Here is a 115,343-nt window from a genome sequence, read left to right on the forward strand (position 1 = left end):
GGTTGTGTGAGGCGGGTGCGGTCGAGGTCGCCGGTGAAGTACTCGTCCTGGATGCCGAGTGCCGCGAGTGCGGCGTCCAGCGCCTCACGGAACACCGGGTACGTCTCGGCGAGCTCCCGGCCCATGCCTGCGCGCTGCGAGCCCTGGCCGGTGAACAGGAACGCCAGACCGCCACGGCCCGCTTGGCCCTCGGCCAGCGTCGTGTCACCGAGAAGCGCCGCCCGGTGCGCGAACTGGGAGCGCTCGGCGAGGGAGAGCCCGACGTCGGCGGGCGAGAGCCCAGGGTGCTGGTCGAGGTGGTGCCGGAGCCTGCCGATCTGTGCCCGCAGCGCGTCAGGCGTCTTGGCCGACACCAGGTACGGCACCTGAACCGGTGCCGCCTCGACGGGGCCCGCGGGCTCCGCGGCCGGCACCGCTTCCAGGACGACGTGCGCGTTCGTACCGGAAATGCCGAACGACGACACGGCTGCCCGCCGTGGCCGCTCCAGCTCGGGCCACGGCCGGGCCTCGGTCAACAGTTCGACGGAGCCCGCCGACCAGTCGACGTGTGGGGTCGGCTCGTCCACGTGCAGCGTCCGGGGCAGCACGCCGTGACGCATCGCCATGATCATCTTGATGATGCCGCCGACACCGGCAGCCGCCTGCGTATGGCCGATGTTCGACTTCAACGATCCCAGCCACAGCGGGGATTCCCGGTCCTGGCCGTAGGTGGCGATGACGGCTTGCGCCTCGATCGGGTCCCCCAGGACCGTTCCGGTGCCGTGCGCCTCCACGACGTCCACATCGGACGGAGTCAGCCGGGCCGAGGCCAGCGCCTGCCGTATCACCCGTTGCTGCGCCGGCCCGTTCGGCGCGCTGAGCTGGCTGCTCTTGCCGTCCTGGTTGATGGCACTGCCCCGTACGAGAGCGAGCACCGGATAGCCGAGCCGCTGGGCGTCGGACAGCCGTGCCAGCGCCAGCATGCCGACGCCCTCGCTCCAGCCCGTGCCGTTCGCCGCGGCCGCGAACGACTTCGACCGGCCGTCCGGGGACAGACCGCGCTGCCGGGAGAACTCGATGAAGAACCCCGGAGTCGACATCACGGCGACACCACCGGCCAGCGCCAGCGAGCACTCGCCCGCGCGCAGCGCCTGCACCGCGAGGTGGACACCGACCAGCGACGACGAGCACGCCGTGTCCACCGTGACCGCGGGGCCCTCGAACCCGAGCGTGTAGGCGATGCGGCCGGACGCGACACTGTTCTGATTGCCCGTCAGCAGAAACCCGTCCGTGCCGTCGACCGACGGGTGCAGCAAGCTCGGACCGTACTCCTGCGACATCACACCGACGAACACTCCGGTATCGCTGCCGCGCAGCGAGTCCGGACGGATCGACGCGCTCTCCAGCACCTGCCACGCCGACTCCAGGAGCAGCCGCTGCTGCGGGTCGGTCGCCGTGGCCTCACGGGGTGATACACCGAAGAAGTCGGCGTCGAACTCATCCGCGTCGTAGAGGAACCCGCCCTCACGCGTATAGGACTTGCCACTGCGGTCGGGATCGGTGTCGAACAACGCCTCCAGGTCCCAGCCCCGGTTGGCGGGGAACTCCGCGATCGCGTCCTCGCCGGAGTCGACGAGCCGCCACAGGTCTTCCGGGGACCGCACACCACCGGGGTAGCGGCAGGCCATGCCCACGATCGCGATGGGCTCGTTCTGTGCGGCCTCCAGGTTCTGGAGTGTGCGCTTGGCCTGCTTCAGCTGGGCGGTGACCCGGCCGAGATAGTCCCTCAGCTTCTGCTCTTCTGACATTGCCGGAATCTCCCTCAGGCCAGCTCGTTGTCGATCATTGCGAAGAGGTCGTCGTCGGAACCGTGGGTGTCGATCGCGTACTCGACGTCCACCAGCCCCATCAGTTCGTTCAGGGCCGCGACCATGGCCACGCGGTCCGTGTCGAACACCTCGGTGTCCACCGCCGACAGCACGATCCGCAGCCGGGCCAGCTCGCCCAGCACGTCCGGGGCCCGCTCGGTCTCCTCCCGCACCAGCAGGGACCGCAGATGGCCCGCGATGGCGTCCGGCGTCGGATAGTCGAAGGTGAGCGTGCTCGGCAGCTTCGCGTCCACGAGCTTGCTGAGCCGGGACCGCAGCTCGACCGCGCTGAGCGAGTCGAAGCCCTGCTCCAGGAACCCGCTGTGCGCGGTGATCGCGTCCGCCGAGTCGTGGCCGAGCGTGCCGGCCGCCGTCTTGAGTACCGCGTCGAGCAGGAGCGCGTGCTGCTCCGCCGCGTCCAGCCCGACGAGTTCCGTCGCCAGCGAACGCTTCGGCGCGTTCCGCTTCGGCTCGGACCGGGCGAGTCCCCTGAGTACGGGGATCGCGTTCGTGTCCACGCCCGCTGCCCCGATGCGGGCCGTGACGAGCGTGGGCAGTCCTGCGGACAGTGCCGCGTCGAAGTGGGCGAGACCCACCTCCGTCGGCATGAGCGTGAGCCCGCGCCGCCCGATGCGCTCCACGTCGGTCGCGGTCATGTGCGAGGTCATGCCGCTCGACTCCGCCCACAGACCCCACGCGGCCGACACCGCGGGCAGGCCCCGCGCGTGGCGGTGGTGCGCCAGCGCGTCCAGGAAGCTGTTCGCCGCACCGTAGTTGGCCTGGCCGGGATTGCCGACCACGCCGACGGCGGAGGAGAACAGCACGAACGCCGACAGGTCCATCCCCGAGGTCAGCTCGTGCAGGTTCCACGCGGCGTCGACCTTCGGGCGCAGCACCGTGTGCACCCGCTCCGCCGAGAGCGAGGAGACCGTACCGTCCGCGATCACACCCGCCGTGTGCACCACGGCCGTCAGCGGGTGCTCCCGCGGGACGGTCGCGAGGAGCGCGGCCAGGTCGTCGGCCTCGGCCGCGTCACAGGCCACGAGCCGCACACGCGCACCCAGCGCGGTGAGTTCACCGGCCAGCTCCCGCGCACCCGGCACGTCCGGGCCCCTACGGCTCGTGAGCACCAGATGCCGCACGGCGTGCCGCGTCACCAGATGCCTTGCCACGAGCCCGCCCAGCCCACCGGTTCCTCCGGTGATCAGCACCGTGCCCTCGGGGTCGAGCGCCGTCACGGACTCGGCCAGGGCCTGCGGCGTCAGCCGCGTCAGCCTCGGTACGAGCACCGCGCCGTCGCGGATCGCGAACTGTGCCTCGCCACTCGCGACCGCGCCCGACAGGAGGCCGACATCGAGATCACCGTCCGTGTCCAGCAGCACGACGCGGTCCGGATGCTCCGCCTGTGCCGTGCGGACCAGACCCCACACCGGAGCGGCCACGAGGCCCGTGAGGTTCTCGAGGTCCGCGGGTCCGCCGGTCGCGACCGCGTGGCGCGTGCGGAGCACCAGTGTCGACGCGGTGAACCGCTCGTCGGCGAGCCACTCCCGCAACAGCTTCGTGACCAGCGCGGTGACGCGGTGCGTGTCCGCCACCACGGAGTCCGGCGCCCGCAGGACCACGTCCAGCACCACGTACTCCGGCACCTCGGCCAGCTCCGCGAAGCCCGTCTCGATGTCGGTGACGGCGACGGTGGGCGCGGGGGCGGGCGTGACCCGCAGTTCGGACCAGGCGAGCCGGTACGGAGGTGTGGTGCGCGCCCCTCCCAGCTGATCGGCCGAGACCGGCAGCAGCCGCAGCGACTCCACGTGCGCCACCGGCAGACCACCCTCGGTGGCCAGGGTGACCGTGACCGCGTCCTGACCCGCGGGTGCGATCCGCACCCGCAGGTCCGTGGCGCCCGGAGCGTACAGCCGCACCCCGTTCCACGAGAACGGCAGCCGCACCTGCGGTCCGGTGACCGCGATGCCCACCACCGGGTGCAGCATCGCGTCCAGCAGCGCCGGGTGCAGGCCGAACCCCTCGGCCCCGGGCGCCTCTTCGGGCAGGGCGACCTCGGCGAGGATCTCCTCGCCCTGCTGCCACACCGCACGCAGACCGCGGAACGCGGGCCCGTAGTCGTACCCCTGGGCCGAGAGCCGGTCGTACAGCTCGTCGACGTCCACCGCTGTGGCGTCCGGAGGCGGCCACGTGCCCGGGAACTCCGCTTCGCTGACGGCCGGTTCCCCGTCCGCCGGGGTCGCGAGCGTGCCGTGGGCGTTGCGTGTCCACTCGCCGCCGGCCGCGCGCGAGTACACGCTGACGGTGCGCTGCCCGTCCTCGTCAGCGGATCCGACGACGATCTGGATCTGTGCGGCGCCGTCCTCGGTGAGCAGCAGCGGCGCCTCCAGAGTCAGCTCGTCCACCGCCGCGGCGCCGACCTGCGCCGCCGCGTGCAGCGCCAGCTCCAGGAACCCGGTGCCGGGCAACAGGGGCCGGCCGAACACCGCGTGGTCCGCGAGCCACCGGTGCACGCCGAGGGACACCCGGCCGGTGAGCACGAGCCCACCGCCGTCGGCGAGCTCCACGGTCGCGCCGAGCAGCGGGTGCCCGGCCTCCTCCAGTCCCGCCGCACCGACGTCACCGCTCGTCGCCGGTGCGTCGAGCCAGAAACGCCTACGCTGGAACGGGTACGTCGGCAGCTCGACGGTGCGGCCGGAAACCAGGTTCCCCCACGCGACCGCTGCCCCGGTGACATGAACGCGCGCGAGTGCGGCGTAGAACTGGTCCAGGCCCCCCTTGTCGCGCCGCAGCGTCCCGGTGATCACCGCGTCGTCGGTGATCTGGTTGAGGCCGACCGCCACCACAGGGTGCGGACTGATCTCGACGAACGTCGTGCAGCCGTCCGCGAGCGCGGCCCGTACGGTGTCCTCGAACCGCACGGTCTCCCGCAGGTTCGCGTACCAGTAGTCGGCGTTCATCAGCGTCGTGTCGAGCGGCTGTGCCGTGACCGTCGAGAAGAACGTCAGGCCGGTGCCCTGCGGTTCGATGTCCTTGAGCGCCGACGCGAGATCCTCGCGCACGTCCTCCACGTGCGAGGAGTGCGAGGCGTAGCTGACCGGGATCGTCTTCGCGCTCACGCCCTCGGCACGGTAGCCGTCGACCATCTCGCGCAGCGCGTCCGCGTAGCCGGAGACGATCGTGGCGGACGGGCCGTTGATCGCGGCGACGTCGAGCCGTGCTCCCCAGCGCGTGAGCCGCTCCCGCACGGTGTCGGCGGCCAGCGGCACGGAGGCCATGCCTCCCCCGCCCTCGATCTGCTTGATCGCCCTGCTGCGCAGCGCGACCGTCTTCGCCCCGTCCTCGACGGACAGCGCCCCGGCCACGACGGCGGCGGCGATCTCGCCCTGGGAGTGACCGATCACGGCGTCGGGCCGCACGCCGGCGGACTTCCACAGCTCGGCCAGGGCCACGTTCATCGCCCACAGCGCGGGCTGCACCACATCGACGCGCTCCAGCGACGCACTGTCCGGCTCGTCGCGCAGCACGTCGGTCAGCGACCAGTCGATGTACGGCGCGAGCCCTTTCGCACACCGCTCGATCGCCTGGGCGAACACCGGTGAGGTGTCGAGGAGTTCACGTCCCATCCCCGCCCACTGGGCGCCCTGGCCGGGGAAGACGAAGACGGTTCGGCCGCGCGGGGCCACGGTGCCGCGCACGACCGCGGTGGACTCCTCGTCGTCGCTCACCGCGAGGAGGCCGTCGAGCAGCCGCTCACGGGTGCCCACGACCACCGCGCGGTGGTCGAACGACGAGCGGGTACGGGCGAGCGAGGCCGCGATGTCCCCGATGTCCGTGCCAGGGGCGCCCAGCACCTGCTCGTGCAGCCGCGCCGCCTGGTCGCGCAGCGCCGCTTCGGAGCCGGCCGACAACACCCAGGGCACCGCCCTCGAGCAGGCCGCGGCCTCCTCGGCCTTTGAAGCGTCCGAGCCGTCCGAAGCGTCCGAGCCGTCCGAAGCGTCCGAGCCGTTCGTCGCGTCGTGGACCGGGGCGGTCTCCGGAGCCTGCTCCAGAATCAGGTGCGCGTTCGTGCCGCTGATACCGAACGACGACACGGCGGCCCGGCGCGGCCGGCCGGTATCGGGCCAGGGCGTGTTCCGGGTCAGCACCGACACGGTGCCCGGCGACCAGTCGACGTGCCGGGACGGCTCGTCCACGTGCAGGGTCGCCGGCAGCACACCGCTGCGCAGCGCGTACACCATCTTGATCACGCCGGTGACGCCCGCTGCCGCCTGCGTGTGGCCGATGTTCGACTTCACCGAACCGAGCAGCAGCGGTATGTCACGCCCGCGGCCGTAGGTGGCGAGGAGCGCCTGTGCCTCGATGGGGTCGCCCAGCGTCGTTCCGGTGCCGTGCGCCTCGACCGCGTCCACGTCCGATGGGCGCAGCCCCGCATCGGCGAGCGAGGCGCGGATCACCCGCTCCTGCGACGGACCGTTCGGTGCGGTGAGACCGTTGGACGCACCGTCCTGGTTGATCGCGGAGCCGCGCACCAGCGCGAGCACGGGGTGGCCGTTGCGGACGGCGTCCGACAGCCGCTCCAGCATCACGACGCCCGCCGCCTCGCCCCACGCGGTGCCGTCGGCGGAGTTCGAGAACGGCTTGCAGCGGCCGTCACGCGCCAGCCCGCGCTGCCGGGAGAACTCGGTGAACATGCCGGGCGTCGACATGACCGTGACACCACCGGCCAGTGCGAGGTCGCACTCACCGCGTCGCAGCGACTGCACCGCCAGATGCATCGACACCAGCGATGCCGAGCACGCGGTGTCCACGCTGATCGCGGGCCCCTCAAGGCCCAGCACATAGGACAGGCGGCCGGACGCGACCGCCGTGAGACCACCGGTCAGCGCGTGCCCGTCGTACTCCTGTGTGGTCTGGTGCAGCCGCGACCCGTACTCCTGCGGCATCACGCCGATGAACACGCCCGTCGGGCTGCCCCGCAGCGAACCCGGCTCGATGCCCGCCCGCTCCACGGCCTCCCACGCGGATTCCAGCAGCAGCCGCTGCTGCGGGTCCATCGCGGTGGCCTCGCGCGGCCCCAGCCCGAAGAACGCGCCGTCGAACTGGTCGGCCTCGTAGAGGAAGGCGCCCTGGTCGGTGTACGAGGTGCCGGTCCTCGGCTCGTCGGGGGAGTACAGCGCGTCCAGGTCCCAGCCCCGGTTGGACGGGAAGGGGCCGACGGTGTCGACACCGTCGACGGCGATCTGCCACAGCCGCTCCGGTGTGTCCGCGCCACCGGGCCAGCGCCCGGAGGCCGACACGATCGCGATGGGCTCATCGGTTGCCCCGGCAGCGGTGAACTCCTCGTCGGTGTCGCCGCGCGTGAGGTACGCGGCCACCGAGGCGGGTGTCGGGTGGTCGTAGGTGAGCGTCGAGGTCGTCGGCTGCCCGGTCGCACCGGCGAGCGCCTTGCCGAACTCCACCGCGCCGATCGAGTCGAGGCCCAGTTCCTTGAACGTCGCGTCCACGGGCACCGACGCGGGGGAGGCATGGCCCAGCACCACCGCGACCGCGCCACGCACCAGGTCGAGCGCGCGCTCGGGCGTGAGGCCGCTGCCGGACCCGGGCCGCACCGTCCCGGCGGCGGGCACCTGATCCGGTGCGGGCCTCCGGCGGGGAGGGGGAGGCACGGCCCCCTCGCCTGCCACGTCGAGCCACTGGCGTTCGCGCTGGAAGGCGTAGGAGGGCAGGGCGACACGGCGCACCGGACGGCCGGCGAGCAGGCCCTCCCAGTCCGCCGCCGCCCAGTCCACCGCGCCGCCGCCCACGTGCACACCGGCGAGGGAGGTGAGGAACTGGCGCAGACCACCCCGGTCGCGGCGGAGCGTACCCGTGATCACCGCTTCCCGGCCTTCGAGTATCTGCGTGATCCCCACCCCCAGTACCGGGTGGGCACCGCACTCCACGAACGTCGTGTGGCCGTCGGCGAAGGCGGCGCGCACCGCCTGGTCGAACTCGACGGCCTGCCGCAGGTTGCTGTACCAGTACTCCGCGTCCAGAACGGACGTGTCGGGGAGCAGAGCACCCGACACCGTGGAGTAGAACGCCACATCGGTCTTCCGCGGCCCGACGTCCGCCGCGGCGCGCAGCACGTCCTCGCGAATGTCCTCGACCAGCGGCGAGTGCGAGGCGTAGTTGATCGGCACCACACGGGCCTTCACACCGTCGGCGACGTAGGTGTTCTCCAACTCCCGCAACGCGTCGAGCTCACCGGACACGATGGTCGCGGACGGGCCGTTGACGGCTCCGATGCCGAGGCGGTCCGGCCACGCCTGGATGTGCTCGCGGACCTGTGCGACCGGCAGCGGAACGGACAGCAGTCCGCCCGCGCGCGGAATCCGGACCACTTGCTGGGCACGGCGCACGACCAGTGTCGCGGCGTCCCGCAACGACAGCGCGCCGGCGACGTGCGCGGCCGCCATCTCGCCCTGCGAGTGGCCGATGACCGCGTCGGGCCGGACACCCGCCGCCTGCCACAGCGCGGCGAACGCGACCATGACGGCGAACAGCGCGGGCTGCACCACGTCGTCGCGCTCCAGCGAAGGACTGCCCGGTTCCTCACGCAACACGTCGACCAGCGACCACCCGACCAGTGGGTCGATCACCTCGGCGCACTCGCGGATCCTCGCCGCGAACACCGGTGAGGTGCCGATGAGTTCTTTGGCCATGCCCGCCCACTGCGAGCCCTGGCCGGGGAAGACCATCACGGTCTTGCCGACCGGGGCGGCCTTGCCCCTCACCAGATCCGCGGACAGGCCGCCGTCCCGCAACTCGAGCAGCCCCTCGGCGTGTCCGCAGAGCACGGCGGCGCGGTACGGGAAGTGCGTACGGCCGGTGGCGAGCGAGAACGCGATGTCGTCGTGAGCGGGCGCGTCCGGCGCGGTGACCAGTTCGTGCAGTCGTGCCGCCTGGTCGCGCAGCCCTTGCTCGGTACGCGCGGACAGCACCCACGGCAGCGGACCGTTCGCGGCGGACGGGCGCGGCTCCAGCGGCCGCCGCTCCGTGGAGGCGAGCACCACATGGCAGTTCGTGCCGCCCACGCCGAACGACGACACCCCGGCGACGGTCGGACCGACCTCTTCCAGGCGCTGCTGTACGGACAGGTTCAGCTCGCCCAGCGGGATCGCCGGGTTCGGCGTCGCGAAGTTCAGGCTCGGCGGCACCGCGCCGTGGTGCAGCGACAGCACGGTCTTGAGCAGCCCCGCGATGCCCGCGGCGCCCTCGAGGTGGCCGATGTTGGTCTTCACCGAGCCGACCCGCAGGGGCTCGCTCCGCCTCCGGCCGAGTGCCGCACCGAGCGCGTTCGCCTCGATCGGATCGCCGACCGGTGTACCCGTGCCGTGCAGCTCGACGTAGCCGACCTCGTCCGGTGCGGTGCCCGCGCGGCGGTGCGCCGCGGTGACCACGGCCTCCTGCGCGTACCGGCTCGGCGTGGTCAGCGTCGCCGCGGGACCGTCGTTGTTGACCGCACTGCCGCGGATCACCGCGTAGACGGTGTCACCGTCCCGCCGCGCCGAGGCGAGCGACTTGAGGACCAGCACCGCACCACCCTCGCCACGCACGTATCCGTTGGCGCGGGCGTCGAACGTGAAGCTGCGGCCGTCCGCGCTGAGCGCGCCGAACCGGTCGGCCTCCACCGTGCTCTCGGGCGTGAGGATCAGATTGACGCCGGCGGCGAGGGCGATCTCGGACTCACCGGTGCGCAGGCTCTCGCACGCCAGGTGCACCGCGACCAGTGAGGACGACTGACCCGTGTCGACGGCGAGGCTGGGCCCGCGCAGACCGAGCACGTACGACAGCCGGTTGGCGAGCAGACCGCGGTTGAGGCCCGTCAGCGAGTGCCGCGACACCACGCCCGCCTTGGCCGCGATCGTCGCGTAGTCGCAGGCCATCGCCCCCACGAACACCCCGAGGTGCTCACCGCGCAGGTCGGCCGGCACGAACCCGGCGTCTTCCAGCGCCTCCCACCCGAGTTCGAGCAGCAGCCGCTGCTGCGGGTCCATCGCCGCCGCCTCCTTCGGCGATATGCCGAAGAACTCCGCGTCGAAGGCGCCCATCTCGTCGTCCGGGAGGAAGCCGCCCCAGCGCACCGAGCCCGCGTCGCCGAACCGCGAGGATTGCGTGATCGCGCTCGTGCCCGACGACAGCAGCCGCCAGAACGACGGCGTGTCCGGCGCACCCGGCAGGCGGCACGACAGGCCGACGACGGCGACGGCATTGCTGGATTCGTGCTCGAAGGTGTTCATGACTTCCCCGCTGTGTAGTGAGGTCAGACAGTTGGTGGGGTGCGACGGTCCTGCCTCAGGCCGTGCGCACGGCCGGCGCCACACCCGGCTGTACCGGTCGGGACACCCCGAAGGTCTCCGCCAGATACAGGGCGGTGTGCAGTTGCAGCCGGTTGTCGCCGAGCGGGCGACCACGTACCTGCTCGGCCCGCTTGATGCGGTACAGCACGGTGTTCTTGGCGATGTGCAGCCGCTGAGCCACGGTCGCGACGCTGCGGTCGTGGTCGAGATAGCACTTCAGGGTGGCGCGCAGAGCTCCCGCTGACGGCGAGTCATCGCCCAGCGCACCGAGTTCCCTGCACACGAAGTCGGCGGCGGCCTGCTCGTCCCGCGCGAGCAGCGCCCCCAACTCCAGCGTCCGGTAGGTGTGTACGCGGCCCGGCGCCGATGAGCGCAGACCGAGCTGGGCCGCGGCCATCGCCTGCTCGTGCGAGGTGCGGAATCCGGCGAGACCCGCACCCGGCAGACCTACCGCCACCTGCACGGCGGGGTCCGCGGCGAGCAGCGGCGCGAGCTCCTCCGTGTCGCCGTTGGGCCGCACACCCCACGCCCACAGACCGTCGCCGCCCATCGGCACGAGCAGCGTCGACCGGCAGCCCAGGCGGGTGAGCAGACGGGCCGCCGTCTTCGGCAGTTCCTGGGCACCGGAGTCCCGCTCGGCCCACAGCACCAGCGCCACGTGGTTCTGACGCAGGTCGTAGCAGAGCTTGTGGGCCGTCCGGTCCAGGTCCACGGATTCGCCGCGGACGACGGAGAGCACGACGGCGCGCTGTTCGGCGGCGGGACCGGCGAGCCAGCGTTCCCGCTCGGCGGCGAACCGGTCCGACACCAGCTGGGACAGTTCGTCCACCGCGTCGAACACCAGGGACGCGGTCTCGGTCATCGCGGCGGTGCGCTCGTCCGGGTCCTCGATCCGCGCGCACGCCGCCAGCACCGCGGACGCGATGCGCCCGTGCGCCGACCGGATCAGGCCGAGCCCGTGCGCGAGATCGAAGCCGCGCTCGACCTGGGTACGCACCAGTGACTCGGCCTCGGCGACCACGGAGGCGGGCAGCCCCTTCCTGTGGTGCAGCCGGAAGGTGACGGACAGTGCCACCAACTCCGGCAGGGCGTCCTGTCCGTCCGGGCACAGGCCTGCCGAGGTCTGCACGGCCCACGCGGTGGCGTCGCCGCCACAGTGGGCGGTGACCTCCTGGCGCAGGGCCTCGGACGTCGCACCGGCGGTGGGTGCCTCGTCGCGCGGGGGCAGCAGTTGGAGCCGCGCCATCAGAACGCCCTCGCGCCGAGAAAGCCCAGCAGCGTCGCCTCATCGGCCGTGCGGAGCGCCGTGCACGCCGCGCGCAACCCGGCGTCGAGCCTGTCGATCTGGGCGTCGGTGAGGTCGACCGAAGGCTGGAAACGCAGCGTGTTCGGCGCGCTGGAGGTCGGCAGGACGCGCACGGTGTGCCGGTGCAGCAGAAACCCGCTCACCAAGTAGCCGAAGACACCGCCCGCCTGGGCACCGGCGACATTGGCCGAGGCGGAGCCGGACTGGTCGTGCAGTTCCAGGCCGAGCAGCAGGCCGCGGCCGCGGACGTCCTTGACCACATCCGGGAAGTCGGCTCGCAGCGATTCGAGCACATCGAGGAGGCGGGCACCGCGCTCAGCGGCCCTGCGGTAGACCGCACCGCCGTCCCGCTCCATGATCTCCAGCGTCTTCTGCGCGATGAGCGTGGAGAACCCGTCCTTGGCAAACGTCGAACTGTGCAGCAGCTCGAACTCGGGGCGGTAGCGGGACTCCCGGACCAGCAGCACCGACAGTTTCGCCACACCGCCCGCGAGGCTCTTGGCCAGCGTGATGTAGTCGCCCTGGAGCCCGATCTCCGCGCCGGCGAAGAACGCGCCGGTGCGGCCGCTGCCGGACTGGATCTCGTCGACCACGACGGGGCAGTCGAAATCCGCGCTGACCGCGGCGATCTCCTTCGCGAACTCCGGTGCGAGCGGCACTATCCCGCCCTCGCCCTGGATCGGCTCGGCGAAGAACGCGCCGTACACCGGGGCCGTGATGTCGGTGACCTTGACCGTGCCGTCGGTCACGATCAGGTCGAGCACCATCGCTCGCGCGGCCTCGAACGCGGGGCGCACCGCGCCGGCCGAGTTCACCGGTACGAAGCGGGCGTTCGTGGCGAGGAAGGTGAACGGCGTGCGGAAGGCCGGGTTGTGCGTGAGCTGGGTGCTCGCGGCGAGCTTGCCGTGGAAGCCGCCCTCCAGCGTGAAGAACACCGGAGCCTTCGACAGCGTACGCGAGTTGTGCGCCTCCACCTCGGCCAGCAGCGCCTCCAGTTCGCCGGCCGGGCCGCCTTGGCCCGCGATGCCGAGCCGGGTGAGCGCGGCGGCGTCGACGGTTGCCGCACCGGACGCGACCGCGGCTCGCGCCTGCTCCGTGTGCTCCGTGACCTGTGCGAGGAGCGCCTGCACGCGCATGCCCCGGTCCAGCTCGGCGTGTTTGACGGCGGCCTCGACGGCCTCGGCGCCGGTGTTGGCGAACACGCCGAAGTAGGTGTCGGCCGTGCCGAACTCCCGCCGGGCGATCCGGTTGAGCACCTCGGTCACCCTGTTCGCCTCGGGGCGGCGGGAGAACTGGGAGTGGATCGGCGTCCGCGCGTTCAGCACCTCGGTCGCGTAGGCGACGATCTCGGGGTTGTTGTGGCCGAGCAGCAGCGAACCGTAGCCGCAGACGAAGTCGACGATCTCCGTCTCGGACCCGTCGTGGGCGGCCGCCCAGAGGCTGTTGCCCTCCGCGCGCACGTACGTGGGGTCGAGTCCGATGCCGGAGATGTTCTGGTGGAGGGTGCCGTCCACGAGTTCCTGCGCCTCGGATGCCATGGTGCCTCATTTCTCGCCGTGGTATGTCCGGACAGTGTTGTGCGTGCCGTTTCACTCACAGCTAATCCGGATCTAATCCGGCTCGATTAGACCGGAATGAGAAATGGGTGAGTAAGAGTGCGCTTGTATGGTCGCGCCCCTAGTTCTCTTCGTATGAAGGAGAAATGCGTGTCCGAGGACCTGGCATTCTGGAACAAGATCGCCGGCAAGTACGCGGCCCTTTTCAACGCACACGACACGGAAAACCTCTACGACTTCTATTCCGACGACGCGGCGCTGGTCCTCGAACCCGGGTACGCGCTCCAGAAGAACGAGGAGATGAAGGCGGGCATCAAGCAGTACTTCGCCGATCTGACCCCCGAGCTGACGGTCGACGTCCAGCACGCCTACCGGGCGGGAGACGTCGCGCTCATGATCGTGAACTACACGCTGGCGACGACCGCGGACGGCGTGACCTCGACGAAGGAGGGCCTTGCGACGGACGTCGCGATCAAGGACGAGAACGGTGAGTGGCGCTACGCCATCGACAACCACTACGGCACTGAACTCACCGCCTGAGTCGTCCCGCACGAGGAAACGGAGAAGGGACCGGAGTGATCCGGTCCCTTCTCCGCGTGGAGTGTGGTGCGGGTGGGTCAGAAGACGGTGGCGGGAACATTCTGCTCGGTATCGGCGGAGTCGGCGGCCTCCTCCTGCCGCTGACGGCGCCGCAGGATCGGCCGGACGACGACCAGGAACAGGAGCAGGCAGAACTGGGGGAACAGGAACACCACGAGCGCCAGCACGCTGATCAGCGGAGTCTTGGCCTTCAGGTCGTGCAGGCGCTGGAACATCCACATCGCGGTGAACAGGTCGAGCGCGACGATGGCGAGCCAGGCGCCGATCTGGATGTTCTGGATCGCGAAGAACTCGACCAGGCCCTCGTAGTTCGCGAACGGCGCGGTCGTCGACCCGAAGAGGACCTTCGTCAGCGCGGGCAGTTCGGTGATGAGGTAGCCCACGGCACCGGCCAGTGTGGGAACCACGGCGATCGGCACGGTGATCTTCTTGGTCACGTGCCACTGGGGAGCGACGATCATCAGCACCCACATCGGGATGGTGACCGCCTGGAGCGCCGGAATGATGAAGTCGTTGAAGGACATGTTGGTGATCTCCGTTAGAGGTTGACGGACTCGGGTTCGGCCGCTCGCTCGGGGGCGGGTGGTATCGGGGGAGCGTCGGACGGATGACGGCGGGCCCAGACGATCCCGGAGAGGACGCCGGCCAGGACAGCGCCGCTCGCGATGAGCGTGGGTGCGCTGGGTTCGAACGGCGCCTCGCCGGCCAGTGCCTGCACCAGCGAGATGAGGAAGACGGCGGTGTAGCCGGCACCGAGTACCCAGACCATGCGGCGGTCGACCCAGCGGCTGAGGAACATGGCGATCAGCGGGAGGAGTTGGAAGGCGTGCAGACCGATGAAGTGCGAGACGCGCAGGTCACCACCCTCCGCGGCCCAGAAGATGACCGGCGTGACGTCGTGGTTGATGTCCGCGCCGACGGAGTGGGCGCCCACGACGTCGTTGGACCAGCCGCCGGGCTCGGTGGGGAAGGCCATGTAGATGCCCACGAGTGAGCTGGCCACCAGCAGCCACGTACCGATCTTCAGCGCGAGCAGTACGGGGGGAGCGGCGGCGCGCTTCTTGAGCACCACCGCCACGAGGAGCAGATTGATCACGACGAGGGTCGTCGCGATGGCGCCGACCGACTCGAAGATCACCGCGTCGGGGATCGTACGGAAGTTGAAATGGACGGTCGTGCCGCGGAGCGTCTGGAGGTCGAGGAAGAACATCTCGGCCCAGACCGCCACCACGATCCAGTTGCCGAACTTTCTGGCTCTGCGTTCGAGCGAACCGGACGTCTTCTCCAGCAGATGGACCAGTGCCCCGAGCCATGCCGTGTAGACGATGAACGACAGGCTGAACTTGAGCGGCTTGATCCAGGCCGGCGACTGCCCGTACATGCGATCGTCGACCGCGATCCCGACGGCGTGGAACAGGCTGACCACGACCATCGATCCGGCTGTGATCATGAGTGCCGGATGCCAACGGACTAAAGCGCGCACGGCCTTGCTCCTTCGGTTGGGGTGAGTGCCCGCCCAGGTGACGTCGGTCCGGCTGAGGGCTGGGCCGGTGCGAACGACCCGTACCGGTGACGACAGCGGTTCAGCGGCTCGCCGGCCGAGCGCCTCGAAGTGACGCCGAGGGACGTGTCGCGGAGCATCCTGCGAAATGCGTTCGCGTTCCCCGGGACGCTCATGCCCCTGTCCTCCGGGAAATGATGTGCATCGAGCGTATAGAGACTGCTCAGGCACCGTATTGGTACGAGTCCCAAATTCCCGCGGCCGTCTTGTGCCGCGAGCGCAATGCGCCTTCCGGAGACATGCCGTTCACTGGCGGGGCGAGGTCGAAATGCACGACGAGTGAGGAGCAGAACAGTGTCGTCAGCTGTGAAGGATGAGGGTTCGCTCTCTGTGGACGACGTCATCGAGCGGGCACGTGGTCTTGTTCCGCTGCTGCGTGCGAACGCGGAGAAGACCGAGCAGGCCAACGCGGCCGTGCCGGAGAACATCGCGGCGCTGCGTGACGCCGGGTTGTTCCGCATCCCGACGCCGCAGAGCATGGGCGGGCTGGGGCTCGGCCTGCGCGCGGAGGTCGGTGTGGCCGCCGAACTGGCCCGCGGCTGTCCCTCCACGGGGTGGTTGCTGATGGTCAACTCCGCGGGACGGGGCCTGCTCCAGGGCATGTTCCCCAAGGACGTGGTCGCCGAGATCTACGCCGCCGATCCCGATGTCAGCATCGCGAACGCCGGCGTCGGCGGAGTCGCGGCCAAGGCCGACGGAGGCTACCGGCTGACCGCCGACACCACGTTCGCGTCGGGCTGTCTGCACTCGGACTACACCCTGGTCCTGCTGAACTCCGTCACCGCCGACGGTGAGCCCCAGATGGCGCTCGCCTCGGTCCTGGTGCGCACCGGCGATGCGGAGATCAAGGAGGTGTGGGATGTCGCGGGCATGCGCGGCACCGGCAGCAACACCGTGGTGACGAAGGACCTGTTCGTGGCGGACAAGCACGTGGCCTATCACGCGATCGACCCCGAGACCGGTGCCCCCGAGGGCATGGGGACGTCGACACACACCCTCACCGCGTCCGCCAACGTGCTGGCGCCGCTGGTGGGCGCCGCCCAGGGCGCTCTCGACCTGATCAAGGAGTCGTTCGACAAGGGCAAGCCCGTGTTCCACACGACGCACGGCGCCGTCGCCGACTCGCCGGGCGCCCGTGCGTGGCTGGCCGAGGCGACCCACCACATCGACGTGGCATGGCAGCACCTGTGGCTCGTCGTCGATCAGCTGGAGCCCGCGCTGGAGCAGCACACCGAACTCTCCGACGCGGAGCGGACCCGGATCCGTATGTACGTCGCGAGCGCGGTCCGAGAGGCCCGCCAGGGCCTGAGCAAGGTCATGGACCTGGGCGGTGCGGGTGGCTTCGCCAGCGCGAACCCGCTCCAGCGCTACTTCCGTGACTTCGAGACAGGCAGCAGGCACTGGACGCTGAACCCGTTCATCGCGCTGGAGGACTACGGCACCGCGCTGCTGGGCCGGGCTCCGCTCGCCTCCATCGCCCTCTGACCCTCTCGCGCGTGTGAGGTACCGGCAGGCACAGCCCGCACGGGCGCTGTGCCTGCTGAGTCGCGTGTGCTCCGGGCGACCGCCGGTGACTTCGCGGATCCTCTCGGGAGCTCGGGCCGTGCCTGAAAAAGACACTCGTGGATAGTTTCGTAATCCACTAGTTAGGTACGCTGGCGTAATGAGCGCACAAACGACTAGTGACCTGGTGGTGCAGTTGCAGCTGCTCGGCCGGGACATCGAACTCGAAGCAGCCAGGCGGCTGGAGGAGATGGGCACATCGCTGCGTGTGGTGAGCGTGTTGATGTGTGCAGACGGCAACGGAAAGACCCAAGGTGAGCTCGCGGAGCTCGCCTGCCTCGACAAGTCCACGATGGTCCACACGCTCGACGCGCTGGAACGGAGCGGCCTCGCGACGCGCAAGCCGTCGGAGAGGGACCGCAGGGCACGCGTGGTCGACGTGACCGATGAGGGCCGCAAGCTGATTGTGGCTGCCGAGCCCGTACTGGGCGAACTCTATGAAGGGGTGCTCGGCAGATTGCCGGAGGCGGACCGCCGGCCGTTCCTCCGCTCGCTCTCCAAGCTCGTCGACGGCCGCTCCCCGGAGCCGGTCGTGACGGCCGAAAGGCCACCCAGGAGGCGTTCGACACGTTGAGTATCCGCAGGTCAGGAGCGTGCTTGCGAAATAGATCGTCTATTGTGCAACCATCTGCTAGTGTGTTTGCTTACTGACAACACGCTCCTGACCCCTAGGGATCGAGACAATGGACACCGCTCGCTCGCGATGGATTGCACTCACAGTCCTCTGCATTGGCACACTGATGACGATCCTCGATGAAACGATCGTCAATGTGGCGTTACCCGTGATGCGGGAGGAGCTCGGGTTCTCCCAGGGGGGCGTCTCATGGGTCATCAACGCCTACCTGATCGCCTACGGCGGCCTGCTCATCTTCGCCGGACGGCTGGGTGACCTGATCGGCCACAAGAACGTACTGCTCCTCGGCGTATCGCTCTTCACGGTCTCGTCCGTGGTGGCGGGCTTCTCGCAGAACGCGCCCACCCTGGTCGCCGCACGGTTCGGGCAGGGCGCCGGTGCCGCGCTGGTCACGGCGGTGACCCTCGCGATCATTGTGATGATGTTCCAGGATCCCGGTGAGCAGACCAGGGCCATCGGCTTCTACAGCTTCACCTTCGCCGGCGGCGGCGCACTCGGCCTGATCGCCGGTGGTGTGCTGATGCAGCTGACCACCTGGCACTGGCTGTTCTTCATCAACCTGCCGATCGGTGTCATCAGCGTCATCCTCGGCTGGAAGCTGCTCCCCAGCGGCAAGGGACTCGGCCTCTCCGCCGGCCTCGACGTATCGGGTGCGGCCCTGTTGGTCTCGTCCGTCTCGCTGCTCGTCTACGGCATCGTCAACGCCGAGCACAACGGCTGGACCGGCAACACGCTGGCCTATCTGGCAGGTGCGGTCGTCCTGATGGTCGGCTTCGTTATCCGCCAGAAGAAGGCCAAGGCGCCACTGTTCAACCTCAACATCCTGAGCGACCGCGACGTGGCGGGAGCCAACATCGTCCAGTTCCTCGTCTCGGGCGGGCTCTACGGATCGTTCTTCGTGGCGACGCTCTACCTGCAGCAGGTCCTTGGCTACACGCCGATGGAGATGGCGCTGGCATTCTTCCCGCTGACGGTGATCACCGCCCTCGCCTCGATCGCGCTCAGTCCCTACCTGACCGGGAAGCTGGGCGAGCGGATCGGGCTCATCATCGGCCTCGCGATCTTCCTTGCCGGAGCGCTCTTCCTTGCCCGTACGCCGCTGGAAGCGACGTACGCGATGGACGTACTGCCCTCGATGCTCCTCCTCGGCCTGGGTATCGGTCTCTGCCTGCCGCCGATCATGAACCTGGCGATGTCCACCGCCAGCGAGGACGAGGTCGGGGTGATCTCCGGTCTGACCAACTCGACCGGACAGGTCGGTGGCGCGCTGTGGGTCGCGATCGTCGCCTCGGCCGCGGGCTCCGTCACGGCCTCCCGGATGGACGGGGGCACCAACGAGCGGGAATCCGTGAACGCCGGTCTGATGTACGGCAGCCTCACCCTCGCGGGAGCGCTCGTCATCGCGCTTGTCGTAGCGGCGTTCGTGATCCGCAAGCGGTCGGCGGCGCCGGCCGCCGACGGGGCCGCCGTCAAGGACTCGGTCCACGTGGCCTGACGTATTCGCTCGCTGAACTCCGCGATCTCCTGGTGCTTCCCGCGATGCGGAGCGGCGCCAGGAGATCCGTTCTGTTCCCGCCCCTGCCGGCAGGTCCTGCCGTCGCGCTCGCGGCCACCCGGTCACGGGGCGGGGAGGGCGGACGCGGACGACGGGGCGATGCCCGCCGGTGCGCCGGGAACGGCCCCGGCGGGGGCAGGGGCGTCCAGCGGGCCCCCTTGCCGCTTGTGCCGCCCCGAGAACATACCGATCGTCCGGTAGGTGTGCCGCGCGGGCATGACCACGCCCCGACGTTCAGGGTCGTCCGGAACCGTCTGACCGGTCCCGTCGAGCCGGCACACCGCGGCGAGCGCGTCGGTTTGCGTGGACATCCGACCATGAGGGACTCGGCAGGGGCGAGGACGCGTCCCCGCCGGGCGGGAAGAGCCGCACAGCACCGTGCGGGTGACGGCCTCTCGGGCGGTGGGGCGTCTCGCGGGCGAGGACAGCACCTTGGGAGGGCAGGCCTCTCGCTGCGCCCGAGGAAGGCGTATGTGCCCCGCCGCCCGCGGTGGGCATGGGCCGGTGGAGGCGAGGGGCCGTGCGGGGACGGTCGCCCGCCTCAGGCCGCATCCCCGCAGGCTTCCACCATGTCCCACTTCTGGGACCAGACCTCCTCCGCCGCACTCCCCTCGGGGTTCAGGTGCTCCCGTGCCGCCTCTGTCGACAGCTGGGGCAGGACAAGCCGCCAGTAGCGTGTGACGGCATGCCGCGCGTCCCACTGCGCGCCCGTGCGGTTCAGGGCGTCGAATCCGGCGACAACGGCCACGATGGCGAACGCGGCGTCCTCGACCGCCACTTGGGGCGCCAGGCTGCCCTGGTCCCGGGCCACGGTGAGCATCAGCTGAACCCAGTCCTGCCACTGCTCCCACAGTTTGACGTCGCTCTGCCAGGTCGGATCGCTGCCGAGGCCGAACCCCGCACGCAGGACCGGGTCATCGCGCAGATCGCGGGCGAGCACGTGCGAGGTGTCGACAAGGAGTTGCAACGGGGAGGGGTGGCGCAGCGGCACCCGTCCGGTCAGGCGTAGCAGGATCTGTGCCGCGATCAGTTCGACCGCCTCCCCGAGAGCCCTCTTGTTCTTGAAGTGGAAATGCAGCGCACCGTTGCTCACACCGGCCCGTGAACTGATCGTTGCGATGGATGCTTCCGCGTATCCCGCGCGGTCGAAGACCTCCGCGGCCGAGCGGATCAGTTCCTGGCGAGTGAGAAGGGCACGGTGCTGCTTGGCCATGTGGAGCTCCGATGGCAGTGAGAGGCGTCTCATACACACGAGAACATGCCACAGACCAACCGTGGGTAACCACCGGTTGAGCTCTGTCGATGCAAGACCTGACCGGATCCTGACCGTCCGCGTTCCAGCGTCCGCTGCCCAGGGGGGTGGGCGTCGTTACCGGCGCGCCCGGAGCGCGCTCTTGAGCAAATGCCGTGCGCCCTACGATTCTACCGGCTGTATGAGGCGGACAACAGAGAAACGCCATGAACCGAAACTTCGGCACGTAACGAACTACCCTGCGCGGCACCGACCGATGCGACAGCTCCCGTATCTCCCTGCCCCTGCCTCTGACCCCGTCCCCGGCCCGGTGACGGAACCCCGCTGTGGAGTCGGCCCGGACGAAGCCGGACGCGGGGGATGGTTTCCCCCCCCTCGAACTCCCCGACACCCTTTGGCTGGATCACGAGGATGTGGCCGCACCACGAAGAAGGCGCCGCGGCCGGTGAGGGCCGGCTCGCAGGGGTGGTGCGGTCGCTGAGGAGCCTCCGCCCGCCGACCGAGCACTCTGTGGCACGGGAACGATCTGGACTCTGCCCGATGACCATTGCCAACAAGCCCTTCCTGGCTGGTTGTTGGTGCATCGCAAGGTGAGGTGCTGTTAAGGTACCGGCCCTCCGGTCTGTATTGAGCTCAGGTAAAATTGAGTTCAAACCTTGCCAAAAGTCACGTCATGGAGGCGCGAGTTGACCAGGCAGGAACGTGCGCTCCGCACACGAAGAATGATCCTTGAGGCCGCCGCCGAGATGTTCAACGAACTCGGATACGACGCCACCACCATCAGTGGCCTCATCGATCGGATCCAGCTCACCCGTGGTGGGCTCTACTTTCACTTCACCTCGAAAGAGCAGCTGGCGCGTGGCGTGCTCGAAGAGGAGATCTCCCTGGACGGCTTCGTGCCGCAGGCGTTCAAGCTGCAGGAATGGGCGGACCTGGCGCTGCTGCTGGCCCATCGGCTGCCTCGGGAGCCGGTGTTGAGCGCCTCGATTCGACTGTCCGTCGACATCAAGGCCCGCGACCTGTTCGGCACGCGCTGGCCCGACTGGACCGAGATGGGCAATGAATTGCTCTGTGAGGCCAAGGACCGGGGCGAGTTGCTGCCCCATGTCGACCCGTGTGAGACGGCACGGCTGTTCGTCGGCGCGTGGACCGGCGTGCACCTGCTCACGGAGGTGCTACCCGACGGGGACCTTTCCAAAGAGGTGTCGGGCCTCCTCGCGCTGGTACTGCCCAATGTCGCCTGCGCCGGTGTCCTGGCGAAACTCGACACATCACCGTACCGAGCCGAACGTCTCCTTGGCGCCGCTGGTGTCCCGCAGCCCTCGTGACCGTACCGGCGGAAGTGGTCACGAGTTTCGTCCGAACCGTGCGGTATCACTCGTCCGGCCCGGCGGGGTGCTGTCGAAGCGCCCCCTGGGCACCTGAACCTCCGGGTCACCTGAGCTTCCCCGCCGTTGTCCGAGGTCGCCGGAGCGTCCCATTTCTGGAATTCCTGTTCTCTATTGTCGCTCTCCCCCTCGTACTACTACCATGCGGCATTCGCCGCGTCCTGTTTCTACATCAACTCTTAACGTCCGCGTAGGGTCGGCCCCTCGGCCAGACAAAGTGACTCGCCGTCATGAAAGCGCGTTCCTCCAGGTCACGTCGGTGATCTTCGAGTCTCCCGGGCGCCAGGGCCTGTAAGGATGCAGGGGCGAGCCTGTATAAATAAAGCGGATGTCAGGCCTCTTTTGAGGGAGGGGGCGAGCTCTCAGGCCCGCAGCGAGGCGGGTCGTTTCGCTGTCGGACCGGCGTAGCACGGGGGAATTGTGGACCTGAATGCACGACTGTCCGACGGCGCGCGAGTGGCGGTTTCGGAGCCGCCCGCTCTGGATCCTGAGCTCTGCGCACGGCTGTTCGGCGCCCTGCGCCGCGCCAGTCAGCGCAGCAAGGCCGAGCAGTACGTACACAGCCTCCTGGCGCTGCCGGGGCGAAAGACGCTGCGCAACATCGCGACGCAGTTCGACGGAGCGGCGGCTCAGCAGAGTGTGCATCACTTCATCAGCACGTCACCGTGGGAGTGGATGCCCATACGGCATGCCCTCGCCCGGCAGGTCCGGCGGACGCTGGCTCCCGAAGCCTGGGTCATCAAGCCCACCGTGATTCCCAAGGTCGGGTCGCACTCGATCGGTGTCGACCAGCAGTACCTGCCGCGCCTCGGGCAGACGATCAACGGCCAACACGCTGTGGGGGCCTGGCTGGCCTCCGATCGCAGTGCCGTGCCCGTCGACTGGCGACTGCAACTGACCGGCCGCTGGCTGGAGGACGATCCACTGCGGCGGCGTGCCGGCATCCCCGACGACGAGACGGCCGGAACCCTGGAAGCGGGCATACGCAACTCGGTCGCCCAGGTCGTGGTGCCCGGCGGCATGCCGGCCCCGCCCGTCGTGGTGGACGTCGACGGCATCGATGCCGTGGCCCTGGCGCGACATCTGTCCACCATGGGTCTCGCGTACCTGGTGCGCCTTGATCCTGCCGCTCAACTTCGTTTGGACCGAGCCAAGTTGCCGAAATTCAGCGACCGTGCACGGACCGCGGGCGAGCTGGTCGCCTCGATGACCCGCTTCCGTCACCGTGTGAACCCGGGCGGCGACCTCGCGACGGCCGTCGCGATCCCCGTGGTCGCCCCGCCGGGCGAGTGGGCCGGGGGGATGTTGTTGGTGGGGGAGTGGCGCGATGTGGCGGCGGATATGCGCCTGTGGCTCACGACCGCCGACCCGCCGCCGCTGTCGACCCTGTTGCGTCTGGCTCGACTCTCATCGGTCGTGGCTCGCGATTTCGGCGACATCTCGGAAGGCGTCGGGATGACGGACTTCGTGGGGCGATCGTTTCCGGGCTGGCACCGCCACGTCACGCTCTCCTCCGTCGCCCATCTCATCGCCGTCCAGGTGCGGGGCGCCGCGGATGAGGTGTCCACGAGGGCCGTTGGGTGAGCTGGGCCACAACTACCAACCTACTGTCCGGTAACATGACACTCTCGCCTCCGGACGTGATGGTCAATGGGCGTCCGCTCCCTAGTGTCTGGAACCGACACACCAGCAGCGCGGGCGCGCGGGCGCCGGAACGGGAGCGTGGGCAGTGCAGTTCAACCTTATTGGACCTTTCGGAATCGTGACCGACGGCGGCCAGGCTTACGCTCCCAAGGCTCCCAAGATCTGCCAGATACTCGCGGTGCTCGCGCTCCAGCCGGGCGAAGCCGTCGCCGCCGATACCCTGGTCAGGGAACTGTGGGGTGACAATGCTCCAGGTAACGCGATCAGAACCCTGCAGACGCATGTCTACCACGCACGCCAGATGCTCGAGGACGCACAAGCCGATTGCCCGGTGCGCGAGTTACTCATGACCCAGGCGCCCGGTTACCGTCTCGACGTCGTCGCCGACGAGGTCGATGTGCATATCTTCGAGCGGTTGGTGCGAGGTGCCCAATGGGAGCTGAGCGAAGGCTCCCCGGAGCGGGCGGGAGAGTATCTCGACCGCGCCCAGAAGCTGTGGCGCGGCCCCATGCTGAGCAACATACCCGTGGGTTCCCGGCTCACCGGGCGTATCGCGCATCTGGAAGAACTCCACATCCGTTTCCTGGAGTTGCGCGTGGAGACCGAGAACCGCCTCGGCCGCTACCGGGAGTTCCTGCCCGAGCTGCGAGCCCTGGTCCACGACTACCCGCTGCACGAGTGGTTCCACGGCCGGCTCATCTCGTCGCTGCATCGTGCCGGGCGTCGGGGCGAGGCCCTGGAGGCCTACCAGAACCTCTACCGCATCCTCAAGCGTGAGCTCGGTCTTGAACCGTCCACGGACGTGCAGCGACTGCAGGCCGAGATATTCCACGCGGCCACCCAGGACGCGGTCCAGCTGTGCCCCCGCAGGAGCACCGCGCTGCAATCCGCCGCCACTTCGCTGTGGGAACCCGCCGTCGCCAGCTGACGAGATGGACCGGGCCGCTGTGTGCCGAGGCCGCAGCCGTCCTCGCCGCGAGCACCCGAAAGCCGGTCAGGGAAGTCCAGTGATCCCACATCGCGGAGTAAGCCGAACAGCGCGGCGGACCGGCCGCTGTGTCAGCGGCGGACAGGCGCGGGGTGTCCCGGCCGAAGTGGCGCTGCCTTCCACCATCCACGACGAGCTGGGTGGAGTCGCGGCCAAGCCCTCCCGGTTCGGGAGCTGGAGTCAAGGCTCTCCGTCATGGTCAGGCGCCCCTCCAGGCGCCGTGGCAGCCGAGGCCCCTGCCGGCCCGACACCAGCCCGCCGACGGCGACACGGTCCGGTGTAGGGCGGGAGGCGTCCGCCAGCTGCCGTCCGAGAGGACGGGAACACACCGCTTCCGTCGGATGTCAGCCGTAGGCTGCTGTGAGAAACAAGGGGGAGACCATGATCGACTACCGCAAGGCAACCGTTCCGGTGTGGACGCTCGCGACCGGTGACGTCCGGGTGCCCGCAGTGGTCGCGGACGAGCCGATGACGGCCGAGCGCCTGGGTGAACTGCGCGGCGTGCTGGCCGCGCTGGCCGACGAGCCGATCGCCACACTTGAGGTGCATCCGCTGCCCGGCGAGCTCGACCGCAGCCGAGGCATCCCGCTCGATTCCGTGAGTCCCCTGGCACAGCACCTGTCGCAGCTCGTCACGCGGACAGCACGAAATTCCTCTACGGCGGCCACGGCGACCGCCGCCGGCGAGAACCTGTACCGCATGGTGATTCCGGCGAAGGTCGCCGCCCAGTTCGGTCAGGGCGTCGTTCGCCCGATGGTGGCGAAGGGAGTGGCCGGTGGCATCCACGGTTCCCTCGTGAACTCCACGGGCATCGTCGCCAACGCGCCGTTCGTGCCGGTCGGTAGAGCGGCGGCAGCGGGCGCGGTCGGTGGGGCCGGTGCTACAGCAGGCGTCGCGGCCACCGGCGGCGCGGCGCTCACCGTGGCCGCGCCTCTCGTGCTCATGGCCGTAGCGGTGGGGGTGAGTGCGCATGCCGACCACAAGCGCCGGCAGGCCATCGAACGCATAACGGAACTGCTGGAGCAACTGCACGAAGAGAAGCTCGATGACGAGCACAGCGAACTCGACGGCTGCCGCGACGCCATCGACAAAGCCACCGCCATCCTGCTCGACCAGGGCAGGCTCGGGGCCTCGCTGGGACTGGACTCGGCGGTGCATGCCATCAACACCGCGCTGGGCGCCGCTGACCGCCGCCTTGCCCGGTGGCGGAGCGCACTCGGCAGGCTGCCCGACGGCGAGGCCGTCGAGATCGGCACACTGACCAAGTCGTTCCCCGGCGTCGACGACCAGGGTGGAAGGTTTCGCACGCACCTCGAACTCGCGGCTCTGGCAGTCGCGTTGAAGCGGCGGGTCATCGTCCTGCAAGCCGTCGAGCATGCCCAGAACGACCCGGGCAATCTGTTCCGGAACTTCACCCGCGCACTCGGGCGCGACCAGCAGCGCCTCGACGAACTGGAGTCAGGTATCGCCGGCGTCCTGGTACGCCTGTCGGCGCTGGAGCTGGCCCGCCCGAACGGCTTGCGGCCCGTCTTCACGCCTGGTGAAGTCGATCGCCTGATGCGCGCGACACACCGGATTCACCAGTTGGGCGACGGTGTCACGGTCGCCTCCCGCACCACGGACGTCGCGATCGAGATCGCCCGCGACCGGGATGGCTCACTGGTCGTGTTCCCCGCGCTGCCGGCCTGAGGGCTGTCCCGTAGTCCCTGGCGGGCGGTGCGAAGGAGGCCCGTTCCGGTTGGGCGAGGGCTCTGCCGGTACGGTGATCGCCTGTCGCATGGAAGGTCCATGTGTCCGGCCGGCCCGTGCGCGGATTCCGGTGGTGAGCGATGGGACCGTGATGAGTGGACTGACGAAGCCCGGAATCGAGGTTCCGGTGGGTGCCGCGCCCACCGAGCTGACCATCCGGGACCTCGTGGTGGGAGAGGGACCTGAGGCACAGCCCGGCAGGGTCGTCCAGGTTCACTATGTAGGGGTCACGTTCGCGTCCGGAAGGGAGTTCGACTCCTCCTGGGAACAGGACCGGCCGTTCAAGTTCGCCGTGGGCGGTGGCAGGGTCATCAAGGGCTGGGACCGGGGGGTCAGGGGGATGAAGGTCGGCGGCCGCCGCGAGATCATCGTTCCCCCGCGTCTCGGTTACGGCAAGCAGTCGCCCTCCGTGTCGATCCCGGCGGACTCGACGCTGATTTTCGTCGTGGACCTGCTCACGGTCGTGGGCGGGCCCGCCGGAGAGAGGTCCGGCTCGGCCTGAACGCGGTGCCCCCGGCACACCACGCGCATACCCAGTCCCCGCACCCGGTAGACGCACCTGTCATCGCCCCACAGCGACGCGTCCGCCATCGCGCAGGGCCCCCGTGCGTCCGTGCCGCTCTCCACGATGTCCAGGCCCACCCGGATCAGCCGGTCGGCCGGCGCGACCCGGCCCGGTCGGGGCCCGCCGAGCAGCCGGCGGGCCCCGACCGCGCGGTCAGACCAGGTCGTAGCGGTCGAGGTCCATGACCTTGCTCCAGGCGGCGACGAAGTCCGTCACGAACTTCTGCCGAGCGTCGTCGCTCGCGTACACCTCGGCGAGGGCACGGAGTTCGGAGTTGGAGCCGAAGACCAGGTCCGCGCGGGTACCGGTCCACTTGACCCCGCCGGTCGCGTCGCGGGCCTCGAACTCGTCCTGCGCCGACGACGTCGATTTCCAGGTGATGCCCAGGTCGAGCAGGTTCACGAAGAAGTCGTTGGTCAGCGTGCCCGGGCGGTCGGTGAGGACGCCGTGCTTCGAGCCGCCGGAATTGGCGCCCAGCACGCGCAGACCGCCGACCAGGACGGCGGTCTCCGGGGCGCTCAGCGTCAGCAGGTTGGCCCGGTCGAGGAGCAGGTACTCGGCGGGCAGCCGGCTGCCCTTGCCCGCGTAGTTGCGGAAGCCGTCGTGCGCGGGCTCCAGGGCGGCGAAGGACTCGACGTCCGTCTGGTCCTGCGTGGCGTCGACCCGGCCCGCGGTGAACGGCACCCGCACCTCGACGCCGGCGTCCTTGGCCGCCTGCTCGACGGCCGAGTTGCCCGCGAGGACGATCAGGTCGGCCAGCGAGATCCGCTTGCCGCCCTTGGCGCCGAAGGACTCCTGGACGCCTTCCAGAGCCCGCAGGACCCCGGCCAGCTCGTCCGGGTCGTTGGCCTCCCAGCCGCGCTGCGGCTCAAGACGGATCCGGGCGCCGTTGGCGCCGCCACGCTTGTCGCTGCCGCGGAAGGACGCGGCCGACGCCCAGGCGGCCGAGACGAGCTGTGCCACCGTCAGGTCCGTGGCGAGCACCTGTTCCTTGAGCGCGGCGATCTCCGCGGCGTCCAGCGGCTCAGCGGTGCGCGCGGGCAGCGGGTCCTGCCACAGCAGCACCTCGGAAGGCACCTCGGCGCCCAGGTAGCGCTGGATCGGGCCCAGGTCGCGGTGCGTCAGCTTGTACCAGGCGCGCGCGAAGGCGTCCGCGAACGCGTCCGGGTTCTCGTGGAAGCGGCGCGAGATCTCCTCGTAGGCCGGGTCGAAGCGCAGCGACAGGTCGGTGGTGAGCATCTGCGGCTTGTGCTTCTTCGACGCGTCGTGCGCGTCCGGGATGGTCGCCTCCGCGTCCTTGGCGACCCACTGGTGCGCACCGGCCGGGGACGTGGTCAGCTCGTACTCGTAGGCGAAGAGGTTGTGGAAGAACTCGTTGCCCCACGTGGTCGGGGTGCTGGTCCAGGTCACCTCCAGACCACTGGTGATGGCGTCCCCGCCCTTGCCCGTCCCGTAGGAGTTGCGCCAGCCCAGGCCCTGCTCCTCCAGCGGCGCGCCCTCGGGGTCGGCGCCGACGCTCTCGGCCGGGCCCGCGCCGTGCGTCTTGCCGAAGGTGTGGCCACCGGCGATGAGGGCGACGGTCTCCTCGTCGTTCATCGCCATCCGGCGGAAGGTCTCGCGGATGTCGCGGGCGGCCGCGACCGGGTCCGGATTGCCGTTGGGGCCCTCGGGGTTGACGTAGATCAGGCCCATCTGGACCGCGCCGAGCGGGTTCTCCAGCTCACGGTCGCCGGTGTAGCGCTCGTCGTCGAGCCAGGTGGTCTCCGGGCCCCAGTAGACGTCCTCCTCCGACTCCCAGACGTCCTCGCGGCCGCCGGCGAAGCCGAAGGTCTTCAGGCCCATGGTCTCCAGGGCGACGTTGCCGGTGAGGATCAGCAGGTCGGCCCAGGACAGTGCCTGGCCGTACTTCTTCTTGACCGGCCACAGCAGACGGCGGGCCTTGTCCAGGTTGCCGTTGTCCGGCCAGCTGTTCAGCGGGGCGAAGCGCTGCTGTCCGGCGCCCGCGCCACCGCGGCCGTCGCTGATGCGGTACGTGCCGGCGCTGTGCCAGGCCATCCGGATCATCAGCGGTCCGTAGTTGCCGAAGTCGGCCGGCCACCAGTCCTGCGAGGTGGTCAGCACCTCGGCGATGTCCCGCTTCACCGCGGGCAGGTCGAGCCCCTGGAACGCGGCCGCGTAGTCGAAGTCCGCGCCGAGCGGGTTCGCCACGGCGGGGTTCTTGGCGAGGATCTTCAGGTTGAGGCGGTCCGGCCACCACTGGCGGTTTCCGCCGCCCTGCGTGGGGTGCGGCGCGCGGCCGTGGGCCACGGGGCAGCCGCTCGCCTGCGCCTCGGGCACCTCGGGGACGGCCGTCTCGGGCGAATCCGGGGTGACGGGATCAAAGACATGCGACTCGTGGTTCTCGGTCATGGCAATCCTTCCGGACCCGGTGGGTCGTGGGGCGCTGTACGGGGGGAGGAGGATTCGGTCCGTGCAGAAGGGGCACGATGTTCGCCGGGTCTCGCCGCGGCCGCCCGGACGTCTCACGGACCACCGGACCGGACGGTCCCTGGCGGTGCGACGAGGACGGTGCCCGGTCGGCGCCGCGCGGTCGACCGGCGGTGTCCCACCGCGTTTCTCTGCTGCCGAACCGGAGTCTTCCTGTCTCTTGTCTCTTGGATGTCGCCGGGATCGATCCTACGATGGACTTCGTCCAAGTCAAGAAGTGCGCTAAAACGATAATGGCCAGGGCGTGGCGTCGTCGGACCTCCGGGCCGCGCGTCCCCCCGCGAAGCGGAGCAGGTGACGAGATGAGCGACCTCCTTCGACGGCTGCGGGGCCGTGGCTGGCGGTTGACCTCCCAGCGGCGTGTCGTCGCGGAGGTCCTCGATGGCGACCATGTGCACCTGACGGCCGACGAGGTACATCTGCGGGCCGCGGCGAGGCTGCCCGAGATCTCCCGCGCGACCGTCTACAACACGCTGGGAGAGCTCGTCACGCTCGGCGAGGTGCTGGAGGTCTCCACCCTGGGCCGGGCCAAACGCTACGACCCGAACGCGCGTTGCCCCCATCAGCACCTGGTGTGCTCCGGCTGTCGCACGGTCCGCGACGTCCACCCGCTCGGCGACGCCCTCGGCGACCTGCCCGAGGCCGAGCGGTTCGGGTTCGACGTCGGCTCGGTGGAGATCACCTACCGCGGCCTGTGCCCGGCCTGTGCCTGACCGTCGGCCCGATCCACGCCCCCGACAGGTCCTGGGAGCCCCCGATACGCCCTAGGAGGAAGCGGACGGCTGTGGGGAGCGGAGCACGAGCAGGGTGATCTCGCTGGGGGCGAAGACGCGGAAGGGCGGGCCCCAGAAGCCGGTGCCGCGGCTGGTGTAGAGGAAGGTGCGAGCACCGTGGCGGCTGAGGCCGGCGACGGCGGGCTGGTCGAGACGGACCAGGTAGTGGAAGGGCCAGATCTGGCCGCCGTGGGTGTGGCCGGAGAGCTGGAGGTCGATGCCGTGGGCTGCCGCGCGGTCGATGAACTTGGGCTGGTGGGCGAGGAGGAGCACGGGGAGGTCGGGGTCGGCGCCGTGGAGGGCTCCGGCGAGGCAGGCGCGGTGGCCCGCCAGTCCGGAGGACTCGGCGGTGACATCGTCGACGCCGGCGACCACGAGGGTGTCACCGCCGCGTTCGAGCAGCAGGTGGCGGTTGCGCAGCGGCTCCCAGCCCAGCTCGTCCATCAGGTCGACCCAGCCCTGGGCCTCGCTGTAGTACTCGTGGTTGCCGGTGACGTAGACACGGGCCCGAGTGGCCTGAACGGTGCCCAGGGGAGCCGCCTGGGCGCGACGGCGTTCGGCCGTGCCGTCCGCGATGTCGCCGGTATGGCAGACCAGGTCGGCCTCCAGGGTGTTCACCGTCTCGCAGACCCGGGCCGACCAGTGGGCGCGGTCGAGCGGACCGTAGTGGGTGTCGGTGATCAGGGCGACTCGGGTTCCGTCCAACCCGGCTCCCAGACGCGGGAGTCGCACGTCGAGCCGGCGCACACGTGGCACCCGCCGGGCCTCGGCGTACCCCCAGACGAGCAGCACGGCGGCGATGCCGAGGACGGCCCAGGTGGCGATGCGCGCCCGGTCCTGTCCGTCACCCACGCCGGCCACGGCCAGGGCGAGCCGCAGCAGGACGCCGAACAGTACGGACCAGGTGAACAGGACCCAGATACCGCCCAGTAGCGTGTCACCGACGATCGCCGACCGGTCCTCTTGGCGCCGACCGTGGCCGCGCACCATCGCGAGCGGCATGCCGGCCAGGCCGAGGGCGAACAGAGCGGTGCCGGCCAGGGTGACGGGGAGCGGCCAATGCTGGCCGGTATGCAGAAGAACCCAGCACGGCACGGCCCACAGCAGGACCGGGGCGATCAGCGGGACATAGCGCATAAGACGTTGCAGTCGGCTCCGCCGCGCCCCTTGCGCCGCACCGGCGGCTGATCGGGTGTCACTGGTCTCGGTCACGCTTCCCCTCCTGAGGTTCTGTCCGGCGGATCGCGCCGTATCGCAGCCGGGCGGTGGCTACCGCACGGCGCAGTCGTCCTGTCGGCCGTCGGCCCGACACGATCCGCCGCCCATGCCCTGACGCCGCTGCGGCCCGAACTGCCGGAGCCGCTCGGACAGCTCATTGTGCCCGTCGCGGAAAGCGCCGCCTTTCGGGCCCCGGCGAGTCCGTTCCGCGTTCCACCCGGGCCCGAGGTCGAGTTGCTCCCGGCACGGCGACCCGATACGCGGCCGACGGCGGGGAGCGGTCCCGCCAGCATGTCGCCCCTGCTGAACACGTAGTATCCGTGGAATGAGTGTGCGCCGATCCAGCCCTGGCCGCCCGCGAACCAAGCCCGCCGAGGAGCGGCGCGCCGACCTCATGGACGCGGCCGAGAGGGTGTTCGTCGAGCGGGGAATCGACGGTGCTCGGATTGATGAGATCACGGAGCGCGCGGGTGTCGCGATCGGCACCTTCTATCTGCACTTCGGCTCCAAGCGCGACCTCATGCTCGCGGTGCGGGCCCGCTTCATCGATCGACTGGTCGAGCGGCAGGACGCGGCGGTGCGGAGCCTTCCCGCCGATGACTGGACCGGACGCCTGGACGCCTGGCTCAGCGACGCGGTGCGTGCCTATGTGGACCATGCCGAGCTGCACGATGTGCTGTACGGCCACACTCCGGTCAACGCCACGACGGAGATGCAGGTCAGCCCGGAGAACGCGCATGTCGAAGCGTTCCGGAGACTCATCGCCGAGCGTCCGAACCCGCCGGCGGACGCTCCGAACCCCGCCATGGCCGCGAATCTCATCTACAGCGCCTGGTACGGCGCCACGCATGCGCTGTTGCATCACGAGGCCGAGGACATCGACCGGCTGGCCGATGAGCTCATCGCCGACATCACCGACCTCGCACACCGCTACCTGCGCGCCGAAACCTGAGCTGAGCCGAAACCCCATCTGAGCCGAGCCCGATCTGAGCCGAATGAGCCGATCCGGACTGAGACGGCGACGACCAGGAACGCCACCAGGTTCGCGACACCGAGCGATCCGCGGTCGACGAGGGCCGGCCCTGCGGCCGCGACGGCGGTGAGGACGGCCATCTCCGAGCCGCACAACCGTGAAACCGCCGAGCTGTGGCGCACCTCGGCGACCCAGGCGGCGAACGCCTGGGTGTGCTCGTCCACGGCGTCGTCCAAGCGGCGCGGGACGCGGCCCCGGTGCCGAACGTCTTGACCACCTGGCGGAGTCTGCGGAGTCGATGGATTCATTAGGCACCCTAACAAGGCGACTGAAGTTCATTCAGTGATGTGCGCCGCCCGGACCGTGTCGAAACTCCGACGCGGGGAAAGAGGCCTGCCGCGTCGGGAACAGCCGGCCCGGTCGGCGCGGTTGCATCGTTCAAGGGACCGGCGCCGTGCGGGCGGGGGAACACGGAGGCCGCAGAGTCGTCCGCCCCGCCGGGATCCGGGCCCTGGGGCCGCGGTAGCACGCCCGCCGTCGGCCCGGACCACAACGTATCTCCGCGGGAGGACCCTTCATGACCGACCGGCCCCTGACTCTCATGGCCGTGCACGCCCACCCCGATGACGAGGCCACCGGAACGGGAGGGGTCCTGGCGCGGTACGCGGCGGAAGGCATCCGCACGGTTCTCGTGACGTGTACCGACGGTGGTTGCGGTGACGGACCTGGGGGTGTCAAGCCGGGCGACCCCGGTCACGATCCGGCGGCCGTCGCCTCGATGCGCCGTCGGGAGCTGGAGGCGAGCTGCGAGGTCCTCGAGGTCAGCGATCTGGAGACGCTGGACTACGCCGACTCCGGAATGATCGGCTGGCCGAGCAACGACGCCCCCGGATCCTTCTGGCGGACCCCGGTGGAGAAGGGCGCCGCCCGACTCGCGGAACTCATGCGGCACTACCGCCCCGATGTCGTCGTGACCTACGACGAGAACGGTTTCTACGGCCACCCCGACCACATCCAGACCCACCGCATCACCATGGCGGCGCTGGAGATGACCGAGCTGACGCCGAAGGTGTACTGGACGACGATGCCCCACTCGATGATGCGGCGGTTCGGGGAGGCCCTGCGCGAGTTTCACGAGGACATGCCGGAGCCGGATCCTGTCGAGTCCGCCGCGATGGCCGAGATCGGCCTCCCCGACGAGGCGGTCACCACGTGGGTGGACACCACCGCGTTCAGTGGCCAGAAGTTCGACGCGCTGGCCGCGCACGCCAGTCAGGGCGAGAGCATCTTCTTCCTCAAGATGGGCAAGGAGAGGTTCGGCGAGCTGATGGGCACGGAGACCTTCGTACGCGTCCAGGACGCCACCGGCGCGGCCGTACCCGAGAAGGACCTCTTCGCCGGACTCCGCTGATCCACCAGCCCTCTACGCCATGAACGTACGGCCCCGCGCCGTGGGCGTGCCGCCCTGTGCCGTACCTGCGCCTACGCCGTGGACGTACCGGTGCATGTCCGCGCCGTACGGCGTGCGGTGGTCAGGACGACGATCCGGCTCGTGGGGGACTCCCGGGGGACCTGGGCGGCGAACCCGCTCAGGCCCCCCGGCCGGAGCCGCTGGTGCCAGGGCCGGCGTACTACCGCCGGGGCTTGCCCGCGAAGACCCACCGGTTGCCCGCCAGCGCGTCGGTCCGCTCGGGCAGCGGGCCGCGTCCGTGCAGGCGGGTGAAGTCGAAGGGGGTGCGGACCGAGGCGGACCAGCCCTTGTCCATCAGCCGACCCGCGGAGTCGGGCCGCGGGTTCCTGTCGAACAGGTCCAGCAGGTCGATGCCTATCTGCTGTCGCGTGGATGTGTAGAGCGGGCTGTCGCGGTACTCCCACAGATCCTTGTCGAGCTTGACCTCGAAGGCCAGCGCGCTTCCCCCCGCACTCAGCCGGTCCACCGTGTCGATGAGGTACGTCTCGGCGGCGGGCGGCAGGTAGAACAGCAGGCCCTCGACCAGCCAGACGCTCGGCGCGGCGGGGTCGAAGCCGGCGCCGGGCAGGGCGCCGGCCCAGTCGGCGCGCAGATCCATCGGGACCGGTACGCGTGCGGCCGTCGGGGTGGCCGAAAGTCCGCCGAGCACCTGGTGCTTGAACGCCAGGACCTCCGCCCGGTCGATCTCGAAGACCACGCAGCCGTCAGGCCATGCGAGCCGGTACGCACGTGAGTCCAGCCCCGCCCCGAGAAGGACCACCTGGCGGGCGTTCCCCGCGTGCACCGATCGGAGGAGGAAGTCGTCGAGGACCCGCGTCCGCAGCCCGAAGTACCGCGCGAACCGCCCCCACAGCGGGTTGTCGTCCCCGTCCGGGACCTCCCGCGGGTGGACCGGCCAGCCCTTGGACGCCGGGGCCCCGAGCACGAAGTGCTCCGCGAAGACGTCCTGCGCCAGGCTGTCGTGGCGATATGTCTCGATGGCCCGCGCGGCGGCGACCAGGAGAGCCGTCACGCCGATCCCTCCTGTCACCCCCTCCGCACCGTCGTTCCGATGCGCCGTGTCGACCATGTGCACTCCCTCGGGGTTGATGGAGACAACGAACAGCGAGCAGTGCGAAGGAAGAGCCGGCGGGGAGTCGGCGGCACGAAGAACGCCTCGGTCACGGGACGTTCCGAGCCCCGCCGGAATCCACGTGCCCCGCCGGAATCCCACAGGTCCCTTCCGGAACGCACGTGCTGTCCTACGGAATGAGGACCGGCTTCACCACACGGCCCGCGTCGCAGTCGCGTTCCGCCTCGTTGATGTCGGCGAGCGGGTACGTACGGATCAGCTGGTCGAAGGGGAACCGCCCGGCCTGCCACAGCCCGGCCAGCCGGGGGATCAGCAGCCCCGGCACCGCGTCCCCCTCACAGATGTGGGAGATCTTCCGGCCCCGGTCGAGCGTCCCCGGTTCGAGCGGCAGATGGGTGTGCAGCCGTGCCACCAGGCCCAGGTGGCCGGTCGGGCGCAGCGCCCGGAGGGCGTCGTTGATCAACCGGGCGGAACCCGTGGTGTCCAGGGCGTACTGAGCGCCGCCGCCGGTCAGCCGTTGGACGCGGTCGGGAAGGCCGGCCGAGGCGGCGTCCAGCGGGACCGCGCGGAACCGCTCGGCCTGGGCCAGTCGTTCGGGGTGCCTGTCGACCGCCACGACGAGGGCCCCGGCGGCGGTGGCCGCCATGACCGCGGCCAGGCCCACCGCTCCGGCGCCGAAGACCGCGACGGTGTCGCCGGGGCCGACGCCGAAGGTGTTGAGGACCGCACCGGCTCCGGTGAGGAAGCCGCAGCCGAGCGGGCCGAGCAGTTCGAGGGGCAGGGAGGCGTCGACCCGGACGGCGTTGCGGGCCGCAACCATCGCGTACTCGGCGAACGAGGACTGGCCGAACCACCGGGGGGCCGGCGTTTCCCCGGCCCCGTCGGTGAACCGGGCCGCGTTCTCGGCACCTCCGCCGAAGAGGTTGAGCGCGGCGAACCGGTCGCAGTGGGCGGGGGCCCCGCCCAGGCAGCTCCGGCACCGCCCGCAGGAGTCGAAGCTCAGCACGACATGGTCGCCGGGCCTCAGACCGGTGTCCGGGCCACCTGTCTCCACCACCACCCCGGCCCCCTCGTGGCCGAGGACCGCCGGAAGCGGCGAGCGGCCCGCCGAGCGCCGGACGGCGAGGTCGGTCCGGCACAGCCCGCAGCCCGCGATCCGGACGAGGATCTCGCCGTCGGCCGGCCCCGCGCCCAGGATCACCTCCTCGACGGTGAACGGGGCCTCGTACGAGCGGAGTACCGCCGCGCCGAACCTCATCGTCAGACCTCCCGGGGACGGTGGACGACGAACGGCCTCAGGTTCCCGTACAGCCCCCACGGCCCGCCCGCGACGCCGAGTCCGCTCTCCTTGACACCGGCGAACGGCTGGGCCAGAGAAAGCTCGGCGTGGTGGTTGATCCACGCAGTCCCGCACTCCAGCCGGTCGGCGACCGCCCCGGCCCGGTCCAGGTCGGTCCCCCATACCGAGCCGCCAAGTCCGAAGCGGGTGGCGTTGGCCGCCTCGACGGCTTCATCGAGGCTTCCGTACGGCAGCACCGGAAGGACCGGTCCGAACTGCTCCTCCGTCACGACCAGGCTGCCGGACCGGACATCGGCCAGGACGGTCGGGGCGTAGAAGTAGCCCGGCCGGTCCAGCCGGTGGCCACCTGTCACGGCCCGGGCCCCGTCCGCCAGGGCCCGGGCCGTGTAGCGCTCCACTCGGGCCAGCTGGGCGGCGTTGTTGAGGGGCCCCAGCTCCGTGGCCCGGTCGAGACCGGCTCCGACGACCACGCTCTTCGCGCGTTCCGCGAGGGCGTCGACCACCTGGGAGTGGAGCCGGGCCGGGGCGTAGACGCGCTTGACCGCCATGCAGACCTGCCCGCAGTTGCGGAACGCCGCCCAGAACAGCCGCTCCGCGATCCGCTCCACATCCACGTCGTCCAGCAGAATGGCGGCGTCGTTGCCGCCCAGCTCCAGGGTGACCCGGGCGAGACCGGACGCCGCCCCCGCCGCGACGGCCCGCCCGGCGGTGACCGAACCGGTGAAGGTCACATGGCGGATCCCCGGGTGCGACGCGAGGCAGGCACCGAGCGGTTCACGCCCGGTGACGACCGTCAGCACGCCCTCGGGGAGGGCGGCGGACAGGACGGATCCCAGCAGCCGGGTGGACAGCGGCGTGAACGGGGAGGGTTTGAGCACCACCGTGTTGCCCGCCGCGAGCGCGGGCGCGAACTTCGCGGAGGCGAGCTGGAGCGGGAAGTTCCACGGAACGATGGCGGCGACGGGCCCGAGCGACCGCCAGCGGATCTCGCTGTGCACCGCCCGGCCGTCCGTGATCGTACGGGGCTCGGGGACGCACTCGGCGAAGTAACGCAGGCGGGCCGCGGTGCGGGCGATCTCCGCGTATGACTCGGCCAGCGGTTTGCCCTGCTCACGGGTGAGCAGGGGAGCGAGGTCCGCCCCGGCCGCCTCCACCGCGTCGGCCGACGCGAGCAGGGCGGTGGTGCGCGCGGCAGGGTCGGCCCGCCAGCTCGGCCAGGCCTCGTGGGCGCGGCCGACCACCGCGTCCAACTCCTTCGCCCGCTGGTCGGGAACCTCGTCGAACGGCTCGCCCGTCGCCGGATCGAGGACGGTGAAACGCTCACCGCGGGGTGCGGGACCGGGGCGGCGCAGCTGTGGCTCCACGCCGGCGGTCAGCTCGCGGCCGGGGTGGCCACGAACTCCCGGGCGTGCCGGTCCATCTCCGCCCGGAACGCGGCCACCAGCCGCGGCTGGATCCTCCCGGTGTCGCGGTCGCCCCCCTCGCAGACCGCCCCGCGCACGCCCACGATGTCGGTCCCGATACGGGTCAGCGTGGCGAGGTCCGCCGCCTTGACGCTGCCCGCGAGGGCGGCGAGCAGGCCGGCCTCGTGGGCCAGCCGCACGAACTCCGCGCAGGTCTCGGGCGACACATGGTCGAACAGCCGGGTCCCGTCCTTGATCGCGGTGTCGAGCATGGCCGCGTCGGAGCCGGAACGGCGGGCGATGTCGGGCAGCGCGAGCGGGTTGACGCAGCCGATCCGGTGGGCGTCGGCGTAGCCCGAGGCGACGACGAACGCGTCGGGCCGGAAGTCCTTCACGGCCCGGACGACTCCGCGCATGACGTCGATGGCCTGGTCGGGGGTCGTGCAGCCGTAGAGACCGACCTTGATGTAGGTGGCTCCGGAGACAGCCGCGCCCAGCGCCGCCTGGGCCACCGTGCCGGGCTTGTACGGTACGTCCCCGACCGTGGCGGACACCGGCTTGTCCGCCGGGACCGCTTCACGGATCTCCCTGATGACCCAGGGGAAGTTCGCACCGAGCGAGCCCTCGTCGGGCTTCTTGACATCGATGATGTCGAGGTGTTCCGCCACCTTCGCGCACGCGAGAGCTTCCTCGACACCGTCCGGGGAGATGAGAAGCAGCAACGTGGATTCCTTCCACCGCGTGGTCACCCGCCGAACGGCGGGTGCGCGGAGCAGCCGGGATCTTGTGCGGTCGGCTCATCCTGGCCGCGCCGCACGACACCCGGCAGGGCGCGAAGGATGGTGCAGGGGGCACTGCCCCGACGCGCTCACGCCCCCTGCGGTGCGCCCCGGCCCGGCGTCCTGCGGACCGGGCCTCCGCCCGACCGCCGACGCCGGGCTCACGCCCCGGGCGTGGGCAGCCCGTACGTGTCCACGGCCGTGCCGCCGAACACCGCCGCCCGCTCCGACGGGCTCAGTGCCCCGGTCAGCAGACGGGCCGTCGTGAGGACCCGGCCGTAGGAGGCCGCGAGTGTGCAGACGGGCCAGTCGGAGCCGAACATCAGCCGGTACGGGCCGAACGCGTCGAGCAGAACGTCGACGTACGGGCGCAGGTCGCCCACGGTCCAGGTCCGCCAGTCGGCCTCGGTGACCAGGCCCGAGAGCTTGCAGACGGTGTTGGGCAGCGTCGCGAAGGCGCGCAGCCGGGCCGCCCAGGGTTCGAGCTCCCCGGAGGCGACGGGCGGCTTCGCCGCGTGGTCGAGGACGAAGGTCAGCCCCGGCAGCGCCGTCGCGACGGAGACCGCCGCCGGCAACTGGTGCGGGAGGATCACCAGTTCGTGGACGAGACCGGCGTCGGCCACCGCCGCGAGGCCGCGTCCCACATCGGGGCGGAGCAGCCACTCGGGGTCCGGCTCCGACTGGACCTGGTGCCGGATTCCCACCAGCCGGTCGCCGCCCGGCAGCCGACGCAGTGCGGCCAGGGCGTCCGCGACGCCGCGGGCCGTCAGGTCGGTCCAGCCCACCACCCCGGCGACCACCCCGCCGCCGTCTGCCACCGCCAGCATCTCCGGGGTCTCCCCGGCCCCGGTCACGGTCTGCACGAGCACGGTGGCCGTCACCCCGGCCGCGTCGGTCTCGGCCCGCAGGTCGTCCTCCGCGAAGTTACGGCGCAGCGGGGCGAGCGCGGGACCGGTGATCCAGTCCTGGTCGCGCACGGAGAGGTCCCACAGGTGCTGGTGCGCGTCGACGAGGAGCGGCCCGCTCAAAGCTGCCACACCACGGGCAGGCCCGCGTCGGCGCCCGCGTCGGAGTAGTCGTGCACGACCTCCAGGAGGTCGGCCATGCGCGCCTGCCACTCCACGTTGACCGGCAGCTCCTCCAGTTCGGCCAGGAGCCGCGCGTAGTCCGCGCAGTCGAGCAGGTGGAAGAGGTCCGTTCCGCTGCGCCAGATCGTCCAGGACGTGCAGCCGGCCTCCCGTATCGCCCGGGTCAGTTCGGGGGGCACCTCGCGGTGCGCCTGCTCGTACGCGGCGACACGGTCCGCGCGGACCCGGGTGTGCAGGGCGATTCTCAACGGTCCGCTCCAGAGGGGTCGGTGACGATCGGGATGACATCGAGGGCCGGGGATCAGCTTCAGGGCTCCGCGCGGGAACTCCCGCGGGAATCCGTCCGGGACCACCGGGCGCCGTGTCCCACGGCACGCGTTCGGGGCGGCCACGGCTCGCGGAACCCCATCCGGAGCCGCGGCGCACCACCCGGCCCGGTAGTCGGCGACGGCTTCCGCGAGCAGTCCGAAGCCCCTGCGGGCAGGTGGCGGGCAGCGTGATCCTCACCGGCCCGGATCCCGGCCGGGGACAGCGCCGGGAACGGGGGCGTCCTTGGGCAGGTGACCCTCGCGCCGCAGCTCCTCCCACAGGGCGGCGGGGATCTCCCGGCCCAGCTGGGCGACGGCGTCCTCGGCCTCCGCCGCGCTGCGCAGACCGAGCAGGACCCCCGCCACGGCGGGATGGCCGAGCGGGAAGCGGGCCGCCACGGCCCGCAGCGGCACCCCGTGGCGCTCGCAGATCTCCCGCAGCCGGACGGCCCGCCGCAGCGTTCCCGGCGGCGGCGCCGCGTAGTCGTACGTGGAGCCCGGCCGGGGATCGGCCAGCAGACCCGAGTTGAACACCCCGCCGACGACCACCGACACGCCGCGGCGGACCGCGGCCGGCAGCAGCTCGTCGAGGCCGCTCCGGTCGAGCAGGGTGTAGCGGCCGGCCAGGAGGACCACATCGACGTCGGTCTCGGTGACGAAACGGGTGGGGAGGGCCGTCTGGTTCATGCCGACGCCGATGGCCCCCACGACCCCCTCGGCGCGCAGGCGCTCCAGAGCCGGGTACGCCTCCCGCAGGGCCTGGTCGGCGTGGTCGTCCGGGTCGTGCAGGTACACGATGTCGACGCGGTCGAGCCCGAGCCGTTCCAGACTCGCCTCGAGGCTCTGTACGATCCCGTCCGCGCCGAAGTCCCACACCCTGCGGTACGCGGCGGGCACCGCGAAGCCGTGGGCGAGGTCGTCCCCGGTAGCGCCCGGGGCGGGCACGAGGAGTCGGCCGACCTTTGTGGAGAAGGTGTACGTGTCGCGGGGCCGGTCCCGGAGGAAAGCTCCCAGACGCCGCTCGGACAGGCCGAGACCGTAGTGCGGCGCGGTGTCGAACGACCGGACGCCGCCGTCCCACGCGGCCGAGAGGGCCCGGTCGGCCTCCTCGTCGGTGACGCTCCGGTAGAGGTTGCCGATCCCCGCCGCGCCGAACGCGAGACGGGTCGTCCAGGCACCGCCCCTTCCGAGAGGGACGCGTTCCGGCCCCGCCGGGGCCGTGCCCCCGGTGTGCTCCGCCCCCGTGCTCATGTCCCCGCCGGCCGCAGTCGGAGTCCGGCCATGCCGCCGTCGACGGCGAGGGCCGTGCCGGTCACCGAACCGGCGGCGGGGGAGGACAGGTAGACGACGGCCGCCGCGACCTCCTCCGCGCTCACCAGCCGCCCGGTGGGCTGGCGGGCGCTGAGCGCCGCGCGTTCGGCCGCCGGGTCGTCGGCCGCGTCGAGGAGCCGGCCGACCCACGGGGTGTCCACGGTGCCGGGGTTCACGCAGTTGACGCGGACGCCCTCGCGGACGTGGTCGGCGGCCATGGCGAGCGTCAGTGACAGAACGGCCCCCTTGCTCGCCGAGTACAGCGCCCGCTGGGGCAGTCCGGCGGTGGCGGCGATGGAGCAGACGTTGACGACGGCGGCGTGCTCCGACCGGCGCAGATGGGGCAGTGCGGCCCGGGTGGTGCGGACGACGCCGAGGACATTGACGTCGAGGACGCCGTGCCACTGGTCGTCGGGATTGTCCTCGACGGTCCCGGCCGCGCCGATGCCCGCGTTGTTGACCAGGATGTCGATGCCGCCGAGCGCGGCGGCGGCCGCTTGGACCGCCTCGCGCACCGAGGTGTCGTCGCCCACGTCCGCGCGAAGGGCGGTGAGCCTCCCGGGCACGCCGTCCGGGTTCCGGTCCAGGACGGCGACGGCGACGCCGTGCGCGTCGAGCATCCGGGCGACGGCGAGTCCGATGCCGGATGCCCCGCCGGTGACGACGGCCCGCAGGCCGGAGAGGGTCGGGGCGGTCATGCCGTCACCTCCGCGGTCTCCGCGACGGCACCGGCCGCGCCGACCGGTTCGGCGGTCCCGGCGGCGGCTGCCAGGTCGCTCGCCCAGAACGTGCCGCCGGGGTAGGTGAAGGTGGCCAGCGAGGCCGGGTGCATCTCCGCGGAGAAGCCCGGGGCGAGGGGGGCCGTGTAGTGGCCGTCGCGTACGACGGCCGGCTGGGCGAAGTGCTCGTGCAGGTGGTCGACGAACTCGATGACCCGGTCGTCGGTGGTCCCGCTGAGTGCCACGTAGTCGAACATCGCCAGATGCTGGACCAGCTCGCACAGCCCGACACCGCCGGCGTGCGGACAGACGGGAACGCCGAACTTGGCCGCGAGCAGCAGGATGGCGAGGTTCTCGTTCACCCCGCCGACCCGGGCCGCGTCCAGCTGGACCACGTCGACGGCGTCCGCCTGGAGGAGTTGCTTGAACACGATGCGGTTCTGGACGTGCTCGCCGGTGGCCACCTTGACCGGGGCGACGGCGGACCGGATACGGGCGTGCCCCAGGATGTCGTCCGGGCTGGTGGGCTCCTCGATCCAGTACGGGTCGAACTCGGTCAGGGCCCGGGTCCACTCGATCGCCTCGGCCACGTTCCACCGCTGGTTGGCGTCGACGGCGAGCCGGACGTGCGGGCCGACGGCCGCGCGGGCCGCCCGGCAGCGGCGTACGTCGTCCGCGAGATCGGCGCCCACCTTCAGTTTGATCTGGGTGAAGCCGGCGGCCACCGCTTCCTCGGCCAGCCGCGTCAGCTTCTCGTCGGAGTAGCCGAGCCAGCCGGGCGACGTGGTGTAGGCGGGGTAGCCCTCGGCCCGCAGCGCCTTCTCGCGCTCTGCCCTGCCCTCCCTGCCGCACCGCAGCAGCTCCAGCGCCTCCTCGGGGGTGAGCGCGTCGGCGATGTAGCGGAAGTCCACCTGGGAGACGAGCCATTCGGGCTCGGCGTCGGCGAGCAGCTTCCACAGCGGTACGCCCCGGCGCTTGGCCGCCAGGTCCCACACGGCGTTGACCACGGCCCCTATGGCCATGTGCATGACGCCCTTCTCGGGGCCGAGCCACCGGAGCTGGCTGTCGCCGGTCAACGCCCGGCTGACCAGCCCCGGATCGGCGGAGAGCTCCTCCACGGACCTGCCGAGGACGTGTGGGCGCAGTGCTTCGAGCGCCGCGACCTGGACGTCGTTGCCGCGGCCGATGGTGAAGGTGAAGCCGTGCCCCGCGAGGCCGTCGGGCGCGTCGGTGCGCAGGACGAGGTAGGCCGCGGAGTAGTCGGGGTCCGGGTTCATCGCGTCGGACCCGTCGAGTTGGCGGGAGGTCGGGAAACGAATGTCGTAGGTGTCCATCGCGACGACCCGTGTGATGCCAGTGGACAACGGGGTTCCTTTCACACCTGGGCTGCCTGTTCGGCGTTCGGCCTCTCTGCCCGCCGACGCGGAGCAGCCCCAATCCTCAGCACAGATCGGGTGATTGGCCTGGTGAGCGAGAACGATACGGCGCTCATGAGAGACGAGGCAAGTAGACATCGGATGTTTCTTGCGGTGGGGGTCCTCCAGCCGTGCTGCCGCCCTCCCGCCGTCAGCCCTTCCGGTCGGGGCGGAGGCGGCCGCACGACGACGGGCGCCCGCCCCTTCGGGGGGCGGGCGCCGGGGTCGCGCGCGGGCCGGCCGCGCACCGGGACCGGATGGGGCCGGGTCTCACAGCGCGCTGTCGAGCCACCGGACCACGTTGGAGATGTGGATCGTCGCCCACGCCTCCGCCGTGCGCGCGTCGCGGGCGGCGAGCGCGTCCAGGATCGCCCGGTGCTCGGACAGGGTCCTCGCCACCGCCGCCTCCTCGGTGATGCCGCGCCACAGGCGGGCTCGCACGGTGGCCCCGGAGATGCTGTCGAGCAACGAGCACAGCAGCGGGTTCCCGGAGGCGGAGGCAATGCGTCGGTGGAACTCCAGGTCACTGGCCACGAGTTGCTCCAGGCTCGGCGCCTCGCCGAGCCGATCGAGGAGGGCGCCGAGCTCCCGGATCTCCTCCTCCTCGATCCGCTCCGCCGCCAGGCCGGTCGCCGCGGGCTCCAGGATGCCCCGCACCTTCAGCGCCTGGAGCGCCTGGTCGTCCTGGTGGAAGTCCAGGACGAACGACACCGCTTCGAGGAGCAGGGGCGGGTCGAGGCTGGAGACGTACGTCCCGTCGCCCTGCCGTACGTCGAGGATGTTCAGCAGCGACAGTGCCTTGACCGCCTCCCGCAGGGAGTTGCGCGACAGCCCCAGTTCGGCGGCGAGGTCGGCTTCCTTGGGCAGGCGGTCGCCCGGACGTAGCGCGCCGGAGACGATCATCTCCTTGATCTTCCCGATCGCCTCGTCGGTAACGGCCAAGGCGTCCTCCTGTCCGTGGCGAAATACATCGGATGTGTTCTGTCGGCTGTCACCCTACGCCAGAGCGGAGTGGACCCGACCGGGCCCCGGGACCGCCAGCCGCCGCAGGGTCGCGGCCTCGCGTCCCAGAACGGCGGGATCGTCGCCCGGGACGAACTCCAGAAGGGCGTCCCGGGGCCGGTGCCGTTCGCCGAGCAGCCGGAACGCCCGGTCCCACAGCCCGTCGCGGGCGGCGAGGGGCAGCCGGTTGTTGCCCGGCCACCAGGAGAAGACGTGGACCGCGCCGACGTGGTCGGCCAGGACGGTGAGACCGGTCAGCGCCTCCTCGTCGGGAGCGTCCTTGGGCGGCTGCCAGTAGGCGCCCACGTCGTCCATCCCCGTCTCTTCCAGGAGCCGGACCGTGGAGGCCGTCGAGTCGGTCAGCGTACCGGCGTGGAACTCCGGTGCGAGTGCGAGGCCGTGGTCCCGCGCGATCAGCGCCGCCTCCCGCAGGCACGCGGTGATCCGGGCCCGCTCCTCCTCCGTCACGTCCGCCGACCCGGAGGTGCCCGCCCAGACACGTACCCGCGGTGCCCGCAGGGCGACCGCGCCGCGGGCGACCTCCGCGAACCCGGGCAGCTCGTCCGGGAGGCAGTGGAAGTACGAGCCGTACGAGCAGCAGGCCAGGCCGTGCAGTTCGGTGGCGTCCCGGACCGCCCGGAGAACCTCTGGCTCCCCGGGCGGGGCGTGGACGTCCGCTCCCCACTCGATCACCTCCAGACCCGCGTCGGCGGCGCGACGGGCGACCTCCGCGGCGGGCAGGTGCCGGAAGGTGACCGAGCAGATCCCGAGCCGGACGGGGGCGGCCCCGGGGCCCCCGCCGCCGGGCACGGGGCGCCGTATGTCCTCGGGCACGGGGGACGGGGGTTTCTCGGTCACGGGAGCCTTCCGGGCGGAGCGGACGGGAGCCGGGCAGGGAGGTGGTCAGGGGGAGTTCGGGCCCACGTCGGCCGGTGTCAGGGGCCGGTTCTGCGGGGTGCCCGTCGCGTACTCGTCGGCGCCCACGTCCCGCAGGGTCCCGCGCGGATCGCCGTCGATGTCGTGGGTGACGGGCGCCTGCTGGAGCGTGGCCGCCCCGATCGCCGGGCTCGCACCGGACAGGCGGTGCACCCCGTCGGGCCCCGGCGCCAGCAGGGGGTCGGCCCGCACGAACCCGCCGGCGGGGACGTTCCCGTCGCCCGCCGCCCCGAAGAGGATGTTGCCCTGCCAGGTGAACCGCACCGTGTTCGCCATCTGGACCAGGTCGCCGACCTGGCCGACCAGCAGGTTGTCGGCGACGGTCACATCACGGGGCTCGTGCGGCCGGTTGCTCTCGCCGGAGAGGGCGCCCGCGTTGTTCAGGAAGGTGTTGTGGGCGATGAGGACACGGTCGGGAGCGTCGTTGCCCCGGCGGGCTGTGGCCGACTCGCCGGGGACGTGGTCGCGCGCCGTACCGCTGCCGACCACCATCGCCCGCCCGGACAGCCCGGCCAGGTAGTTGTTGACGACGACGTGGTCGTTGCCGTAGATCCGCACGCCCTCCTTGCCGCCGATGAGGTGGTTGCCCTCGACCCGGGTGCCGTTGCCGTGGCGCAGCACGATCCCGCCGAGGCTGTTGCGGATGGTGTTGTTCCGGATGACGTTGTGGGAGCTCTTCACGGAGATGGCCTCGGGGTCGCCGTCGGCCCGCTCGAACAGGTTGCGCTCCACGATCGCGTACGCGCCGGACAGGGCGCGCGGGCTGACGCCGAGGCGGATCGGCTCGCCGCCGTTGGAGCCGGCGAAGCTGTGGTCGGAGAAGTGGTTGCGGTGCACATGCACGCGCCGGGCCATGGCCTCGGTGCCCGCGCCCTCGATGCCGAGGAAGACGCCGAGCGTGGTCTTGTCGTGGAAGTGGTTGCGGTCGATCACGGTGTCGTCGCCGCGCACCATGACCCAGTGCAGCCCTTCGATGTCGGCGAGCCGGAAGTCGTTGCGGGTCAGCCGGACGTGGGTGCAGCTCGGCGGGACCTCCAGCGTCGTGCTCTGGCGGAAGGAGAAGCCGCTGACGGTGACATACGTGGAGTCCTCGAAGAGGAAGCTCCGCTCCCCGTGCAGCACGACCCCGCCCCGTGACGCGGCGACGATCGTGACGGGCGCGCCGTCGGCGCCGTGGACCCCCCGGACCGTGATGACCGAGGGAACGGTGTACGCGCCGTTCGCGACGACGATGCGGGTGCCCGGCACGGCCGCGTCGATCGCCTTCTGGAGCGCGTCCAGGGAGTCGACGGTGACGGTGAGGTCCTGCCGGCCGGCGGGAGCGCCCCCGGCGGCGGCGTGTGCGTGCGCCGGGCCGGACAGGGACAGGGCCGCGGTGGCCGTTACCAGAGCGGTGCCGGTGAGGAACGTGCGTCGTTGCATGGTGCCTCCATGATCGGGCGAACTGGGATGGGTTCTCGGGCGGATCAGTCGGACGGGTCCGTCAGGTGGAGCTCGATGACGGGCACGGGGGTGTCGGGGCGCTGGACCGGGAGACGCAGGGTGAGCGTTCCGGCCGGCTGGCCGCCCATCTGCGTGTTGACGGCGGGACGGCCGGGGTCCACCTGGACCCGGACGACCTCCGACGCGTCGTTCAGGAGCTGGGCGTAGCGCACACGGCCCTCGAGCCCGGGCAGGTGCAGATGGCGCAGCGGCCAGGCGAAGAGGTGGACGTAGAGGCGGTCACCGCGCTGGGTGTACCGGCAGTCGGCGGGCGGGGTGAACGGGGAGGGGCCGCAGCCGCGCACGGACCGCTCGTGCAGGTCCATCCACCGGCCGACCTCGGCGAGGGCGGCGGTGTCGCGCGGATCGAGGTCGCCGCGGCCCGTGGGACCGACGTTCAGCAGCAGGTTTCCGCCCTTGGACACACCGTCGACGAGCATCCTGACGAGCAGGTCGGGGCTCTTGCGGTCGAGGTTGTCGCGGTCGTAGCCCCAGCTCCCGTTGAGGGTCTGGCACGCCTCCCACAGGACCGGTCGGCCGCCGGAGGCCATCGGGGCGGAGGGCTGGTACTGCTCGGGGGTGACGAAGTCCCCGGGCAGCCCGGCCCGGTCGTTGACCAGGATGTGCGGCTGGAGCTCGCGGACCAGGTCGAGGAGCCTGGGGGAGTCCCAGTCGTCCGGGCCCTTGCCGCCCCACCACTCGCTCCGGCCCGCGTAGGAGAAGTCGAAGAAGAGGTAGTCGATCCGCCCGTAGTCGGTGAGCAGTTCGCGGACCTGCCCGTGCAGGTGGCGCTGGTAGTCGCGGATGTCGCGGCCGGCCGCCGCGGCCTTGAACTCCTCGTCGTCACGCCGCGGATGGGTGCCGTCGACGGGGAACGACGGGTGGTGCCAGTCGATCAGGGAGTGGTAGAAGCCGACCTTGAGTCCTTCGGCGCGGCACGCCTCGACGAACGGCCCGACCAGGTCGCGGCCGTGGGGCGTCCGGGTCGCCTTGTAGTCGGTGAGCCGGCTGTCCCACAGACAGAAGCCGTCGTGGTGCTTGGTGGTCAGCACCACGTACCGCATCCCGGCGGCCTTAGCGGCCCTCGCCCAGTCGGCCGGGGCGTAACGGTCGGGATCGAAGTGGTCGAAGTACTCCTGGTACTGCTCGTCCGTCATCCGCTCCCTGGTCTTCACCCACTCGTGGCGCGCGGCCAGGGAGTACAGGCCCCAGTGGACGAACATGCCGAAGCGGTCGTGGGTGAACCACGTCGTGTCCGGCGCGGGGGCCGCGGCTTCGTCCGGTGCGGTGTCGGTTCGGGTGGTCATGGCGAGTCTTCCTTGGCGTCGGGGGCGGTCGGCGGTGAGGGGGACGGGGCCGCCCGGTGATGGACGGCTCGTGGACGTCCTCCCTCAGCCGTACGTCGGGGGCCACACGGCCCGGGCAGGCGGTGTCGTCCCGGCGGGTCAGCCCTTGAGCGCGCCGCTGGACAGTCCGTGGACGAAGGAGCGCTGGAAGAAGAGGAAGACGATGATGGACGGAAGCAGAGCGAGCAGCGACGCGGCCATCACCACACCGGGGGTGACGAGGGGGTCGACCCGCAGGGTGCGCAGAGCCAACGGCAGTGTGTAGGACGAGGAGTCCGTGGCCACGAGCAGGGGCAGCAGGTACTGGTCCCAGATCATCGTGAAGCCGAAGACGCCGATGACGCCGAGGGCCGGCCGGCACATCGGGAGGATGATCTGCGCGAAGATCCGCAGATCCCCGGCCCCGTCGATCCGCGCGGCCTCCTCCAGCTCCCGGGGCACCTCCTTCATGAACTCGGTCATGACGAGGATGGAGAACGCCCACGCGCCCACGGGGACGATCATGCCGGCCAGTGAACCGATGAGGTTGACGTGGATGACCGGCAGGTCGGAGAGGACCACGGACAGCGGGATGGCCAGGATCTCCTCGGGCAGCATCAGCGTCGCCAGGATCGCGACGAACGCGAAGGTCATCCCCCTGAACCGTTTCCGGGCCAGGGCGTACCCCGCGAGGACGGAGACGGCGACCTGGAGCAGCAGTCCGAAGCCCACGACGAAGAACGAGTTGAGCAGGTACGTCAGGACGCCCTGGTCGAACGCGACCGTGAAGTTCTCCAGGGTCGGGTCGCTCGGGACGACGCTGAGCTGCGTCGGGTCCTTGACGTGGTTGAACGCGCTGACGAGGAGGGCCAGGAGCGGCCCGGCGAACACCAGCAGGACCAGCAGGTAGGTGACGGCCTTCAGGACGCGTCCGGCAACGCCCCTGTTCTCGGTCAGTCCCAGCGCGGTCTCGTTCGGCGCGCTCATTCGTTACCCCTCCGTCGGAACAGGTGGACACAGACCGTGAGGAGCAGCGTCGCCAGGAACAGCAGGACCGCTCCGGCCGCGGCGACGCCGAGCCGGTTCTGCTCCAGTCCCAGCTTGTAGATCACCGTCATCACGACCTCGGTCGAGCCGTCGGGGCCGCCGTTGGTGAGCAGGAAGACCTCGGTGAAGACCCGCAGGCCCCGGATGGCCGCGAGGACGAACAGGATGGACAGCACCGCCCGTAGTCCGGGGACCGCCACATGGCGGATGCGCTGGAGCCTCGACGCGCCGTCGACCTTGGCGGCCTCGTACAGACCGCGGTCCACGCCGGCCAGCCCGGCGAGGAAGATCATCATGTCGTAGGGGGCGCCCCGCCAGATGCCGGTGAGCATGATGGAGGCCATGGAGCTGTCGGGGTCGTTGATGAACCCCGACGGGCCGAGCCCGACCAGTCCGAGGAGAGAGTTGAGCATGCCCTCCTCGGTGGGGTGGTACATGATCCGCCACAGCTCGGCCACGACCGCGATCGGCACGACGACCGGGAGGAAGGCCGCCGAGCGCACGAAGCTGATCCTGCGGCCCTGCCCCTCCATCAGGAGGGCCAGGGTGAGGCCGAGCAGCATCGATCCGGCGGTCTGGCCGACCGCGAGGACGAGTGTGTGCCAGGCGGCCTCGCGGAAGCCGTCCGAGGTGAGCACCGTCGCGTAGTTCTCGCCGCCGACCCACCGGTTGCCCAGATAGGGCTGCACGTCCTGGAAGGACATGGTCAGCGCGCTGGCCATGGGGATGAACTTGAAGTACAGGAAGAGGATCAGCGCCGGAGCCAGGAAGAGCCACGGTGTCCACCAGTGGCCCGAACGGCGGTCCCGCACACGGCGGCCGGCAGCGGGCCCGCCCGCCACGGCGGCCGGGCCGTGCGCTGTCCGGGGGGCGGGGACGGCTGCTGGGTGGGCGGCCGGCTCCACCTTGTCGACGCTCGTCATCCGGCGATTCCCTGTTCCTCGATGATGCCGGCGAGCTTCTGGTCGAGCTCGCGCAGCTCCGCGTCGGTGTCCAGGGAGCAGTCGGCCATCAGCGCGTTGAGGGTCTCGGCCGTGGCCTGCCGTATCGGGGTCCAGTTCGGGACGGACGGCGCGTACCGTCCGGAGGTCCGGTAGACCTCCGCGTACGTCTTCCAGCGCGGGTCCGGGCGCACCTCGGCGACGTCGACCGTCCTGTTCACGGGCAGTTGGACGGTGGAGCCCTCCTCGCCCCGCATACCGAGTCTCTGGCCGTCCGCGGAGATGGCGTATCCGGCGAAGGAGTCCTGCCCGGTCCGGTTCTCCGAGCCCGCCATCAGGTAGACGGCGCCGCCCTCGGCGAGCACGGTGGCGTCCTTGGGCCCCTCGGGCATCGGGACGACCTCGTACTTGTCCTTGCCGAGCGATGTGTCGAAGCGGGGCATGAGGTAGGGGCCGACGACGAAGAGGCCGGTCCTGCCCGCCTCGAACGTCTCGTTCGTCGGCGGGGTGTCCATGGTGACGGCGCCGGGCTGGATGACCTTCCGCTCACAGTTGAGCGCGCGGAACCAGCGCACGGCCTCCGCCGACTCCTTCGAGGCCATCGCCGGCTTGTAGGTGCCCTTGCCCGTCTCGGTGATGAAGTCCCCTCCGCCGGCCCAGAGGAAGTTGGAGAAGTACCACGAGGCGTAGCCGCGCTTGGTCGACAGCGGGGCGGCGAGGCCGTAGGTGTCCTTCTTGCCGTTGCCGTCGGGGTCCCGGGTGGTGAAGGCCTCGGCCATCGCCGCGAGGTCGTCCCAGCTCTTCGGGGTGTCGAGCTTCAGTTTCTCGCGCCAGTCCTTGCGGATCAGCAGGGCGCCGGTCTGGGCCGAGTACGGGATGCCGTACTGCTTGCCGTCGACGCCCTTGCCGGAGTCCCGGCCCTGCTCGATGAGGTCCCCGCTGTTCTCGACCTTGCTCAGGTCGATCTCACGGAGGAGGCCCTGACTGTGCATCGCCCCGATCTGGGTGACGTCGTTCATGACGATGTCGGGGAGGTTCCGCTGGGCGGCGCGCTGCTGGAGCTTGGTCTCGAAGTCGTCGAAGATCGCCGTGACCTTCACCTTGTGCCCCGTGGCCTTCTCGAACCCGGCGACGAGCCGCAGCGTCGCCTTCTCGCCGGGCCCGCCCGGTGTGGTCCTGGTCCACAGCTCCAACTGCGCCTCGGGGTCCTGCTTGGCGTCCACTCCCGCAGGCCCGGACGTACAGCTCGTGAGGGCCAACGCCGAGGCGAGAAAACCCGCACCGATCCACCGCGTTCTCTGCATGACAACTCCTGTTCGCCGCCTCAGCAGCTGGCCTGGAAGCGCTTGCCGGGGACGCTAACGTGCGGCCGATCGAGGGTCAATAGTCCGATGAATGAAAACAGTTGAGGGAGTGGATGGCCCTGGCCGGTGATGCCGTCCCTGGGGGATCGCGGCGCTCGACGGATGACTGACGAGACGTCACTGACCTGCCTATATAACACTCTGTGAGGTGAGGCTACCGTCCGAGGGGAGATGTGTGTGGTGGCTGCTACTCCGTGTGAACGGTGTGATCCTCGGTGGTTCGACTGTGCGATGTAGGCCATAGATCGGATGTCTGGATGGTGGGTGAGGGTGGGGTGATCGTGAAGAACAAGCCACGCCATCTCCCCGCGACAGAACGCGCGACTCCGCGCACCATCGCCGGCCCCCGGGGGTGCCCCCGCCCGTGCGGCGGCGCGACGGCGCTGCCGACGGGGGCGGCTCGTGGGCCGTACGCGGGGAGGGGGCGCCGACCGTACGCGGGGAGGCGGCGGTGCCGGTGTGGGGGTGAGGGAGGCGGCGGCGTCGGTGCGGACGCCGTTACGCCCGTGTCGCGGCCAGTGCCGGTTCGACGGCGTGCCGCAGGGGCTCGCCGTTCACCAGCCTGCGCAGCTCGTCGCGGACCAGTTCGCCCAGCCGGGCGCGTTCCCTGCCCATGGCCCCGGCGAGGTGCGGGGTGAGCAGGACGTTCGGCAGCGTGAACAGCGGTGAGTGGGGGTCGGGCGGCTCGGGAAAGGTCACGTCGAGGACTGCGGTGAGATCGGGCCGGCCGCGGAGGACGCCGATCACCTCCGGCTCGTTCAGCACGGCCCCGCGCGCCGTGTTGACCAGCGTGGCGCCCTCGGGGAGCAGCGACACGAGCCGCGCGTCAACGACGCCTTCGGTCTCCGGCAGCAGGGGGGCGTGGATGCTCACCACGTCGCACGACGCGAACAGCTCCTCGATTCCGGTCGGCCGGACGCCCCACTCCCGTGCGACGGCGGGCTCGACCACCGGGTCGCAGGCCAGCACCTCGACGTCGAAACGCCGTAGGTGCTCCGCGACCAGCCGGCCGATCTGGCCCAGGCCGAACAGCCCCACCCGGGAGCCGTACCCCCCGGCCACCCGGGGGTCGCGCGGATACCGGCGGGCGGCGGTCGCCTCACGGCCGAGCCGGTGCACCTGCTTCAGACCGAGCAGGATCTGACCGAGGGTGAATTCGGCGACCGGTTGGGCGTTGGCCGCGGCCGCGGACACGATCGGGATGCCGCGCTCCCAGAACTCCGGCGTCGTCAGATGCCGTACCGATCCGGCCGCCACCAGCACCGCCTTCAGCTCCGGCGCGCGCGCGAGCAGGCCCGCGTCGAGCACCGGCGCCCCCCAGCCGGTGAAAAGGACCTCCACCCCCTCCAGCACGCCGGGGTCGCGGCGTAGGGCGTCACGGGTGAGCGCGGGCCCCTGCCAGTGCGCCAGTTCCCCGATCTCGTCGAGGATGTGCGTCGGGTACACGTCGGCCCGGCGCTCCTCCTCCATGACCAGGAGGGCGGTAGGCCCTCTCCTCGTGTCCGTCATCGGTTCGGGCCCCCTGGGGAGTCATATGGTCGCCGTCGGTCGATTCGCCAGACGATACATCGGATGACAACTCCAGGCGATAGGGAGAGCCACGTCTTCTCCTTGCAGTTGATGGCCGCGACTCTGGACAAGATGCCCGATGATTGATTGCATGCTCGCGTCGATACATCCGATGTATTCCGTGAGGCGGGGAACTATGCGTGTACTGAGAGTCGGCGAGGCCGGGGCAGAACGGCCCGCGGTCCTGGACGGATCGGGCAGGCTCCTCGACGCATCCGGCATCGCCGGCGACTTGGACCACCGGACCCTCGCCGATGGAGTGCTCGACCGCATCGCCGAGGCCGAGGCCGCCGGGACCCTGCCTGTCCTGGCCGACAGGAGCGACGGCCTCCGCATCGGGGCGCCGGTGGCCCGGCCGGGGAAGATCGTGTGCATCGGCCTCAACTACCGCGACCACGCGGAGGAGACGGGAGCCGACCTCCCGGCCGAGCCGGTCGTCTTCATGAAGGACCCCTGGACGGTCACGGGGCCGTACGACGGAGTCCTCGTCCCCCGCAGCAGTGTCAAGACCGACTACGAGGTCGAGCTGGCCGTGGTGATCGGCAGGACCGCCCGCTACCTCGACGGCGACGAGGACGCGCTCGCGTGCGTCGCCGGGTACGCGGTCTCCCACGACGTCTCCGAGCGCGCGTTCCAACTGGAGCGCGGCGGACAGTGGGACAAGGGTAAGAGCTGCGAGACGTTCAACCCGCTCGGCCCCTGGCTCGTGACCCCTGACGAGATCCCCGACCCGCAGAAGCTCACGCTCCGGCTGTCGGTGAACGGCACCGAACTGCAACACGGTTCGACCGCGGACATGGAGTTCCCGGTCGCCGGGATCATCCGCTACCTGAGCCACTTCATGGTGCTCCACCCCGGCGACGTCATCAACACCGGAACCCCGGCCGGTGTCGCCCTCGGCCGCCCCGAACCCCGGCCCTATCTGCGCGACGGCGACGTGGTCGAGTGCGGGATCGACGGACTCGGCACCATGCGCCACACGTTCCGACAGGCGTGAGCGGGCACGGCCCCGGCCGGCGGACCGACACGTCACGAGCAACGCATCATGGATGACACGCCACGAACGGCGAACGACGGGCCCCGGTGGAACCGGCCGGAGCGGCCGGGGCCCCGGACGGACGGAGGACACACACGTGCGGTTCACCCAGGACGACCGGCTGCTCTTCATCGGTGACTCCGTCACCGACAGCGGACGCGACCGCGAGGACCCCTCCTCGCTCGGCGGCGGATACGTCCGGATGATCGCGGAGGCGCTCCGCGCCTCGGCACCACCGGGCCGGACCCCCACGACGGTCCTCAACAAGGGCCTCGACGGCAACCGCCTCCGCGACCTGGAGGCCCGCTGGAGCGCCGACGCCGTCGGGGCGGCGCCCTCGGCGGTCAGCGTCCTGATCGGTATCAACGACACGTGGCGCCACTACGACAGCGGACTGCCAAGCCCCGTACCGGAGTTCGAGGCCGCCTACGGCCGCGTCCTCGCCCGCGCGCGGGAGGCCTGCGCCCCACGCCTGTTCGTCATGACGCCGTTCCTGCTCCCCACCACCCCCGGGCAGCGGGAGTGGTTCGACGACCTCGTCCCGCGCACCGACGCCGTTCTGCGCGCCGCCGGGGCCCACGGCGCGACGGTGGTCCGCACCGACCTCGCCATGCTCGACGCCGCCGAGGAGCACGGCGCCGCGGCTCTCGCCCCGGACGGGGTCCACCCGAGCCCGCTCGGCCACCGCGTCGTCGCGGACGCCTGGCTGGCGGCGGCCGGAGCGGGAACGGGCTGAACGGTCCGGCCCCAGCCGACACGGGCCCCGCCCCCGGCGCGAAAGGTCCCCACCGCACCCCGTCCCGGCCCCCGGCAGCCAGAACTGCCCGGTCGTGGCGCCGAGCGCGGAGAGCAGGAAGCCGGAGGAGAAACAGACGAGGGCGACGGTCATGGCCCGTCGAGGTCCGCGGCGTTCCACGAGAGTGCCGCCGAAGGCGGCGGAGAGCCCGAGCATGACGATACCGAGCTGGAAGGGCAGTGCGCTCCGCGTGCCGCTGAGGCCGAGCGCGTCCTCCAGCGGTGGCGTGAACACGGACCAGGCGTAGGTCCGATGGAGGGGCGGCTACTCCCGCGACGTCGCCGCGAGCACCAGTTCCACGCAGTGCGACTCCAGCCGCTCGCGCGGCACGTCGAGCGTGCCGTGCAGCCACCCCGCGAAGAGGTTCGCCAGGCCGCCGACCAGGGCGTGCGCGGCCATGCGGCGATCGATGTCGTCCCCCGTCCCGGAGAGCTGGCCGCCGACGAGGTCGGTGAACACCGGCATGAGCCGGTGACTGTGGGCCCCGAGGGCCGGGTCGGCGAAGGGCTCCAGGAGCAGCAGGCGGCCTTTGCGCGGCGCGTCCAGAACCAGGGCGACGAAGGCGGACACCGCGGCCCGGGCCCGGACTTCGCGCTGCGGGTCGCCGAGAGCCACGGCATCCTCCAGGGCGCTCCTGGCCTCATCGGCGACCCGCTCGAAGGCGGCGAGGAGAAGGTCGTCACGGCCGGTGAAGCTCTCGTAGAAGTAGCGGTCCGTCAGGCGCGCCTCCCTGCAGACGGACCGGACCGTGACGGCCGCGGACCCCTCCTCGCCGGCCAGACGCTCGGCTACGTCGAGGAGGACCTGCCGACGGGCGGCGCGACGATCGGCCAGCTTGGTCCCGCCCCAGCTACGTTCCGCCAACTCCGCTGCCTCCGTTTGCCGTTGGCCAATTGACGACAGGTGTCCGCACATTCTAACCTGAGGACAGGTGTCCTCAGATTGCCCTCGGCGCAACCGCCGGGACGAACCGTCAGCGCGCCCTCTCGAACAGCGCCACGTGCGACGCCATGAAGAACCGCCCACGTGCGACGCCATGAACAACGTCATGAAGAGCGCCATGAACAGCGCGGCCCCGCACCGGAATCCCTCAGCGGAGGTACACGTGACACCGTCAGTCCACGGACCGGACCCGACCGACCCGGGACCTGCCGAACCCCTCGGCCCCGACTCCCTCACCTGGCGCTGGTTCGGCGACTGGAGAGGTCTCCTCCTGGCCCCCTGGGCCGGATCCATGCAGAACATGCACCCCGGGCTGGGTGCGGGCGTCGCCGGGCACTCGCGCTTCTTCGAGGAGCGCTGGGAGCGCCTCTTCCGCTCGCTGTACCCGATCGGGGGAGTGGTCTACGACGGCCCGCTCGCCGTCCGGACGGCCCGCGAGGTGCGCGGCTACCACGCCTCGATCAGCGGGGTGGACGAGCACGGACGCCCGTATCACGCGCTCGACCCGGACACGTTCTACTGGGCGCACGCCACGTTCTTCATGCTGACCGTGCAGGTGGCCGAGCGTTTCGGCGGCGGCCTCACCGAAGCGCAGCGGCACACGCTCTTCGACGAGCACGTCCGCTGGTACGCGCTGTACGGCCTCTCGATGAAGCCCGTCCCCCGCACCTGGGGGGACTTCCAGCGGTACTGGGACCACATGTGCGCCGACGTCCTGGAGGACAACCGGCCGACCCGGGACGTGCTGAACATGCGCCGCATCGCCAAGCCGCCCCTCCTGCGGCTGCTGCCGTCGCCGCTGTGGGCTCTCGCCCGTGTCCCGCTCGTCCGGCTGACCCTGTGGATCACGGTCGGTATGTATCCGCAGGCTGTCCGGATACGCCTCGGGCTTCGCTGGACACCCCGCGACGAATGGCTGCTCGGCCGTCTGGGCCGACTGGTGCACCACGCCTGGCGACGCGTTCCCGAGCGCCGCCGCTTCCACCCGCGCGCCCGGGCCGGCTGGGACCGCGAGCGGGGCCGCCCGGCGGCGGGCCCGGTGGAGACACCGGCCCGGAACCTGCCGCCGGAGGAGCGGCGCGGACTTCCCCAGCACTATGTACCGAAAGGGGGGCCTCGCAAGCACTGTGCAACGAAAGGCGGCGTTCGCGGCTGACCGAGACGTCCGGGCCGCGCACCCGGCCCCACGGTGCCTGGGTGACCAGCACTCCGGGGGCGCCGGGCCCTGCGGCCCAGCGGCCGGACTCTCCCTGTTCGTCACCCGCTTTGCTCGGGCGTACCACCCTGCGGCTAGTTTGGGTGCAGCACAGGTGAGCGGGCCCGCGGTGGCCCGGACGCACGGGGGACGGGAGGTCGGGGAAAGTGTCGCTGCGCGGAGGTGATCCGGTCGAGATCGGCGGTTATCCGCTTGAGGGACGGCTCGGTTCGGGTGGCATGGGCACGGTCTTTCTGGCCCGTACGAGCTCGGGGCGGCCTGTCGCGATCAAGCTGATCCATCAGCAGTTCGCGGGGGACGAGGAGTTCCGCATCCGTTTCCGGCAGGAGGTGGCGGCCGCGCGACGGGTGAGCGGTGCGTTCACCGCCGCCGTGGTCGACGCCGCGCCCGAAGCCGAGCAGCCGTGGATGGCGACGACCTACATCGAGGGGCCCACGCTCACGCAGCGCATCGCCGCGGGGGGCCCGCTGGACGGAGCGGAGCTGAGGCGGCTCGCCATCGGGCTGGCGGAGGCGCTGCGCGACATCCACCGGGTGGGAGTCGTCCACCGTGATCTGAAGCCCTCGAACGTCGTGCTCTCGCCCGAGGGCCCACGCGTCATCGATTTCGGCATCTCCCGCGCGGCGGACCAGCAGACGCTGACGATGACCGGGCGGGTCATCGGTACGCCGCCCTTCATGTCGCCCGAGCAGTTGCAGGCGCCGCGTGGTGTGGGGCCGCGGTCCGACGTCTTCTCGCTGGGGACGCTCCTGGTGTACGCGGCGACGGGCCACGGGCCCTTCGACGCGGACAGCCCCTACCTGTCGGCCTATCAGGTGGTACACGAGGAGCCGTCGTTGGACGCCGTTCCGGCGGCTCTGCGAGCGGTCGTCGAGCCGTGCCTGGCCAAGGAGCCCGAGGGGCGTCCATCGGTGGACGAACTCCTCGTGCTGCTGCGGGACCTGCCCGCCGAACTCGGCGGGGCCGAGGCCGCGGGCCGCACCCGCGACATGAACACGCAAGCCCACCTCGCGACGGGGGACACCTCGGCGCGGACCGTCCCGACGGACCCGACGCGGATCACCGGCACCCCGGCCGGCGGCCGTCTGCGCCGCCGATGGAGGCCCGTGCTCGCGGCGGCGGTCGCGGTGGCGGCGATCGGCGGGGGAGTCGCGGCGCTGACGACGGGCGGCTTCGACGGGAGCGGTGGCGGCACGAGCCCCGCTGGAGCGGGCACGGCACAGAGCGCCGAGGCGCCTGCGGGCGCGCTTCCGGACGGCTTCGAGCCGTGGCACGTGACCGTGCCGGGCGGTCGCGGGGACATCCCCGACGAACTGCGTTGCGTCGCGCGGGGCGACGCGCTGTTCTGCGGGGGCGGCGGCGTCGTCGCGACCCGTATCAAGGCCGACGACGGGTCCCGGGTGTGGACGGCGAAGAGCCCGGGCGTCCCCGTCCAGGGCATGCACCTGGTGGGCGCCACCGACGACACGGTGCTCGGCTACCGCTTCGCCGCCCAGGACGCCGAGGGCCCCCGCAACGAGGTGGTGGCCCTCGACGCCGACAGCGGCCGGGAGCTGTGGTCCGCACCGTCCGGCGCCCAGTCGACGGCCGTCACGGGCCGGACCATGGACGCCGTCGTGGCCGGCTCCGCCGTGGTGACGGTCGACGCCACCAACTCCCGCTTCGAGGCCCGGGACGCCCACAGCGGTGAGGTCATCTGGACCACGCCGTTCCCCGTCGGCACACAGTGCGCCCCCGTCCCGCTGCGCCCGCGGCTCCTCGCGATGTGCGCGGCCGACGCGGAGGTGGACGACCTGCAGGTGCGCCGTCCCACCCTGCGCGCGCTCGACCTCGCCTCCGGGACACTGGGCAGGCCCGTCGCGGTCGACGGCCCCGTCGTGCCGGTGGGCGCCGCCCGCGGCCGGCTCGTCCTCCTCTCGGTACGCTACGAGGGCCCGGCGCCGGCCGGGTACGACGGAGTGGCGCGGTTCGACCCGGCCTCGCGCAAGGTCACGTACGCACGGTTCGACAAGGTGTACGCGGGCACGCCCGGTATGGCGGGCGACACCGTCCACGTGAGCGGGCAGGCCGGTCTCGTCACGGCGTTCGACGCCGCGACCGGAGACAGGAAGTGGTCGCGGCAGACGGGCGTGGAAGGTGCGTCGGGCCCCGCGGCGGGAGTCGGCGCGCTGTACTTCAGCTCGGCCACCGGCCGGGTGGTCGCGCTGTCGCCCGACGACGGCGAACCGCTGTGGACGACGGATCCCCGGGTCGACGGTCTGACGGGCGAGCAGGGCGCGAGCCCCCGCGTGACCGTCGCGGGCCGTGCGCTGTTCGTGGCCGCGGACGAGAACACCCTGTTCGCGTTCGACGCGCGGAGGCCGCCGAGGTCGGGCTGACCCCGGCGGCCTCCCGCCCGCCCCTCCCCGGTGGAGGGCTCAGAGCCTGTCGGCGCAGGACCCGTCGGCTCCTCCAGTCCCTGACCCGCAACCCGCTCGGCAGCCCCGACGTCATCGGCTTCACCACCGGCTCCTGCACTGGAGTCGTCGTCACGCTGCTCGCGGGTGCGAGCAGTTACTCGGCACTCGTGGCGGGCGCCCTCGCCGGCGGGCTCGTCACCGCCCTCGCCGTGTATCTGCTGGCGCTCCGGCGGGGCGTGCGCGGCTTCCGGCTCATCATCGTGGGGATCGCCTTCGTGGCACTGGCGGCGCCCCAGATCGCCCGCCGCCTCACCGGTCGCGGAACCTCCGTCGACCTCACCGGTTCGGCGCTCGTCGGCGCGCTGCTGCTGCTCGGCGCCGACATCGCGGCGCAGCACGCGATCGAGGGTGTGGTGCTGCCGACCGGCGCGGTCACGGTGTGCGTCGGCGGGGCGTATCTCCTGGTGCTGCTGGTGCGGGAGTCCCGGCGGGGGTGGTAGCACCCCGCCCCGGACGGAGGAGGGCGACGGTGGTGAGGACGAGCGTGACGGCGGCCGCGATCAGAACCGTGGTCGAGGGCCGGGTGTGAGCGAGGAGCAGCCCGGTGGCCGCCGCACTGATGCCGTAGCCCATACCGCTGCCGGCGTACTGGAGTGAGTAGCCGAGGGGATGCAGGCCGGTGGGGAGCGCGCGCTGGAGAGACAGGTTCCGTGAGATCAGGACGATGGCCTGGCACAGACCCGCCACGAGCAGCAGCGCGGACATCACGCCGAGTGCCGGGGCCGTCGCCATCGCGCTCGTCACCGCGACCGTGGCGTACAGGAAGAGTGCGCTGTGGCGTTCAGGGCCGCCCGGCCAGGCGCGCAGGCCGTACAGGAGACCGCCGAGGATGCTGGCGAGGGCGAAACCGGTGAGGACGGGACCGCTGTAGGCGATGGGGTGGCCCCGCTGTTCGAGGAGGGCGGGCAGGGCGAGTTCGACCGTGGCCAGCAAATACATCGCGGCCACACTGGTGAGGTAGATCGGCCAGGCCGCCATCAGTTGTCCGGCCACGCCGCCCCGGGGCCCGGCCGGATCGGGCCGACCGGTCTTCTCCGGGAGGAGGAACACACAGCCCGCCCCTGTCAGGGTCGCCGCCGCGGCGACGAAGAAGGGCACGGTCGCGGCCCCGTGTGCCGCGGCCGTGGCGACCAGCGCCGGGGCGACGGCCCACCCGGCCATGTTCAGGGACGACTCCCAGCTGAGCGCGGAGTTGAGGTCCCTTGCGGGAACCAGGTCCGCCACCATGGCCCGCAGGGCCCCCGGGGCCGCGGCGCCCGCCGCGCCGGCCACCGCGGCCAGGGCGACGAGCACCGGCGCCGGAGCGGCGGGAGCGAGGGCGAGGGCGCCGAAGACCACGGCACAGACCGTGAGCCCCACGGCGATCTCCCGGCGGAAGGGGCGGCTCCGCAGCCGGGCTCCCAGGAGCGGGGCGCCCACCGCCTCCGCCGCCGTGTACGCGGCGGCCATCATCGCACCGCGTGTGTAACCTCCTGACACCTCGCGGTCCAGGAACACGAAGGCCAACGGCGCCATCGCCACCGGAAGCCTGGTCGTGGTGATCACGCACGACCAGGTGGCCATGCGTCTGCTGACCAGACCGCGGTACGCCACCTGTCGGTCTCCTCTCCTCGTGAAGACGGGCGATCAGGCGCCGACGCCGGGCCGCGCGTTGGCCAGGACCTTCTCCAGCCCGGCCTCCAGGGCCAGCGCACGGTCCCAGGTGGGCGCCAGGACGACGTACTCGACCGTGCCGCTGACGTCGGTGTCGTCCGAAGAGATCACGATGCCGCGACCGGTGCCCGGGTCCCAGGCCAGCGCGTTGGCCTCCAGCTCCCCGAGCAGAATCCGCAGGGGCGGGGCCACGACGCCGAAGCGGCTGAGCAGGACATGGCCGTCGGACCAGCCCGGGCCGACGAGGGTCTCGGCGATGCGGTGGAGATGGGTGCTGCCGCCGAGGCGGGCGTTCACCTCGTTGAACCAGATCTCGCCCGCCGGCGATATCACCGCGTCGATGTTGGCGAGGCCGGTGTATCCCAACTGCCGCATCAGCCGGGCCATCCGCAGCGATTCCTGGGACAGCTCCCTCCACACGTGCGGGGGAAGCGACGTCAGCGGCAGTTCGAGCCCGACGAGAACCGGCGGGTCCTGCGCCGAGCGCAGCCGGCCGGAGTTGACGACGGTCGGTTCGCCGTCCTCGGGACAGAGGACTTCGACGTAGACCGACCGGCATCCGGGCAGGAACTCCTCGACGACCACCTCGCCCCGGGGAGCGTGGGAGTCGGTGAGGCCCGCGAAGGCGAGGACCTCGTCGAGGTCCCGGGGATCCGTCGGGCGGATCGTCGCCATCGCTCCGGTGACCTCCAGGTCCGGGTCCATGGTGACGACGACGTTCCCGTGGCCGCTGACCGCCCGGTCCCGCTTGACGATCACCGACGCACCCCGCGACAGCAGTCGCGTCACCGAGTGCGTCAGGTCGTTGGTGGTCCGGCAGGGCATGCCCGCCGGGATGGAGAAGCCCGCCCCGGCCGCGAGGGCCCGGAACACCACCTTGCTGTTGAACAGCTCCGCGCCGCCCTCCGCGAGGAAGTCCGGCCTGTCGGCCGTACGCACACCGAGCGCCTGGGCGAACGTCACGGCGCCACGGTCGTACATGTACGGGCAGAACTCCCACTGCGGGGTCACGAGGCCCCGGAGCGGGCCCAGCACCTCGGCACTGTGCAGCTGATCCTGTGTGAGGAGGTCGGCGTCCGGACTGACGAGGTGGATGCTCGACAGGTCCAGCCCGGTGTGCCGCGCGACGTGCTGGAGGAAGCTTCGGGACAGGGGGCGGGGGAGGACGAGCGCATCGCCGTCACGCAGGAACCAGGCCAGCCTCTTCATCGTGAAGAGGAGCCCGCGGCGGTCCTCCTCGGTGAGGAGGTCCATGCGGTCGACCATGTGCTCGGCGCAGGCGTTGCCGAGCCACAGGGTGGGCATCAGTGGTCCGCCTTCCCGCCGTCGCTGTCCAGGTACCAGACCTGGAGGAACCCGTTCTCGTCGACTCGCGCCGAGGGCGGGAGAACCCAGGCGGGCGCCCAGCGCCGGCGTTCCTCGTAGGAGTAGCCGGTCTGCACGAGTACCCGATCGTCCTCACGGCCGATGACGGCCCCCTCGTACAGGGAGACCTTCCCCACGTCGGTCATCAGCGTGAAGTGCGGCTTGGCCCGCCCGGACGTCATACCGGAGACCACGAGCTGCCGGAAGAGGTCCAGTCCCCGGGCGATGGAGGTCCGGTGGTGATCCATGCCGCGGATGGGGACGCAGTGGAAGAGGTAGTGCGCCTCGATGTCGAGGCGGCGGAGTTCGTCGTACAGCGTGATCAGCGTGTCCAGGTCGTCGTTCACACCACGCAGCAGCACCGTCTGGTCGTAGACGCGGGCGCCCGCCGACCGCAGAGCCGCGTACGCGTCCCGCACCTCGGGGAACAGCTCTCCCGGATGGTTGATGTGGGTGGCGATCTCCACCCGGAACGTCGAGCGGGGACGCAGCGCGCGGATCATCCGCTCGTCGACACGGCGGGGGTCCTGGAGGGGTACGCGGGTGCCGATCCGGACGACTTCCACCTGGGGCGCGTGCTCCTCGATCGCGTCGAGCAGGAAGGCCAGGCGGTCGACCAGGACCAGCGGATCACCGCCTGTGACCAGGACTTCTCGTACCGCCGCGTTCTCCGGGGCCGAGCCGCAGTACCGGGCGACGCGTTCCAGGTCGTTCTCGGACAGGGTCCGCGTCGTGTACTGGCCGCGAATGCACCAGCGGCAGTGCGCGGCGCAGATCGTGGTGGGTTCGACGAGGAGGGTCCTGCGGTACAGCTTCTCCACGCCCTTGAGCTCCGCACCCTCGAAGGTGGTGCGCAGCTCCGACTGGTAGTGCCTGTCGACCTCGTGGGCCCGGTCAACGGCTTCCGACGGATCCACGACGTACTGCAGGTCCAGGAAGGACAGCTCTCCAGGGTACTTCTCCTCCGCCATCTTCTGTCGCAGATACGGGGATATCTTCTCGGCGAACACGCCGTTCTTGGCTCCGGCCATGGCTGGGCAACCTCCTGCATCGGGACCTGACACCGGCTTGCGCGGCTTCAGGCGGGCATACGGTTCTCGGTCTCGGGCGGATGTGGATCGGAGTCGTGTGGCGGAGCGTTGGTGATGCGGGTGGCCGCGCGAGCCGGCGCACCCCGGCCACGGTGTGCTCGGACAGTCACGGTGTGCTCGGACAGTCACTGTCTCGGCTGCGATGGCCCGGTCGGACCGGTGCGGGTGCGAGCGGACGATGCGCGCGGCGGCGCCGGTGCGGTCGGCGAGCGTCAGGGGCGGCCCGTGCGTGGTGTTGGCCCGAACAGCCAGGACGAACGTGTCCCGCTCGTCACCGTCGAACATCCGCGCAAGGATCTCCCGTGCGCCCCGGAGCCGGGCGGCGTGCACACGGTGCGCGCCGTCGATGACCCGCATGGTGGCGCGGTGGACGACGATCGGTGGCAGCGGGCCGGAAGCCTCGCGCAGTACGCGGGCGTGCTCGTCGTTCCTGCCCGACAGACGGGGCGTCTGCGTGGTCCGCGGAACGTCCAGCGGCACGGCCTCTGTCGGTAAGTGCTCGATGTCCATCACGTTGCCGGACGCACCTTCCTGCGAGGGGCGGGTTCATGGAGCGGTGGAACCAGATGCGATGGATGCGCAGTCGCTCGTGCCGCGCGAGCGTCGCACAGCGGACAAGAGAGGGTCAATCTGTCCGCTGACGCGGATGGCGTGAATCTGATCCCCGTCGGAGGGCCGCCCGTTCACCCCTGCGAGCCCGTGACGGATCGCGCCGGCGCCCGGGCGAAGGGGCCGGGCGAAATGATCCGGCCACCGCGTCGCCCATGGCTCCCACCTGTCCTTGTCAACGTGAGCGGGCGCCTGTTTCGATGTCTCCCCGAACGTGCCGCCTTCCGCGAGGACGTCCTATGGGTACCAGCGAACCGGAACTCCCCACCGGCGGCAGACCGCTGTCGCGGAAGCTTCAGCAGCGGCTCAACGAGCTGATCACCACGCACTATCCGGACGAGCGCAAGCGCCCCGGCTACGCCCGGCTGGCCAGAGAGATCTGCGAAGTCACCGGGGGAGCCATCTCGGGGACGTATCTGTGGGAGCTCGCCACGGGGAAGAAGCGCAACGTGAGCCTGAAGCAACTGGACGTCCTGGCCACGTTCTTCGGGGTTCCGCCGGAGTACTTCCTGAACGACGAGGTGGCTGAACGCGTCAGCACGCAGCTGGCTCTCGCGTCGGCCCTGCGCGATGTGCGCGTACGGAACCTGGCGCTGCGCGCCGACGGACTGTCGGCCGCGAGCCTCGACGCGCTGCTGACGATGGTCAACGAAGCTCGCAGGATCCAGCAGTTGCGGCCCGCCGGCACCGCCACGGCCGAAGGCGACGGCCCCGGCGGCGGCCACGCCTGATGTAGTGCCGCCACCGTCCGCCCCGCGGCGTCCGACCGGCGTCGCGCGTGCGCCCGGGACGTCCCGCTTCGCGGCGCCCGCGCCCCGCGCTACGGTCCGGCACGGAGGGGGCGGAGCGTGAACCTACTATGCTTCCCGGGCGCGTGAAGACGCACGGAATCAGGGGACGGGGAATGCGACGGCTCGGAGAGCTCGAAGCCGAAATCATGGGCTGTCTGTGGAAGTGGGACAGGCCGGCGACGGTCCGTGAGGTGGTCGACGACATCAACCTCCGCCGTCCGGCCGCCTACACGACGGTGATGACCGTGGCCACCATCCTCTACAACAAGGGTTGGCTGACCCGGCAGAAGCGGGGGCAGGCCTGGCTCTACACGCCGGTCCGCAGTCGCGAGGCCTACTCCGCCGCCCTGATGGAGGACGCCCTGGGAGCGAGCGGGGACCGCTCGGCGGCGCTGGTGCACTTCGTGGAGCGGATGACGGAGGAGGAAGTCGCCGCGCTCCGCGAGGCGCTGCGTGCTACGGGCCGCGACGGCGAGCTGTGAACGCCGCCCCCTTCTACCTCGGTTACGCGGCGACGGTCGGCGTCCTGGCCCCGCGCGCGCTGCTCCGCAGCAGCTGGCCCCAGCGGTCACCGCTGCTGGCGGTCGCCGTGTGGTTCGCGCTGGCGGCGTCCTTCTCCGTCTGCGTCGCCCTGGCCGCCCTGCACCTCACCACCCCGGGCGCACACCTGCACGGCATCCTCTACTCCTGCCGCTCGGCCCTGGGCCTCGGCCCGTCCGGCGGCGGCCTCCCGCCGGACCTGGGGCTCGCCGCCGTCGTCCTGGTCGCCGCCCACCTCGCCGGCTTCGCCGAACACACCGTGCGGGCATACGCCGCCCGCGCCCGACACCGCGGGATCCTGGACAAGGTCGGCCGCCGGTCGGCCTGTTCGCGGGCCACCGTGCTGGAGCACGCCGAGCCCGCCGCCTACTGCCTGCCCGGCCGCCATCCGAGGATCGTCATCAGCAGCGGGGCCGTCGGCCTCCTGTCCGGCGGCGAACTCGACGCCGTCGTCGAACACGAGCGGGCCCACATCCGCGGCCGACACCACCTCGTCCTCGCGGCCGCCCATGCCTTCACCCGGGTCTTCCCCGGTGTGCCGCTCGCCCGCCATCTCCAGCAGCAGATACCCCTGTTGCTGGAGATGGCCGCCGACGACCACGCACTGCGCCGCTGCCCGCGCGGTGCGCTGGCAGCCGCCATGTTCACCCTGGCGGCGGGCGAGGCGCCGAACGGCGCCCTGGCGGCGGGTGGCCGGACGGCGCTGGTCCGTCTCCGGCGCGTGCTGGCCCCCGCGCACCGCGCACATCCCGCCCTGCGCTGCGCGCTCGGCACGGGCGCCCTGATCACGCCCGTGCTCCCCGTACTGCTGACCTGCCACGCCGGACTCGGGTGACACCCGTCGGCCGCGAACCGGCCGACGGCCTCAGATCCGTACGCCCCACATGAAGGGCATCCCACTGCGGGCCATCGACTCGTACCGCACCTGAGCGCCGGGCTTCGGCGCGTGGAGTATCTGCCCGTTCCCGGCGTAGAAGCCCACATGGCTCAGGTCGGTGCGCATGATGACGAGGTCGCCGGGCTTGAGCGCACCGATCGAATTGATCCGGGTGCCGACGTTGGCCTGGGCCTGCGACGTACGGGGCAGCGAGACGTCGGCCTGCTGGAACGCCCAGGAGGTCAGACCGGAGCAGTCGAAGGACCCGGGACCGGTGGCGCCCCACACGTACGGCATACCGACCCTGCTCTTCGCCGCGTTGAACGCCGCGGCCGTACGTCCGGACGCACTGGCCTCGTTGCCCAGCTCGACCCGCTCGCTCGCCCGGTTGGCCCGCTCCTCCTTGTCGACCCGCTCGGCCCGCTCCTCGGCCGTCAGCGTGTTGAGGAGCCGCTGCGCCTCCGCCAGCTTGCCCTGGATCTCCTTCTTCTTGCTCCCCAGCTCCTTGCGGGTGCCCTGGAGGCTGTCGAGCTTCTCCGCGGCCTGAGTGCGCTGCTGTTGCAGGGCGCGCTGCTGCGAGAGGAACTGCTGGAGCGTGTCCGACTGCCGTGCGCTGAGCCGGTCGAGGCCCGAGGCCTTGTCCAGGTAGGCGTCCGGGTCGGCCGAGAGCAGCAGCTGGATGGAGGGGTCGAGGCCACCACTGCGGTACTGCGCCGTGGCCGCCGAACCGAGCTGCTGTCGCAGCTCGTTGAGGGCCGTCTGCTTACGGACGACCTCCTCGTGGAGCTGGTCGGCCTCCTTCTGCAGCTGTCCGGCCGATTCCTTCGCCCCGTTGTACTTCTCCGTGGCCTGGGTGGCCTCCTCGTACAGCCGGTCGACCTGCGCCTGTACACCCTTCTTGTTCGGGTCCGGCAGGGGATCGGCCGAGGCCGACTGCGCCGACAGGACGACCGTCACCGCCGCGGTCGCGGTGAGCACGGAGGTGTATCCGTGGCTGGGCTGCTTGGGACGACGGTGGGACGCCACTGTGGCGAGCTCCTTCTTCCTCGGCCGCTGTCCGACGGCCCGGGGACCGTCAAGTACCGCTGTGGGAACGCGGCTTCAGCGACACCTCCACCGACGGCCCGGGCGGGCGGCCGGCCGTACGGAGGCCGAGCCACGCATACTAATCAACTTAGTGGCCTACATCCAAGCGCGGCCGGGGGACGCGTCCCTCTCTGCCCGGCCTCCCGTGACCTGCTCAGTCGCCGAGGATCCGCTCCCACAGCAGTCCGTCCCGCCAGCTTCCGTCGAGAAAGATCGCCGAGTGTGCGACACCGTACGGGGTGAACCCGTTGCGGCGCAGCACCCGCTGCGACGGCAGGTTCTCCAGGTTGGTGGACGCCTCGGCGCGGTGCAGGCCGAGTTGGTCCGTCATCACCCGGAGCGCGAGCCCGACGGCGTTCCCGGCGTGCCCCTGATTCTGGGCGACGGAGGCGATCCAGTAGCCGACGGAGCCGCGGCGCAGATGTGGCTGCGGCAGGATGCCTCCCACCGTTACCTGTCCGACCACCTGGTCGTCGGCGAGCACCACGCCCGGCCAGAGAGTGCCGGCCCGGTAACCGGCCAGCAGGCCCTCGATCCGCTCCGCCTGGCCCTCCGGGGTGAAGTAGTCGGACGGCTGGGCCGGTTCCCACGGCCGGAAGGCCTCGGCGTCCCGCACTCGGTGCGCGGCGATCGGCGCGGCGTCGGTGGGCTCTATCAGGCGGATCCTGGTACCGCTGCGCATGGGTCGATCCTCGTTGCGATGCATCGGATGGGACGGATGGGACGGCCAAACCTATGCGATGGCGCCCGGGCCGCCCGCTGCGCCTACCCGCCCCCCGGACCCGGGCCCCCGGACCCGGACCGGATCTCGCCACGGGTTACGGGCCCGCCCCTGCCCTGGACTCCGCCGGGCCGGCCCGGCGGAGTCATCAGCCGGCGGCGGCGACGGTGGTGGTGGGAACATCGATGGCGAGGTGGTCATCACCGTCCGGCCGAGGGGTGGTGCGGGAGTTCATGCGCGTGGCCAGACAACCGATCACACGCGCGGTCAGCGACGCGTCCGGGACAGCGGTGCCTTCCGGAGGCAGGAGGGATTCGTCCTCGAGCGGGGGGTTGCCGCCGAGGTAGCGGGCGGTGTCCCTGTTGACGACCCAACAGGCCAGCGAGACCTTCGCGAGCCCGGGGGCGGTGCGCTTCACCCGGACATCGGCGCAGAGCGTGAAATCGTCTCCACCGAACGAAACGGTGGTGCTGAACTCCCGCCCACGAGGGAAGCGTTGGAGCAACTCGACCACGGCGGGTCTCACCACCGCCCGTGCCATGGGGTCCGCGTACACCAGGTGGCCTCCTCGTCAGGTGTTCTCCAGCATGCCGGACAAACGCATGCCGGAGAACACCTGAACGAGCCTCGGTCGGACCGTCGCGCCGTCGGAGCGGGTCAGGGGACCTTCACCCAGTCGAGGGTGCGCTCCACCGCCCGCTTCCAGCCCGCGTAGCCCTCCGCGCGCTGCTCCTCGGACCACTGGGGCGACCAGCGCTTCGACTCGTGCCACTGGGTGCGCAGCTCGTCGGTGTTCTGCCAGAAGCCGGTGGCGAGCCCCGCCGCGTAGGCCGCGCCGAGAGCGGTCGTCTCGGCGACGACGGGACGGCTGACCTGTACGCCGAGGACGTCGGACTGGATCTGCATACAGAGGTCGTTGGCGGTGACCCCGCCGTCGACCTTGAGCACGTCGAGATGGACCCCGGAGTCCTGCTCCATGGCCTCGACCACATCGCGGCTCTGGTAGCAGATGGCTTCCAGAGTGGCCCGCGCCAGATGCGCGTTGTCGTTGTACCGGGCCAGGCCGACGATCGCGCCGCGGGCGTCGGACCGCCAGTACGGCGCGAACAGGCCGGAGAACGCGGGCACGAAATACATGCCGCCGTTGTCCTCGACGCTCCGGGCCAGCTCCTCACTCTCGGACGCCGACTTGATGATCTTCATCTGGTCGCGCAGCCACTGCACCGCCGACCCGGTGACCGCGATGGATCCCTCCAGCGCGTAGACCACCGGACTGTCGCCGAACTGGTAGGCCACCGTGGTGAGGAGCCCGTGCTGCGAGCGGACGAGCTCGGTGCCGGTGTTGAGCAGCAGGAAGTTGCCGGTCCCGTAGGTGTTCTTGGCCTCGCCGGGGGCGAAGCAGACCTGGCCGACGGTGGCCGCCTGCTGGTCGCCGAGGACGCCGCCGATGGGGATGGCGGCGCTCAGCGGCCGGGAGGTGCGGGTGGAGCCGTAGGCCTCCGGATGCGACGAGGGGTTGATCTTCGGCAGCATCGCCCGGGGGATGCCGAAGAACCCCAGGAGTTCCTCGTCCCAGTCGAGGGTCTCCAGGTTCATCAGCATGGTGCGGCTGGCGTTGGTCACGTCGGTGGCGTGGATACCGCCGTTCGGGCCGCCGGTCAGGTTCCACAGGACCCAGGCGTCCGTGTTGCCGAAGATCGCGTGACCGGCCTCGGCCGCTTCCCGTACGCCGTCGACGTTCTCCAGGATCCACTGGATCTTGCCGCCGGAGAAGTACGTCGCCGGCGGCAGCCCGGCCTTGCGGCGGATGACCTCGCCCTTCCCCGAGCGTTCGAGGTTCGCCGCGATGGCGTCGGTACGGGTGTCCTGCCACACGATGGCGTTGTAGTAGGGCCGCCCGTTGCGCGGGTCCCAGACCACCGTGGTCTCGCGCTGGTTGGTGATCCCGATGGCCACCAGGTCCGTCGGCGACAGGCCGCCGTGCCGCAGGGCGTTCTGCATCACCGAGTTGGTGCGTTCCCAGATCTCCACGGGATCGTGCTCCACCCACCCGGAGCGGGGGAGGATCTGCTCGTGCTCCAACTGGTGCTTGGCGACCTCGTTGCCGCCGTGATCGAAGATCATGAATCGGGTGCTGGTGGTCCCCTGGTCCACCGCGCCGATGAAGTCCGCCATGATGTGCTGCCTCTCCGGCCGCTGTGGTCAGTCCTTGGAGGCCGGGACGCGTCCCGGCGGTTCGGGTGCGGCGGACGGCAGGAAGCGTCCGACGAAGGCCTTGTAGAGCCCCGCGCCCAGCAGACCGCCGACCAGGGGGCCGATGATGGGCACCCAGAAGTAGAGATTCCCGTACTGGTCCCGCCACGCACCGCCGTAGCCGGTGAGGAAGCTCGCCAGCCGGGGCCCGAAGTCACGGGCCGGGTTGATCGCGTACCCCGCGTTGGTTCCCCAGGCCATGCCGATCGCGACCACGACCAGGCCGATGATGAGCGGGCCCATGTTCGAGCCGGGCGGGGTGTTCAGCATGTCCGTGATGGCCATGATCAGCAGCAGCAGGATCGCCGTGCCGATGACCTGGTCGCGGAACGCGCCCCACTCATGGATCGGCAGCGCCGGATTGCCGTTGGCCGGCAGGGTGGAGAACACCGTCTGCGTCTTGGTGGTGTGCCCCGGGTCGGCCTTCGCCAGCGCCTCGCTGTAGTTCCACCGGACGAGGAGCGCGGCCACGAACGCACCGGCCGTCTGCGCCAGCGCGTACGGAGCCACCTTCCTCCACGGGAACCCCTTGAACGCGGCCAGTGAGATCGTCACCGCGGGATTGAGATGGGCCCCACTGAGCCGCGCCGCCACATAGACGCCGAGCGTGACGCCCAGCCCCCACGCCCAGGCGATGCTGTCGTGGTCACCGAGCCCGCCGGCCGGATCCGTCAGGGCTCCGCCCGCCACCACCTGGGCGACGACGCCGCAGCCGAAGAGGATGAGGATCATCGTGCCCGCGAACTCGGCGGACATCTCGCCGAGCAGTCCGGACTTCTTGCGTAGTTCAGCCATGGAAGCTCGCCCTCCGCCGACGGTGCCGGCTGTCGACTATCCGAGCAGTGTCAGCAGGCTAAGGCGTTTTACGAAATGGGGCATATCGGGATGTTGTGGCCGGGGTTCGGATGGCGCCCGACGGTGGACCGATCGAGTGAGAGCGCCCATCGGGCGAGAGCGCCGATCAGGTGAGGGGCGGGAGCCTGCGCAGCCGAACGCCGAACGTCCCCCACCCGCCTCGGGGGCGCTACCACCGGTCTGAGACGCTGTCCGGCACCGACCAGGTGTTCCACCCGTCCGGCCGCCCACCGCACCTGATCCACCCGCAAGGAAGACATGCAGGGAGTCCTCACCGGATTCACGGTGATCGCCACCGTCATCGCCGTCGGGTACGTCATGGGCCGCCGCGGATATCTGGGACAGGACGGCCGTACCGTGCTGACCCGGCTGGCCTTCAACGTGGCGACCCCGGCCCTGCTCTTCACGATGCTCGCGGGCGCGGACCTCTCCGTCGTCCTGTCGGAACGTCTGCTGGTCACCGCGATGGCCATGGCCGCCACGGCCGGAGTCTTCGCCGTGGTGGCCGGACTGTTCCTGCGCTGGGAGGCCGGGCGGGTCACGATCGGTGCCCTGTGCTCCAGTTATGTCAACGCCGGGAACCTGGGCATCCCCATCGCCGTCTACGTCCTCGGAGACGCCTCGCTCGTCGCCCCGGTGCTGCTCCTCCAGCAGATCGTGGTGACCCCGCTGGCCCTGACCGTCCTCGACCTCGGTCGCCCCGGGAAGCCGGTGTCGGTCGTCCGGCGGCTGGCCACCCCGCTGCGCAACCCGATGGCGATCGGATCGCTGGCCGGTGTCGCCGTGGCCGCGTCCGGCCGGACCCTGCCCGGACCCCTGCTCGAACCGCTCGTCCTCATCGGCAACATGTCGGTCCCCGCGGTCCTCCTCGCCTTCGGGATATCCCTGTACGGAAGCGAGCGTCCGGGCCGGGGGGAGGACCGGGTCGCGCTGTACCTGTCCGCCCTGCTGAAGACGGTCGCCCAGCCGGTCGTCGCCTGGGCCGTCGGCGTGGGGCTGTTCGGGCTGCGGGGCGAGGCGCTGCTCGCCGTCGTGGTGATCGCGGCTCTCCCGGCAGCCCAGAACCTCTTCACGTACGCCTCGCACTACGGTGTCGCCGAGCGGTTCGCCAGGGAGTCGATCCTGCTGTCCACCCTGCTCGCGGTCCCGGTGCTGATCATCGTCGCCGCACTGCTCGGCCGCTAGCGCCTGTCGTCGAACCGCCGCCGCCGCCCGGCAGGCGGCAGTTCGACGACAGGCCCCGGCGGCGGGCTTTCGGAGCGGGCCCGGCCGAAGGGCCCGCGGCCGGTGTCCGCGAGGGCAACCCCTCGGGTGTGACACAGGCCACTCCCGGGTGAGAACCTGCGGGGCCCGCCCCCGCGTCTGGCCGGTGTGAGACTACGAAAGAAGCGGCCTCCGGAGCCGGCGGCCGAGGAACACCTCCTCCGTCTGATCGCCGACGGAGATCGGACCGCGTTCGACGAGCTGTACCGGCGCACCTCGCCCTGGCTGGCGGTACGGCTGCGACGTCGGTGCGCCGACGAGCAGATCGTCGCCGAGGTCATGCAGGAGACCTATCTCGCCGTGTGGCGTGCCGCCGGCGCCTTCGTCGGCAGTGCCGTCGGCGGGAGCGCCGCCGGGTGGCTCTGGACGATCGCGGCCCGCCGCCTGGTCGACGCCTTCCGCCGCCGAGCCCACCACGCCGAACCGCCCCTCGCCGCCGCCGGACGTGCCACCGCCCCGGCCGCCGAGGACGAGGCCCTGGCCGCCGCAGTCGGCGGAGAGGTCGGGGACGCCCTGCGGACCCTCGCCCCGGAGCTGCGGCAGGTGCTCCAGGCCCTGGTGCTCGACGGGCTCTCGGTCCGGGAGACCTCGGTCCTGCTCGACCTCCCCGAAGGCACCGTCAAGACCCGGGCCCGCCGGGCCCGTATCGCCATGAGAAGGGCACTGGTATGAGCGTCGAGCACCCCTCCGACCGACTGGTCGCCGGCTACGCGCGGGGAGACACCGACCTGCCCGCAGACGAACTGTGGGCCGTGGAGGCCCATATGGAACAGTGCGCTGACTGTCGCGGCCGGCTGGCCGGCGCGGTGGCCGACGTGCCCGCCGTCACCGCCCTGCTGACCGCCGTCCGTGACAGCCTGGAGCCGGACCTGGACCGTTCGACGCCCGCCCCGCGCCGTCGCCGCCGCCCCATGACCTGGGCCACCGCGATCATGGGCCCCTGGCTCGCCATGGTCATCGGTGTGAGCGTCGTCGCGGTGCTGCTGGACCGTACCGCGGGCTGGACTCGGGGCGCGCCGACCGTCCTGCTGCTGGCGCCGGTCCTTCCGCTCGCCGGAGTCGCCGCGGCCTGGTCGCGCGGACTGGACCCGGCTTTCGAACTGACCGCCGTCACCCCGCGCGCCGGGCTCTCCCTGCTGTTGCGGCGCACCCTGACCGTGCTCGCCGTCGTCCTCCCTGTGCACCTGGCCGCCGGGCTCCTGACGGGCGTCGCCCTCGCGCAGTGGCTCCTGCCCTCCCTCGCCCTCACCGCGACGGCGCTGGCGCTCGGCAGCGTCATCGGCGTCGGCCGCGCCACCGCCGCCCTCGGCGCGCTGTGGACCGGGGCGGTCCTCGTCCCGGCCGCGGCCCTGGGCCGTCTCGTCCTCCTGCGGCCCGAACACCTCCCGCTCTGGGCCCTGACGCTCGCCGCCGCGGTCGGCGTCGTCCTGGCCCGCCGCAGCGCCTACACCACCCCCAAAAGCCTGCGATGACCCCCCGCAAGGAGCGACCCATGACCGTCCCGACCGGCGCGCTCGACACCGCGCCACGCGTCTACGCCCATGAGATCCATGCCACCGGCCTCACCGTCAGGGTGGGCCGCGACCGGCTCGCCGTCGACGGCCTCGACCTCTCCCTGGGCACCGGAACCCATGGCCTGCTCGGCCCCAACGGCGCCGGAAAGACCACTCTGATCCGGACGCTCGCCACCGTCCTCCGGCCCACCGGGGGAGACCTCGAACTGTTCGGCCACTCCGTCCGCGACAGCGCCCGCCATCGCGAGCTGCGCCGGGGCATCGGCTATCTGCCGCAGGAGTTCGGCTACTACAAGCGGTTCACCGTCCGTGAGTTCGTCAGCTACCTGGCCTGGCTGAAGGAGATGCCCGCACGGGACATCCCCGGCGCCGTACAGCGCGCCGTGGAACGGGTCGGACTCGCGGACCGGGCCGACAGCCGGATGAAGGCGCTCTCCGGAGGAATGGTGCGCCGCGTCGGCATCGCCCAGGCCATTGTCAACGACCCCTCGGTGCTGCTGCTCGACGAACCGACCGTCGGCCTCGACCCGGCACAACGCCTCCAGTTCCGCGCCCTGCTCCAGGAGCTCGGCCGGGAGAGCTGCGTGCTGGTCTCCACCCACCTCGTCGAGGACGTCGCTGCGGCCTGCACCGATGTGGTGCTCTTCGACCGGGGCCGGCTCGTCTTCCAGGGGACGCCGGAGGCGCTGGCCGCCGCCGGGACCGCCGACCAGCCGGGCGACAGCCCCCTGGAACGCGGCTACTCCGCTCTCCTGTCCGGCTCCGACCAGGAGAAGGGCAGCTGGTGAACCTCCGCGTCCTGCGCACCGAACTCCTGCGCTCCGCCGCCCCCTGGGCCGGCCTCACCGTCTCTACCGGCGGGTTCGCGTTCCTCTACGGTATCGACGGGAGCTGGTGGGGCACCTCGGTGGACTGGACGGGCCAGTGGACCTCCCTGGCCCTGTGGACCCGGGGGCTGCTCGCCTATCTGTGGCCCCTGGTCGCCGGGATCGGGGCACTGTACGGGCTGCGGGACCACCGCTCCCGGATGCCGGAACTGCTGGCCGCCACCCCCCGGCCCGGATGGCAGCGCGCGGCGGCCCCGGCCACCGCGGTCGCCCTGGCGCTGGTCGCCGGGTTCGGGGCGCTGCTGCTGTGGGGCGGGGTCCAGGTGGCGCTCGGCCCGACCTCGTACACCCACCTGGGCTGGCTGCCCATCTCGGCCGTCGCCCTGCTCGCCCTGGTGGCCGCCGCGGTGTTCGGCATGGGCGTGGCACGAGCCCTGCCCTCACCGCTGACCCCACCGGCGGTGGCGGTCCTGTTCCTCGCGGTGACGGTGCTCCTGATGGAGCAGACCGACAGCGAACTGCCGAGCGCTCGCGTCGGATCCCAGCTGCTCTCGCAGCTCTCCCCGGCGGTCGCCGGGCCGCGTCAGGTGCTGCTGACCCTCACCGGCGCCGTGCACCTGGGCCAGGCCCTGTGGCTGCTCGGTCTCCTGGCCACCGGGTTCGCGCTGCTGAGCGCGGTCCGCCGGCGGGGCCGCCTGACGGCCGTGGCTCCCGTGCTCGCCGGAGCCGCCCTGGCGCTGCTGGTGCTGCCCGGCGACGCACGCGGTGGCTACCGTGTCGACCCGGCGGCAGCCGCCCCGGTGTGCGAGGGGCCGGTGTGCGTCACCGAGGTGCACCGCCACCGGCTCGACGCCCTCGCGCCTTCCGCCACCCGGGCCCTGGAGGTCCTGGACACCGCGCTCGGCGACGCGGCGCCCCGGCAGGTGCGGGAGGAGACCGCGCTCCGGGCTGTGGGGGAGAACCGCCGGCTCGCCCCGGCATCGGTGCTCGTCAGCTTCGAGGACCCGCAGATCGACACGGCGAAGGGCGACCAGCTGGTGCGCCGCCTCGTCGGCGAGGGTCTCGCGCCGAGTTGCCGGGCGCTCACCTCCCGGGAGTTCGGCGGCGACGAGGTGCTCGTCGTGCAGAGTGTGCTGGCGAGCTGGGCGCTGGGGACGTTCCGGCCCATCGAGGCCGATGTGTACGACCGCGAGGGTTACCGGGCCTCGATGGGGAAGGCTTGGAAGCAGTTCACGGCACTCTCCCCGGACAAGCAGCGGAGCCGGGTCGCCGAGGTGCGCGAAGCCGCCCTCGGCTGCGAGTTCACCTGGGCCGACGAGCTGGCCGGGGGAGCGCGGTGACGAGCGGTCTCCTGCTGTACGCGCGGTCGCGCCGGGCCCCGGCCACGGCTGGAGCGTTCCTCGCCTCGGCGGTGCTGCTCGGGGCGGGCGCGGCGGCCGAAGGGGTCGCCGATCCGCGGCTGACGGTCCTGTCGGTGGCGCTCGCCGTCGCCGCGGCGGCCCCCGGGCTCGGTGGCCAGGACGTGGGGCTGGACCGGACGGCGGCGATCCGCTGGGCCTCGCTCCGGGCGGCGCATGTCCTGCTGATCGCCTCCGTCGTCACCCTCGTGCTCCTGACGGCTCAGACGGCGGGGCGCGACCCGGTGACAGCGGTGTTCCTGCTCCGGGACGCCGCCGGGCTGACCGGTCTCGCCGCGCTCGGGGCCGTCGTGTTCGGTGCGGAGTACGCCTGGACGCCGGTCGTCGGCTGGCCGGCCGTCACCCTCTTCGCGCCGCCCGACCCGGGCGGGGTCGGCGGCTGGCTGCTGGCTCCGCCCGATGCCCAGGCCGCCGCCTGGACCGCCGGCGCCCTGCTGGTGGCCGGTACCACCGTCTACGCGGCGGCCGGACCCCGGAGGTGACGGCTGGACCCCGGAGGTGATGGGCCGGGCCCCGGAGGTGACGGCCGGCGGGGAGGACCCGCCGGCCGCGGCTACTTCTTGATGCCGTGCTCCGCCGCCCAGTCGTTCGCGACGTCCTCGGTGTCCTTGCGGTCCTTGTCCACGAGGCGGTTGAGCTCGGTGAGGTCCTCGGTCGTCAGCGCGGCGCCGAGGCGGGCGAGCGCCTTGCGGACCGTCGAGTCGGCCTTGCGGTCGGCGATGAGCGGAACGACGTGCTGGCCGGGGATCAGGTTCTTGGGATCGGTGAGGACGACCCAGCCCTCGGCGGCGATGTCGGTGTCGGTGGTGAAGAGGTTCGCCACGTCCACGTCGCCCTTCTTGAGGGCTCCCTTGACCAACGGGCCCGAGGAGTCGAGGGACTTGAACTCCTTGAACTCCACGCCGTACACGTCCTTGAGGCCCACCGAGCCCACCGTGCGCTTCTTGACCTCGGGGGCCGCGCCGATGACGAGCCTGCCGTTGTGCTTCGCGAGGTCGGCCAGGGACTTCAGGCCGTACTCCTCGGCGGTCTCCTTGGTCACGGCGAAGGCGTCGGCGTTCTCCGCCTCGCCGTAGGGCAGGATCTGCAGGCCGCGCGGCAGGAGCATCGCGAGGGCGTTCTGCGTCGTGCCCTCCTCGGTGGCCGTGGCCTTCGCGTCGAGGTAGTGCAGCAGCGCGCCCTGGTACTCGGGCAGCAGATCGATGTCGCCGCCCTTCAGCGCGGGGATGAGGATCTCGCGGGTGCCCAGGTTGGGGCGGACCTTCGTCCTTACCCCGGCCGCTTCGAGGGCCGCGGCGTAGAGATACCCGAGGACCTGGTTCTCGGTGAAGTTGGCGGTGCCGATGGTGACGCCGCCCTCGCTGGAGCCCCCGCCCCCGCCGCCGGACCCCTCCCCGTCGAGGGAGGTGATGCCGCCGCCGCACGAGGCGAGCGCGGGGACGGTGGCGGCGGCGAGGAGTCCGCCGAGGAGATTTCTGCGGTTCATGGGGGGCTCCTAGGCCTGGGCCCGCGTGGCGGGGCGGTGGCGGAAAAGGACGCGCTGGAGGGCGGAGAGCGCGAGGTCGAGGACGACGGCGACGAGCGCCACGAGCACGGCCCCGCCGAGCACCGCGACGAGGTCGCGCTGGGCGAGCCCGTCGAAGACGTACCGGCCGAGCCCGCCGAAGGAGACGTACGCGGCGATGGTCGCCGTCGCGACGACCTGGATGAGCGCGAGCCGGAGCCCGGTCATGACGAGGGGCAGCGCGAGGGGCAGTTCGACCTGGAAGAGGACCTGGTGCCAGCGCATGCCCTGGCCGCGCGCCGCATCCCGCACCTCCGGGTCGACAGCCGTCATTCCGGCGTAGGTGTTGGTGACGATGGAAGGGACCGCGAGCGCCACGAGGGCGATGTAGACCGGCCATATCGACAGCCCACTGGCGAGGAAGACGAGGACCACGAGACCGACCGTGGGCAGTGCCCGCCCGAAGCTCGACAGGTTGATCGCGATGAACGCGCCGCGCCCGGTGTGGCCGATGAGCAGGCCGACCGGCAGGGCGATGGCGGCGGCGACGAGGGTGGCGAGCAGTGAGTACTGGAGGTGCTCGGCAAGGCGGTGCCCGATGCCGTCGGAGCCGGTCCACTGCTCACCGCTGACCAGCCAGGAGCCGAGGCCCTTGAGGAGTTCGTACATGAGGTCAGGCCCCCTGCTTCTGCCGGCGGGTCCACGGCGTCAGGACGTACTGGAGGGTGACGAGCAGGGCGTCCGCGACGAGTGCGAGGAGCAGGGTCAGGACGACGCCGGCGATGACGGGGGTGGGGAAGTCGCGCTGGAACCCGTCGGTGAAGAGCTGCCCGAGGCCGCCGTCCCCGATGTACGTGGCCACGGAGACCAGGGAGATAGCCATCACCGTCGCGATCCGCACGCCTGCCATGATCACGGGGAGCGCGAGGGGCAGTTCGACGGTGAGCAGGGTGCGCAACGGCCGTGAACCCATCGCCTTCGCCGCTTCCTTCGTCCGGGTGGGGACGGAGTCCAGGCCCTCGACGGTGTTCCGCAGGAGCACGACGAGCGTGTAGATCGTCAGCCCGATGACGGTGGTGGTGCGGGTGAGCCCGCTGACCGGCAGGAGGAGGACGAACACGGCGATGGACGGGATCGTGAACAGGACGTTCGAAAGCCCGAGGAGCAGCCCGCGCAGCCTGCGAACCCGGTGTGCCACCACGGCCAGGGGGAGCGAGACGAGCAGACCGAGGAGTACGGCGGTCAGGGCGGCCTGGAGGTGGGAGAGCGTCAGGGCGGTGAGATCGTCGGTGTGGTCGGCTATCCACGACCAGTCGACACTCACGCGGTCGCCGTGCTCGCCGCGCCGTGCACCTGGCCCGCGCGGTCGTGGATGTCCTCGCGGGATGTCACGCCGGTGAGGACGCCGTCCGCGTCGACCCGGGCGACCAGACCGCTCGGAGCGGCGATCGACTCGTTGAGCGCGGAGAGGAGCGAGTCGGCGTCCCGCAGGGGCCTGACCGGCATCTGGGCGTCCGTCTCCGCGTCGTGCCAGGCCAGCGGCTTGCGGGCCGCGTCGAGGGTGAGCTGCCAGCGGCCACCTTCGGGGGCGGGGCCTTGGGCGACCTCTTCGAGCGTCGTCAGCGACAGCAGCTTCAGGCCGCGCTCCGCGCCGAGGAAGTCCGCGACGAACGCGTCCGCGGGGCGGGCCAGGAGCTCGGCGGGGGCGGCGCACTGGACGAGATGGCCACCGGTACGGAAGACGGCTATCCGGTCCCCGAGCCGTACGGCCTCGTCGATGTCGTGTGTGACGAAGACGATCGTCTTGTTCAACTCTCTTTGGAGCCGCAGCAGTTCGTCCTGAAGCTGGGTGCGGACCACCGGGTCGACGGCGCCGAAGGGCTCGTCCATCAGGAGGACCGGCGGGTCCGCCGCGAGCGCGCGGGCCACGCCGACACGCTGCTGCTGGCCGCCGGAGAGCTGGTGCGGGTAGCGCTTCTGCGCGTCGGCGGCGAGGCCGACCGTCTCCAGGAGTTCCGCCGCCCGGGCCCGTGCCTTCCTGCGGCCCCAGCCGAGCAGCAGCGGTACGGTCGCGATGTTGTCCAGGACGGTGCGGTGCGGGAAGAGCCCGGACTGCTGGATGACATAGCCGATGGAGCGGCGCAGTTCGGCGGCGTCCTGCTCCTGGACGTCCTCGCCGCCCACTCTGATCGTCCCGGAGGTCGGTTCGACCATGCGGTTGATCATGCGGAGCGTGGTCGTCTTGCCGCAACCGGAAGATCCGACGAGGACGGTCACGCCCCCTTCCGGCAGGTCGAGCGTGAGGTTGTGCACCGCGGTCGTGCCGTTCGGGAAGCGTTTGTGGGCCTGGTCGAACTGGATCATGAGGAGCCCCTTGCCCGGCTGCATATCATCATGCAGAGTTCTCGGTGACTGAATAGGTTGTCAATGGGTCGTCGCCGTGCGGGCGTGAATCCCTGGTTGCCAGTGGCCGCAGGGCAAGACAGGCTGCCCGGCAGGGGATAGATCGCTACGGATGTCGTCTCATATCTCGGACAGGTCGGTAGGCGGCAACGGGGCGACCGTCATACTGGACGGCCGCCGCATGATGGTCGCAGATGTCGTACGAATGGCCGAATCCGTCGCCCGGCCCGTTCCGGCGGCCGAGGGAATGAAGCGCGTGGAAGCCTCCTGGAACGCCGCGCGGGAAATCGCCTCGTGGGGTCGCGTCCATGGTCGTTCCACCGGCGTGGGTGCGAACCGGAATGAGGCCGTGCCCACGGAGGCGGCTTCCGGCCACGGCCTGCGCCTGCCTCGCTCGGTCATGCGGTGCTCTCGCGGGGTGTCGAGGAGCAGGCCGGCTTCGCGTCACTGGCCGCACGACAGACCCTGCGGGCGTGCGAGGCGTACCGGCTCGTCGTGGGCTGTGAACTCGTCGCGGCCGTCAGGGCGTTGCGCCGGCGCGAACTGCGCCTCGACCCGGCGCTGCAGGTCGGCCGCGCCTTCGGACTCGCTGCCTCGACGCTCGACGCGGAACCGGCCGACCGGCCGCTGACGGACGCCGGAGAGCGCGGCAGTGTCCGCGGCCCTCACCACGTACGCGGCGCCGGGCGATCACCGGATCGGTGGGCCGGCAGGCCGCGGACCGGCGCCCGGCCCCGGCGACGACCCGGGGTCCGCGGCCCGCCGGTGCGCCGCGTAGCGTGCGCGGTGAGGAGACCGGCCCGGCGCTTCGGGGAAACGACGGTGGTTCCGGAGGGGAAGATGGAGGGGAAGATGACGGTGGTTCCCGCCATCGCGGCGGACGGCGCGACCGTCGCACCGGGCGACACCACACTGCTCGCGCCGACGACGTTCTCGGTGATGCCGGGCGAGTTCTGGTGTGTCACCGGCGGTAACGGCTCGGGCAAGACGACGCTGCTGCGCGCCTTCCTGGGCAGCCGGACCCTGACCGCCGGCACCTGCTCGGTGCTGGGGGACCCCGTCGACCTGGCGAAGCCCCGGCACCGCCGCCTTGTCGCGTCGCTCGTCGACCCGATCCCGTACGCCCGGGACATGACGCTGCGCGAGCAGGTGACCCTGGTCGCCGCCTCCTGGTACGGCAACTCCCCGAGCACCGTCGAACGCGCCGGGCGGATCATCGACCGGCTCGGACTGGCCTCACTGGGCGAGCGGTTTCCCCATCAGGTCTCGTCCGGGCAGCTCCAGCTCTTCGGCCTGGCGCTGACGCTGGTCCGCCCCGCCGACGTCGTCCTGCTCGACGAGCCCGAACGGCACCTCGACAGCGACCGCGTCGACCTGGTGGCCGCCCTGCTCACCGAGCGGGCCGAGCAGGGCACCGCCTTCCTGGTGGCCACGCACGAGGAGGCGTTGGTGGCGGTGCGGGACGGCCGGGTGAGCCTGTGACGAGGACCCGGACCGTCGCCGCACCCGCGTCCGACGCCCGCGCCCGCGTCCAGGCCGTACGGCAGCGCTACGCCCGGCGCGGCGGCAGGACCACGGTGCGGGGCCGCGCCTACCCCGCCTATCTCCTCGCGCTGTTCACCGCCTTCTACCTGGTGCCGGTCGTCCACGCCCGGAGCACTTCGCCGGCGCCCTTCGCCGTGTCCTTGGCGGGCTTCCCGGTCGGGGCCGCGCCGCTGGTCTGCGCGCTCGCGGTGGCCATGTGCTGGGGCGGCCAGCTCGCCGGGCGGTTCTGGGGTCCGCTGGTGGTCCAGCCGTTCCTGCTGCACGTGCTCATGTCCACGGACCTCTCGCCGACCCACTACCTCGGCACGATCGCCCGGCGCCGCCTGGCGTGCGCGGGCACGGTCACGGCGCTGGTGCTCTGCTCGGCGGCATACCTCGCGACCGACCTGTTCGACCGCCCCGGCACCGCACTGCCAGGTCTCGTGCTGCTGGCCGGGATCAGTGCCCTCGCAGCGGCGGCCTGGCTGTGGGGTCAGGTCCGGGCGGTACGCGACAACCTCCTGCTCGCCTGTGCGGTCGGCGCCTCGGCACTCGTCGTGGCCGCGGTGAGCGGCGCGGCTCCGGACGGCCGTCCCGGTCACTGGCTCGCCGCCCTCTTCCCGGCGGTCCTGGCAGCGGCCATCGGACCGGCGGCGTTCCGCGCGCTGCCCGCGATCGACCTCGCCCGCCTCGCACGGGAGTCGGCGCGCGCCTCCCAGGCCCAGGCGTACGCCTGGACCGGCACGCTCCACCACGCGCTCGACCTGTACCGGCCGGAGCCGCGCGGGTTCACCTCCGCCCTGATCCGCACCGACGGACTCCTGCGCGGGTATCTCGCCCAAGGGGTGGTGCGGGCGCTGCGGACGCCCGGACGCGCGGCCGCGGCCGTGACGCTCCTGCCGGCCGGCGGCGCCTCGCTGACCCACGGGGCGGCCGGATCCGGAGCCGGCCCGGAATGGTGGTGGTGGGCGGTCGGCTCGGTCGCGGTGTACCTGGGGTCCGGGTGGGTGGGCGAGACCTGGCGGGGTCTGCGCGACGAGCTGACGCTGGCCCCGCTGTTCGGTGAGCGGTGGGGCGGGCTGCCCGCCCGGGCGCTGGCCTGGCCCGTTGTCGCCGTGACCGCCGGAACGTCCCTGGGCGGCGGCCTGGTGGCCCTGCTCCGGTGGCCCCTTTCCGATGGCCGGGCCGGGAGCACGGCCCTGCTCGTCGCGGCGTCGGTGGTGCTGGTGCTCGGCGCGCGGTTCCTGCGGGAGATGAAGCTGCACCTGCCGCTCGAACTGCTTCTCCCGGTCATCACACCCCTCGGCGACCTGTCCGGACTGCGCGTCGTCGCCTGGCAGTTCGACGGAATTATCGTCGTGGTGACCGGGGTGGCCATGATGAACGCCCTCCCGTCCGCGACCGGCTCGGTGGCGCTGGCGATCTGTCTGGCCGCCTGCTGCGTCTGGGCGGGGCTGCGCCGGACCGGATGGGCGCACCGGGGCCTGCTCACCCGTCTTTGCCGGGAGCGCCACCGCGAACGGGCCTTGCTTCGTGGGACTCGGGGTGCCGGTAAGAACGCTGTCACCGGCCGCGAACGGCGATGATCTTCCGAGGGTGTCACCCGTGTGCGTGAGTCCGAGGCCGTACGGCTGCGGTGGGTGAGGCTCCGCGAGGACGATCGGCGATCGTGGCCCGTACTCCGTTGGACCTGGATGAACTCGTCGAGCACCGGACGCTGCTGAAGGACGAGCAGCGGCTCGTGTCCGGCAAGCGCCGGTGCGACGCGCCTTGGTTTGTCCTGGCCCCATGACCGGCCCTATGGCGAGGTCAACCTCGGTAGGGGCGCCCGCCTCGACCTCGCCGCGGTCTCCGTACCAGGTCCCCGTGCCCCGGCCGGCCGGGCGGCGCGATCCTCCGTGGAGAACGCGTGAACCTGCGCCTGTCCGTCGAGCAACAGGCCCTGCCTCCCAGCCGGCGCGGTCAGGAGACAGCCTTGTCGAGGATGTCGGCGAGTTGGGTGGGGGCGGACAGCATCGGCCAGTGCCCGGTGGGCAGGTCGAAGCGCCTCCACGGCGGCTGGTTCAGGTAGGCCAGCATCGGCACCCCGGCGTCCAGCAGCCCCGTGAAGTCACGGCAGGTGATCAGGACGCGGTCCACACCGGGACCGGGTTCGGTCGGGCCGGTGAGACGCTGGGTGTAGGTGCCGAACGGCTGAGGGGTGGCACGCGAGCGCAGAGCGTCCCGCCGGCCTTCGTCGAGCCCATCGAGGCTGCTGGACAGGCCCAGGACCTCGAACGGCGGCATCGGCAGCCGCCACCCGTCGCCGGACGCGTCGACCTGCCGGCGCAGCTGGTCCGCTGCCTGCGGCGGCATGAGGTCGAGCATGCACATGCCTTCGGTGAACGGGGCGCTGTCCACGTAGACCACGCGCTCCAGCCGGTCGCCGAGGCGTCCGGCCGCCCCGGTCACCGGAGCGGCCGCGTAGCTGTGGGCGACCAGTGTGACGTCGCGCAGATCGTTCCGCTCGGCGAATCCGGTGATGTCCGCGATGTGTGTGTCCAGGTCCGTCTCGGGTCCGCCCTGGTCCGCGTGCTCGGCCAGGCCGGTCAGTGTCAGCGGCAGCGCCGTGTGGCCGTGCTCCCGCAGAATGAGGGCGGTGTCTTCCCAGGCCCACGCCCCGAGCCAGGCACCGGGAACGAGTACGAAGGTGGCCATGTGATCTCCCAGAAGTAGGTGTTGCTGGGAGCGTAAGCTCGATACAGGACAGAATCCGCCCTGAAATGCCGAGTGATCCATGTCGCATCCCCTCACCCGTGTGCTGACCCTGCTGGAACTCCTCCAGTCGAACGCCCGACTCACCGGAACGGAGCTGGCCGACCGCCTGGACACCGACGTCCGCACCGTGCGCCGGTACGTTGCCCACCTGCGGGAACTGGGCATCCCCGTGGAGGCCGAACGTGGCCGCTACGGTGGCTATCGACTGGCGCGCGGCTACCGGATGCCACCTCTGGTCCTCACCAACGAAGAGGCCCTCGCCGTCGTTCTCGGCCTGCGCGCGGCAGAACGCCTGGGCATGGGTACTGCCGCGCCGGCCCATGCCGGCGCCTTGGCCAAGATCGAGCGGGTGCTCCCGCACGCCCTGCGCGAACCGCTCGCCGCGATGAGGGAGACCTTGTCCTTCACCGCCAACGCCGTGACCGGTCAGGCGCCCGGCACCGGCGTCCTGCTGGCCCTGGCCCAGGCATCCCGCGCCCGCACGACCGTGGGTATCAGCCACCAGTCCTGGCGCCAGGAACACACCGAACGCGATATCGACCCCTACGGCGTGGTCTTCCACACCGGCCGTTGGTACGTCATCGGCCACGACCACCTCCGCGACAGCCCGCGCACCTTCCGCATCGACCGCATCACCTCCGTCACCTCCCGAGCCGACAGCTTCACCGCACCCGACGACTTCGACCCCGTGGCCCACCTGACCTCGACCCTTGCTCAGGGGTCCTACCGCTGGCAGATCGAGGTGACGATCCATGGCCCCCTCGATGAGATCGCCCGCCGGCTACCCCACTCAGCGGTGACCCTCACCGCCCAGCCCACCGGCGTCCTGATGCGCGCACGGGCAGAACGGCTGGACGGCACGGCCCACATGCTCGCCTCCCTGGAATGGCCCTTCACCATCCACCATCCCGACGAACTCCGGCAGGCGCTCAAAGATCTGGCCGCCCGGCTCACCGCGGCCGCCCAGCGGGGACCGGAAGAACTACCGCAGTAGACAACGGATTTACTGCGGCAGAGCCCCTACCGTGATCAGCGCGACCTGCGGCGGGCTCTCCGGCCGCCGAGGGCGAGGTGTACGCATTGACCGCGGCAGCACCGGAAGGGCAGGGCGGACGTGATGATCGAACCGGTGACCGAACTCGGGAGCAGGGGCGCTCCGTCTGCCGCGCGCCCGGGTGGTGCCGCTTTCCGCCCCGCCCGCGTCGTACATCGCCGCGGTCGAGCGGTACCTCACCGGTGCGGGCATCGCGAAGTCCTCCGCGCGGATCTACCGGATCTCTCTGACGACGTTGGGGGTGGATGCCGCTTCGCGGCGCTCCCCGTGGACGCTCCCGCGCGGTGCGCGGACCCGCCCCTCCTCAGGAGCGGGTGGCGGTTCTGCAGCCCCCGTCGTCGCCTTTCCCCATATGCTCCTCCATCGACGTGCTCCGGTCGTACGGGTCGACCTCGGCGCCGTCGCCCGAGTCGGCTGCGGTGCGCTCGGCGAGGAACGCGGGGGTCAGATAGCCGGTGTAGGTGTCGCAACCGCCGTTGGTGGTGTCCACCTTGTAGGAGACGAGGGAGAACGTCCCCGGCTCGATCACGATCTTCGCCGGGTCGTCCCAGCTCATCACCACCTCGCGGCGCACGATGGTCCGCGCGACCTCGTCGCCGCCCCCCGTGGCGCGCACGACCGGATAGACGTAGGTGATGTCGGTGGACACCTCCACCGCACCGCGCTCGCCCTCCCGGAAGGTGACCCGGCCGCGGGTCTTGACCACGTCCCCGGCCGGCCGCACATCGGAGGACCGGAAGCGGCTGAACAGGAGGAGCGGGTCGTTCTCGCGGTCGGGTGCGCCGAGCGCCTTCCCGAGGAAGCCTCGCACATCCGACTGGTGCGGGTTGATCAGCGCGATGGCCTTGTCCGGCCGCTCGCCGCGCAGCACGGCGCGGTCGAGACTGGACGCCGCGAGGAAGTCCCGGGTCTTCGCGAGCGCTTTTGCGACCTCCGCCCTGTTCATCCAGCCGGTTTCCCGGGCCTCGGGCAGGTGGATGCCCGCCGTTCCGTCGCTCCATCGCGCGGCCGGTGATCCCCTGAACGGTTCGTCCAGGGTGGGCGGCCGGTCCGCGGCGTCCTGTGCGGGCGGCGCGGTCGGGCGCTCCGATTCCGCGGCGAGGGGCGCGGCGCTCACACCGTCGCCGCCGTCGAACCAACTGCTGATCCCCCAGGGGCCGACGGCCACGACCACCACGGCGACCGAGGCCGCCAGGCCGAGCGCGGCCCAGCCCTTGCTCTTCCGCGGCCGGGCCGGCGTGTAGGTCCGCCACCCCTCCGGCGGGCCGGACTCTTCCTGGAGCCGCCGCGCCACCATCCGGGCCCGCGCCGACGGCTCCTCGGGCGCACCCGTGCCCCCGGCCTCGGCCTCCTTCAGGAAACGTTCCCACTCCTCGTCCGGTACGGACACCCCGCCCTTGCTCAACCCACCGCTCCCGTCACGTGTGTTGTGCTCGGTCCCTCCCCAGGTCCGAGCGCTTCACGGGCATCATCACACGGCCCGCCGACAACCTGACGGCGGGCGGTCCGGTCACCGGCCGGGCGCCCCGAAGCGTAGTCCGTCCATGACGAAATCCAGGAGCCGGCCGGCCCTCGGTTCCCAGTCCTCGTGCGGATCGATCTGCCAGAGACCGGCGATGACGAGGAAGAAGTCGTCCGGGGTGATCCCGGGGCGGACGACGCCGGCGTCCTCGCAGGCGCGGAGCAGGGTTCCGGCCGCCTCCATGACCGGGGCGGGTCCGGGCTTGGCGGGTCCGCCCGGCGCGCCGGTGACCAGCCGGATCGCGTCCGCGAGACCGGCCTTGGTCATGGCGAAGCGGGCGAGGCGGTCCATCCACTCGCGCAGGGCCCGTTCGGGCGGGCGCGTCTGGAGCAACTCGCCCGCGGCGTCGGCGACCTGCCGCATCTCGTAGCGGTAGACCTCCAGGACGAGGGCCTCCCGGTCCGGGAAGTTGCGGTAGAACGTGCCCTGCCCGACGCCCGCCTTCTTGGCGATCGCGCTCAGTGGGGCGTCCGCGCGCAGCGTCAGCTCGACCGTGGCCACGTGCAGGATGCGTTCGCGGTTGCGCTGCGCGTCCGAACGCAGGGGGGCGTCCTTCTTCCGCTGGGACACGGATCCTCCTCGCGGGCTCGTGGCCGAAACCCGTCCTTGTTAACCGGACAGCTGTCCGTTACGTTTTTTCCGTGAGCGGACAATAGTCCGGTTAGGGCCACCTTAGCGCTGGTCGCGTTCGCCGGTCGCGTTCGCCGGTCGCCGGGCCGACCGGTCGGCCCGGTTCCTCGTCACCAGTCACCAGTCACCAGACAAGCAGACACCAGACAGCAGAGAAGGCTGATCATGCCCGCAGCGGCCTCGCCGACGTCCAGTGCGATCACGCTGAACGTCAACGGCGAGAAGCACCATCTGCCCATCGACCACCGCACCACCCTGCTCGACGCCCTGCGCGAGCGCCTCGATCTCACCGGCACCAAGAAGGGCTGCGACCAAGGACAGTGCGGCGCCTGCACCGTCCTGGTCGACCGGCGACGCGTCGTCTCCTGCCTCAGCCTCGCGGTCGCGGCCGAGGGACGCGAGATCACGACCATCGAAGGTGTGGCCGAGGGCGACGACCTGCACCCCGTCCAGCAGGCCTTCCTCGACCTCGACGGCTACCAGTGCGGCTACTGCACACCCGGCCAGATCTGCTCGGCCATCGCCGTCATCGAGGAACACGCGGCCGGCTGGCCGAGCGCCGTCACCGACGACCCGGGTCCCGGGGCCGGGCCGCCACCGCTGACTCCCGACGAGATCCGGGAACGGATGAGCGGCAACCTGTGCCGCTGCGGTGCCTACGTCTCGATCGTCCGAGCCGTCGCCCGCGCCGCCGAGTCCCACGCCGAGGAGCGCACGACAGCCACGAAGGAGGCCGCCGTATGAAGGAGTTCGGCTACCAGCGCGCCCAGGACGTCACCGGTGCGGTCGCCCTCCTCGCCGCCGACCCGGACGCGCGTTACCTCGGTGGCGGAACCAACCTCGTCGATCTGATGAAGTCCGGCGTGGAGCGCCCCGCCCGCCTCGTCGACGTCCGTGGACTCCCCCTGGACCGCGTCGAACCCACGGCGGACGGTGGTCTGCGCATCGGGGCGACCGTCACCAACAGCGATCTCGCCGCCCACCCCGGAATCCGCCGCCACTACCCGGCGTTGGCCCAGGCCGTGCTGGCCGGAGCCTCCGGACAACTGCGCAACATGGCCACCGTCGGCGGCAACCTCCTCCAGCGCACCCGCTGCGGCTACTTCACCGACGTCTCCCAGCCCTGCAACAAGCGTGCCCCGGGCAGTGGTTGCCCCGCCGTCGCCGGCGAGCACCACAACCACGCCGTCCTCGGCGCCTCCGGCCACTGCGTGGCCGTACACCCCTCCGACATGGGCGTGGCGCTGACGGCGTTCGACGCGGTGGTCTCCTACGAGAGCGCCGACGGACCCGGCGAAACGCCGTTCACCGACTTCTACCTCCCCGTCGGAGACACCCCGCACCGGGAGACCGCCCTGCCGCCCGGCGCTCTGATCACCCACGTCAGCCTGCCCGCCGCGCCCGTCGCCGCCCACTCCCGCTACCGCAAGGTGCGCGAGCGCGCCTCGTACGCCTTCGCCATCGGCTCCGTCGCAGCGGCGCTCGACATCGAGGGCGGCCTCGTGCGCGAAGCACGCCTCGCCCTCGGAGCCGTGGCCTCGCGGCCCTGGCGCGCCCGTACGGCGGAAGCCGTGCTGACCGGCGCGCCGGCCGACGGCGCGACCTTCGCCGCAGCGGCGGACGCCGAACTCGCCGCCGCCCGGCCACTGCCCGACAACGGATACAAGGTGACCCTCATGCGCAACCTCGTGGTCTCCGTACTCACCGAACTCGCCGGAAGGGACGCCCGATGACGACCACCACGCCCGGGCCCCCGGCCGTGCGCGGAGCCGTCGGCGTCGCCCACACCCGCGTCGAGGGCCGCGACAAGGTCACCGGCGCGGCCCGCTACGCGGGCGAGATCCCGTTCGTGGACCTGGCCCACGGCTGGCTCGTGCTGTCCACGGTCACCCGTGGCCGGATCCTTGACGTCCGGACCGCCCCGGTCCTCGACATGCCGGGCGTGCTCACCGTGCTGCACCACGGCAACGCCCCTCTCCTGAACACCGATTACCTCGGGCAACTCGGCACCCCGCCGGACCCGACCTGCGCCGTCTTCCAGAACGACAGGGTGCCGTTCGCCGGCTGGCCGGTCGCGCTGGTCGTCGCCGAGACCGCCGAGGAGGCCCGGGAGGCCGCCGAAGCGCTCGTGGTGACGTACGACCAGGAGCCCCACGACACCACGCTCGTCGCCGGCCACCCGGACGCCTACCCCGCCGCGAGTCACCTGCCCGCCGAGACGGAGAAGGGCGACCTGGCGGACCGGCTCGCCGCCTCCGCCCATGTGGTGGACGCGTGGTACACCACCCCCGAAGAGCAGCACAGCATGATGGAGCCGCACGCGGCGACCGCCCGCTGGGACGGCGGCCGGCTGGAGGTCGTCGACTCCAACCAGGGAGCCGGCTGGGTCCAGGGCGAGCTGGCCGCGATGTTCTCGCTCGACGCGTCCTCGGTGCGGGTGCGCTCCGAGCACATCGGCGGCGGCTTCGGCAGCAAGGGCCTGCGCGCCCACCAGGTGTCCGCCGTGATGGCCGCCACCGCCCTGCGGCGCCCGGTGCGCGTGGTGCTGACCCGGCGGCAGACGTTCACCCTGGGCGGCTACCGCAGCCCCACCATCCAGCGGATCAGGCTCGGCGCGGCCCCCGACGGCCGGCTGCTGGCCCTGGAACACCTCTCGCTGAACCAGACGTCCACGGTGTACGAGTTCGTCGAGCCCAGCGCGGGCGTCGCCCGGGTGATGTACGACGCCGAGGCACATCGCACCGGCAACCACGTCGTACGGCTCGACGTGCCGTCCCCGACCTGGATGCGCGCACCGGGGGAGGCCCCGGGGTCGTTCGCGATCGAGGCGGCCCTCGACGAGCTGGCGGAGCGCGCCGGTGTCGACCCGATCGAACTGCGCCTGCGCAACGAGCCGGACGTGGGCCCCGTCTCGGGGCTCCCGTTCAGCAGCCGCAACCTGGCGGCCTGCTTCCGCGAGGGCGCGCACAGGTTCGGCTGGGCGAACCGTGATCCGCGTCCCGGCACGCGCCGCGACGGTCGCTGGCTGCTGGGCACCGGCACGGCGGCGGCCTCCTTCGGTGCCGGGGCCGCACCGTCCACCGCCCTGGTCACGGCGGAGGAGGACGGTTCCTTCACCGTACGGATCACCGCGGCCGACATCGGCACCGGAGCCCGCACGGCGCTCACCCTGATCGCCGCCGACGCGCTGGAAACCGTGCCCGGACTCGTCCGGGTCCGTATCGGCGACAGCGACTTCGGCCCCGCGATGATCGCCGGCGGTTCCATGGGAACCCGCTCCTGGGCCTGGGCGGTCACGGCCGCCGCCGCCGAACTGCGGGAGCGGCTCGCGGTGACCACGAGCATCCCCCCGGAGGGGATCACGGTGCGGTCCGACACCACCGAGGCGATCGAGGCCCTCGCGAGGAAGGAACGTCACTCCTACGGGGCCCAGTTCGCCGAGGTCGCCGTGGACACCGCCACCGGCGAGGTCCGGGTGCGCCGCATGCTGGGCATCTTCGCCGCGGGCCGCATCGTCAACCCGCTCACCGCCCGCAACCAGCTCGTCGGCGGAATGACCTGGGGCATCTCCATGGCCCTGCACGAGGAGGCGGTCCGCGACCGGAACAGTGGCGGTCACTACGCCCCCGATCTCGCCGGCTACCACGTGGCCACGCACGCCGACGTCCCGGACATCGAGGCGCACTGGGTGGACGACCACGACCCGGACGACCCGATCGGCATCAAGGGCATCGGGGAGATCGGCATCGTGGGCGCGGCGGCGGCCGTCGCCAACGCGGTCTGGCACGCCACCGGCGCCCGCCACCGGAACCTTCCGATCCGCCCCGACCGGGTCCTCGCGGCGATGAGGCCCGGCCCCGCCGCGGGAGCGGCGGATGCTTGACATCGCCGGTGAGCTGCACCGATGGATGGCACAGGGACGGGAGTTCGCCGTCGCCACCGTCGTCTCCGTCGGCGGCAGCGCGCCGCGCGGGCCCGGCGCGGCCCTCGCCGTCGACAGTGGGGGCACGGTGATCGGCTCGGTCTCCGGCGGCTGCGTGGAGGGCGCGGTCTACGAACTGTGCGCCCAGGCCATCGGCGACGGCAAGACCGTGCGCGAACAGTTCGGCTACAGCGACGAGGACGCCTTCGCCTCCGGGCTGACCTGCGGCGGGGTCATCGACATCATGGTCACGCCGGTCCGCGCCGACTCCCCGGAACGCGCGGTGCTTGGGACCGCGCTGTCCGCCGCGGTCTCCGGCACGGGGGCGGCCCTCGCCCGGGTGGTGGGTGGCCCGGACGGGTTCCTGGGACGGGCCCTGCTCGTGCGCGCCGACGGTACGCACGAGGGCGGGCTCGGCGGGCTCCCGGAGCTGGACCGTACGGCGGCGGCCGAGGCCTCGGCCCTGCTGGACGCCGGCCGGACCGGCACCGTCGACCTCTCCGAGGACGGGACGCGCTGCCCGGGCGGGCTCACCCTGCTCGTCGAGAGCAGCGTGCCACCGCCCCGCATGATCGTCTTCGGCGCGGTGGACTTCGCCGCGGCGCTGGTACGGGCCGGAAAGTTCCTGGGTCACCACGTGACGGTGTGCGACGCCCGGCCCGTCTTCGCCACCCGGGCCCGTTTCCCCGAGGCCGACGAGGTCGTCGTCGACTGGCCCCACCGCTATCTCCGGCGTACCCCCACCGACGGGCGCACGGTGCTGTGCGTGCTCACGCACGAGGCCCGGTTCGACGTGCCGCTGCTCACCGAGGCGCTGCGGATGCCCGCCGCGTTCATCGGCGCGATGGGATCGCGCCGCACCCACGAGGACCGGACGCGGCGGCTGCGCGAGGCCGGTCTGAGCGACCGGGAGTTGGACCGCCTGCGTTCGCCCATCGGCCTTGACCTCGGAGCCCGTACGCCCGAGGAGACGGCCCTGTCGATCGCCGCGGAGATCGTGGCGGCCCGGCGGGGCGGCACGGGCCTGCCGCTGACCGGGAGCGCGGAGCCCATCCACCGGGAACCGCGCCAGGAGTCCCACCGGGACCGGCGGGCCGTCAGCCGGAGCTGAGTCCGCCGCGGATCCGGTCGACGACGGCGGCGACGAGCTGGTCGAACTGCTCGTCCACGGTGGGAAGGGGCAGTGCGGCGGCCTGCCGGAGGGTGGGGATGTCGAGGTCGGCGTGAGCGGTGAGCCAGTTGTCGGGGAGCAGCGTGGTCCGGTCGTCCCCGGCCCGGCCGGCGGGCCCGTCGACCACGAGGGCGAAGGACAGCACGAGCAGGGAGAGATGGCGGTGCGCCGCGAGCGCCGCCGGGAGGTCCAGGCCGATGTCCCGCAGCAGCCGGAGGAAGCGGTCCAGGTGGAGCAGGCGGTTGGGGTGCACCGAGTCCGGGGGCGTGTCCTCGTCCAGGGAGACCAGCAGGGCACGGGGCCAGCGGCGGTAGAGCGCGCGCAGGGAGCGGGCGTAGCCGGCGACGGAGGTCTCCCAGGCGGCGGGGTCGAGCGGGGGCGGGTTCCAGGAGGTCAGCATGAGGTCGACGGCCAGACTGACGACTTCCCCGCGATCTTCGACGTAGTTGTACAACGCCCTTACGGTCACGTCCAGTTCGGCGGCCAGGGCTCGCATGGTGATGGCCGGGAAGCCTTGCGCGCCTGCCATCTCCAGGGCCTTGGCGGCGATGATCTCGCGAGTGAGGACGGGGCGGCCCTTGCGGGTGGCGGGTCGGCGGCGAGGTGTGGCAGGCATGGCGACAGCGTACGGTCCCCGCTTGAACTTCGCACGTGTTGACTTTAGTGGTGGGTCCCGGCAGGCTGGCCATGTCACGGGCCGCCCGGGCCCGTCCGTCCGCTCTCGTCGTGCGGGCCCGTGCACCCCGACGCCCGGAGGCCGGTTCCCGTATGCCTGCTCACAAGTCCCGCCCGCCCGCTCACAAGTCCCGCCGCCTTCCGCCACTGAGCGGGGTTCTGGTCCTTGTGATGGCCTCCACGGGACTGGTGGTCATCGACCTGACGATCGTGGCCATCGGGCTCCCGCTGATCAGCGCCGACGTCGCGGACGGAGCCTCGGCGGATTCCGTGGTGGTGACGTACATGGTCGCCATGGGCGCGCTCACCCAGGTCGTCGGAAGCCTGTCGGACCGGTGGGGCCGACGGGCCCTGTTCCTCGCCGGGATCGCCGTGTTCACCCTGGCCTCCCTGGCCGCGACCGTGGCGCCGGACCTGCTGTGGCTCAACGTCGCCCGCGTCGTCCAGGGGGCGGGAGCCGCCGCGATCATGGTGAACGGCATTCCGCTGCTCTCCGACCGCTACACGGGCGAGGAACGCGACCTCGCGATCGGCGCCTGGGGCTCGTTCGCGACCGCTGCGGGCCTGCTCGCACCGACCCTCGGCGGGGTGCTGGCCGAGACCTTCGGGTGGCGGGCGGTCTTCGCGGTCAACCTGCCCCTCGGCGTGGCCGCCTGGGTGCTGGCCGTGCGCGTGCTGCCCCGTTCCTCGGGGAGTTCGGGGGCGGGGCGGACGGACTGGCTCGGCAGCCTGCTGCTCATGCTCGGCCTCGGCACGGCGACGCTGCTGATGCTGCGCCCCGGCGACGCACCCTGGTCCGGGCGGGAGACCGCCGTGCTGCTCACCGCCTGCCTGGCTCTGGCCGCCTTCCTGGCCGTCCAGCTCCGGGTGCCCGCGCCGACGCTGGAGCTGCGGATGTTCGGCCGGCCCGCGTTCTCCGGCGCGATGCTGGCCGTCCTCCTCTCCCGCGTCCTGACCATCGGCGGCTCGGTCTACCTGGTGCTGTACTTCTCCGACGGTCTCGGTCTGAGCCCGACCGCGGCGGGCCTGCTGATGACCCCGATCTTCCTCGCCCAGATCGTCATGGGCATGGTCGGCTCCAAGCTGATCGGTCGCTGGGCCCCCGGCCTGGTCATCGGCTCCGGCTACGCGCTCAAAGGCGCCGGCCTCGCCGCTCTGGCGTTGCTGATCACCCCCGGCACCCCCTGGTGGGCGCTGCTGGTGCCGCTGCTCGCCTGGGGGGCGGGCGGCGGGATCGCCGGCGCACCCGTCATGGCCGTCGCCGTGCGGGTCACGGCCCCCGAACGGGTCGGCATGGTCGCCGGGACCGTCGCCACCCTCGCCTCCCTCGGCGCGGGGGTCGGCACCGCGGCGCTCGGCGCGGTCTTCACCCTCCACGGAGGCCGCGGCGCCCAGGCGGTCACCGACGGCGCCCGAGCCGTACTGGGCGTGTCCGCGGCGCTCGCGGTCGTCGCCGTGCTCACCACCCTCACGCTCATCGCCCCGCGCGCCGCCTCCGACGGGTGACCTGCTGACGGCGTGGCGTGACGGGCGTTCGGCGCCGCGCACACCCCTGACGCCGTAGAGCCTCGCGCCGGAGGCGTGACCGGCGTCGCCGGGGGTTCTCGGACGAACCACTCGTGCTCGCCGTGGGTCCGGGTGAGCCGTGTCTCACCGGGGCTCCACGCCTTGCCTATGCAACGAGTTGCATAGAAGGATCGCGGTATGGCCCTCGACCACGCGATCCTCGTCTCCCTGCTGGAGCAGCCCGGCTCCGGCTATGAGCTGGCCCGGCGGTTCGAGCGGTCCATCGGGTACTTCTGGACCGCCACCCACCAGCAGATCTACCGGGTGCTCGGGCGGATGGTGACCGACGGCCTGCTGCTCGTCCGCGAGGTGGAGCAGCAGAGCCGGCCGGACAAGAAGGAGTACTCCGTCACCGGGCCCGGCCGCGCGGCCCTCGCCGTGTGGCTGCACAAGCCGATCGAACCGGAGAGCCTCCGCCACGACCTCGCCGTGAAGATCCGGGGCGCGGCCTTCGACGACCCGGCCGCCCTGATCCGCGAGGTCGAGCGGCACCAGCAGGCGCACCGGGACCGGCTCGCGCACTACCTCGCCGGGGAGTCGCGCGACTTCACCGGGCCCGACGCCCCCGCGCCGGTGGACACGGGCCAGGAACTCCAGCACGTCGTGCTGCGCGGCGGCATCGCCTTCGAGCGCATGACGATCGCCTGGCTCGACGACGTACTCGACACCCTCGACCGGCTCGCGGCTTCGGGGCCGGACGTCTGAACGGCGCCCCGGCCGCCCCCTCCGCGTAACCACCACAACCCTCGACCCTTCCCGGAAGGCACCGCCATGGCTGAGTCCGCGTCCCTGCTGTTCAACCCGCGTACCTACGACCCGCAGCACTTCGACCCGGAGACCCGCAGGCTGCTGCGCGCCACCGTCGACTGGTTCGAGGAGCGCGGCAAGCGCCGGCTGATCGAGGACTACCGCTCCCGCGCCTGGCTCGGCGACTTCCTCGCCTTCTCCGCGAAGGAGGGACTGTTCGCCACCTTCCTCACCCCCGTCTCCGCCGCCGCCGCAGCGCAGACGGAGCGGCGCTGGGACACCGCCCGGATCGCCGCACTCAACGAGATCTTCGGGTTCTACGGTCTGGACTACTGGTACGCCTGGCAGGTGACCATCCTCGGTCTCGGCCCGGTCTGGCAGAGCGACAACGCCGCCGCCCGCGACCGGGCGGCCGAACTCCTCTCCCGGGGCGAGGTGTTCGCCTTTGGCCTCTCCGAGAAGACCCACGGCGCCGATATCTACTCCACCGACATGCTGCTGGAACCGGACAGCGAGGTCGACGGCGGCTTCCGGGCCTCCGGCTCCAAGTACTACATCGGCAACGGCAACGCCGCAGGTCTCGTCTCCGTCTTCGGCCGCCGCACGGACGTCGAGGGGCCCGACGGTTACGTCTTCTTCGCGGCCGACAGCCGCCACGAGGCGTACCACCTGGTGAAGAACGTCGTCGACTCCTCCAAATACGTCAGCGAGTTCCGCCTCGCCGACTACCCGGTGGCCCCCGCCGACATCCTGCACACCGGCCGAGCCGCCTTCGACGCCGCGCTCAACACCGTCAACGTCGGGAAGTTCAACCTCTGCACCGCCTCCATCGGCATCTGCGAGCACGCGATGTACGAGGCCGTCACCCACGCGAACAACCGCATCCTCTACGGCCGCCCCGTCACCGCCTTCCCGCATGTGCGCCGGGAGCTGACCGACGCCTACGTCCGGCTCGTCGGGATGAAGCTGTTCAGCGACCGCGCCGTCGACTACTTCCGCTCCGCCGGGCCCGAGGACCGCCGCTACCTGCTCTTCAACCCGATGACGAAGATGAAGGTGACCACGGAGGGCGAGAAGGTGATCGACCTCATGTGGGACGTCATCGCCGCCAAGGGCTTCGAGAAGGACACCTACTTCGCCCAGGCCGCCATCGAGATCCGGGGCCTGCCGAAGCTGGAGGGCACGGTCCACGTGAACCTCGCGCTGATCCTCAAGTTCCTGCGCAACCACCTGCTGAACCCGGTCGGCTTCCCGGCCGTCCCGACGCGCCTGGACGCCGCCGACGACGCGTTCCTCTTCCGGCAGGGACCCGCGCGCGGCCTCGGCTCCGTACGCTTCCACGACTGGCGCCCCGCGTTCGACGCGTACACCGAGGTGCCGAACGTCGCCCGCTTCCGCGAGCAGGCGGACGCCCTGTGCGCCTTCGTCGAGACGGCCGCCCCCGACGAGGAGCAGAGCCGCGACCTCGACCTCCTCCTCGCCGTCGGCCAGCTGTTCGCGCTCGTCGTCCACGGGCAGCTGATCCTGGAGCAGGCCCGCCTGACCGGCCTGGACGAGGAACTGCTCGACGAACTGTTCGCCGTGCTCGTACGCGACTTCTCCGCACACGCCGTCGAGCTGCACGGCAAGGACTCCGCCACCGAGGACCAGCAGAGCTGGGCGCTCGGCGCGGTACGCCGTCCCGTCGTCGACGCGGCCCGTTCGGCGCGGATCTGGGAGCGCGTCGAGGCGCTGTCGGGTGCCTACGAGATGGCGGAGTAGCCCGCTCCCGCCCGCTGCGCCGCACGATCCAGACGGAGTTGGACAACCGCGTCGCCTCCCTGCTGCTCGGCGGCGAGGCCGGTCCCGGGGACACGATCGTCGCCGACGTGGTCGAGAACTCCCTGCACTGCACGACCCGCGAGGGCGACGGCGCGGCGAAGCCCCCCGGGGCAGCCGCGGCGACCGCCGCCCCCGACGGCGGGGAGTGACCGACGGCGAGGAGTGACCGGTGGCCCATCACCACCACAAGTCGAACGAAGAGGTCGAGGGCGATCCCGAATCCGGTCACGGCCGTGGCGTCCACCGACATCATCCGCAGGTGCCACGAGATCTCGCCCGAACCACCTTCGGCGCGCCGGTCGTCCTCGGTGTCCGGCGCAACGCCGACGAGGCGCAGCAGAGCTGACGGACCGCCGGGCCGACCGCCTGCCCCGTAGCCGGTCGCCCGTCGGCGGCGGGGCGGGCCCGGGCGTCAGTGACCGACGAGCTCGCCGTCCCGGGCGACGATCCGCCCGCCGCGCACCACCATCTCGCGCCGCGGCAGGTCGACCACGACCTGCGGGAGGCACTCCCCGCGCACCAGCAGGAAGTCGGCGGGCGAACCGGGCCTCAGGTCCGCCTCTGGCAGCCCGAGGAGCCGGGCCCCGCCGTCGGCCCCCGAACGGAACGCCGCCTCCAGCTCCTCGTCGAGACGGGCGTCCTGCACCTGGGCCAGCAGGTGCGAGCGGTGCAGCATGTCCGCGTTGCCGAACGGGCTCCACGAGTCCCGTACGCCGTCCGAGCCGAGGCCCACGTGGACGCCGTGCTCGCGCAGCCGGCCGATCGGCAGCACCAGGTCCGAGGACGGCGCGACCGTCGTCAGGGAGATCCCGGCGTCCGCCAGGTCCGCCGCCAGCCGGTCGAGCTCCCGCTCGGGCAGTCCGGGCACGCAGAAGACATGGCTGACAGTCACCTTGCCCTGCAACGACAGCGCCCGGGTGCGGTCGATGATCGCGCGCAGCGACTCCAGCCCCGTCGTGGCCCGCTCGTGCAGATGGATGTCGACGCCCACGCCGTGCCGGTCCGCGATGCCGAAGACGACGTCGAGCTGCTCGTCGAGCGCCTCGTCGAATCCGATCGGGTCGATGCCGCCGACCCGGTCGACCGCCCCGGTGCGCGCCGCCTCCTCCAGCAGTTCCTCGGTGCCCGGTGTACGGATCACCCCGTGCTGCGGGAACGCGACGATCTCCACGTCGAGCGCGTGCCGCAGGGCCCTGCGGGCGGATCCGACACCCTCGACGCCCACCAGGTCGTAGGCGGGAGCGACGTCGACATGGGCCCGCATCGCCCGGGTGCCCTGGGCGACGGCGTGGCCCATCAGGCGCTCCGCGCGCTTCTTCAGCGGCGTGCGCAGCGCGTGGTACAGCTTCACGTCCTCGGCGGTGTACTCCGCGATGGAGCCCGCCGGATTCCGCGACACCCAGGGCTCGCCCCACGCCGTCTTGTCGGGGTGGATGTGCGCGTCGACCAGAGTCGGCAGCGCGATCCTGCCCTCGCAGTCGACGACCTCGGCGCCGTGCGGAGCGGGCTCCGCGGAGATGACGCCCTCGACGACGGTGAGGTCGACGGGCAGCTTCGCCCCGTAGGGCCGCACGTTCTTGAACACCGTGGCGCGTGCGTGGCCGCCCGTGCGGTCCGGCTGCTCCGTGATCCGGTCGGCGGCGGACGGCGAGGCCCCACCGGGCCGGGGCGCGGCGGCGACATCGGACCCGGGCGCGGCGATGGCGGCGGCGGTGCCCGCGAGGGCTGCGGCGCCGGCCAACATGCCGCGCCGGGAGAGACCGGCGGTGGGGGAGACGGTGGAATCGGCCTGCATCGAGGGCTCCTTCGAGGGGGAGTGGGGGAGCGGCGAAGGGGAGGGTGCGGGCACGGTCAGGCGGCCGACACGGAGAACCCTGCCCGCACCACGCGCGCCGGGCGGCTCAGCACGCCGAGGTCGGCCAACGGGTCGCCGTCCACCACCAGGACGTCACCCGCGAAGCCCCGCGCCAGGCGCCCGGCCGTGCCGTCGAACCCGAGGAGCTTCGCGGCGCCCGTGGTCGCCGTGCGGATCGCGTCCAGGGCGCAGAGCCCGGCAGCGTGCATCAGCTCCACCTCACGGCCGACCGGGTCGACGGTTCCGCCCGAGGAGTCGGTGCCCGCGGCGAGGGGGACGCCCAGCTCGTGCGCCGCGAGGACCGCCCGCTTCAGTACGGGGAGATAGGTGCGACCGCGCTCCGCCAGGACCGGATCCGAGGACTCGGCGAGCCCCGCGATGGCGGTGAGCGTCGGCGTGAAGAACGTACCCCTGCGGCGCATTTCGCGCAGGGTGCGCTCCCCGACGAACGCCCCGTGCTCCAGGGAACGGATCCCGGCGGTGACCGCGTCGTGGCAGCCCTTCTCGCTGTAGCTGTGGCAGAGCACACCCTTTCCGTCGCGCCGCGCCGCCGCCACGATCGTGGACAGCTGCTCATGGTCGTAGACCTGGACGAGCGGGTCCTGTTCGGGCAGCCCGGCGCGTTCGTTCACCCGGGTCTTGATGGTGTCGGCCCCGCGTGCGAGGTTGACCTCGACCACTCGGCGCAGTGCCTCGGGCGAGCGCACCCCGTCGCGCAGCCGGGCGAGCGGCGCGAGGTCCGGGTCGGCGAGGATCGTGTCGCCGAGGTCCGGGGTGACGAAGATTCCCGCGGCCCGGAGCCGGGGCGCCCGCTCCGGCGCCTGGCGGGCCAACTCCCGTACGGCGACATCCTGGTAGAAGTTGGTCGAACCGCTGCGCGCGCTGGTCGCGCCCTTGAGGACCGCGTCGCGCGCCTCGGCGGCCGTGCTGAGGTGGATATGGGCGTCCACCAGGCCGGGCAGAATCCACTGTCCGTGGGCCCGCAGCACCGGTACGCCGGAAGGCGTCCGCGTTCCGAGGCGGCCCCGGGGCCCGGCCGCGCGGACGACGCCTCCGATGATCACGACCACCGCGTCCTCGGTGACCTCGCCCGTCAGCGGGTCGAGCAGCCTGCCGCCCTCCACGACCAGATCGCCGCCCCGGCCCGACGTACCGCGGGTCGCGGCCGATGCGGCCGATGCGGCCGATGCGGCCGATGCGGCCGACGCGGCGGGAGCGGCCTGGGCCAGGACGGCCGACGTCCCGGCCAGGGCCGCGGCGCCCGCGAGGACACCTCGCCGGGTCAGCCGGCCGGAGGGAGGCGGGGTGTTGTCGACGCACATGGTGAGGCTCCTTCGGCCGCGGCAAGCGGAAGCGAACGTGGGAGCACTTTGTATACCAGGATGGTCAGCGGCCTGGGAAGGGGTGATTCCGCTCCGCGTGTGTGCGGAAAACATGCAGCTCCACGGTGTATCAGGTGAATGCGGAGCAGGCGCGGGGGAGGTCTGTTCGTCGGCTGGCTCTTGCGGTATACAAATCTAGGCTTCGTCGAACAGGGACCGCAGCGCCACGGCCCGGCTGTCCCGGACGTGCAGCAGCGTGCTCGCCGCCGCGGACTCCTCGTCACCCGTCGCGATGTACCGGAACATGACCGCGTGCTGGGCGCGCATGTGCTCCGGCTCCTCCCGCATTCCGAACAGCAGCTGGAGCTGTCCGCTGAGCTGCTCCATGGTGCGGGCCAGCATCGGATTGCCGCTCAGGGCGACGATGTCCTCGTGGAAGGCGGTGTGGGCCGCCACCTCGCGTGCCCCTTCGTCGTCGGACGCCGCCTGCTCCGCCCGGTCGAGCGAGGTCCGCAGCGCGGTGACGCCCGGCGGCTCCGCCGGGGCGGACCGCGCCACCCGCCGTGCCGCGAGCCGCGAGGCCTGGACGGCGAGCGGCTCCCACACCTCGTACAGGTGCTCCACGTCGGCCCGCTCCAGCCGCCGCACCCGGACCCCGCTGTGCGGCAGCAGCTCCAGGAGCCCTTCGCTCACCAAGGCGCGCAGCGCCTCGCGGACCGGGACGCGGGACATCCGCAGCTCCTCGGCCACCTCGCGTTCCACGAGGCGGGCGCCCTGCGGGTAGCGGCGGTCGACGATCCGCTCCCGGACCGCGTCCCGCGCGCGGGCGCTGAGCGAAGTACGCTCCGGGGCGCCCGCCCGCTCGCTCCAGGGACGCTCCGGCCGTGCCCGGCCCCGCCCTGCGCTGCTGCCCACCACGACGCCATCCTCCGTTCGGCATGCCCCCGGCCGAGGATACGCGGGGCCCAACGGGCGTCTTGCAAGTCAGGCCCGGTCAGGCCCGGTCAGGCCCGGTCAGGCCCGGTCAGGCCGGGCCCGGGGTCCGCCCGTCCGGCAGGAAGAGCACGGAGTTGATGTACCGCTCGCGGTGGGGCACGAAGGCCCGGCGCAGCAGCCCCTGGTGCACCAGGTGTTCCGTCCGCGCCTGGTGGGCCACCAGGTCGAACCCGTCGAGCGCGATCCAGCGCCGGCCCGCCAGGAGCCAGCCCGCGTACCCCTGGCCGGTCAGCACGTCGACCGTCGGTGCGATCGGGCCGAGCCGGCTCTCCAGCTCGATGAGCAGGGCCGGGCGATCCTCGCGCAGCAGCTCCGCCGCACCGAGCAGCGCCGCCGGCTCGCCGCCGTCGACGTCCATCTTCACGAAACCGACCCCGCTCAGCCCGAGACCGTCGACGGTGATCGACGGTACCTCCAGGCAGTGCGTGTGGAGGTCGCGGCGGGCCAGCGACGACACCCCCCGGTCACCGCGGTCCCCCTCCGGGAACCACAGCCGCGCCGTGCCTGCCCGGTCGGTCGCCGCACCCTGGACCACCCGGGCGTTCGACGGCAGCGTCCGGCGCAGATGGTCGGCCAGATGGGGCACGGGCTCGATGGTGACCACCGCGGCGCAGTGGGCCGCGAGCCGCCGCGACCAGGGGCCGTACCAGCCCCCGATGTCGATGGCGATACCGTCCGGCGGGCAGAAGTCGGCGAGCCGCCGGAGCTCGGGCTCGAAGCGCGGGTACAGCGCGACCGCGGCCGAGCCGACGAGGCTCCCGGGCAGCCGGGCCGCCACCGCCGCGGCGAACGTGGTCACGTGGCCGAGGCCTTGAGCCGGGTGAGCAGGAGCTCGTGGTCGTCCGCCCCGACCTTCCGGCCCGAGGAGGGCAGCAGCTGCGGGATACCGTCCACGATCGGGTAACTCAGGCGCAGCCGGGGGTTGTAGAGCGCCTCCTCCTCGGCCAGCAGGGACAACGGGCCCTTGTCGAGCGGGCAGGCCAGCAGGGCGAGCAGCGGGTCGTCGGGGTTCATCGGGTGGCTCCTTGGCGTCGGGGGCGTCGGGGGTGTCGGATGCGGAGTGCCGTATCCGGGGTCAGGACGGGGCGGCGGGCTGCGGATCATGGCGTGGCATGGCCAGCAGGACGGAGAGGGCGAGCGCCGTGCCGCCCACCCGCAGGGTCAGCAGGAGCGGATCGTCGGGAAGCTTCTCGCCGAAGGCGAGCGTCCCGAGAACCGCGGTGAACAGGCTGGTCACCGTGGTGCACACCGGCACGATGAGGGAGGCCCGGCAGCGCTGGAGCGCCGTCTGCGACATGACCAGACCGGCCCCCGCGGTGAACAGCAGCAGATACGGATACGGGGACCCCAGCAGCGACACCGCGGCCTCGCCGAGATCGGTGCCGGTCAGATGGCTCGACGTGCCCTTGATGGCCAGCGAGCTGACCCCGTAGAGCAGGCCCACCGCCACTCCGTACCCGATGCCGCTGGTGGGGACCCGGTGCCGGTTGGCCGCCCGGCTCTCGACCCGTACGTACAGCCAGACGCCCGCCGCCAGTGCGGGCACGCAGACCAGGAGCACCACCGTCCACGGCGCGCCGCCGCCCACCACGTCCTCGCCCTCGCGCACCGAGGCCACCACCATCAGCAGCGCGAGCAGGACCCCGCCCAGCGCATAGCGTTCGCGGCCCGTCGACTCCTCGCCGAGCACGGCCGACGACAGGAGCAGGAGCAGCACCAGACCGGAGACGAAGATGCCCTGCGCCGCCGCGATCGGCAGCGCCCGGTAGACGATCAGCTGGGCCCCGAACCCGGCCGCCAGCGCCAGCGCGCCGACGATCCACAGCGGACTGGTCAACAGTACCCGGATCACCCGCAGCGGCCGGCCGGCCCAGAGCGCGGGCAGCGAGCCCAGGGCCCGCTTCTCCACCACGAAACCCACGCTGTACAGCGTGTTGGCGACCAGCGCCGCGCCGACACCCCACCACATCGCGCTACCTCCGCCGCGCGTGGGCCAGCAGGATGGAGGCGGCCCCGGGCACCGCGCACGCCGCCCGGTCCAGCAGCCGCAGCGGACGCGGCACCCCGTGGAAGGGGGCGCCCGTGATCCGCACGTCGTCGAAGCCGGACGCCGCCAGGAACGAGCGCAGCGCACGGGCCGTGTACAGCCGCAGATGCCCGACCACCTCCGAGCCGGGGCGGCCGTGGATCCCGCGCAGACTGACCTCCGAGAACACCGGCTGCACCCCGGCGAGGAGCAGTGCCCGGTTGTACCAGGCCGCCAGGTTCGGGGTGGACAGCATCAGATGTCCGCCCGGCCGCAGGACCCGCCGCAGTTCGTCCAGCGCCTGGTCCGGGTCGACCAGATGCTCCAGGATCTCGCTGAACAGCACCGCGTCCGCGCACCCGTCGGCCAGCGGCAGCCCGCCGTGCTCCAACTCGCCGCGCACCACCGGACCCATCCGGGGCCGGGCCCTGCGCAGCGCGTCCTGTGACCAGTCGACGCCGATCAGCCGGTGACCGGCCAGAACCGGGGCCGCCGTGGCCGCCGCCGTGCCGTCGCCACACCCGATGTCCAGGATCACCTGCCCCGGCGTGCCCAGCGCTTCGGCCAGCAGCCGGGCCTGCCGCAGGGTGCGCCCGTCGCCCGAGGCGACGGGGACGGCCGGGTTCTCGTAGAAATCCCGCAGCCCGGGCGGGGGAGAGGCGGCGGTGGTCATACGGTCTCCGAGGACGTCGAGGCCAGGTGACGGGTGAACAGCTCGCGCAGGCGCACGCCGTCCTCGTCCCCCAGCAGGGTGCGCGACCACCGCAGCGCCAGATGCAGCCGGCCGCCCGTGGAAGCCGTGGTGAACGTCAGCCCCCGGGGCATCCGGGCGGGCGCGGAGAACCACACGGCCTTCGCCCGGCCCGCCTCCCCGAAGTCCAGCGGGTACGGCACCCGGCCGATGTTGCTCAGCAGCGTCGTCGAGGTCCACGGCCCCGCCAGCACCCGCAGCCCCCGGGTGAGGGCGGCGCGGGCGGCGACGGGCAGCAGCGGCGCGGTCAGCAGTGAGGCGGAACGGCCGAGCGGGGGCCGGGGGCGCGCCTTGAGCGCCCGGGTCCGCTCCGCGGTCGCCCGGAGCAGGGCGGCGACATCCGCCCCGGGCAGCAGCTCGGACGCGGCGAAACCGACCTCCACCAGCCGGGTGCCGTTCCCGATCGGCATCTCGGGCCCCCGGGTGCGGTCGTCGACCGGCATGGTGATCCGCAGCGGCCCGCGGTCGGCACCCGGCGCGCTCTGCGTCCGGTTCCAGTCGGCCACCGTGCGGGCGGTGGCCACCATCAGCTGGTCGTTCACCGTGTACGGTGCGCCGGACTCCCGCCGGGGGACCGGCAGTTCGACCAGCAGCATGGAGTTGCCCGGCACGGTTCCGGGCCCCGGCGAGCCCGCCGCGATCCGGGCGGGCCGGGCCAGCGGCGCCGCCGGGGATTTCCCGGCGAGCGGCTCGGACGCCGACCGCACGGGTGCGGGGGCCGGCGGGGTGCGGTGCGCGCTGTAGACCTCGGCGGCCGTCGCCGCCAGCCGCATGCACGCCGGGCCGTCGAGGGCGGTGTGGTGCACGGTGAAGAGCAGCACACACCCCTCGGTGCCCGGCTCCTCGACCACGGCGAGCCGCAGCGGCGGCGACGCCGTCAACGGCGGGGCCTCGTCCAGCGCCCGCGCCCGGGCCCGGTCGAGCGCCCCGGGCGCGGACGGCGGGAAGGAGACCGGGTCCACGTCGGGACCCCCGGTCAGCTCCCATTCGTAGCGCCGGGCGAACGGGGACCGGGGGCGCTCCCGCATCACCGCCCGGGGGTGCCGGGCGAGGGCCTCGGCGAACGCGGAGCGCAGCCGCGCCCCGTCCACCCGGCCGGGCAGATGGATCTCGATGTGCACCGTGTTCGGCTCGGCGTCCTGCGCACAGTGCCGGGCCACCTCGTCGACCACCGGGAACGGCAGTCGGGCCGGGGCCCCGGGCCGGGGCATGTCACCCCGCGCCCGGGAATGCCGCGTGGTCGCCATCAGGTGCTCCCTCCGGGACGGGACGGCGGCGGCTGCTGCCCGCCGAACTGCCGCGTCGGGCTGTCACCGCCGTCCCCTTCGCCCGAGCCCGAGCCCGAGCCCGAGCCCGAGCCGGAGTCCGAGCCGGAGTCCGAGCCCGAGCCCGAGCCCGAGCTGGAGCCCGAGCCGGAGCTGGAGCCGGATTCCGAGCCGTACCCGATTCCGGGCGCGGGAGGCGGAGTTCCCTGCGGGCGCTTCGGGCCGGTGGACAGCGTCCGGCCCGAGACGGACGCGGCCCGCGCCGGGACCGTGGCGGCCTCGTCGCCCGCCCTGCCCGGGCCTCCCTCCGCCCGCCCGCCGAGTGGTCCGCGCCCGACCGTGACCAGGGCGGCGAACAGGCCGACCAGCGCCAGGAACTGGGCCGTCGCACCGAACGCGCCCTCACCGGCGGCGGTGGTGTCCCCGGTGCCCACCGCCGCGACGACACCCGCGGCGGCCATCGCCGCGAACGCGACCGGCGCGAGCAACCGCGGCCGGAAGTGGGCGAGTACGGCGAGGACCGGCACCGCCAGGGCGAGCGGACCCGCGATCACCACCCCCACCAGGGTGAGCGCCACGGTGCCCAGGACCGGACCCGGTCCCGGCACAGCGAGCTGCTCCTCGGCCGCGTACGGCTCGGCTCCCCGCCGGCGCCCGAAGGCGAGCCCCACGAGCACCAGGAGCAGGGCCCCCGCGCCGATCAGACCCACCTGGTAGACGCGGGCCGGCTCGTACTCCAGGGTGACCTTGCCGCCTTCGCCCTCCGGGACCAGCCAGGCCTGCTGCCAGCCGTCGATCCGCAGTGGCGTCAGCTCCTTGCCGCCCAGGGTGGCCTTCCAGCCCTTGTTGTGGTTCTCGTGGAGCTGGAGGTAGGAGGCCTCGCCCGCGCCGACGGCGATGGTGCGCCGGTCGCCGTCGCCCCGCTCGACGTCCACCGAACGCGGCGTGCTCGCCATGGCCTCGGAGGTTCCGTTGCTCAGCGTGACGTCGGTGATGGCGAGCGGTCCCGCGTCCCCCGCCTCGACGGTGGTGGACGAGGCGGCCAGCTCCACGGTGCCGCCCTCGGTGCACGGTGTGACCTCGATGGGGCGGCGCTGCGTCAGGTCCCGCACCGAACCCTCGGCGCGGGTCTCCAGGAACGTACCGCCGACGGACAGGACCGGACCCTTGCCGCAGGCCAGGCTGAAGGTCTCGTCCGGCTTCGGCTGCGGCGAGCGGTACCCCTCCAGGGCCGGGATGTAGACCTCGCTCAGCCCCACCGGCAACTGCAACTGGTCGTCGGCCACCGGGTTGTGGACGGTCAGCGGCGCCTGACGCGAGATGGTGATGTCCATCCGGTCGGTCCTGATGGGCGAGAAGCGGGCCATCCCGTTCTCGTCCACGGAGGCCACCGCCGTGCCGTCGGGGGAGCTGATCTGCACCTGCTCGGGGCGGGTGGACAGACCGCCGGCCGCCGCGAAGACGATCTCCCCGACCTCCCTCTTCTCCGGCCAGGACAGATGCAGCGTGGGGCGTTCGCCCGCGATCCACGCCGTGGTCAGATCACCGTCGGTCAGGTTGCGCGGGCTGAGACCGGTGCCCAGCCGCGCCGTGGAGTCGGCGCTGACCTCGATCCTGTCCCGCTCGCCCGTCAGCTCGAAGAGCAGCTTGTCCAAGGCCTCGCCGGGCACCGGCACCGCGCTCGCGGACACCTTGTACGGGCCCGCCTCCCGGGCGGTGAACTGCCGGTGCAGGCCGACCTCGGCCGCCACCGACGACAGACCGCCCGGGTCGCTGCCCCGCCGCAGCGAGTAGACCGTGGAGTCCGCGCCCTCGCGCGGCGCGTCGGAGGGCAGCTCCAGCATCCGGGTCACCTGCACCCCGGGGATCGCGATGTCGGTGAACCCGGCGCCGGTGAGCCCGGGGCGCCCCTGCTGGGACTCCAGGATCGTCACCTTCAGCCAGGACGCCTGCCCGGTGGGCGCGGCCACCGTCTGTGCCGAGCCATCGGTCTTCAGGGGGCTGTCCTTGTAGCCCCGCTCGGTCTCGACCCGGACGACGGTCGGCGCGGCCCGCACGTTCGCGCTGGGCAGCGGTGTCACCTGGAGCGAGCCCGGAAGCTCCGTCGGAGTGGTGAAGTCGATCCGCACCCACTCGTCCTCGGGCGAGCCCGGCGACCCCTCCGCCCAGCCGGTGTCCGGGTTGCCGTCGAAGGCGTTGACCGGGTCGTACTGCGGCAGATGGAACAGCCAGTTCCCCACCGACGAGGCGCTGACCTTCTTCGCGCCCCGCAGCACGGCCGTCGTCTGGTGCTCCGCGCCGGACGTCGGCAGGATCTGTCGGGGGCTGCGGCCCGGATCCTGCGCGGCCTCCACCGCGTTGCGCTCATCGGCGGTGTACGTGTACGAGGTGTTGGAGTTGACCAGCCCGAACCGGGTGTCGGCACGCCGCAGACCGTCGCCCGCCGCGTACAGCGACGGCCTTCCCAGACCTGGGTGCGCGTCACCGGCCAGCACGGCAGGCCGGCCGGCCAGCGCACCGCTCGCCGACAGCGGCAACAGGGACTCGGGACCGCCGCTCACGACGGCCGTCGAGGCCACCGGGGCCGTACCCGCCCGCCCCGGACGCTCCGTCCCGGCGGGCGGCTCGTAGATCTCCACGGCCCGCTGCCGGGGATAGAGGCCCTCGACCTGCACGGGGGTGTCCGCCGCGATCCGGCCGCCGGTCATCACCGGACCGAAGCCGGTCACGCGCCGGTACCCGGACGCCTCCAGGGTGCGCTTCACCGTGGTCGTGGGGACGTAGCCCAACTGGTCGGGATCCAGGTCGTTGCGGACCACCACGTTGTGCAGTCCCGCCCGGTTCAGGAACTCGCTGAGCCCGGGAACCTCGCCCCCGGAGGTCAGCGCCTGCTCGACGGCGTCCATCGCCCGCCTGTTGCCCGGTGTGCCGAACGGCACGTAATCCCGTTGTGCCCACGGCGAGTTCGCCAGCACGTCCAACGGCTGGTCGATGGGGGAACCCCAGGTGTAGATGCCGTGCGCGGTCGCGGGGACCACCAGGGCGCGGTCGTTGGCCGAGTTCTTCTTCAGCCAGTTCCCGGTCGTCTCCCAGTACGTGGGCAACTGCTGGAACGAACCCGTCTGCAGGATCGAGCCGTTGACGTAGGGCCAGGCGAGACCCGGCAGCACGAGCGCGGCGGCGATCACCGGCACGAGCCGGCGGGCCCGCACCGCGTTGCCGCCGCCGCGCGCCGCGACGGCGACGGAGGCCACCGCGGTGAGGTGCGCGAGGCCCAGGGCCAGGGCCAGCGCCAGACCCGTCTGGAACTTGTAGACGTTGCGGAACGGCACCAGCCAGCCGTCCAGCCAGTCATGCACGGTCCCGTGGAACAGCCCGCCCAGTGCGCCGCCGTAGCCGGCGAGCGTGATGAGCGCGACGCTCAGCACGGTCAGCACCAGCCAGCGGCGCTCGGGCAGATCACGGCGCGCCAGTCCCGCCAGCCCCAGGGCGGCGGCGAGCGCCGAGCCCAGGATGGTGACGGTCGCGGTGGCGACGGTCCAGCCGGCGGGCAGCCAGGCCTCGCCGAAGTTCAGATAGCCGACCCAGTTCCCGCCGCCGCGCAGTACCTCGGTCGCCGACATGGTCGTCGTGGTGGTGTACGAGGACTCCACGTACGGCATGAAGTTCTCACCGAAGACGCCGAGCAGCAGCAGCGGAACGATCCACCAGGCGGTCGCCAGGACCACGCCCGGGATCCACCACGCCAGCAGGGCGCGCTTGCGCGGCCCGCCGGGACGGGACAGCAGATACAGCCCCACCGGCAGCAGCGAGGCCAGCGTGGAGGCGGCGTTGACGCCGCCCATCAGCGGGATCAGCAGCGCGGACCGGGCCGCGGCGATCCTCGGCGCGAGGCGCGGGTTCGTCAGCGGCAGCAGCACCCACGGCAGCAGGGCCCCCGGCAGGGCCGCCGCCGAGGTCGAGCCCACGACGATGGTGTACGTCGGCCACAGCGCGTACGCGAGAGCCCCCAGCAGCCGGGTGGCCGGGGAGCCCACGACCAGCCGCTCCGCCAGCCGGAGCGCACCCCAGAAGGCGGTCGCCACGATCAGTGACAGCCAGAGCCGCTCCGCGAGCCAGACCGGCAGGTGCAGCAGGTCGGCGGCCCCGTAGTACGGCAGCATCGGGATGGCGTAGCCGACGTACTGGTCGGCGATCCCGCCGAACCCGGCCCGGCTGTGCCACAGCTCGCCGAGGTCGCCCAGGAAGCGCCAGGGGTCCGCGACGACGCCGAGCTTGGTGTCGAACGTCATCCGGCCGGGCGACACCGCGAGGAACGCCGCGAACACGGCGGCCCAGAAGCCCAGCAGCCAGCGCCGTGAACGGGGCGTGGGCGGTCCGTCGGCGGGACCGGAGGGCGCGGGATCCGCGTCCTCCGGTCCCGTGGACCGGGGTGGGTGGACAGCGCTGGTCATGAACACCGCCGGAGGATGAGGAGGAGGTTCCAGGTGGCGAATTCCCGCAGTACGGGGATGCGCGGCACGAGCTGGGGAAGGACGGGCCAGTAGCGCGAGCGGGCTGAGACGACGGTCACGTCGGAGCGGCTCCGGACGTGGCTCAGGGTCTCCCCGACGCCGATCTTGAAGAGGTTCTCGCCGAGCCGGTGCTTGGCCGGGCCGCCGGTGCGCCGCTCGTGGCGGCTCCGGGCGCGTTCGGCGCCGAGGTAGTGCCAGGGCGCCCACTCGTGGCCGCCCCACGGGGAGAGCCAGTTGGTGTAGGAGACGTAGATGAGGCCGCCGGGGCGGGTCACCCGCGCCATCTCACTGAGGAAGGTGTGCGGATCGGCGACGTGCTCCAGCACGTTGGAGGAGAAGCAGACGTCGGCCGCGCCGTCGGCCAGTGGCAGCAGATAGCCGTCGGCCACGACGGTGTCCGCGCGCTGCCCGGGGCCGATCTCCGCCGGGTCCGGTTCGAAGAGGTAGCTGTGCGCCCCGCGCCGCCGGAACTCCCGGGTGAAGTAGCCGTCGCCGCCGCCGATGTCGACGACGACCTTGTCGCGGAGCGGGCCGTGCCGCTCGACCTGGTCGGCCGCGTCACGGGCCAGCAGGGTGTACGCCGTGGCGGGGTCGCCCTGTTCGCGCAGGAAGGCGCGGAACAGGGCGGCGGACCGCCGGAACGAGGGGTCCTTCACGCGCTCGCGCCGATCGCCGGGGTGCTCGGGCAGCCTGCCGCACCGGTCGTCGCGCCGGCTGTCGAGCCTGCGGTCGCCTCGGCGGCGACCGAGGCGAACCGGCGCACGCTGGCGGTCCACCGGTAGTCGGCGGCCCGTTCGCGGGCTGCCCTGCCCATCGCCTCGCGCCGCTCGTCGTCCAGCGCCAGCGCGCACCAGGCGGCGGCGAAGGACGACGCGCCCGGGGCGAGGATCCCGGTGACACCGTCCTCGACGGAGTCGCGCAGCCCCGGCACGTCGAAGCCCAGGGTCGGGGTGGACCGGGCCGCGGCTTCCGTGACCACCAGCCCCCATCCCTCCACGGCCGCGGGGTGCAGCAGCATCCACGCGGCGCAGAGCAGTCGGTGCTTCTCCGCCTCGGTCACATGACCGGCGAACTCCACACCGGGGCCCGCGAGTTGTTCCAGCCGGGCCCGCTCGGGGCCGTCCCCGACGATGACGAGCCGGCCGCCGGTGACCGGCCGGACCCGCTCCCAGAGCTGGAGCAGCAGATCGATGCGCTTGTAGTCGACGAGCCGGCCCAGCGCCACGAACAGCGGTGTGGTGGACCGCTCGCCCTGCGGGCCCGGTTCCTGGACTCCGTTGTGCACCACCCGGATCCGCCGGTCGGGCACGCCCAGTTCGCGCAGGGCACCCGCGGTGGAGGGGGACACCGCGATCATCAGGTGGTCGCGGTAGGCCCGGGACAGGGCCCAGTGTTCGAGCTTGCGCCCGGCACGGGCCACCGGCGTCGGGAAACGCATGTCCCACAGATCGGTGTGCACATGGTTGACCAGGCACACCGTGGGCCCGCGGTGCCACAGCGGGGCCAGGTACGGCATGCCGTTGCAGACCTCGACGAGCAGGTCGCACGAGCCGACCTGCCGGGCGAACGCGGACCGCGCGCCGACGTAGTGCCCCAGCGCGGAGCCCGCCGAGACGACTCGGTAGGGCCGGCGGGCGGCCGGCCCGCCGCACAGCAGTGTGACGTCATGGCCCTGTTCGGTGAGGCCCAGGGCGAGCTGGTCGACCAGCAGCTCGGAGCCGCCGGCGGCCGGATTGCCCAGGTCGCGGTGGGCGAGGAAGACGATGCGCCTCGGGGCGGTGGTGGCGGTGGCGGGCGCCGGGCCCTGACCCGGACGCGCGACGGCGTCAAGCAGTGGGGGAGGGACGTGCTGGGGCATGGGTGCTCCAACTCGGCTCGGGGAGCGGGGAATCGGGGGAGCGGCCCTCGGGGCGAGGGCCGCTTGGAGCGGAGACGTACCGGGGGGCCGGGACAGGGGTGCACCGGGCCGGGGACCCGGCTGCGGGGCGAGGGATCGAGAAGAACGATGAGAGAGAAGAGGGTGGTGAGAGAGAAGAGGGTGGTGAGAGTGATGAGGGAGTGAAGAGGAGAGGTACGGACGGGGACGAGACCGGGGGGCCGTGCTGTGGTGGGGATAGACAGTTTTCGGCACGGGTACGCGCCCGGCTACTCACCGGTGCAACAACTTGCCGGTAACTCAGGTGCGCGGAATCGTCATCATGTGAGTATTCGGCGATTCCGGCTCCGTCCGGCGCCCCCGGACGACGAGTACGACGCCCGCCAGCGCGAGCACACCGCCCAGCCCCGCCGCCCCGGCCGGCGCGGTCGTGCCGAGCATCGCCAGCCGGTCGCTGTCCGCCGACGCCAGCTCGACCTGCCCCAGCTGGGTCTCCTCGGTGAACTCCACCCGCTCGCTCTCCAGGAGCACGACGGCGTCCTTCTCGGAGCCCGGGGCGCGCAGCGTCTTCCTCGGGCCGATCGCCGCGTTCATGATGCGGCCGGTCCGCTTGTCCACCACCAGCTCGATGCCGCTGTTGGAATACCACTCCTCGGCCAGCACCTGGGGGATCTTCTTCTTCCCCACGAGCACTCCGGGCACCTGGCGCACACCGGTCCTGGCGGGCTCGACCTCGCCCTTGAAGAGGAGACCGGAGTAGCCCTGAACCTTCTGCTCACCGGCGTAGGAGAGCCGCACCACCCCGCCGAGCGTGCTGTCCCACCAGCGGTAGGAACGCTTCTCGACGTCGAAGGGGAACTTGAGGTAGGCCTCCCCGTCGAACGTCGGGGTCTCCTCGCAGCAGTGCACCGGCTCGTTCGTGGTCCGGTCGGTCACCCAGCGCTCCAGCGTCCACTGGAGCGCGTCACGGGGGTCGGAGGCGGGCAGGGTGTCCTGGTGGTCGACCGAGGTGGAGACGTCCCACACGGCGTTGCCGCTCTTCTCGCTGTCGGCCACGTCCCCGCGCACCTGCCGCGTGATCGTGATCTCTCTGCCCTCGACCGTCTCCACCTCGGACGTGTCGAAATAGCTGCCCGTCCCGGTGAAGACGGTGGTGGTGTCGATGTCGATGGGGGTGCGCTTGGCCTGCGGCTGGACGTACCAGACGAGCAGCGGCGCGAGGACGAGCAGGAAAACCCCTGCCCCCAGCAGGACAAGCGACAGGGGTGAAGCGTTGTGGCGCATCCGGGCACTCCTGGGTCGAATCTCTTCGCGGAGGTGCACGGGCCCGGGCCGGTCAGCCCTTGATTGGCGTGAACAGTAAGCAAGCCCTTGACGGAATGTCAATGTGCTGTCGACACTGTGTCCCAGCCGGAGGGGCCCGGCTGACGGGGTGGGGATCGCCTCCAGCAAGGAGCTGACCCGACCATGCGCAGACTCATCGCCGCCGCTGTCACCGTCCTGGTGGCCGCCACGCTCGCCGTTGGCGCGGCGGTCGGTGCCGTGGCACTGCTCGACGCCACTCCCGACCAGCCCAATACGCCCCTGATCAGCTATGACACCGCCCCGGCGGCTCCGTGACCCGCCCGGCCTGGCAGGACGTCCCCCGGTCGAAACTCGACCGTTTCGAGGCGATCGCCCGGTCCGAGGCCCCGGAGCTCGCTCAGGCGATCCTGTTCCAGATTCGCCAGGAGTATCCCTATCTGCAGCTGGTCGAGGACGAGTCCGGGGAGCCGCTGGCCCTCGTCGGCATCCGCCGTGCCATCGAGGGCTTCGTCCACAACCTCACCGCCGGGGCCCACCCACGGGTGCCGCCGGAGATGTTCCAGGAGTTCGGTCGCGGCGAGGGTCTTGAGGGCCGCAGCCTCGACGCGCTCCAGGCCATCTACCGCCTCGGGGTCCGGCTCACCTGGCGCAGGCTCGCCGAGATCGGCCAGGAGGCCGACATCCCCGCGCCCGCCATGTACGAGCTGGCCGAATCGGGATTCGAGTATCTGGACGGGCTCGTGGAACAGTCGGTACGGGGCTACGCCGAGGCGGCGGCCCGGCGCGCCAGCGAACGGCTTCGCCTCCAGCGCCAGCTGATCGAGCTCCTTCTGGTGGAACACCGCGGCGATGTTTCCGTGGCCCTGGCCGAGCGGGCCGCCCGCATCGGCTGGGAGCTTCCGGAGACGATCTCCGTGGGTGTGCTCATGCGCCCGGCCCGCGAGGCCGTGGCCCCGGCGGTCGGGCAGGGCATTCTGCTGGAGATGGAGAGCGAGCAGCCGCGCGTGGTCATCCCGGACCCGGACACGGCGGGCCGTACGGAGATCCTGCGGCGCGCCACGGCCGGCTGGTCCGGGGCCATCGGCCCGGCGGTCCCGCTGGCGGCCGCGGCGACCTCGCTGCGCTGGGCGGAGACCGCGGTCCAGCTGATCAAGAAGGACCTGCTGCCGCGGGGCGAGGTGCTGTACTGCACCGAGCGGACGGAGGAACTGCTGCTGCTCCCCGCCCAGGAGCTGATCGACGCGTCCGCCCGCCGCTGCCTCGCCCCGCTGGACGGCCTCAGCCCGACCCAGGCCCGGCGCCTGGCCGAGACACTGCTCGCCTGGATCGAGACGCCCGGCGGCGCCCCGGAAGTGGCCGCCCGCCTCGGCATCCACCCCCAGACGGCCCGCTACCGGCTGCGGCAGATCCGCGAGCTGTGGGGTGACGCCATCGATGAACCGGACCAGCGCTTCGAGATGCTCCTGGTGCTTCGCGCCCGGCGTCTCCGAGGCGATCCGGCCGCCACCTCGGGCTGAACGGCGGCCGGGCCACCGCACATCCGCGAACGTCCGGCCGCCGGGGCCGTCGGAGGGCCGTCGGACCGCCGGGCCGTCGGAACCGCCGGGCTCAGACCGGGGTGACGTACGCCCCGGCGATCCCGCCGTCCACCAGGAAGTCCGTGGCGTTCACGAACGAGGAGTCGTCGCTCGCCAGGAACGCGACGGCGGCGGCGATCTCGGTCGGCTCGGCGAACCGGCCGACCGGGATGTGCACCAGTCGCCGTGCGGCCCGCTCCGGGTCCGTGGCGAACAGTTCCTGGAGCAGCGGGGTGTTGACCGGGCCGGGGCACAGGGCGTTGACCCGGATTCCGTCGCGTGCGAACTGCACCCCCAGCTCGCGTGACATCGCCAGGACCCCGCCCTTGGACGCGGTGTACGAGATCTGCGAGGTGGCCGCGCCCATCCGGGCCACGAAGGACGCCGTGTTGATGATGGAGCCCTTGCCCTGGTCGCGCATGTAGGGGATCGCCGCCTTGCAGCAGAGGTACACGGAGGTCAGGTTGACCTCCTGCACCCGCCGCCAGGCCTCCAGGCCGGTGTCCAGGATGGAGTCGTCCTCCGGAGGGGAGATCCCCGCGTTGTTGAACGCGATGTCGACCGATCCGTAGGTGTCGAACGCGGCCTTGAAGAGGGCGTCCACCTGCTCGGCGTCGGTGACGTCGGTACGGACGAAGAGCCCCGCCGTCTCCTCGGCGGCGGCCCTGCCGTGTTCCTCGTCCACATCGGCGCAGACGACGTGCGCGCCCTC

At 71.8% G+C, this 115,343-nt stretch carries 97 protein-coding genes and 4 pseudogenes (1 of these 101 running past the window's edge); 42 read left to right on the plus strand and 59 right to left on the minus strand.

Annotation, left to right across the window (positions count from 1 at the left end; genetic code table 11):
• The 4 genes from ACZ60Q_RS22955 to ACZ60Q_RS22970 all read right to left on the minus strand — a co-directional run.
• Positions 1-1,805 (minus strand): type I polyketide synthase (locus ACZ60Q_RS22955; protein ID WP_469638307.1); only part of this gene is annotated, 1,805 nt, incomplete at its 3' end.
• Positions 1,802-10,132 carry a type I polyketide synthase gene (locus ACZ60Q_RS22960; protein WP_469637625.1) on the minus strand — a complete coding sequence of 2,777 codons (8,331 nt, stop codon included), beginning with the start codon at positions 10,130-10,132 and terminating at the stop codon, positions 1,802-1,804. The genes ACZ60Q_RS22955 and ACZ60Q_RS22960, both read right to left, overlap by 4 nt.
• A gap of 55 nt (positions 10,133-10,187) precedes the next feature.
• Positions 10,188-11,438, minus strand: coding sequence for a PucR family transcriptional regulator (locus tag ACZ60Q_RS22965; RefSeq protein ID WP_469637628.1), 1,251 nt, complete (start codon positions 11,436-11,438; stop codon positions 10,188-10,190).
• A complete protein-coding gene (locus ACZ60Q_RS22970) occupies positions 11,438-13,036 on the minus strand; it encodes an aminotransferase class III-fold pyridoxal phosphate-dependent enzyme (RefSeq protein WP_469637631.1) in 1,599 nt (532 codons plus the stop codon). Before ACZ60Q_RS22970 ends, ACZ60Q_RS22965 begins: the two co-directional genes overlap by 1 nt.
• A gap of 168 nt (positions 13,037-13,204) precedes the next feature.
• On the opposite strand from ACZ60Q_RS22970, the gene ACZ60Q_RS22975 reads away from it, so the two are divergent.
• On the plus strand, positions 13,205-13,594 hold the full coding sequence (locus ACZ60Q_RS22975; protein WP_469637633.1) for a YybH family protein: 390 nt from the start codon (positions 13,205-13,207) through the stop codon (positions 13,592-13,594).
• A gap of 77 nt (positions 13,595-13,671) precedes the next feature.
• On the opposite strand, the gene ACZ60Q_RS22980 is transcribed toward ACZ60Q_RS22975, so the two are convergent.
• Both ACZ60Q_RS22980 and ACZ60Q_RS22985 read right to left on the minus strand, forming a co-directional pair.
• Positions 13,672-14,178 (minus strand): abscisic acid-deficient protein Aba4 family protein, encoded by a 507-nt coding sequence (locus ACZ60Q_RS22980; protein ID WP_469637636.1) that lies wholly within the window; start codon positions 14,176-14,178, stop codon positions 13,672-13,674.
• 14 nt (positions 14,179-14,192) lie between these two features.
• Positions 14,193-15,104, minus strand: a complete 912-nt coding sequence (locus ACZ60Q_RS22985; RefSeq protein ID WP_469637639.1) for a hypothetical protein — start codon at positions 15,102-15,104, stop codon at positions 14,193-14,195.
• A gap of 405 nt (positions 15,105-15,509) precedes the next feature.
• Here ACZ60Q_RS22985 and ACZ60Q_RS22990 point away from each other — a divergent pair, with 405 nt between their 5' ends.
• The 3 genes from ACZ60Q_RS22990 to ACZ60Q_RS23000 all read left to right on the plus strand — a co-directional run bounded on the left by ACZ60Q_RS22990 (position 15,510) and on the right by ACZ60Q_RS23000 (position 18,907).
• On the plus strand, positions 15,510-16,700 hold the full coding sequence (locus ACZ60Q_RS22990; RefSeq protein ID WP_469637642.1) for an acyl-CoA dehydrogenase family protein: 1,191 nt from the start codon (positions 15,510-15,512) through the stop codon (positions 16,698-16,700).
• A gap of 178 nt (positions 16,701-16,878) precedes the next feature.
• Complete coding sequence (locus ACZ60Q_RS22995) at positions 16,879-17,352, plus strand: MarR family winged helix-turn-helix transcriptional regulator (protein WP_469637645.1); 474 nt, start codon at positions 16,879-16,881, stop codon at positions 17,350-17,352.
• 109 nt (positions 17,353-17,461) lie between these two features.
• The gene (locus ACZ60Q_RS23000) at positions 17,462-18,907 is read left to right on the plus strand and encodes an MFS transporter (protein WP_469637648.1); all 1,446 of its coding nucleotides are present in this window, start codon (positions 17,462-17,464) and stop codon (positions 18,905-18,907) included.
• Positions 18,908-19,029: 122 nt separating this feature from the next.
• Here ACZ60Q_RS23000 and ACZ60Q_RS23005 read toward each other — a convergent pair whose 3' ends face one another.
• Entirely contained in the window at positions 19,030-19,278 is a 249-nt protein-coding gene (locus tag ACZ60Q_RS23005; protein ID WP_469637651.1) for a hypothetical protein, read from the minus strand.
• Positions 19,279-19,508: 230 nt separating this feature from the next.
• Positions 19,509-20,180, minus strand: coding sequence for a ScbR family autoregulator-binding transcription factor (locus ACZ60Q_RS23010; RefSeq protein WP_469637654.1), 672 nt, complete (start codon positions 20,178-20,180; stop codon positions 19,509-19,511).
• A gap of 725 nt (positions 20,181-20,905) precedes the next feature.
• On the opposite strand from ACZ60Q_RS23010, the gene ACZ60Q_RS23015 reads away from it, so the two are divergent.
• The 5 genes from ACZ60Q_RS23015 (at position 20,906) to ACZ60Q_RS23035 (ending at position 26,490) form a co-directional block, all read left to right on the plus strand.
• Positions 20,906-21,547, plus strand: a complete 642-nt coding sequence (locus tag ACZ60Q_RS23015) for a ScbR family autoregulator-binding transcription factor (RefSeq protein WP_469637657.1) — start codon at positions 20,906-20,908, stop codon at positions 21,545-21,547.
• Positions 21,548-22,045: 498 nt separating this feature from the next.
• Positions 22,046-23,191: an IS701 family transposase gene (locus tag ACZ60Q_RS23020; protein WP_469638310.1), complete on the plus strand. Its 1,146-nt coding sequence runs from the start codon at positions 22,046-22,048 to the stop codon at positions 23,189-23,191.
• A 145-nt stretch (positions 23,192-23,336) separates the two neighbouring features.
• On the plus strand, positions 23,337-24,179 hold the full coding sequence (locus tag ACZ60Q_RS23025; protein ID WP_469637660.1) for an AfsR/SARP family transcriptional regulator: 843 nt from the start codon (positions 23,337-23,339) through the stop codon (positions 24,177-24,179).
• Positions 24,180-24,620: 441 nt separating this feature from the next.
• Positions 24,621-25,928, plus strand: coding sequence for a hypothetical protein (locus ACZ60Q_RS23030; RefSeq protein WP_469637663.1), 1,308 nt, complete (start codon positions 24,621-24,623; stop codon positions 25,926-25,928).
• A 151-nt stretch (positions 25,929-26,079) separates the two neighbouring features.
• Positions 26,080-26,490, plus strand: a complete 411-nt coding sequence (locus ACZ60Q_RS23035; protein ID WP_469637666.1) for an FKBP-type peptidyl-prolyl cis-trans isomerase — start codon at positions 26,080-26,082, stop codon at positions 26,488-26,490.
• A 216-nt stretch (positions 26,491-26,706) separates the two neighbouring features.
• On the opposite strand, the gene katG is transcribed toward ACZ60Q_RS23035, so the two are convergent.
• Positions 26,707-28,962, minus strand: coding sequence for a catalase/peroxidase HPI (katG, locus tag ACZ60Q_RS23040; protein ID WP_469637668.1), 2,256 nt, complete (start codon positions 28,960-28,962; stop codon positions 26,707-26,709).
• Between the two features lie 380 nt (positions 28,963-29,342).
• Between katG and ACZ60Q_RS23045 the strand changes: the two genes are divergently transcribed.
• Positions 29,343-29,753, plus strand: a complete 411-nt coding sequence (locus ACZ60Q_RS23045) for a Fur family transcriptional regulator (RefSeq protein WP_469637671.1) — start codon at positions 29,343-29,345, stop codon at positions 29,751-29,753.
• A 51-nt stretch (positions 29,754-29,804) separates the two neighbouring features.
• Here the strand turns inward: ACZ60Q_RS23045 and ACZ60Q_RS23050 are convergent, their stop codons facing one another.
• The gene (locus ACZ60Q_RS23050) at positions 29,805-31,025 is read right to left on the minus strand and encodes a metallophosphoesterase (RefSeq protein WP_469637674.1); all 1,221 of its coding nucleotides are present in this window, start codon (positions 31,023-31,025) and stop codon (positions 29,805-29,807) included.
• A 331-nt stretch (positions 31,026-31,356) separates the two neighbouring features.
• Here ACZ60Q_RS23050 and ACZ60Q_RS23055 point away from each other — a divergent pair, with 331 nt between their 5' ends.
• On the plus strand, positions 31,357-31,983 hold the full coding sequence (locus ACZ60Q_RS23055; RefSeq protein ID WP_469637676.1) for a TetR/AcrR family transcriptional regulator: 627 nt from the start codon (positions 31,357-31,359) through the stop codon (positions 31,981-31,983).
• Here ACZ60Q_RS23055 and ACZ60Q_RS23060 read toward each other — a convergent pair.
• Positions 31,962-32,228 carry a hypothetical protein gene (locus ACZ60Q_RS23060; protein ID WP_469637679.1) on the minus strand — a complete coding sequence of 89 codons (267 nt, stop codon included), beginning with the start codon at positions 32,226-32,228 and terminating at the stop codon, positions 31,962-31,964. The two genes, ACZ60Q_RS23055 and ACZ60Q_RS23060, sit on opposite strands and share 22 nt — an antisense overlap.
• A gap of 353 nt (positions 32,229-32,581) precedes the next feature.
• On the opposite strand from ACZ60Q_RS23060, the gene ACZ60Q_RS23065 reads away from it, so the two are divergent.
• Positions 32,582-33,415 (plus strand): PIG-L family deacetylase, encoded by an 834-nt coding sequence (locus ACZ60Q_RS23065; protein WP_469637682.1) that lies wholly within the window; start codon positions 32,582-32,584, stop codon positions 33,413-33,415.
• 220 nt (positions 33,416-33,635) lie between these two features.
• Here the strand turns inward: ACZ60Q_RS23065 and ACZ60Q_RS23070 are convergent, their stop codons facing one another.
• The 17 genes from ACZ60Q_RS23070 to ACZ60Q_RS23150 all read right to left on the minus strand — a co-directional run bounded on the left by ACZ60Q_RS23070 (position 33,636) and on the right by ACZ60Q_RS23150 (position 52,476).
• Entirely contained in the window at positions 33,636-34,544 is a 909-nt protein-coding gene (locus ACZ60Q_RS23070) for a class I SAM-dependent methyltransferase (protein ID WP_469637685.1), read from the minus strand.
• A 172-nt stretch (positions 34,545-34,716) separates the two neighbouring features.
• Positions 34,717-35,805, minus strand: coding sequence for an NAD(P)-dependent alcohol dehydrogenase (locus ACZ60Q_RS23075; protein WP_469637688.1), 1,089 nt, complete (start codon positions 35,803-35,805; stop codon positions 34,717-34,719).
• A 2-nt stretch (positions 35,806-35,807) separates the two neighbouring features.
• Positions 35,808-37,211: an aldehyde dehydrogenase family protein gene (locus tag ACZ60Q_RS23080; protein ID WP_469637691.1), complete on the minus strand. Its 1,404-nt coding sequence runs from the start codon at positions 37,209-37,211 to the stop codon at positions 35,808-35,810.
• A gap of 8 nt (positions 37,212-37,219) precedes the next feature.
• Complete coding sequence (locus tag ACZ60Q_RS23085) at positions 37,220-37,972, minus strand: (5-formylfuran-3-yl)methyl phosphate synthase (RefSeq protein WP_469637694.1); 753 nt, start codon at positions 37,970-37,972, stop codon at positions 37,220-37,222.
• 218 nt (positions 37,973-38,190) lie between these two features.
• Positions 38,191-39,057, minus strand: a complete 867-nt coding sequence (locus ACZ60Q_RS23090; protein WP_469637697.1) for an amidohydrolase family protein — start codon at positions 39,055-39,057, stop codon at positions 38,191-38,193.
• Positions 39,054-39,365 carry an L-rhamnose mutarotase gene (locus ACZ60Q_RS23095; protein ID WP_469637700.1) on the minus strand — a complete coding sequence of 104 codons (312 nt, stop codon included), beginning with the start codon at positions 39,363-39,365 and terminating at the stop codon, positions 39,054-39,056. The genes ACZ60Q_RS23090 and ACZ60Q_RS23095 overlap by 4 nt, the downstream gene beginning before the upstream one ends.
• A gap of 255 nt (positions 39,366-39,620) precedes the next feature.
• Positions 39,621-40,676 carry an aldo/keto reductase gene (locus ACZ60Q_RS23100; RefSeq protein ID WP_469637703.1) on the minus strand — a complete coding sequence of 352 codons (1,056 nt, stop codon included), beginning with the start codon at positions 40,674-40,676 and terminating at the stop codon, positions 39,621-39,623.
• Positions 40,673-41,434 (minus strand): SDR family NAD(P)-dependent oxidoreductase, encoded by a 762-nt coding sequence (locus tag ACZ60Q_RS23105; RefSeq protein ID WP_469637705.1) that lies wholly within the window; start codon positions 41,432-41,434, stop codon positions 40,673-40,675. The genes ACZ60Q_RS23100 and ACZ60Q_RS23105 overlap by 4 nt, the downstream gene beginning before the upstream one ends.
• Entirely contained in the window at positions 41,431-42,789 is a 1,359-nt protein-coding gene (locus ACZ60Q_RS23110; protein WP_469638313.1) for an enolase C-terminal domain-like protein, read from the minus strand. Before ACZ60Q_RS23110 ends, ACZ60Q_RS23105 begins: the two co-directional genes overlap by 4 nt.
• A gap of 351 nt (positions 42,790-43,140) precedes the next feature.
• Positions 43,141-43,812, minus strand: coding sequence for a FadR/GntR family transcriptional regulator (locus tag ACZ60Q_RS23115; RefSeq protein ID WP_469637708.1), 672 nt, complete (start codon positions 43,810-43,812; stop codon positions 43,141-43,143).
• Positions 43,813-43,866: 54 nt separating this feature from the next.
• Positions 43,867-44,730 (minus strand): sugar phosphate isomerase/epimerase family protein, encoded by an 864-nt coding sequence (locus ACZ60Q_RS23120; RefSeq protein WP_469637711.1) that lies wholly within the window; start codon positions 44,728-44,730, stop codon positions 43,867-43,869.
• Positions 44,731-44,775: 45 nt separating this feature from the next.
• Positions 44,776-46,230 carry a chondroitinase-B domain-containing protein gene (locus tag ACZ60Q_RS23125; RefSeq protein ID WP_469637714.1) on the minus strand — a complete coding sequence of 485 codons (1,455 nt, stop codon included), beginning with the start codon at positions 46,228-46,230 and terminating at the stop codon, positions 44,776-44,778.
• Between the two features lie 44 nt (positions 46,231-46,274).
• Positions 46,275-47,597: an alpha-L-fucosidase gene (locus tag ACZ60Q_RS23130; RefSeq protein WP_469637716.1), complete on the minus strand. Its 1,323-nt coding sequence runs from the start codon at positions 47,595-47,597 to the stop codon at positions 46,275-46,277.
• Positions 47,598-47,735: 138 nt separating this feature from the next.
• The gene (locus tag ACZ60Q_RS23135) at positions 47,736-48,602 is read right to left on the minus strand and encodes a carbohydrate ABC transporter permease (protein WP_469637719.1); all 867 of its coding nucleotides are present in this window, start codon (positions 48,600-48,602) and stop codon (positions 47,736-47,738) included.
• Positions 48,599-49,585, minus strand: coding sequence for a carbohydrate ABC transporter permease (locus ACZ60Q_RS23140; RefSeq protein WP_469637721.1), 987 nt, complete (start codon positions 49,583-49,585; stop codon positions 48,599-48,601). The genes ACZ60Q_RS23135 and ACZ60Q_RS23140 overlap by 4 nt, the downstream gene beginning before the upstream one ends.
• Positions 49,582-50,907, minus strand: coding sequence for a sugar ABC transporter substrate-binding protein (locus ACZ60Q_RS23145; RefSeq protein ID WP_469637724.1), 1,326 nt, complete (start codon positions 50,905-50,907; stop codon positions 49,582-49,584). Before ACZ60Q_RS23145 ends, ACZ60Q_RS23140 begins: the two co-directional genes overlap by 4 nt.
• A 558-nt stretch (positions 50,908-51,465) precedes the next feature.
• Complete coding sequence (locus ACZ60Q_RS23150; protein WP_469637727.1) at positions 51,466-52,476, minus strand: hydroxyacid dehydrogenase; 1,011 nt, start codon at positions 52,474-52,476, stop codon at positions 51,466-51,468.
• 196 nt (positions 52,477-52,672) lie between these two features.
• Between ACZ60Q_RS23150 and ACZ60Q_RS23155 the strand changes: the two genes are divergently transcribed.
• Complete coding sequence (locus ACZ60Q_RS23155; RefSeq protein WP_469637730.1) at positions 52,673-53,533, plus strand: fumarylacetoacetate hydrolase family protein; 861 nt, start codon at positions 52,673-52,675, stop codon at positions 53,531-53,533.
• Between the two features lie 136 nt (positions 53,534-53,669).
• The gene (locus ACZ60Q_RS23160) at positions 53,670-54,308 is read left to right on the plus strand and encodes an SGNH/GDSL hydrolase family protein (RefSeq protein WP_469637733.1); all 639 of its coding nucleotides are present in this window, start codon (positions 53,670-53,672) and stop codon (positions 54,306-54,308) included.
• 42 nt (positions 54,309-54,350) lie between these two features.
• Here ACZ60Q_RS23160 and ACZ60Q_RS23165 read toward each other — a convergent pair.
• Positions 54,351-54,620, minus strand: a pseudogene (locus ACZ60Q_RS23165) (MFS transporter); the annotation flags it as partial.
• A 12-nt stretch (positions 54,621-54,632) separates the two neighbouring features.
• Positions 54,633-55,232, minus strand: coding sequence for a TetR/AcrR family transcriptional regulator (locus tag ACZ60Q_RS23170; RefSeq protein ID WP_469637736.1), 600 nt, complete (start codon positions 55,230-55,232; stop codon positions 54,633-54,635).
• A gap of 241 nt (positions 55,233-55,473) precedes the next feature.
• Here ACZ60Q_RS23170 and ACZ60Q_RS23175 point away from each other — a divergent pair, with 241 nt between their 5' ends.
• The 3 genes and pseudogenes from ACZ60Q_RS23175 to ACZ60Q_RS23185 form a co-directional block, all read left to right on the plus strand.
• A complete protein-coding gene (locus ACZ60Q_RS23175; protein WP_469637739.1) occupies positions 55,474-56,466 on the plus strand; it encodes an oxygenase MpaB family protein in 993 nt (330 codons plus the stop codon).
• 206 nt (positions 56,467-56,672) lie between these two features.
• A complete protein-coding gene (locus ACZ60Q_RS23180) occupies positions 56,673-58,904 on the plus strand; it encodes a protein kinase domain-containing protein (protein WP_469637742.1) in 2,232 nt (743 codons plus the stop codon).
• 68 nt (positions 58,905-58,972) lie between these two features.
• Positions 58,973-59,425 (plus strand): annotated as a pseudogene (locus ACZ60Q_RS23185) (iron chelate uptake ABC transporter family permease subunit); the annotation flags it as partial.
• Here ACZ60Q_RS23185 and ACZ60Q_RS23190 read toward each other — a convergent pair.
• From ACZ60Q_RS23190 to ACZ60Q_RS23200, 3 genes are read right to left on the minus strand one after another with little or no spacing between them, the layout of a single operon-like run.
• Positions 59,358-60,578, minus strand: a complete 1,221-nt coding sequence (locus ACZ60Q_RS23190; protein ID WP_469637745.1) for an MFS transporter — start codon at positions 60,576-60,578, stop codon at positions 59,358-59,360. The pseudogene ACZ60Q_RS23185 and the gene ACZ60Q_RS23190 overlap by 68 nt on opposite strands.
• Positions 60,579-60,611: 33 nt before the next feature.
• Entirely contained in the window at positions 60,612-61,943 is a 1,332-nt protein-coding gene (locus ACZ60Q_RS23195) for a preATP grasp domain-containing protein (protein WP_469637748.1), read from the minus strand.
• Positions 61,943-63,034, minus strand: a complete 1,092-nt coding sequence (locus ACZ60Q_RS23200; protein WP_469637750.1) for a radical SAM protein — start codon at positions 63,032-63,034, stop codon at positions 61,943-61,945. The genes ACZ60Q_RS23195 and ACZ60Q_RS23200 overlap by 1 nt, the downstream gene beginning before the upstream one ends.
• Positions 63,035-63,942: 908 nt before the next feature.
• On the opposite strand from ACZ60Q_RS23200, the gene ACZ60Q_RS23205 reads away from it, so the two are divergent.
• From ACZ60Q_RS23205 to ACZ60Q_RS23215, 3 genes are all read left to right on the plus strand, one after another.
• Complete coding sequence (locus ACZ60Q_RS23205) at positions 63,943-64,434, plus strand: hypothetical protein (RefSeq protein ID WP_469637753.1); 492 nt, start codon at positions 63,943-63,945, stop codon at positions 64,432-64,434.
• A gap of 173 nt (positions 64,435-64,607) precedes the next feature.
• Positions 64,608-64,976, plus strand: coding sequence for a BlaI/MecI/CopY family transcriptional regulator (locus tag ACZ60Q_RS23210; RefSeq protein WP_469637756.1), 369 nt, complete (start codon positions 64,608-64,610; stop codon positions 64,974-64,976).
• A complete protein-coding gene (locus tag ACZ60Q_RS23215) occupies positions 64,973-65,869 on the plus strand; it encodes a M56 family metallopeptidase (protein ID WP_469637759.1) in 897 nt (298 codons plus the stop codon). Before ACZ60Q_RS23210 ends, ACZ60Q_RS23215 begins: the two co-directional genes overlap by 4 nt.
• Positions 65,870-65,899: 30 nt before the next feature.
• Here ACZ60Q_RS23215 and ACZ60Q_RS23220 read toward each other — a convergent pair whose 3' ends face one another.
• The 5 genes from ACZ60Q_RS23220 to ACZ60Q_RS23240 all read right to left on the minus strand — a co-directional run bounded on the left by ACZ60Q_RS23220 (position 65,900) and on the right by ACZ60Q_RS23240 (position 70,766).
• The gene (locus ACZ60Q_RS23220; protein WP_469637762.1) at positions 65,900-66,937 is read right to left on the minus strand and encodes a C40 family peptidase; all 1,038 of its coding nucleotides are present in this window, start codon (positions 66,935-66,937) and stop codon (positions 65,900-65,902) included.
• A 214-nt stretch (positions 66,938-67,151) separates the two neighbouring features.
• Positions 67,152-67,679, minus strand: coding sequence for a GNAT family N-acetyltransferase (locus tag ACZ60Q_RS23225; RefSeq protein ID WP_469637765.1), 528 nt, complete (start codon positions 67,677-67,679; stop codon positions 67,152-67,154).
• Between the two features lie 187 nt (positions 67,680-67,866).
• Positions 67,867-68,274, minus strand: a complete 408-nt coding sequence (locus ACZ60Q_RS23230; protein WP_469637768.1) for a hypothetical protein — start codon at positions 68,272-68,274, stop codon at positions 67,867-67,869.
• A gap of 101 nt (positions 68,275-68,375) precedes the next feature.
• The gene (gene glpK / locus ACZ60Q_RS23235; protein ID WP_469637771.1) at positions 68,376-69,893 is read right to left on the minus strand and encodes a glycerol kinase GlpK; all 1,518 of its coding nucleotides are present in this window, start codon (positions 69,891-69,893) and stop codon (positions 68,376-68,378) included.
• Positions 69,894-69,920: 27 nt separating this feature from the next.
• Complete coding sequence (locus ACZ60Q_RS23240) at positions 69,921-70,766, minus strand: MIP/aquaporin family protein (RefSeq protein ID WP_469637774.1); 846 nt, start codon at positions 70,764-70,766, stop codon at positions 69,921-69,923.
• Positions 70,767-71,084: 318 nt separating this feature from the next.
• On the opposite strand from ACZ60Q_RS23240, the gene ACZ60Q_RS23245 reads away from it, so the two are divergent.
• The 6 genes from ACZ60Q_RS23245 to ACZ60Q_RS23270 all read left to right on the plus strand — a co-directional run bounded on the left by ACZ60Q_RS23245 (position 71,085) and on the right by ACZ60Q_RS23270 (position 76,330).
• Complete coding sequence (locus ACZ60Q_RS23245) at positions 71,085-72,011, plus strand: AEC family transporter (RefSeq protein WP_469637777.1); 927 nt, start codon at positions 71,085-71,087, stop codon at positions 72,009-72,011.
• 186 nt (positions 72,012-72,197) lie between these two features.
• On the plus strand, positions 72,198-72,761 hold the full coding sequence (locus ACZ60Q_RS23250; RefSeq protein ID WP_469637780.1) for an RNA polymerase sigma factor: 564 nt from the start codon (positions 72,198-72,200) through the stop codon (positions 72,759-72,761).
• Complete coding sequence (locus tag ACZ60Q_RS23255) at positions 72,758-73,561, plus strand: zf-HC2 domain-containing protein (protein WP_469637783.1); 804 nt, start codon at positions 72,758-72,760, stop codon at positions 73,559-73,561. The genes ACZ60Q_RS23250 and ACZ60Q_RS23255 overlap by 4 nt, the downstream gene beginning before the upstream one ends.
• 20 nt (positions 73,562-73,581) lie before the next feature.
• Positions 73,582-74,391 carry an ABC transporter ATP-binding protein gene (locus ACZ60Q_RS23260; RefSeq protein WP_469637786.1) on the plus strand — a complete coding sequence of 270 codons (810 nt, stop codon included), beginning with the start codon at positions 73,582-73,584 and terminating at the stop codon, positions 74,389-74,391.
• Positions 74,388-75,770 (plus strand): hypothetical protein, encoded by a 1,383-nt coding sequence (locus tag ACZ60Q_RS23265; RefSeq protein ID WP_469637789.1) that lies wholly within the window; start codon positions 74,388-74,390, stop codon positions 75,768-75,770. The genes ACZ60Q_RS23260 and ACZ60Q_RS23265 overlap by 4 nt, the downstream gene beginning before the upstream one ends.
• A complete protein-coding gene (locus ACZ60Q_RS23270) occupies positions 75,767-76,330 on the plus strand; it encodes a hypothetical protein (protein ID WP_469637792.1) in 564 nt (187 codons plus the stop codon). The genes ACZ60Q_RS23265 and ACZ60Q_RS23270 overlap by 4 nt, the downstream gene beginning before the upstream one ends.
• Positions 76,331-76,401: 71 nt before the next feature.
• Here the strand turns inward: ACZ60Q_RS23270 and ACZ60Q_RS23275 are convergent, their stop codons facing one another.
• From ACZ60Q_RS23275 to ACZ60Q_RS23290, 4 genes are read right to left on the minus strand one after another with little or no spacing between them, the layout of a single operon-like run.
• A complete protein-coding gene (locus ACZ60Q_RS23275; RefSeq protein ID WP_469637795.1) occupies positions 76,402-77,334 on the minus strand; it encodes an ABC transporter substrate-binding protein in 933 nt (310 codons plus the stop codon).
• Positions 77,335-77,343: 9 nt separating this feature from the next.
• A complete protein-coding gene (locus ACZ60Q_RS23280) occupies positions 77,344-78,021 on the minus strand; it encodes an ABC transporter permease (protein ID WP_469637798.1) in 678 nt (225 codons plus the stop codon).
• A gap of 4 nt (positions 78,022-78,025) precedes the next feature.
• Complete coding sequence (locus ACZ60Q_RS23285; protein ID WP_469637801.1) at positions 78,026-78,676, minus strand: ABC transporter permease; 651 nt, start codon at positions 78,674-78,676, stop codon at positions 78,026-78,028.
• Positions 78,673-79,740, minus strand: a complete 1,068-nt coding sequence (locus tag ACZ60Q_RS23290; RefSeq protein ID WP_469637804.1) for an ABC transporter ATP-binding protein — start codon at positions 79,738-79,740, stop codon at positions 78,673-78,675. The genes ACZ60Q_RS23285 and ACZ60Q_RS23290 overlap by 4 nt, the downstream gene beginning before the upstream one ends.
• A gap of 390 nt (positions 79,741-80,130) precedes the next feature.
• Here ACZ60Q_RS23290 and ACZ60Q_RS23295 point away from each other — a divergent pair.
• The 4 genes and pseudogenes from ACZ60Q_RS23295 to ACZ60Q_RS23310 form a co-directional block, all read left to right on the plus strand.
• A pseudogene (locus tag ACZ60Q_RS23295) lies at positions 80,131-80,391 on the plus strand (aromatic amino acid lyase); the annotation flags it as partial.
• A 216-nt stretch (positions 80,392-80,607) separates the two neighbouring features.
• The gene (locus tag ACZ60Q_RS23300; RefSeq protein ID WP_469638316.1) at positions 80,608-81,237 is read left to right on the plus strand and encodes an ABC transporter ATP-binding protein; all 630 of its coding nucleotides are present in this window, start codon (positions 80,608-80,610) and stop codon (positions 81,235-81,237) included.
• Complete coding sequence (locus tag ACZ60Q_RS23305) at positions 81,234-82,865, plus strand: hypothetical protein (protein WP_469637807.1); 1,632 nt, start codon at positions 81,234-81,236, stop codon at positions 82,863-82,865. The genes ACZ60Q_RS23300 and ACZ60Q_RS23305 overlap by 4 nt, the downstream gene beginning before the upstream one ends.
• 83 nt (positions 82,866-82,948) lie before the next feature.
• Entirely contained in the window at positions 82,949-83,071 is a 123-nt protein-coding gene (locus ACZ60Q_RS23310; protein ID WP_469637810.1) for a hypothetical protein, read from the plus strand.
• Positions 83,072-83,241: 170 nt separating this feature from the next.
• Here ACZ60Q_RS23310 and ACZ60Q_RS23315 read toward each other — a convergent pair whose 3' ends face one another.
• Positions 83,242-83,976 carry an alpha/beta fold hydrolase gene (locus ACZ60Q_RS23315; protein ID WP_469637813.1) on the minus strand — a complete coding sequence of 245 codons (735 nt, stop codon included), beginning with the start codon at positions 83,974-83,976 and terminating at the stop codon, positions 83,242-83,244.
• Between the two features lie 79 nt (positions 83,977-84,055).
• Here ACZ60Q_RS23315 and ACZ60Q_RS23320 point away from each other — a divergent pair, with 79 nt between their 5' ends.
• Positions 84,056-85,030, plus strand: coding sequence for a helix-turn-helix transcriptional regulator (locus tag ACZ60Q_RS23320; RefSeq protein ID WP_469637816.1), 975 nt, complete (start codon positions 84,056-84,058; stop codon positions 85,028-85,030).
• A gap of 364 nt (positions 85,031-85,394) precedes the next feature.
• Here ACZ60Q_RS23320 and ACZ60Q_RS23325 read toward each other — a convergent pair whose 3' ends face one another.
• Together ACZ60Q_RS23325 and ACZ60Q_RS23330 are read right to left on the minus strand one after the other, a co-directional pair.
• The gene (locus tag ACZ60Q_RS23325; protein ID WP_469637819.1) at positions 85,395-86,495 is read right to left on the minus strand and encodes a hypothetical protein; all 1,101 of its coding nucleotides are present in this window, start codon (positions 86,493-86,495) and stop codon (positions 85,395-85,397) included.
• 105 nt (positions 86,496-86,600) lie between these two features.
• Positions 86,601-87,182: a TetR/AcrR family transcriptional regulator gene (locus tag ACZ60Q_RS23330; RefSeq protein ID WP_469637822.1), complete on the minus strand. Its 582-nt coding sequence runs from the start codon at positions 87,180-87,182 to the stop codon at positions 86,601-86,603.
• 225 nt (positions 87,183-87,407) lie between these two features.
• Here ACZ60Q_RS23330 and ACZ60Q_RS23335 point away from each other — a divergent pair, with 225 nt between their 5' ends.
• The 4 genes from ACZ60Q_RS23335 to ACZ60Q_RS23350 are packed head-to-tail and all read left to right on the plus strand — an operon-like array spanning position 87,408 to position 92,275.
• Positions 87,408-87,986, plus strand: coding sequence for a (2Fe-2S)-binding protein (locus ACZ60Q_RS23335; protein ID WP_469637825.1), 579 nt, complete (start codon positions 87,408-87,410; stop codon positions 87,984-87,986).
• Complete coding sequence (locus ACZ60Q_RS23340; protein ID WP_469637828.1) at positions 87,983-88,975, plus strand: FAD binding domain-containing protein; 993 nt, start codon at positions 87,983-87,985, stop codon at positions 88,973-88,975. The genes ACZ60Q_RS23335 and ACZ60Q_RS23340 overlap by 4 nt, the downstream gene beginning before the upstream one ends.
• The gene (locus ACZ60Q_RS23345) at positions 88,972-91,125 is read left to right on the plus strand and encodes a xanthine dehydrogenase family protein molybdopterin-binding subunit (RefSeq protein ID WP_469637830.1); all 2,154 of its coding nucleotides are present in this window, start codon (positions 88,972-88,974) and stop codon (positions 91,123-91,125) included. The genes ACZ60Q_RS23340 and ACZ60Q_RS23345 overlap by 4 nt, the downstream gene beginning before the upstream one ends.
• Entirely contained in the window at positions 91,118-92,275 is a 1,158-nt protein-coding gene (locus ACZ60Q_RS23350) for an XdhC family protein (protein WP_469637833.1), read from the plus strand. Before ACZ60Q_RS23345 ends, ACZ60Q_RS23350 begins: the two co-directional genes overlap by 8 nt.
• Here ACZ60Q_RS23350 and ACZ60Q_RS23355 read toward each other — a convergent pair.
• On the minus strand, positions 92,262-92,951 hold the full coding sequence (locus ACZ60Q_RS23355; protein WP_469637836.1) for a TetR/AcrR family transcriptional regulator: 690 nt from the start codon (positions 92,949-92,951) through the stop codon (positions 92,262-92,264). The genes ACZ60Q_RS23350 and ACZ60Q_RS23355 overlap by 14 nt on opposite strands.
• A gap of 230 nt (positions 92,952-93,181) precedes the next feature.
• On the opposite strand from ACZ60Q_RS23355, the gene ACZ60Q_RS23360 reads away from it, so the two are divergent.
• From ACZ60Q_RS23360 to ACZ60Q_RS23380, 5 genes and pseudogenes are all read left to right on the plus strand, one after another.
• The gene (locus ACZ60Q_RS23360; RefSeq protein ID WP_469637839.1) at positions 93,182-94,516 is read left to right on the plus strand and encodes an MFS transporter; all 1,335 of its coding nucleotides are present in this window, start codon (positions 93,182-93,184) and stop codon (positions 94,514-94,516) included.
• Positions 94,517-94,714: 198 nt separating this feature from the next.
• Positions 94,715-95,281 (plus strand): PadR family transcriptional regulator, encoded by a 567-nt coding sequence (locus tag ACZ60Q_RS23365; protein WP_469637842.1) that lies wholly within the window; start codon positions 94,715-94,717, stop codon positions 95,279-95,281.
• Positions 95,282-95,347: 66 nt separating this feature from the next.
• On the plus strand, positions 95,348-97,084 hold the full coding sequence (locus tag ACZ60Q_RS23370; RefSeq protein ID WP_469637845.1) for an acyl-CoA dehydrogenase family protein: 1,737 nt from the start codon (positions 95,348-95,350) through the stop codon (positions 97,082-97,084).
• A 5-nt stretch (positions 97,085-97,089) separates the two neighbouring features.
• A pseudogene (locus tag ACZ60Q_RS23375) lies at positions 97,090-97,293 on the plus strand (hypothetical protein); the annotation flags it as partial.
• Positions 97,294-97,313: 20 nt separating this feature from the next.
• The gene (locus ACZ60Q_RS23380) at positions 97,314-97,490 is read left to right on the plus strand and encodes a hypothetical protein (protein WP_469637848.1); all 177 of its coding nucleotides are present in this window, start codon (positions 97,314-97,316) and stop codon (positions 97,488-97,490) included.
• A 66-nt stretch (positions 97,491-97,556) separates the two neighbouring features.
• Here ACZ60Q_RS23380 and ACZ60Q_RS23385 read toward each other — a convergent pair whose 3' ends face one another.
• The 12 genes from ACZ60Q_RS23385 to pgfA form a co-directional block, all read right to left on the minus strand.
• Positions 97,557-98,939 carry an amidohydrolase family protein gene (locus tag ACZ60Q_RS23385; protein WP_469637851.1) on the minus strand — a complete coding sequence of 461 codons (1,383 nt, stop codon included), beginning with the start codon at positions 98,937-98,939 and terminating at the stop codon, positions 97,557-97,559.
• 56 nt (positions 98,940-98,995) lie between these two features.
• Positions 98,996-100,321: an amidohydrolase family protein gene (locus tag ACZ60Q_RS23390; RefSeq protein ID WP_469637853.1), complete on the minus strand. Its 1,326-nt coding sequence runs from the start codon at positions 100,319-100,321 to the stop codon at positions 98,996-98,998.
• A 195-nt stretch (positions 100,322-100,516) separates the two neighbouring features.
• Positions 100,517-101,239 carry a GntR family transcriptional regulator gene (locus ACZ60Q_RS23395; RefSeq protein ID WP_469637856.1) on the minus strand — a complete coding sequence of 241 codons (723 nt, stop codon included), beginning with the start codon at positions 101,237-101,239 and terminating at the stop codon, positions 100,517-100,519.
• 106 nt (positions 101,240-101,345) lie between these two features.
• Entirely contained in the window at positions 101,346-102,116 is a 771-nt protein-coding gene (locus tag ACZ60Q_RS23400) for an FkbM family methyltransferase (RefSeq protein WP_469637859.1), read from the minus strand.
• Entirely contained in the window at positions 102,113-102,331 is a 219-nt protein-coding gene (locus ACZ60Q_RS23405) for a Trm112 family protein (RefSeq protein WP_469637862.1), read from the minus strand. The genes ACZ60Q_RS23400 and ACZ60Q_RS23405 overlap by 4 nt, the downstream gene beginning before the upstream one ends.
• A 61-nt stretch (positions 102,332-102,392) precedes the next feature.
• Positions 102,393-103,286 carry a hypothetical protein gene (locus ACZ60Q_RS23410; RefSeq protein ID WP_469637864.1) on the minus strand — a complete coding sequence of 298 codons (894 nt, stop codon included), beginning with the start codon at positions 103,284-103,286 and terminating at the stop codon, positions 102,393-102,395.
• Positions 103,287-103,290: 4 nt separating this feature from the next.
• Entirely contained in the window at positions 103,291-104,016 is a 726-nt protein-coding gene (locus ACZ60Q_RS23415) for a class I SAM-dependent methyltransferase (protein ID WP_469637867.1), read from the minus strand.
• On the minus strand, positions 104,013-105,341 hold the full coding sequence (locus ACZ60Q_RS23420; protein ID WP_469637870.1) for a condensation protein: 1,329 nt from the start codon (positions 105,339-105,341) through the stop codon (positions 104,013-104,015). The genes ACZ60Q_RS23415 and ACZ60Q_RS23420 overlap by 4 nt, the downstream gene beginning before the upstream one ends.
• Entirely contained in the window at positions 105,341-109,813 is a 4,473-nt protein-coding gene (locus ACZ60Q_RS23425; RefSeq protein WP_469637873.1) for an alpha-(1->3)-arabinofuranosyltransferase domain-containing protein, read from the minus strand. The genes ACZ60Q_RS23420 and ACZ60Q_RS23425 overlap by 1 nt, the downstream gene beginning before the upstream one ends.
• Complete coding sequence (locus ACZ60Q_RS23430; protein WP_469637875.1) at positions 109,810-110,529, minus strand: class I SAM-dependent methyltransferase; 720 nt, start codon at positions 110,527-110,529, stop codon at positions 109,810-109,812. The genes ACZ60Q_RS23425 and ACZ60Q_RS23430 overlap by 4 nt, the downstream gene beginning before the upstream one ends.
• A complete protein-coding gene (locus ACZ60Q_RS23435) occupies positions 110,526-111,731 on the minus strand; it encodes a glycosyltransferase family 4 protein (RefSeq protein ID WP_469637878.1) in 1,206 nt (401 codons plus the stop codon). The genes ACZ60Q_RS23430 and ACZ60Q_RS23435 overlap by 4 nt, the downstream gene beginning before the upstream one ends.
• Before the next feature lie 318 nt (positions 111,732-112,049).
• A complete protein-coding gene (pgfA, locus tag ACZ60Q_RS23440; protein WP_469637881.1) occupies positions 112,050-113,033 on the minus strand; it encodes a cell envelope lipid trafficking protein PgfA in 984 nt (327 codons plus the stop codon).
• Between the two features lie 183 nt (positions 113,034-113,216).
• On the opposite strand from pgfA, the gene ACZ60Q_RS23445 reads away from it, so the two are divergent.
• Both ACZ60Q_RS23445 and ACZ60Q_RS23450 read left to right on the plus strand, forming a co-directional pair.
• Positions 113,217-113,369, plus strand: a complete 153-nt coding sequence (locus tag ACZ60Q_RS23445) for a hypothetical protein (protein ID WP_371622061.1) — start codon at positions 113,217-113,219, stop codon at positions 113,367-113,369.
• Complete coding sequence (locus tag ACZ60Q_RS23450) at positions 113,366-114,571, plus strand: PucR-like N-terminal domain-containing protein (protein WP_469637883.1); 1,206 nt, start codon at positions 113,366-113,368, stop codon at positions 114,569-114,571. The genes ACZ60Q_RS23445 and ACZ60Q_RS23450 overlap by 4 nt, the downstream gene beginning before the upstream one ends.
• 91 nt (positions 114,572-114,662) lie before the next feature.
• Here ACZ60Q_RS23450 and ACZ60Q_RS23455 read toward each other — a convergent pair whose 3' ends face one another.
• Positions 114,663-115,343 carry the 3' portion of a 3-oxoacyl-ACP reductase gene (locus ACZ60Q_RS23455; RefSeq protein ID WP_469637886.1) on the minus strand. It continues 105 nt past the right edge of the window, so 681 of the gene's 786 nt are visible here — the last part of the coding sequence; its start codon lies off the right edge, out of view; the stop codon is at positions 114,663-114,665.

This window comes from Streptomyces sp. NPDC104313, from assembly GCF_055583985.1.

Coding starts and splice junctions, on each gene's coding strand:
- ACZ60Q_RS22960 (WP_469637625.1), bottom strand. CDS start 10,132: ATGAACACCTTCGAGCACGAATCCAGCAATGCCGTCGCCGTCGTCGGC.
- ACZ60Q_RS22965 (WP_469637628.1), bottom strand. CDS start 11,438: ATGGCGCGGCTCCAACTGCTGCCCCCGCGCGACGAGGCACCCACCGCC.
- ACZ60Q_RS22970 (WP_469637631.1), bottom strand. CDS start 13,036: ATGGCATCCGAGGCGCAGGAACTCGTGGACGGCACCCTCCACCAGAAC.
- ACZ60Q_RS22980 (WP_469637636.1), bottom strand. CDS start 14,178: ATGTCCTTCAACGACTTCATCATTCCGGCGCTCCAGGCGGTCACCATC.
- ACZ60Q_RS22985 (WP_469637639.1), bottom strand. CDS start 15,104: ATGATCACAGCCGGATCGATGGTCGTGGTCAGCCTGTTCCACGCCGTC.
- ACZ60Q_RS22995 (WP_469637645.1), top strand. CDS start 16,879: ATGAGCGCACAAACGACTAGTGACCTGGTGGTGCAGTTGCAGCTGCTC.
- ACZ60Q_RS23000 (WP_469637648.1), top strand. CDS start 17,462: ATGGACACCGCTCGCTCGCGATGGATTGCACTCACAGTCCTCTGCATT.
- ACZ60Q_RS23005 (WP_469637651.1), bottom strand. CDS start 19,278: ATGTCCACGCAAACCGACGCGCTCGCCGCGGTGTGCCGGCTCGACGGG.
- ACZ60Q_RS23010 (WP_469637654.1), bottom strand. CDS start 20,180: ATGGCCAAGCAGCACCGTGCCCTTCTCACTCGCCAGGAACTGATCCGC.
- ACZ60Q_RS23030 (WP_469637663.1), top strand. CDS start 24,621: ATGATCGACTACCGCAAGGCAACCGTTCCGGTGTGGACGCTCGCGACC.
- ACZ60Q_RS23035 (WP_469637666.1), top strand. CDS start 26,080: ATGAGTGGACTGACGAAGCCCGGAATCGAGGTTCCGGTGGGTGCCGCG.
- katG (WP_469637668.1), bottom strand. CDS start 28,962: ATGACCGAGAACCACGAGTCGCATGTCTTTGATCCCGTCACCCCGGAT.
- ACZ60Q_RS23045 (WP_469637671.1), top strand. CDS start 29,343: ATGAGCGACCTCCTTCGACGGCTGCGGGGCCGTGGCTGGCGGTTGACC.
- ACZ60Q_RS23055 (WP_469637676.1), top strand. CDS start 31,357: ATGAGTGTGCGCCGATCCAGCCCTGGCCGCCCGCGAACCAAGCCCGCC.
- ACZ60Q_RS23065 (WP_469637682.1), top strand. CDS start 32,582: ATGACCGACCGGCCCCTGACTCTCATGGCCGTGCACGCCCACCCCGAT.
- ACZ60Q_RS23070 (WP_469637685.1), bottom strand. CDS start 34,544: ATGGTCGACACGGCGCATCGGAACGACGGTGCGGAGGGGGTGACAGGA.
- ACZ60Q_RS23075 (WP_469637688.1), bottom strand. CDS start 35,805: ATGAGGTTCGGCGCGGCGGTACTCCGCTCGTACGAGGCCCCGTTCACC.
- ACZ60Q_RS23100 (WP_469637703.1), bottom strand. CDS start 40,676: ATGAGCACGGGGGCGGAGCACACCGGGGGCACGGCCCCGGCGGGGCCG.
- ACZ60Q_RS23105 (WP_469637705.1), bottom strand. CDS start 41,434: ATGACCGCCCCGACCCTCTCCGGCCTGCGGGCCGTCGTCACCGGCGGG.
- ACZ60Q_RS23110 (WP_469638313.1), bottom strand. CDS start 42,789: ATGGACACCTACGACATTCGTTTCCCGACCTCCCGCCAACTCGACGGG.
- ACZ60Q_RS23125 (WP_469637714.1), bottom strand. CDS start 46,230: ATGCAACGACGCACGTTCCTCACCGGCACCGCTCTGGTAACGGCCACC.
- ACZ60Q_RS23130 (WP_469637716.1), bottom strand. CDS start 47,597: ATGACCACCCGAACCGACACCGCACCGGACGAAGCCGCGGCCCCCGCG.
- ACZ60Q_RS23135 (WP_469637719.1), bottom strand. CDS start 48,602: ATGAGCGCGCCGAACGAGACCGCGCTGGGACTGACCGAGAACAGGGGC.
- ACZ60Q_RS23140 (WP_469637721.1), bottom strand. CDS start 49,585: ATGACGAGCGTCGACAAGGTGGAGCCGGCCGCCCACCCAGCAGCCGTC.
- ACZ60Q_RS23145 (WP_469637724.1), bottom strand. CDS start 50,907: ATGCAGAGAACGCGGTGGATCGGTGCGGGTTTTCTCGCCTCGGCGTTG.
- ACZ60Q_RS23150 (WP_469637727.1), bottom strand. CDS start 52,476: ATGACGGACACGAGGAGAGGGCCTACCGCCCTCCTGGTCATGGAGGAG.
- ACZ60Q_RS23155 (WP_469637730.1), top strand. CDS start 52,673: ATGCGTGTACTGAGAGTCGGCGAGGCCGGGGCAGAACGGCCCGCGGTC.
- ACZ60Q_RS23195 (WP_469637748.1), bottom strand. CDS start 61,943: ATGCCCACCCTGTGGCTCGGCAACGCCTGCGCCGAGCACATGGTCGAC.
- ACZ60Q_RS23200 (WP_469637750.1), bottom strand. CDS start 63,034: ATGGCCGGAGCCAAGAACGGCGTGTTCGCCGAGAAGATATCCCCGTAT.
- ACZ60Q_RS23205 (WP_469637753.1), top strand. CDS start 63,943: ATGGGTACCAGCGAACCGGAACTCCCCACCGGCGGCAGACCGCTGTCG.
- ACZ60Q_RS23210 (WP_469637756.1), top strand. CDS start 64,608: ATGCGACGGCTCGGAGAGCTCGAAGCCGAAATCATGGGCTGTCTGTGG.
- ACZ60Q_RS23225 (WP_469637765.1), bottom strand. CDS start 67,679: ATGCGCAGCGGTACCAGGATCCGCCTGATAGAGCCCACCGACGCCGCG.
- glpK (WP_469637771.1), bottom strand. CDS start 69,893: ATGGCGGACTTCATCGGCGCGGTGGACCAGGGGACCACCAGCACCCGA.
- ACZ60Q_RS23240 (WP_469637774.1), bottom strand. CDS start 70,766: ATGGCTGAACTACGCAAGAAGTCCGGACTGCTCGGCGAGATGTCCGCC.
- ACZ60Q_RS23245 (WP_469637777.1), top strand. CDS start 71,085: ATGCAGGGAGTCCTCACCGGATTCACGGTGATCGCCACCGTCATCGCC.
- ACZ60Q_RS23255 (WP_469637783.1), top strand. CDS start 72,758: ATGAGCGTCGAGCACCCCTCCGACCGACTGGTCGCCGGCTACGCGCGG.
- ACZ60Q_RS23260 (WP_469637786.1), top strand. CDS start 73,582: ATGACCGTCCCGACCGGCGCGCTCGACACCGCGCCACGCGTCTACGCC.
- ACZ60Q_RS23275 (WP_469637795.1), bottom strand. CDS start 77,334: ATGAACCGCAGAAATCTCCTCGGCGGACTCCTCGCCGCCGCCACCGTC.
- ACZ60Q_RS23280 (WP_469637798.1), bottom strand. CDS start 78,021: ATGTACGAACTCCTCAAGGGCCTCGGCTCCTGGCTGGTCAGCGGTGAG.
- ACZ60Q_RS23290 (WP_469637804.1), bottom strand. CDS start 79,740: ATGCAGCCGGGCAAGGGGCTCCTCATGATCCAGTTCGACCAGGCCCAC.
- ACZ60Q_RS23300 (WP_469638316.1), top strand. CDS start 80,608: ATGACGGTGGTTCCCGCCATCGCGGCGGACGGCGCGACCGTCGCACCG.
- ACZ60Q_RS23315 (WP_469637813.1), bottom strand. CDS start 83,976: ATGGCCACCTTCGTACTCGTTCCCGGTGCCTGGCTCGGGGCGTGGGCC.
- ACZ60Q_RS23320 (WP_469637816.1), top strand. CDS start 84,056: ATGTCGCATCCCCTCACCCGTGTGCTGACCCTGCTGGAACTCCTCCAG.
- ACZ60Q_RS23335 (WP_469637825.1), top strand. CDS start 87,408: ATGCCCGCAGCGGCCTCGCCGACGTCCAGTGCGATCACGCTGAACGTC.
- ACZ60Q_RS23340 (WP_469637828.1), top strand. CDS start 87,983: ATGAAGGAGTTCGGCTACCAGCGCGCCCAGGACGTCACCGGTGCGGTC.
- ACZ60Q_RS23345 (WP_469637830.1), top strand. CDS start 88,972: ATGACGACCACCACGCCCGGGCCCCCGGCCGTGCGCGGAGCCGTCGGC.
- ACZ60Q_RS23350 (WP_469637833.1), top strand. CDS start 91,118: ATGCTTGACATCGCCGGTGAGCTGCACCGATGGATGGCACAGGGACGG.
- ACZ60Q_RS23355 (WP_469637836.1), bottom strand. CDS start 92,951: ATGCCTGCCACACCTCGCCGCCGACCCGCCACCCGCAAGGGCCGCCCC.
- ACZ60Q_RS23360 (WP_469637839.1), top strand. CDS start 93,182: ATGGCCTCCACGGGACTGGTGGTCATCGACCTGACGATCGTGGCCATC.
- ACZ60Q_RS23365 (WP_469637842.1), top strand. CDS start 94,715: ATGGCCCTCGACCACGCGATCCTCGTCTCCCTGCTGGAGCAGCCCGGC.
- ACZ60Q_RS23370 (WP_469637845.1), top strand. CDS start 95,348: ATGGCTGAGTCCGCGTCCCTGCTGTTCAACCCGCGTACCTACGACCCG.
- ACZ60Q_RS23385 (WP_469637851.1), bottom strand. CDS start 98,939: ATGCAGGCCGATTCCACCGTCTCCCCCACCGCCGGTCTCTCCCGGCGC.
- ACZ60Q_RS23390 (WP_469637853.1), bottom strand. CDS start 100,321: ATGTGCGTCGACAACACCCCGCCTCCCTCCGGCCGGCTGACCCGGCGA.
- ACZ60Q_RS23405 (WP_469637862.1), bottom strand. CDS start 102,331: ATGAACCCCGACGACCCGCTGCTCGCCCTGCTGGCCTGCCCGCTCGAC.
- ACZ60Q_RS23410 (WP_469637864.1), bottom strand. CDS start 103,286: ATGTGGTGGGGTGTCGGCGCGGCGCTGGTCGCCAACACGCTGTACAGC.
- ACZ60Q_RS23415 (WP_469637867.1), bottom strand. CDS start 104,016: ATGACCACCGCCGCCTCTCCCCCGCCCGGGCTGCGGGATTTCTACGAG.
- ACZ60Q_RS23420 (WP_469637870.1), bottom strand. CDS start 105,341: ATGGCGACCACGCGGCATTCCCGGGCGCGGGGTGACATGCCCCGGCCC.
- ACZ60Q_RS23425 (WP_469637873.1), bottom strand. CDS start 109,813: ATGACCAGCGCTGTCCACCCACCCCGGTCCACGGGACCGGAGGACGCG.
- ACZ60Q_RS23435 (WP_469637878.1), bottom strand. CDS start 111,731: ATGCCCCAGCACGTCCCTCCCCCACTGCTTGACGCCGTCGCGCGTCCG.
- pgfA (WP_469637881.1), bottom strand. CDS start 113,033: ATGCGCCACAACGCTTCACCCCTGTCGCTTGTCCTGCTGGGGGCAGGG.
- ACZ60Q_RS23445 (WP_371622061.1), top strand. CDS start 113,217: ATGCGCAGACTCATCGCCGCCGCTGTCACCGTCCTGGTGGCCGCCACG.